The sequence below is a fragment of the Phytobacter sp. SCO41 genome, assembly GCF_003073275.1.
Lineage (GTDB): Bacteria > Pseudomonadota > Gammaproteobacteria > Enterobacterales > Enterobacteriaceae > Phytobacter > Phytobacter diazotrophicus.
Genome location: NZ_CP027225.1, coordinates 5,406,912 through 5,522,254, shown reverse-complemented (window position 1 = coordinate 5,522,254; position 115,343 = coordinate 5,406,912). Strand labels below are relative to the sequence as shown.

The 115,343-nt window shown below is 53.8% G+C and carries 104 protein-coding genes, 4 tRNA genes, 3 rRNA genes, 1 pseudogene and 1 riboswitch (2 of these 113 cut by a window edge); of the genes and pseudogenes, 62 read left to right on the top strand and 50 right to left on the bottom strand.

Going from position 1 to position 115,343, the window contains the following annotated elements; translation table 11 throughout:
• On the bottom strand, nt 1-852 hold the 5' portion of the coding sequence (gene fdxH, locus C5523_RS26815; protein WP_108702253.1) for a formate dehydrogenase subunit beta. Its footprint begins 51 nt before the window's first position; 852 of the gene's 903 nt are visible here — the first part of the coding sequence; it begins with the start codon at nt 850-852; its stop codon lies off the left edge, out of view.
• Nucleotides 853-864: 12 nt separating this feature from the next.
• A complete protein-coding gene (gene fdnG / locus C5523_RS26810) occupies nt 865-3,915 on the bottom strand; it encodes a formate dehydrogenase-N subunit alpha (RefSeq protein WP_155525427.1) in 3,051 nt (1,016 codons plus the stop codon).
• 155 nt (nt 3,916-4,070) lie between these two features.
• On the opposite strand from fdnG, the gene fdhD reads away from it, so the two are divergent.
• Both fdhD and C5523_RS26795 read left to right on the top strand, forming a co-directional pair.
• Entirely contained in the window at nt 4,071-4,907 is an 837-nt protein-coding gene (fdhD, locus tag C5523_RS26800) for a formate dehydrogenase accessory sulfurtransferase FdhD (RefSeq protein WP_108702251.1), read from the top strand.
• Nucleotides 4,908-5,036: 129 nt separating this feature from the next.
• Entirely contained in the window at nt 5,037-5,249 is a 213-nt protein-coding gene (locus tag C5523_RS26795; protein ID WP_039077357.1) for a YdgH/BhsA/McbA-like domain containing protein, read from the top strand.
• Nucleotides 5,250-5,299: 50 nt separating this feature from the next.
• Here the strand turns inward: C5523_RS26795 and C5523_RS26790 are convergent, their stop codons facing one another.
• Together C5523_RS26790 and C5523_RS26785 are read right to left on the bottom strand one after the other, a co-directional pair.
• Nucleotides 5,300-5,803, bottom strand: coding sequence for a YgjV family protein (locus C5523_RS26790; protein WP_079498728.1), 504 nt, complete (start codon nt 5,801-5,803; stop codon nt 5,300-5,302).
• Between the two features lie 57 nt (nt 5,804-5,860).
• On the bottom strand, nt 5,861-6,382 hold the full coding sequence (locus tag C5523_RS26785; RefSeq protein WP_108702250.1) for a Crp/Fnr family transcriptional regulator: 522 nt from the start codon (nt 6,380-6,382) through the stop codon (nt 5,861-5,863).
• A gap of 141 nt (nt 6,383-6,523) precedes the next feature.
• On the opposite strand from C5523_RS26785, the gene C5523_RS26780 reads away from it, so the two are divergent.
• From C5523_RS26780 to C5523_RS26745, 8 genes are all read left to right on the top strand, one after another.
• A complete protein-coding gene (locus tag C5523_RS26780; RefSeq protein WP_039077353.1) occupies nt 6,524-6,736 on the top strand; it encodes a YdgH/BhsA/McbA-like domain containing protein in 213 nt (70 codons plus the stop codon).
• A 413-nt stretch (nt 6,737-7,149) separates the two neighbouring features.
• Complete coding sequence (locus tag C5523_RS26775) at nt 7,150-8,130, top strand: 6-phosphofructokinase (RefSeq protein WP_107223614.1); 981 nt, start codon at nt 7,150-7,152, stop codon at nt 8,128-8,130.
• 10 nt (nt 8,131-8,140) lie between these two features.
• A complete protein-coding gene (locus tag C5523_RS26770) occupies nt 8,141-8,455 on the top strand; it encodes a PTS sugar transporter subunit IIB (protein ID WP_071194780.1) in 315 nt (104 codons plus the stop codon).
• Nucleotides 8,448-9,815 (top strand): PTS sugar transporter subunit IIC, encoded by a 1,368-nt coding sequence (locus tag C5523_RS26765; RefSeq protein ID WP_071194781.1) that lies wholly within the window; start codon nt 8,448-8,450, stop codon nt 9,813-9,815. The genes C5523_RS26770 and C5523_RS26765 overlap by 8 nt, the downstream gene beginning before the upstream one ends.
• Entirely contained in the window at nt 9,802-10,644 is an 843-nt protein-coding gene (locus C5523_RS26760; protein ID WP_108702249.1) for a class II fructose-bisphosphate aldolase, read from the top strand. Before C5523_RS26765 ends, C5523_RS26760 begins: the two co-directional genes overlap by 14 nt.
• A gap of 70 nt (nt 10,645-10,714) precedes the next feature.
• Nucleotides 10,715-10,984, top strand: a complete 270-nt coding sequence (locus C5523_RS26755) for a hypothetical protein (RefSeq protein WP_039077348.1) — start codon at nt 10,715-10,717, stop codon at nt 10,982-10,984.
• Nucleotides 10,985-10,993: 9 nt separating this feature from the next.
• Entirely contained in the window at nt 10,994-11,431 is a 438-nt protein-coding gene (locus tag C5523_RS26750) for a PTS sugar transporter subunit IIA (RefSeq protein WP_108702248.1), read from the top strand.
• Entirely contained in the window at nt 11,428-11,973 is a 546-nt protein-coding gene (locus C5523_RS26745) for an AAA family ATPase (RefSeq protein WP_071194784.1), read from the top strand. Before C5523_RS26750 ends, C5523_RS26745 begins: the two co-directional genes overlap by 4 nt.
• A 30-nt stretch (nt 11,974-12,003) precedes the next feature.
• On the opposite strand, the gene C5523_RS26740 is transcribed toward C5523_RS26745, so the two are convergent.
• Both C5523_RS26740 and C5523_RS26735 read right to left on the bottom strand, forming a co-directional pair.
• On the bottom strand, nt 12,004-12,327 hold the full coding sequence (locus C5523_RS26740) for an AzlD domain-containing protein (RefSeq protein ID WP_039077338.1): 324 nt from the start codon (nt 12,325-12,327) through the stop codon (nt 12,004-12,006).
• Nucleotides 12,327-12,989, bottom strand: a complete 663-nt coding sequence (locus tag C5523_RS26735; protein ID WP_107223611.1) for an AzlC family ABC transporter permease — start codon at nt 12,987-12,989, stop codon at nt 12,327-12,329. Before C5523_RS26735 ends, C5523_RS26740 begins: the two co-directional genes overlap by 1 nt.
• A 105-nt stretch (nt 12,990-13,094) precedes the next feature.
• On the opposite strand from C5523_RS26735, the gene C5523_RS26730 reads away from it, so the two are divergent.
• From C5523_RS26730 to C5523_RS26710, 5 genes are all read left to right on the top strand, one after another.
• Nucleotides 13,095-13,643, top strand: a complete 549-nt coding sequence (locus tag C5523_RS26730; protein ID WP_039077336.1) for a helix-turn-helix domain-containing protein — start codon at nt 13,095-13,097, stop codon at nt 13,641-13,643.
• 217 nt (nt 13,644-13,860) lie between these two features.
• The gene (locus C5523_RS26725; protein ID WP_107223610.1) at nt 13,861-15,075 is read left to right on the top strand and encodes a PfkB family carbohydrate kinase; all 1,215 of its coding nucleotides are present in this window, start codon (nt 13,861-13,863) and stop codon (nt 15,073-15,075) included.
• Between the two features lie 14 nt (nt 15,076-15,089).
• Nucleotides 15,090-16,013 (top strand): dihydrodipicolinate synthase family protein, encoded by a 924-nt coding sequence (locus tag C5523_RS26720; protein ID WP_108702247.1) that lies wholly within the window; start codon nt 15,090-15,092, stop codon nt 16,011-16,013.
• A gap of 15 nt (nt 16,014-16,028) precedes the next feature.
• Complete coding sequence (locus tag C5523_RS26715) at nt 16,029-16,520, top strand: YhcH/YjgK/YiaL family protein (protein WP_039077333.1); 492 nt, start codon at nt 16,029-16,031, stop codon at nt 16,518-16,520.
• Nucleotides 16,517-17,791, top strand: a complete 1,275-nt coding sequence (locus tag C5523_RS26710) for an MFS transporter (RefSeq protein ID WP_108702246.1) — start codon at nt 16,517-16,519, stop codon at nt 17,789-17,791. Before C5523_RS26715 ends, C5523_RS26710 begins: the two co-directional genes overlap by 4 nt.
• Nucleotides 17,792-17,937: 146 nt before the next feature.
• On the opposite strand, the gene rhaM is transcribed toward C5523_RS26710, so the two are convergent.
• The 9 genes from rhaM to rhaB form a co-directional block, all read right to left on the bottom strand.
• A complete protein-coding gene (rhaM, locus tag C5523_RS26705) occupies nt 17,938-18,252 on the bottom strand; it encodes an L-rhamnose mutarotase (RefSeq protein ID WP_108702245.1) in 315 nt (104 codons plus the stop codon).
• Nucleotides 18,249-19,397, bottom strand: a complete 1,149-nt coding sequence (gene fucO, locus C5523_RS26700) for a lactaldehyde reductase (RefSeq protein WP_039077330.1) — start codon at nt 19,395-19,397, stop codon at nt 18,249-18,251. The genes rhaM and fucO overlap by 4 nt, the downstream gene beginning before the upstream one ends.
• 648 nt (nt 19,398-20,045) lie before the next feature.
• Complete coding sequence (locus tag C5523_RS26695; RefSeq protein WP_107223608.1) at nt 20,046-21,050, bottom strand: ABC transporter permease; 1,005 nt, start codon at nt 21,048-21,050, stop codon at nt 20,046-20,048.
• The gene (locus C5523_RS26690; RefSeq protein ID WP_039077328.1) at nt 21,047-22,051 is read right to left on the bottom strand and encodes an ABC transporter permease; all 1,005 of its coding nucleotides are present in this window, start codon (nt 22,049-22,051) and stop codon (nt 21,047-21,049) included. Before C5523_RS26690 ends, C5523_RS26695 begins: the two co-directional genes overlap by 4 nt.
• The gene (locus C5523_RS26685; protein WP_039077385.1) at nt 22,051-23,562 is read right to left on the bottom strand and encodes a sugar ABC transporter ATP-binding protein; all 1,512 of its coding nucleotides are present in this window, start codon (nt 23,560-23,562) and stop codon (nt 22,051-22,053) included. Before C5523_RS26685 ends, C5523_RS26690 begins: the two co-directional genes overlap by 1 nt.
• A gap of 108 nt (nt 23,563-23,670) precedes the next feature.
• On the bottom strand, nt 23,671-24,657 hold the full coding sequence (gene rhaS / locus C5523_RS26680) for a rhamnose ABC transporter substrate-binding protein (RefSeq protein WP_071194790.1): 987 nt from the start codon (nt 24,655-24,657) through the stop codon (nt 23,671-23,673).
• A 210-nt stretch (nt 24,658-24,867) separates the two neighbouring features.
• Nucleotides 24,868-25,698, bottom strand: coding sequence for a rhamnulose-1-phosphate aldolase (gene rhaD, locus C5523_RS26675; protein ID WP_039077326.1), 831 nt, complete (start codon nt 25,696-25,698; stop codon nt 24,868-24,870).
• Between the two features lie 167 nt (nt 25,699-25,865).
• Entirely contained in the window at nt 25,866-27,125 is a 1,260-nt protein-coding gene (rhaA, locus tag C5523_RS26670; protein WP_039077325.1) for an L-rhamnose isomerase, read from the bottom strand.
• The gene (gene rhaB, locus C5523_RS26665; protein WP_108702244.1) at nt 27,122-28,591 is read right to left on the bottom strand and encodes a rhamnulokinase; all 1,470 of its coding nucleotides are present in this window, start codon (nt 28,589-28,591) and stop codon (nt 27,122-27,124) included. Before rhaB ends, rhaA begins: the two co-directional genes overlap by 4 nt.
• 303 nt (nt 28,592-28,894) lie before the next feature.
• Between rhaB and rhaS (C5523_RS26660) the strand changes: the two genes are divergently transcribed.
• The 4 genes from rhaS (C5523_RS26660) (at nt 28,895) to kdgT (ending at nt 32,830) form a co-directional block, all read left to right on the top strand.
• Nucleotides 28,895-29,731 (top strand): HTH-type transcriptional activator RhaS, encoded by an 837-nt coding sequence (gene rhaS / locus C5523_RS26660; RefSeq protein WP_039077323.1) that lies wholly within the window; start codon nt 28,895-28,897, stop codon nt 29,729-29,731.
• A gap of 79 nt (nt 29,732-29,810) precedes the next feature.
• Nucleotides 29,811-30,659, top strand: a complete 849-nt coding sequence (gene rhaR, locus C5523_RS26655; RefSeq protein WP_039077322.1) for an HTH-type transcriptional activator RhaR — start codon at nt 29,811-29,813, stop codon at nt 30,657-30,659.
• 312 nt (nt 30,660-30,971) lie between these two features.
• Nucleotides 30,972-31,592 (top strand): superoxide dismutase [Mn], encoded by a 621-nt coding sequence (sodA, locus tag C5523_RS26650; RefSeq protein ID WP_039077321.1) that lies wholly within the window; start codon nt 30,972-30,974, stop codon nt 31,590-31,592.
• Between the two features lie 254 nt (nt 31,593-31,846).
• Nucleotides 31,847-32,830: a 2-keto-3-deoxygluconate transporter gene (gene kdgT / locus C5523_RS26645; protein ID WP_039077320.1), complete on the top strand. Its 984-nt coding sequence runs from the start codon at nt 31,847-31,849 to the stop codon at nt 32,828-32,830.
• A gap of 43 nt (nt 32,831-32,873) precedes the next feature.
• On the opposite strand, the gene C5523_RS26640 is transcribed toward kdgT, so the two are convergent.
• Nucleotides 32,874-33,719 (bottom strand): dihydrodipicolinate synthase family protein, encoded by an 846-nt coding sequence (locus C5523_RS26640; protein ID WP_369944961.1) that lies wholly within the window; start codon nt 33,717-33,719, stop codon nt 32,874-32,876.
• Nucleotides 33,720-33,927: 208 nt separating this feature from the next.
• On the opposite strand from C5523_RS26640, the gene yiiM reads away from it, so the two are divergent.
• The gene (gene yiiM / locus C5523_RS26635) at nt 33,928-34,602 is read left to right on the top strand and encodes a 6-hydroxyaminopurine reductase (RefSeq protein WP_107223603.1); all 675 of its coding nucleotides are present in this window, start codon (nt 33,928-33,930) and stop codon (nt 34,600-34,602) included.
• A gap of 36 nt (nt 34,603-34,638) precedes the next feature.
• Here the strand turns inward: yiiM and cpxA are convergent, their stop codons facing one another.
• Both cpxA and cpxR read right to left on the bottom strand, forming a co-directional pair.
• Nucleotides 34,639-36,012, bottom strand: coding sequence for an envelope stress sensor histidine kinase CpxA (gene cpxA / locus C5523_RS26630; protein WP_039077317.1), 1,374 nt, complete (start codon nt 36,010-36,012; stop codon nt 34,639-34,641).
• Nucleotides 36,009-36,707, bottom strand: a complete 699-nt coding sequence (gene cpxR / locus C5523_RS26625) for an envelope stress response regulator transcription factor CpxR (RefSeq protein ID WP_039077316.1) — start codon at nt 36,705-36,707, stop codon at nt 36,009-36,011. The genes cpxA and cpxR overlap by 4 nt, the downstream gene beginning before the upstream one ends.
• Before the next feature lie 151 nt (nt 36,708-36,858).
• Between cpxR and cpxP the strand changes: the two genes are divergently transcribed.
• The 6 genes from cpxP to C5523_RS26595 all read left to right on the top strand — a co-directional run bounded on the left by cpxP (nt 36,859) and on the right by C5523_RS26595 (nt 42,932).
• Nucleotides 36,859-37,359, top strand: coding sequence for a cell-envelope stress modulator CpxP (gene cpxP / locus C5523_RS26620; RefSeq protein WP_039077384.1), 501 nt, complete (start codon nt 36,859-36,861; stop codon nt 37,357-37,359).
• A gap of 157 nt (nt 37,360-37,516) precedes the next feature.
• Nucleotides 37,517-38,401, top strand: coding sequence for a CDF family cation-efflux transporter FieF (gene fieF, locus C5523_RS26615; RefSeq protein WP_039077315.1), 885 nt, complete (start codon nt 37,517-37,519; stop codon nt 38,399-38,401).
• A 201-nt stretch (nt 38,402-38,602) separates the two neighbouring features.
• Nucleotides 38,603-39,565: a 6-phosphofructokinase gene (gene pfkA, locus C5523_RS26610; RefSeq protein WP_039077314.1), complete on the top strand. Its 963-nt coding sequence runs from the start codon at nt 38,603-38,605 to the stop codon at nt 39,563-39,565.
• 147 nt (nt 39,566-39,712) lie between these two features.
• Entirely contained in the window at nt 39,713-40,702 is a 990-nt protein-coding gene (locus tag C5523_RS26605) for a sulfate ABC transporter substrate-binding protein (protein ID WP_039077313.1), read from the top strand.
• A 96-nt stretch (nt 40,703-40,798) separates the two neighbouring features.
• Nucleotides 40,799-41,554, top strand: coding sequence for a CDP-diacylglycerol diphosphatase (gene cdh, locus C5523_RS26600; protein ID WP_108702242.1), 756 nt, complete (start codon nt 40,799-40,801; stop codon nt 41,552-41,554).
• 73 nt (nt 41,555-41,627) lie between these two features.
• Nucleotides 41,628-42,932, top strand: a complete 1,305-nt coding sequence (locus tag C5523_RS26595) for an SLC13 family permease (protein ID WP_108702241.1) — start codon at nt 41,628-41,630, stop codon at nt 42,930-42,932.
• 70 nt (nt 42,933-43,002) lie between these two features.
• Here the strand turns inward: C5523_RS26595 and C5523_RS26590 are convergent, their stop codons facing one another.
• Nucleotides 43,003-43,929, bottom strand: a complete 927-nt coding sequence (locus tag C5523_RS26590) for a LysR family transcriptional regulator (protein WP_107223601.1) — start codon at nt 43,927-43,929, stop codon at nt 43,003-43,005.
• Between the two features lie 81 nt (nt 43,930-44,010).
• On the opposite strand from C5523_RS26590, the gene C5523_RS26585 reads away from it, so the two are divergent.
• Nucleotides 44,011-44,964: an MBL fold metallo-hydrolase gene (locus tag C5523_RS26585; RefSeq protein ID WP_108702240.1), complete on the top strand. Its 954-nt coding sequence runs from the start codon at nt 44,011-44,013 to the stop codon at nt 44,962-44,964.
• A 139-nt stretch (nt 44,965-45,103) separates the two neighbouring features.
• Here C5523_RS26585 and tpiA read toward each other — a convergent pair whose 3' ends face one another.
• Together tpiA and C5523_RS26575 are read right to left on the bottom strand one after the other, a co-directional pair.
• Nucleotides 45,104-45,868: a triose-phosphate isomerase gene (gene tpiA, locus C5523_RS26580; protein WP_108702239.1), complete on the bottom strand. Its 765-nt coding sequence runs from the start codon at nt 45,866-45,868 to the stop codon at nt 45,104-45,106.
• 110 nt (nt 45,869-45,978) lie between these two features.
• Nucleotides 45,979-46,566: a DUF1454 family protein gene (locus C5523_RS26575; protein ID WP_039077307.1), complete on the bottom strand. Its 588-nt coding sequence runs from the start codon at nt 46,564-46,566 to the stop codon at nt 45,979-45,981.
• 112 nt (nt 46,567-46,678) lie between these two features.
• Between C5523_RS26575 and C5523_RS26570 the strand changes: the two genes are divergently transcribed.
• Nucleotides 46,679-47,098 (top strand): DUF805 domain-containing protein, encoded by a 420-nt coding sequence (locus C5523_RS26570; protein ID WP_039077306.1) that lies wholly within the window; start codon nt 46,679-46,681, stop codon nt 47,096-47,098.
• On the opposite strand, the gene fpr is transcribed toward C5523_RS26570, so the two are convergent.
• From fpr to C5523_RS26550, 4 genes are all read right to left on the bottom strand, one after another.
• The gene (gene fpr, locus C5523_RS26565; RefSeq protein ID WP_108702238.1) at nt 47,099-47,845 is read right to left on the bottom strand and encodes a ferredoxin--NADP(+) reductase; all 747 of its coding nucleotides are present in this window, start codon (nt 47,843-47,845) and stop codon (nt 47,099-47,101) included.
• Between the two features lie 96 nt (nt 47,846-47,941).
• Nucleotides 47,942-48,952: a class II fructose-bisphosphatase gene (gene glpX / locus C5523_RS26560; RefSeq protein ID WP_039077304.1), complete on the bottom strand. Its 1,011-nt coding sequence runs from the start codon at nt 48,950-48,952 to the stop codon at nt 47,942-47,944.
• A gap of 196 nt (nt 48,953-49,148) precedes the next feature.
• Nucleotides 49,149-50,657, bottom strand: a complete 1,509-nt coding sequence (gene glpK, locus C5523_RS26555; RefSeq protein WP_039077303.1) for a glycerol kinase GlpK — start codon at nt 50,655-50,657, stop codon at nt 49,149-49,151.
• Nucleotides 50,658-50,678: 21 nt separating this feature from the next.
• On the bottom strand, nt 50,679-51,527 hold the full coding sequence (locus tag C5523_RS26550) for an MIP/aquaporin family protein (protein ID WP_039077302.1): 849 nt from the start codon (nt 51,525-51,527) through the stop codon (nt 50,679-50,681).
• Nucleotides 51,528-51,967: 440 nt separating this feature from the next.
• On the opposite strand from C5523_RS26550, the gene zapB reads away from it, so the two are divergent.
• Nucleotides 51,968-52,213, top strand: a complete 246-nt coding sequence (zapB, locus tag C5523_RS26545; protein ID WP_103245119.1) for a septal ring assembly protein ZapB — start codon at nt 51,968-51,970, stop codon at nt 52,211-52,213.
• Nucleotides 52,214-52,405: 192 nt separating this feature from the next.
• Here zapB and rraA read toward each other — a convergent pair whose 3' ends face one another.
• From rraA to priA, 7 genes are all read right to left on the bottom strand, one after another.
• Nucleotides 52,406-52,891, bottom strand: coding sequence for a ribonuclease E activity regulator RraA (gene rraA / locus C5523_RS26540; protein WP_039077301.1), 486 nt, complete (start codon nt 52,889-52,891; stop codon nt 52,406-52,408).
• A 92-nt stretch (nt 52,892-52,983) separates the two neighbouring features.
• The gene (menA, locus tag C5523_RS26535) at nt 52,984-53,913 is read right to left on the bottom strand and encodes a 1,4-dihydroxy-2-naphthoate polyprenyltransferase (protein ID WP_071194823.1); all 930 of its coding nucleotides are present in this window, start codon (nt 53,911-53,913) and stop codon (nt 52,984-52,986) included.
• Between the two features lie 71 nt (nt 53,914-53,984).
• Nucleotides 53,985-55,319, bottom strand: coding sequence for an HslU--HslV peptidase ATPase subunit (hslU, locus tag C5523_RS26530; protein WP_039077300.1), 1,335 nt, complete (start codon nt 55,317-55,319; stop codon nt 53,985-53,987).
• A gap of 9 nt (nt 55,320-55,328) precedes the next feature.
• Nucleotides 55,329-55,859, bottom strand: coding sequence for an ATP-dependent protease subunit HslV (gene hslV, locus C5523_RS26525; RefSeq protein WP_039077299.1), 531 nt, complete (start codon nt 55,857-55,859; stop codon nt 55,329-55,331).
• 90 nt (nt 55,860-55,949) lie between these two features.
• Nucleotides 55,950-56,942 carry a cell division protein FtsN gene (ftsN, locus tag C5523_RS26520; protein WP_108702237.1) on the bottom strand — a complete coding sequence of 331 codons (993 nt, stop codon included), beginning with the start codon at nt 56,940-56,942 and terminating at the stop codon, nt 55,950-55,952.
• 95 nt (nt 56,943-57,037) lie between these two features.
• A complete protein-coding gene (cytR, locus tag C5523_RS26515; RefSeq protein WP_039077297.1) occupies nt 57,038-58,063 on the bottom strand; it encodes a DNA-binding transcriptional regulator CytR in 1,026 nt (341 codons plus the stop codon).
• A 124-nt stretch (nt 58,064-58,187) separates the two neighbouring features.
• On the bottom strand, nt 58,188-60,383 hold the full coding sequence (priA, locus tag C5523_RS26510) for a primosomal protein N' (RefSeq protein ID WP_039077296.1): 2,196 nt from the start codon (nt 60,381-60,383) through the stop codon (nt 58,188-58,190).
• Between the two features lie 206 nt (nt 60,384-60,589).
• Here priA and rpmE point away from each other — a divergent pair, with 206 nt between their 5' ends.
• From rpmE to C5523_RS26495, 3 genes are all read left to right on the top strand, one after another.
• The gene (gene rpmE, locus C5523_RS26505) at nt 60,590-60,802 is read left to right on the top strand and encodes a 50S ribosomal protein L31 (RefSeq protein ID WP_039055221.1); all 213 of its coding nucleotides are present in this window, start codon (nt 60,590-60,592) and stop codon (nt 60,800-60,802) included.
• A gap of 375 nt (nt 60,803-61,177) precedes the next feature.
• Nucleotides 61,178-61,858, top strand: a complete 681-nt coding sequence (locus C5523_RS26500) for an oligogalacturonate-specific porin KdgM family protein (protein WP_039077295.1) — start codon at nt 61,178-61,180, stop codon at nt 61,856-61,858.
• A 108-nt stretch (nt 61,859-61,966) separates the two neighbouring features.
• The gene (locus tag C5523_RS26495) at nt 61,967-63,508 is read left to right on the top strand and encodes an MFS transporter (protein ID WP_079498465.1); all 1,542 of its coding nucleotides are present in this window, start codon (nt 61,967-61,969) and stop codon (nt 63,506-63,508) included.
• Nucleotides 63,509-63,928: 420 nt separating this feature from the next.
• On the opposite strand, the pseudogene C5523_RS26490 reads toward C5523_RS26495, so the two are convergent.
• Nucleotides 63,929-64,045 (bottom strand): annotated as a pseudogene (locus tag C5523_RS26490) (hypothetical protein); the annotation flags it as partial.
• 95 nt (nt 64,046-64,140) lie between these two features.
• Nucleotides 64,141-64,458 carry a met regulon transcriptional regulator MetJ gene (gene metJ / locus C5523_RS26485; protein ID WP_007369220.1) on the bottom strand — a complete coding sequence of 106 codons (318 nt, stop codon included), beginning with the start codon at nt 64,456-64,458 and terminating at the stop codon, nt 64,141-64,143.
• A gap of 276 nt (nt 64,459-64,734) precedes the next feature.
• Between metJ and metB the strand changes: the two genes are divergently transcribed.
• Nucleotides 64,735-65,895, top strand: coding sequence for a cystathionine gamma-synthase (gene metB, locus C5523_RS26480; RefSeq protein ID WP_071194801.1), 1,161 nt, complete (start codon nt 64,735-64,737; stop codon nt 65,893-65,895).
• Between the two features lie 2 nt (nt 65,896-65,897).
• On the top strand, nt 65,898-68,330 hold the full coding sequence (locus C5523_RS26475) for a bifunctional aspartate kinase/homoserine dehydrogenase II (RefSeq protein ID WP_039077292.1): 2,433 nt from the start codon (nt 65,898-65,900) through the stop codon (nt 68,328-68,330).
• 149 nt (nt 68,331-68,479) lie between these two features.
• On the opposite strand, the gene C5523_RS26470 is transcribed toward C5523_RS26475, so the two are convergent.
• On the bottom strand, nt 68,480-69,484 hold the full coding sequence (locus C5523_RS26470) for a hypothetical protein (protein WP_071194803.1): 1,005 nt from the start codon (nt 69,482-69,484) through the stop codon (nt 68,480-68,482).
• Between the two features lie 229 nt (nt 69,485-69,713).
• Here C5523_RS26470 and C5523_RS27335 point away from each other — a divergent pair, with 229 nt between their 5' ends.
• Entirely contained in the window at nt 69,714-69,923 is a 210-nt protein-coding gene (locus C5523_RS27335) for a hypothetical protein (RefSeq protein ID WP_071194804.1), read from the top strand.
• A 132-nt stretch (nt 69,924-70,055) separates the two neighbouring features.
• Nucleotides 70,056-70,946: a methylenetetrahydrofolate reductase gene (gene metF, locus C5523_RS26465; protein WP_039077291.1), complete on the top strand. Its 891-nt coding sequence runs from the start codon at nt 70,056-70,058 to the stop codon at nt 70,944-70,946.
• Nucleotides 70,947-70,972: 26 nt separating this feature from the next.
• Here metF and nagA read toward each other — a convergent pair whose 3' ends face one another.
• The 8 genes from nagA to ptsP form a co-directional block, all read right to left on the bottom strand.
• Complete coding sequence (gene nagA / locus C5523_RS26460) at nt 70,973-72,118, bottom strand: N-acetylglucosamine-6-phosphate deacetylase (protein ID WP_039077290.1); 1,146 nt, start codon at nt 72,116-72,118, stop codon at nt 70,973-70,975.
• Between the two features lie 4 nt (nt 72,119-72,122).
• Nucleotides 72,123-72,866, bottom strand: coding sequence for a glucosamine-6-phosphate deaminase (gene nagB, locus C5523_RS26455; RefSeq protein ID WP_108702236.1), 744 nt, complete (start codon nt 72,864-72,866; stop codon nt 72,123-72,125).
• A gap of 9 nt (nt 72,867-72,875) precedes the next feature.
• Nucleotides 72,876-73,790, bottom strand: coding sequence for a glycyl-radical enzyme activating protein (locus C5523_RS26450; RefSeq protein WP_071194806.1), 915 nt, complete (start codon nt 73,788-73,790; stop codon nt 72,876-72,878).
• 13 nt (nt 73,791-73,803) lie between these two features.
• Entirely contained in the window at nt 73,804-76,227 is a 2,424-nt protein-coding gene (locus C5523_RS26445; protein ID WP_079498477.1) for a formate C-acetyltransferase/glycerol dehydratase family glycyl radical enzyme, read from the bottom strand.
• 160 nt (nt 76,228-76,387) lie between these two features.
• A complete protein-coding gene (locus tag C5523_RS26440; RefSeq protein ID WP_108702235.1) occupies nt 76,388-77,137 on the bottom strand; it encodes a DeoR/GlpR family DNA-binding transcription regulator in 750 nt (249 codons plus the stop codon).
• Nucleotides 77,138-77,273: 136 nt separating this feature from the next.
• A complete protein-coding gene (locus C5523_RS26435; protein WP_039077285.1) occupies nt 77,274-78,377 on the bottom strand; it encodes a glycerol dehydrogenase in 1,104 nt (367 codons plus the stop codon).
• A 51-nt stretch (nt 78,378-78,428) separates the two neighbouring features.
• Nucleotides 78,429-79,091 (bottom strand): fructose-6-phosphate aldolase, encoded by a 663-nt coding sequence (fsa, locus tag C5523_RS26430; RefSeq protein WP_071194809.1) that lies wholly within the window; start codon nt 79,089-79,091, stop codon nt 78,429-78,431.
• Nucleotides 79,092-79,102: 11 nt separating this feature from the next.
• Complete coding sequence (gene ptsP / locus C5523_RS26425; protein ID WP_108702234.1) at nt 79,103-81,604, bottom strand: phosphoenolpyruvate--protein phosphotransferase; 2,502 nt, start codon at nt 81,602-81,604, stop codon at nt 79,103-79,105.
• Nucleotides 81,605-81,911: 307 nt separating this feature from the next.
• Between ptsP and C5523_RS26420 the strand changes: the two genes are divergently transcribed.
• From C5523_RS26420 to C5523_RS26400, 5 genes are all read left to right on the top strand, one after another.
• Entirely contained in the window at nt 81,912-82,991 is a 1,080-nt protein-coding gene (locus C5523_RS26420) for a PTS fructose transporter subunit EIIC (protein ID WP_108702233.1), read from the top strand.
• A 14-nt stretch (nt 82,992-83,005) separates the two neighbouring features.
• Complete coding sequence (locus C5523_RS26415; protein ID WP_071194812.1) at nt 83,006-83,326, top strand: PTS fructose-like transporter subunit IIB; 321 nt, start codon at nt 83,006-83,008, stop codon at nt 83,324-83,326.
• 93 nt (nt 83,327-83,419) lie between these two features.
• Nucleotides 83,420-85,717, top strand: coding sequence for a formate C-acetyltransferase (locus C5523_RS26410; protein WP_108702232.1), 2,298 nt, complete (start codon nt 83,420-83,422; stop codon nt 85,715-85,717).
• Nucleotides 85,683-86,561 carry a [formate-C-acetyltransferase]-activating enzyme gene (locus C5523_RS26405; protein ID WP_108702231.1) on the top strand — a complete coding sequence of 293 codons (879 nt, stop codon included), beginning with the start codon at nt 85,683-85,685 and terminating at the stop codon, nt 86,559-86,561. The genes C5523_RS26410 and C5523_RS26405 overlap by 35 nt, the downstream gene beginning before the upstream one ends.
• 1 nt (nt 86,562) lies before the next feature.
• Nucleotides 86,563-86,919: a PTS fructose-like transporter subunit IIB gene (locus tag C5523_RS26400; protein WP_079498485.1), complete on the top strand. Its 357-nt coding sequence runs from the start codon at nt 86,563-86,565 to the stop codon at nt 86,917-86,919.
• Here C5523_RS26400 and C5523_RS26395 read toward each other — a convergent pair.
• The 3 genes from C5523_RS26395 to argE all read right to left on the bottom strand — a co-directional run bounded on the left by C5523_RS26395 (nt 86,906) and on the right by argE (nt 91,937).
• A complete protein-coding gene (locus C5523_RS26395; protein WP_108702230.1) occupies nt 86,906-87,766 on the bottom strand; it encodes an AraC family transcriptional regulator in 861 nt (286 codons plus the stop codon). The genes C5523_RS26400 and C5523_RS26395 overlap by 14 nt on opposite strands.
• 95 nt (nt 87,767-87,861) lie before the next feature.
• Nucleotides 87,862-90,513, bottom strand: coding sequence for a phosphoenolpyruvate carboxylase (gene ppc / locus C5523_RS26390; RefSeq protein ID WP_039077276.1), 2,652 nt, complete (start codon nt 90,511-90,513; stop codon nt 87,862-87,864).
• Between the two features lie 272 nt (nt 90,514-90,785).
• Nucleotides 90,786-91,937, bottom strand: coding sequence for an acetylornithine deacetylase (gene argE, locus C5523_RS26385; protein WP_039077275.1), 1,152 nt, complete (start codon nt 91,935-91,937; stop codon nt 90,786-90,788).
• 172 nt (nt 91,938-92,109) lie between these two features.
• Here argE and argC point away from each other — a divergent pair, with 172 nt between their 5' ends.
• The 4 genes from argC to oxyR all read left to right on the top strand — a co-directional run bounded on the left by argC (nt 92,110) and on the right by oxyR (nt 96,581).
• Nucleotides 92,110-93,114 (top strand): N-acetyl-gamma-glutamyl-phosphate reductase, encoded by a 1,005-nt coding sequence (argC, locus tag C5523_RS26380; protein ID WP_039077274.1) that lies wholly within the window; start codon nt 92,110-92,112, stop codon nt 93,112-93,114.
• Nucleotides 93,115-93,129: 15 nt separating this feature from the next.
• A complete protein-coding gene (gene argB / locus C5523_RS26375; RefSeq protein ID WP_103245116.1) occupies nt 93,130-93,906 on the top strand; it encodes an acetylglutamate kinase in 777 nt (258 codons plus the stop codon).
• A gap of 75 nt (nt 93,907-93,981) precedes the next feature.
• Nucleotides 93,982-95,355, top strand: coding sequence for an argininosuccinate lyase (argH, locus tag C5523_RS26370; RefSeq protein ID WP_039077272.1), 1,374 nt, complete (start codon nt 93,982-93,984; stop codon nt 95,353-95,355).
• 308 nt (nt 95,356-95,663) lie between these two features.
• Entirely contained in the window at nt 95,664-96,581 is a 918-nt protein-coding gene (oxyR, locus tag C5523_RS26360; RefSeq protein ID WP_039077271.1) for a DNA-binding transcriptional regulator OxyR, read from the top strand.
• Here oxyR and sthA read toward each other — a convergent pair.
• A complete protein-coding gene (gene sthA, locus C5523_RS26355; protein ID WP_108702229.1) occupies nt 96,564-97,964 on the bottom strand; it encodes a Si-specific NAD(P)(+) transhydrogenase in 1,401 nt (466 codons plus the stop codon). The genes oxyR and sthA overlap by 18 nt on opposite strands.
• 196 nt (nt 97,965-98,160) lie before the next feature.
• Here sthA and fabR point away from each other — a divergent pair, with 196 nt between their 5' ends.
• The gene (gene fabR, locus C5523_RS26350; protein WP_039077269.1) at nt 98,161-98,799 is read left to right on the top strand and encodes an HTH-type transcriptional repressor FabR; all 639 of its coding nucleotides are present in this window, start codon (nt 98,161-98,163) and stop codon (nt 98,797-98,799) included.
• Nucleotides 98,800-98,809: 10 nt separating this feature from the next.
• Nucleotides 98,810-99,163, top strand: coding sequence for a YijD family membrane protein (locus C5523_RS26345; protein WP_039077268.1), 354 nt, complete (start codon nt 98,810-98,812; stop codon nt 99,161-99,163).
• 47 nt (nt 99,164-99,210) lie between these two features.
• Here C5523_RS26345 and trmA read toward each other — a convergent pair whose 3' ends face one another.
• Entirely contained in the window at nt 99,211-100,311 is a 1,101-nt protein-coding gene (gene trmA / locus C5523_RS26340; RefSeq protein ID WP_108702228.1) for a tRNA (uridine(54)-C5)-methyltransferase TrmA, read from the bottom strand.
• A gap of 118 nt (nt 100,312-100,429) precedes the next feature.
• Nucleotides 100,430-100,610, top strand: a riboswitch (cobalamin riboswitch).
• Nucleotides 100,611-100,675: 65 nt separating this feature from the next.
• Here trmA and btuB point away from each other — a divergent pair.
• The 9 genes from btuB (at nt 100,676) to C5523_RS26285 (ending at nt 109,189) form a co-directional block, all read left to right on the top strand.
• Nucleotides 100,676-102,526, top strand: a complete 1,851-nt coding sequence (gene btuB / locus C5523_RS26335) for a TonB-dependent vitamin B12 receptor BtuB (protein ID WP_039077266.1) — start codon at nt 100,676-100,678, stop codon at nt 102,524-102,526.
• Nucleotides 102,471-103,322 (top strand): glutamate racemase, encoded by an 852-nt coding sequence (gene murI / locus C5523_RS26330; protein WP_072039696.1) that lies wholly within the window; start codon nt 102,471-102,473, stop codon nt 103,320-103,322. The genes btuB and murI overlap by 56 nt, the downstream gene beginning before the upstream one ends.
• Nucleotides 103,323-103,715: 393 nt before the next feature.
• A 16S ribosomal RNA gene (locus C5523_RS26315) occupies nt 103,716-105,255 on the top strand.
• A gap of 70 nt (nt 105,256-105,325) precedes the next feature.
• Nucleotides 105,326-105,402, top strand: a tRNA-Ile gene (locus C5523_RS26310).
• A 108-nt stretch (nt 105,403-105,510) separates the two neighbouring features.
• A tRNA-Ala gene (locus C5523_RS26305) sits at nt 105,511-105,586 on the top strand.
• 175 nt (nt 105,587-105,761) lie between these two features.
• Nucleotides 105,762-108,663, top strand: a 23S ribosomal RNA gene (locus C5523_RS26300).
• A gap of 194 nt (nt 108,664-108,857) precedes the next feature.
• Nucleotides 108,858-108,973, top strand: a 5S ribosomal RNA gene (rrf, locus tag C5523_RS26295).
• Together the 16S, 23S and 5S rRNA genes with 4 tRNA genes alongside form the textbook arrangement of a ribosomal RNA operon.
• Nucleotides 108,974-109,028: 55 nt before the next feature.
• A tRNA-Asp gene (locus C5523_RS26290) sits at nt 109,029-109,105 on the top strand.
• A gap of 8 nt (nt 109,106-109,113) precedes the next feature.
• A tRNA-Trp gene (locus tag C5523_RS26285) sits at nt 109,114-109,189 on the top strand.
• A gap of 94 nt (nt 109,190-109,283) precedes the next feature.
• On the opposite strand, the gene hdfR is transcribed toward C5523_RS26285, so the two are convergent.
• Complete coding sequence (gene hdfR, locus C5523_RS26280; protein ID WP_369944960.1) at nt 109,284-110,135, bottom strand: HTH-type transcriptional regulator HdfR; 852 nt, start codon at nt 110,133-110,135, stop codon at nt 109,284-109,286.
• Nucleotides 110,136-110,223: 88 nt separating this feature from the next.
• Between hdfR and C5523_RS26275 the strand changes: the two genes are divergently transcribed.
• Entirely contained in the window at nt 110,224-110,562 is a 339-nt protein-coding gene (locus C5523_RS26275; protein ID WP_039076994.1) for a DUF413 domain-containing protein, read from the top strand.
• 24 nt (nt 110,563-110,586) lie between these two features.
• Here the strand turns inward: C5523_RS26275 and C5523_RS26270 are convergent, their stop codons facing one another.
• Nucleotides 110,587-112,113 (bottom strand): YifB family Mg chelatase-like AAA ATPase, encoded by a 1,527-nt coding sequence (locus C5523_RS26270; protein WP_108702226.1) that lies wholly within the window; start codon nt 112,111-112,113, stop codon nt 110,587-110,589.
• Between the two features lie 341 nt (nt 112,114-112,454).
• Between C5523_RS26270 and ilvL the strand changes: the two genes are divergently transcribed.
• From ilvL to C5523_RS26250, 5 genes are all read left to right on the top strand, one after another.
• The gene (ilvL, locus tag C5523_RS26265) at nt 112,455-112,553 is read left to right on the top strand and encodes an ilv operon leader peptide (protein WP_032229281.1); all 99 of its coding nucleotides are present in this window, start codon (nt 112,455-112,457) and stop codon (nt 112,551-112,553) included.
• Between the two features lie 86 nt (nt 112,554-112,639).
• Nucleotides 112,640-112,690 (top strand): peptide IlvX, encoded by a 51-nt coding sequence (ilvX, locus tag C5523_RS28050; RefSeq protein ID WP_206780280.1) that lies wholly within the window; start codon nt 112,640-112,642, stop codon nt 112,688-112,690.
• Nucleotides 112,691-112,692: 2 nt separating this feature from the next.
• A complete protein-coding gene (ilvG, locus tag C5523_RS26260; protein ID WP_071195540.1) occupies nt 112,693-114,339 on the top strand; it encodes an acetolactate synthase 2 catalytic subunit in 1,647 nt (548 codons plus the stop codon).
• Nucleotides 114,336-114,599: an acetolactate synthase 2 small subunit gene (gene ilvM / locus C5523_RS26255; protein ID WP_039076997.1), complete on the top strand. Its 264-nt coding sequence runs from the start codon at nt 114,336-114,338 to the stop codon at nt 114,597-114,599. Before ilvG ends, ilvM begins: the two co-directional genes overlap by 4 nt.
• A 16-nt stretch (nt 114,600-114,615) precedes the next feature.
• Nucleotides 114,616-115,343: the 5' portion of a branched-chain amino acid transaminase gene (locus C5523_RS26250; RefSeq protein ID WP_039076998.1), read on the top strand. The gene runs 202 nt beyond the window's last position; the window shows 728 of its 930 coding nt (coding positions 1-728); it begins with the start codon at nt 114,616-114,618; its stop codon lies beyond the right edge, outside the window.

Below are 115,343 nucleotides of genomic sequence, written 5' to 3'. Positions count from 1 at the left end.
TGCGCGGTTTGGACCGACACCGACGTAGTGGAAGATACTGGCTGCAAATGTCGCTGCAAAACCCACAGCGGCCAGCGGCTTCCAGATACCTTTCCAGAACTTCACGGTTTCGCTGATTTCCGGGTTTTCCGGCAGGCCGTGATACAGATTCGGCTTGTCGGCATGGTGCAGTACGTACATGACGTGTGTACCACCAACGCCGGCCGGATCGTACAGGCCCGCATTGTCATAACCCCGAGTTTTCAGCTCCGCCACGCGTTCGCCTGCCAGCGTTTTCATATCCTCTTTGCTACCAAAGTGGATAGCGCCGGTCGGGCACGTTTTCACGCAGGCCGGTTCCTGACCGACGGTAACGCGGTCTACGCACAGCGTACATTTGTAGACGCGGTTGTCTTCCGGGTTCAGGCGCGGCACGTTGAACGGGCAGCCTGCAATGCAGTAGCCGCAGCCAATACACTGTTCAGACTGGAAGTCGACAATCCCGTTGGCATACTGAATGATAGCCCCTTCTGAGGGACATGCCTTCAGACAACCCGGATCGGCACAGTGCATGCAGCCGTCTTTGCGGATAAGCCATTCCAGTTTGTCGTTCTGCTCCACTTCGGAAAAACGCATAACTGTCCATGACTTAGCGGTCAGGTCAGCCGGGTTATCGTAAACCCCGACGTTATGTCCCACTTCATCACGAATATCGTTCCACTCCGAGCAGGCTACCTGACAGGCTTTACACCCAATACAGGTGGTGACGTCGATAAGCTTCGCCACCTCCTGCTGGTGATCCCGCGCCTGTGGCGCGGGGGTAAAACCGTTAGTGGCGGAACGACGGATAATATCTTGAGATTGGTAAGCCATAATTCGTCTCCGCTATACCTTTTCCACATTCACCAGGAAGGCCTTAAACTCCGGCGTCTGGGTGTTTGCGTCACCGACAAACGGGGTAAGGGTGTTCGCGATAAAGCCTTTCTTCGCCACGCCTTCATAACCCCAGTGAATGGGAATACCGATGGTATCCACCTCTTTGCCGTGTACGTTCAGTGTGCGGATACGCTTGGTCACCACAGCCTTGGCTTTGATATAGCCGCGGTTGGAGGAGACTTTCACGGTATCGCCCTGCACGATCCCCAGCTTGCCCGCCAGCTTTTCACCGATTTCCACAAACTGCTCCGGCTGTGCGATCGCGTTCAGCAATGCGTGCTTGGTCCAGTAGTGGAAGTGTTCGGTAAGGCGGTAAGTGGTGCCGACATACGGGAATTTATCCGCTTTACCCATCGCGGCCATGTCGTCTTTAAAGACGCGCGCGGCCGGGTTCGAGACCACATTCGGGTGCAGCGGGTTAGTGCCCAGCGGTGTTTCAAACGGCTCGTAATGTTCCGGGAACGGCCCTTCCGCCATCTTATCGATAGCGAACAGGCGGCCCATCCCTTCCGGCTGCATGATAAACGGCCCCACATCGCTGCCCGGTGCTGCAGTGCTGTAGTCCGGGATATCCGCGCCGCCCCATTTCGCGCCGTCCCATTTCAGGATCTGGCGTTTCGGATCCCACGGTTTACCCTGCGGGTCAGCGGAGGCGCGGTTATACAGGATGCGACGGTTAAGCGGCCACGCCCATGCCCAGCCGAGCGTATTGCCAAGGCCTGACGGGTCGGCATTATCGCGTTTGGCCATCTGGTTGCCGTCCGGCGTCCAGCTACCGGCGAAAATCCAGCATCCGCTGGAGGTGGTACCGTCGTCACGTAACTGGGCGAACGAACTGAGCTGCTGACCTTTTTTCACGAGGACCGTATTGGTAACCGGATCGATAATATCCGCCAGCGCCTTGCCGTTACTCTCCATTGCCACCTCTTCCGAAGCCGGTTCGTGTGGTGTGGAGTAGTTCCAGGTCATGCTCAGCACCTGTTCAGGGTTAGCACCGCCCTCTTCGGCGTACATTTTGCGCAGGCGCAGGAAGATGCCTGCCAGAATCTCACCGTCGGTGACCGCTTCCCCCGGCGCATCCTGACCTTTCCAGTGCCATTGCAGCCAGCGGCCGGAGTTCACGATGGAGCCGTTCTCTTCGGCAAAGCAGGTGCAGGGCAGGCGGAACACTTCGGTCTGGATTTTCGATGAATCAACATCGTTCGACTCGCCATGGTTCTGCCAGAACGTGGAGGTTTCCGTGTTCAGCGGGTCGATGGTCACCAGGAATTTCAGTTTCGACAGTGCCGCCACAACTTTGTTTTTGTTCGGGAACGATGCGACCGGGTTGAAACCCTGGCAGATATAACCGTTCACCTGACCTTTAAACATCATGTCGAAATACTGCAGGACGTCGTAACTCTTGTCCCACTTCGGCAGCAAGTCGAAGCCCCAACTGTTTTCTTTCGTCGCTTTTTCGCCATAGAAGGCTTTCATCATCGAGACGAAGAATTTCGAGTAGTTGCCCCAGTAGTTCACCTGACCCTGCAACAACGGTTTTGGCGTGTTTGCCGTCAGGTAGGTTTGCAGATCCGTCTGTTTCTCGCTTGGCAGCGTCATATAACCCGGCAGGCTTTGCGACAGCAGGCCTAAGTCGGTCAGCCCCTGAATATTGGAGTGGCCGCGCAGGGCGTTAACACCGCCGCCCGCCATCCCCATGTTGCCGAGCAGCAATTGGATCATCGCCATGGTACGGATGTTCTGCGCACCAACAGAGTGTTGCGTCCAGCCCAGCGCGTACAGGAACGACGCAGTTTTGTCGTGGGCACTGGTTTCCGCGATGTATTCACAGACTTTCAGGAAGTCCGCTTTTGGCGTACCGCAGATGTTTTCCACGACCTCTGGCGTATAGCGAGAAACGTGTTGTTTCAGTAAATTCCACACGCAGCGTGGATGGGTCAGGGTGGTATCGCGTTTAGCGAAGCCCTGTTCATCCAGCTCATAGTTCCAGCTTGAACGGTCATATTTGCGTTTTTCCGCGTCATAGCCGGTAAACAGGCCGTCTTCAAAGCCGAAGTCCTCACGCACGATCAGGCTGGCGTTGGTGTAGGCTTCGGTGTATTCGCGGTTGTATTTTTCATTTGTCAGCAGATACAGCAGAACCCCGGAGAGGAAAGCGATATCCGTCCCGGAACGAATGGGCGTGTAAAAGTCCGCGACCGAAGCGGTACGCGTAAATCGAGGATCGATAACGATTAATTTGGCGCCATTATGGATTTTTGCTTCCATCGCCCAGCGGAATCCCACCGGATGCGCTTCAGCAGCGTTCCCTCCCATCACGATGATGAGATTGGCGTTTTTCATATCTACCCAGTGGTTGGTCATCGCACCGCGACCAAATGTTGGAGCAAGACTTGCTACCGTTGGTCCGTGTCAGACACGCGCCTGGTTATCCACGGCGAGCATGCCGAGGGCGCGGGTAAATTTCTGGGTTAAATAACCGGTTTCGTTACTGGATGCGGAGGCGCACAGCATACCGGTGGAGAGCCAACGGTTGACGGTGGTGCCTTCGGCGTTTTGCGCGATGTAGTTGGCATCGCGGTCTTTTTTGATCAGTTTTGCGATGCGATCAAACGCGTCATCCCAGGTGATTTGTTGCCATTTGTCGGAGCCTGGCGCACGGTATTCTGGATATTTCAGGCGGCTTTCTGAATGAATAAAATCCACCAGACCTGCACCTTTCGGGCAGAGCGCGCCACGGTTGACCGGGTGATCCGGGTCGCCTTCGATATGGAAAATAGATGCTTTGGCGTTTTTCGCGCCGTCGCCGAGGCTATACATTAAAAGCCCACAGCCGACAGAACAGTATGTGCAGGTATTTCGCGTTTCACGGGTGCGCAGTAATTTGTATTGCCGCGTCTCCGCCAGTGCTACGCTTGGGGCAAAGCCCAGCGCCGCTGCCGTTGTACCTGCCATACCGCCAGCGCAGATCTTAAAGAACTGCCTTCTGCTGACCTGCATGGTTTGCTCCTTGTTTCGACATTGTCACGAGGTTTTTTTTACTTTGCGGTCGTCGCCGCAAAGGTACAAAATTGCTGTAAATCCCCTGGCCCAAAAGGGGTATGACTCAGAATACCACATTGCGGTTACGCCTGTTTTAATTCGGTTAATACAACGTGAACAAAATCCATACTGAACAATACGAAGTTGCTACTCAGATCACAGGTTCCCGCCAGGTCGCACTCTGGAAGCGCGATGATCTGCAACATTCTCATCCCGATGTGTTAGCGGAGGAAGTGCCCGTTGCGCTGGTTTATAACGGCATTTCTCATGTGGTGATGATGGCCTCCCCCAAAGACCTGGAGTGGTTTGCCGTCGGTTTTTCCCTCTCCGAAGGGATTATCGAAACCCGCCAGGAAATTTTTGGTATGGAGGTGGTGCCGTCCTGCAATGGTCTGGAAGTGCAGATTGAGCTTTCCAGCCGTCGGTTTATGGGTCTAAAAGAGCGTCGTCGCGCGCTGGCCGGGCGGACAGGGTGTGGCGTGTGCGGCGTTGAGCAACTGAACGACATTGGCAAACCCGTCGCACCACTGCCGTTTACGCAGACATTTGATCTGGCAAATTTGGACCAGGCGCTGGCGCATCTCACCGATTTCCAGCCGATTGGCAAACTTACGGGCTGTACCCATGCGGCCGCCTGGATGCTACCTTCCGGGCAACTTGTGGGTGGGCATGAGGACGTGGGGCGTCACGTGGCGCTGGATAAGCTGCTTGGTCATCGCGCCCATGAAGGGGTGTCCTGGCAGACGGGAGCGGCGCTGGTCTCCAGCCGCGCGAGCTATGAAATGGTGCAGAAATCCGCCATGTGCGGCGTGGAAATTCTGTTTGCCGTTTCCGCTGCGACCACGTTGGCCGTTGAGGTTGCTGAGCGCTGCAACCTCACGCTGGTGGGTTTTTGCAAGCCGGGCAGGGCAACGATTTATACCCATCCGCAGCGTTTGATTGCGGGTTAAGATATAAATCAGTTTTTTTGAATGTTGAGAGCAAATTCTTCCGCTTTTTGTTGATGAGGTTCAGGTCTAGTATTTATTTCATCGAGGCACAACGCCTCACCTCAACAAAAATTCAGAAGGGTTTATATCATGAAAAGCATCAAAACTTTTGTCGCAGTTATCGCTCTGGCTTCTTCTTTCGGTTCATTCGCTGCACAGACAGTGACCGCAACCTCCTCCACAATGGACGGTGCAGAAGCGAAAATCGCCGCTCAGGCTCAGCAGGCTGGTGCCTCTTCTTACCACATCACCGAAGCTTTCACCGGTGATCGCGTGCACATGACCGCAGAACTGACCAAATAAGCGTAACACTGTCGAAAGAGCGCCTGCGGGCGCTTTTTTCGTTTCTGGTGTTACCCGCCCACCGCCACACCTCTCTTTAGCCGCCAGTACGAAACCAATGTACTCAGCATAAACGTGCCTTCCATGACTATCGCCATGGGTGAACCTGCCAGAACATTATTGATAAGCCAGCACAGGCTGCCGCCCAGAGTGATCAGCCGTAACCCCGCTGCCGTTGGCTGAAATGCGGCAATCGTCATGAGTAAACTGCCCGCTAGCGGGAAGATATCTGTCGGATGTTGCCAGGTCAGTCCGCTGCATAGCACCGACGCACAGAGAAATCCCCCTTTCACTCTTTGGCTTGTGGTGACGATAGCCAGCAGGTATCGGCTGGCGGCCAGCGCCATCAATCCACAGGCACTGTTTTCACCGAGCAGCCAGAAATGGAACGCCAGCAGGCTGGTAGAACAGGCGAGCGTCAGCAGAGAACACTGTCGACGGATAAACTGAAAGGCCAGCAAATCCAGGCCAAACGACAGGCCCGCCAGGATCTGTGAGAGGAAAAATGGGGTCATCGCATTGCCCGCAGAGAGAACGAGGGGGCAGCATAAGACGGGCGGGCGTGTCGGTCGTTAACCTTTGTTAAGACGTGCGCGAATTCGCGACAAACTCACCGGGGAGATGCCAATGTAACTGGCGAGATCTTTTTGCGTGAGCTGTTGCTCCCAGTCCGGAAAATTGGCCTGCACGTATTGCCAGCGCTGTTCGGGATTATTGAGCAAAAACATCTGCTCTTTCTTTTCCTTGTAGATCACCTGTTGGTTGAGCAGAGCCAACCGCGCAGTAAGGTGCTCGGGTTTATCGAGCAGACGCAGCGGGATTTCACAAAGCCTGCCTGGGGTCAGCATTTGCAGGCTGTAATCCGCCACCGATCCGGTAAGCCAGCTCAGGTAGAGAAAACAGCATTCACCGGCGAAATAGAACTCTTTCACTTTTTCCTGGCCCTGTGCGGAGTGATATACCGCCCGGGCAGTCCCTTCCTGTAACCAAAACAGACTGTGTTGTGGCTCCCCTTGCCGTTGCAGAGTCTCCATTGCCGACATGCTGCGCATGCGTCCAAATTGCTGCAAGGCGGTGAGCCAGTCTGTGGTCATTTTCCTCTCTCTTTTCATGTTCAGATAATTTGAAAGATAAATGCAAATCATTCCGCTGTCTGTTGATGGGGTTAAAGTCTATTATTTATTTCATCGAGGCGAAGCGCCTCATCCCAACAAACATTCAGAAGGGTTTATATCATGAAAAGCATCAAAACTTTTGTCGCAGTTATCGCTCTGGCTTCTTCTTTCGGTTCTTTTGCTGCTCAGACAGTAACCGCAACTGACTCTACACTGTCTGGTGCAGAAGCGAAAATTGCCGCTCAGGCACAACAGGCTGGCGCCTCTTCATACCAGATTACCGAAGCTTTCAGCGGTAACCAGGTTCATATGACCGCTGAACTGACAAAATAAGTTTTCCCGCATTGCCGCTGTCCCTGACTCTTCGGAGCGGGGACAGGTTATTTCCCCGCTGTTTTTGCTCTCCCTTTTCTGAATCCTCCTCCCGTATGCCTCTTTTACGTTAAAAAATGAGGTTGCAATCACAAAATTACCATCCTTCTAAAAGCCTTAATCGCAGTTTTATTTCTCCGAAATATTTCAAATCGCCTTCTTTTATAACTCAATGATTGGAAAGGAATTAATAAAAATACTGTGAGTTGAATCTCACTGTGTTTTTGTGATTAAAGTCGCAAATAAAAGCCATTTAACATATGTGTCAATGGTTGGTTGACGGAAAATTATCGATAAAATGTGACTTTCATTGCAAATATACCTCTTGAAGTCAGGGAAAAATATTCCCACGGGAAGTCAACGGGGAAATTGTGATGAGAATCGGTGTGGTCATTAGCGGTGGTGATGTATCGGGAATAAATAACTTTATTTTCCAGATCGCAAGACTGATGCAGGCAGACATTACTCTGTTCAATGGCGGAATACCTGGTTTACTTGAAAAGAAGCATAACGAAATCGCCTGGCGCGATTTGGTGGATTTCTCTATTGCCTCAATCCCCATTATTACCTCGGGTCGTACAACCCGAAAATTACTACGAAGCGAATATGAAATAATTGCAAAAAAATTAAGGTCGCTACGTATTGATGTACTGGTTATGGCGGGCGGTGATGGATCGCTGCAATTTTTAAATACGCTGAGCGAATTTGATGTGAATTGCTTTGGTGTCGGCATGACAATTGATAACGATGTCTATGGCAGTGATTATTCCATTGGATTTTCTACCGCCTGCGAACAAATTATTAAGGAAGTTTCCCGACTCAGGAATACCGGTCGGGCGTTACCCGGCCGTGTCTTTATGGTAGAGGTCCTGGGAGGATACTGTGGGGAGCTGACGCTGCAATCAGCGATAAAAAGCAATGCGGATATTGCCCTTATACCGGAGTGCCAGATCCCAATTGATGAGTTATCTCAACGCATTACAGACCGGCTTGCCAGCCAGAACAGTGTCGTTATTTTATGTTCAGAAGGTTACACCAGAGAGTACACGCCGGGCTTTCAGGGGGCTATCGACACCATGATCAAGCAGCTTGAACCGCGAATTGGCGTGCGTATTCGTAAAACGATTATTGGTTATGGTTTACGTAACGGTGACCCTACCTGCGAGGAGATTTATCAGGGCACTATCATGGCCAGTGAAGTGGTTCGTTGTATTCAATCTGGTATGAAAAATAAAGCCATTATTATCAATTCGAGTAATAAACCTATCCCTATTGATCTTATTAGTATGAAAAAACGTCTGGTAGACACAGAAGGACATCATTACAAACTGGCCAAACAACTCAATATTATTTGAGGAGATTTACATGCTTAAAGTTCTTTGCGTATGTGGCTGCGGCCTCGGCTCCAGCTTTGCGATCGAAATGAGCGCAAAAGCAGTGCTGAAAAAATTAGAAATTCCGGCAAAAGTTGAACACACAACCGTTTCTGAAGCTGGTGCATTTAAGTCCGATATGATTTTGACGCAAAAAGTCTTTGCCGACATTTTAACGGCGGATGCCAGTGAAGAAGAAATCAGCCGTGTCGTTGTGCTTAATAAATTGACCGATAAAGAGGAAATCGAGCAGAAGATTATCGCATTCTTAAAAATGCATAACATGAAGGTAACTGACCATGAATAGCTTCATTGAGTTTATCGTCAAAGATCTACTCGGGCAGGCGTCAATATTAATTGCCTTTATCGCCATGCTTGGTTTGATCTTACAAAAGAAATCACCGGGAAAAATTGCCGAGGGGACATTTAAAACGCTGCTCGGTTTCTTAATCATGATGGCCGGTATCAATATCATCGTCGCCACATTGACCTTCCTGAATGATATTTTCACCCACGGTTTCGGGATGAAAGGCTACATCACCGATGTGGCGGCCATCGCCGGGCTGGCGAACCGCGAACTGGGTTCAGAAGTGGCGCTGACGCTGATGGTCATTTTCGCAGTTAATATCATCATTGCCCGCCTGACACCGCTGAAATACATCTTCCTCACCGGACAAGCATTGCTATGGATGGCAACTATCGGGGCGGTTATTGGCTATAAAGCCGGTCTGACCGGGCTGCCGCTGATCCTCACGGGCGGTATTTTTGGCGGCGCGATGGCGGTACTGATGCCTGCGCTGGCACAACCGGTGGTCAGACGCATTACCGGTTCTGATGATGTGGCGCTGGGACACTTCTGTACCATCGGCTACCTGGTGCAGGCAGCAGTGGCGAAAGTGGTCGGTAAAGGCTCCCGCTCAACGGAAGATCTGCAACTGCCGGATAACTTTAAATTCCTGCAGGATACCTATCTGGCCATGGCGGTGGTGATGGTACCAATGTACCTGATCCCGGCCGTGGCTGCGGGGCCGGAATACATCTCTCAGTTCTCCCATGGCGTGAACTTCCTGATGTACGCCTTCATGCAATCCATCCAGTTTGTGGCCGGGGTATTCGTTCTTTACAGCGGTGTTCGTCTGCTGTTGAACGAACTGGTGCCCGCTTTCCGTGGTATCGCCATGCGCATCGTCCCGGACGCCAAACCGGCGCTCGATTGCCCGGTGTTGTTTCCCTACGCCCCGAACGCGGTCATTGTCGGCTTCCTGGCCACCACCGTCGGTTCGATTATTGGCATGTTGGTCTTTCCGATGTTTGGTCTGGCGATGATTCTGCCAGGACTGCTGACCAACTTCTTTGCGGGCGGCACGGCGGGCGTCTTTGGTAACGCACTGGGTGGCCGTCGTGGCGCGGTTATCGGCGGCGTTGTCCATGGTTTGTTTATTACCTTCCTGCCCGCCATCCTGGTGCCAATGCTGGAAAGTTACGGTTTCACCGGGGTGACGTTCAGTGACTCTGATGTCATCAGTTCTGGTCTGGTGCTGGGGCATGCCTTCCAGAATAACTGGCTGTTTGTCGGTCTGTTTATTGTCTTTGTCGCGTTCCTTGCCTGGTTCGTTAATGGCAACTCAGCTAAACCAAAAGGGGAGAAAGTCCATGAGTCTGCATAATTTCACTGCGTTGTTAGAAATTGCCAAAGCACGTCAATTTAAAGCTGTCGGTTCCTTTAATTTACACTGTCTGGAAATGCTGCCTGCTTTTTTTAAAGCGGCAAAGCAAACGAACAGCCCGTTAATGATTCAGATATCAACCGGAACGGCGCAATATCTGGGATATCAATTACTGGTTGATTCTGTGTGCTCATTATCAGCAAGTGAAAATGTGCCTACCTGTTTGCACTTGGATCACTGTTCGGATATTAACGCGATTCAAACGGCGATTGATGCCGGATTCAGTTCAATAATGTATGACGGTTCGCATCTGGATATTGATGAGAATATTGCCAGGACCCGTATTGTGGTGGAGATGGCGCGACCACGTGATATTTCGGTCGAAGCCGAATTAGGCGCAATTGGCGGTTCGGAAGACGGTAAAGCCGTTGCCGAAGAGGATATCTGCTTCACCACCGTGGAAGACGCGAAGCGTTTTGTCGAGGAAACCCACGTGGACATGCTGGCGGTTTCGGTCGGCACGGTACATGGGCTATATACCGGTAAGGCGCAGATCCAGCATCAGCGTTTGCAGGAGATAAGCGCCGCCACAGGGACGCCGCTGGTGCTGCATGGCGGGACCGGTGTGAGCGACGAGGATATGCGCAAAGCCGTAACCGAAGGGATCAATAAAGTGAATGTCGGCACGGAGATGAATGTGCAGTGGGTTGGCCAGTGCAAATCAACCTTTGAGAAAGGAAAGGTGAATGACAGCGTGCGGAAGTTTTTGATTCCGGCAAACGACGCCGTCACCCAGGTGCTGGTCGAGAAAATGAATTTATTTAAATAATCCTCCATTACCACGTTAATTTTATTCCATAACCCTGGTGCTCCGGCACACGTCGGGGCGGGAGTGAGCCATGTTTGAATCATTGAAGTCGTTGTGGAAAAAAGATGATACGACGCTGGAAGAATATGACAAGCAGGCACAATTGCTGGCTGTCGATATAAAATCACTCGAAGGTAATCTGGCGGAGGATCCGCGAAATAGCGATGTCCAAAAACAATTAATGCTGCTATATAACCGGGCATTAAATGTCTTTGTTAAAAGTAAACAATATCGCCATGAAGTGGATTCTCTCTTTATTCGTATCGACGAGTTGCGCAATATTATTCGGCGTAATATTTAGGGAGAACAGATGACGATTAAAGATCTTCTTATCGAAGCGGATGCGATTCAGGTTGGCGTAACGGAAAAAGACTGGCGGCAGGTGATTCGGCTTGCCGCCCGCCCGCTGATTGACGGGGGCTATCTGGAGGCCCGCTACGGCGAGGCAGTGATCGACAGCACGCTGGAGCATGGCGCGTACTATGTCTTTGATGAGGGCATCGCCATGCCGCATGCACGCCCGGAATGCGGGGTAAAGCGTGACTGCTTTAGCCTGGTATTGTTGCAGGAACCGATTCGCTTTGGCGAAAGTGAAGCGGCGGATATTGTTATTATGTTCGGGGCGCACGACAGCAATGCGCACATCGAAGAAGGTATTCGCGCCATTGTGCATCTGCTGGACAGTGATGACACGATGGCGGCGCTCCGGGCGGCACGGACAAGGGAGGAGGTGGTAGCGCTGCTATGACTACGCAAATAAAAACGGTCGTACTGGTCAACGGTGTACCGGCATCGGGCAAAACCACGGTAACACGTCAGTTGTCGGAACGGTTTTCGCTGCCGGTTCTGACCATCGATGGCATCAAAGAGCCATTTATGGCGCAGTTTAGTGAAATAGACCGGGCGTTTAACCGCAAGCTGGGCTGCGCGGCCTATGACGTCATCTGGTCAATTATTCGTAATGCGCCAGCAGGCTGCCCGTTTCTTGTCGACGCCTGGTTTGGTTTTCAGCCGAAGGAGAAGCTGGTTGAGTATCTGGAGAAGGCCGGGGTGACACGGATCCTCGAAGTCTGGAACGCGGTCGCCCCTGACGTGGCCGTCGCGCGTTATGCACAGCGTCTTGGCGAGCGTCGGGTTGGTCATCCTGGCGAAGAGTACCTGCCGGAGCTGGCGGTACTGGCCGCCAAAGCCGAACCGATGGCGCTCGGCCCGGTGTTTCGCTTTGAACAGGGAAGTGAAGAGGGGTACACCCGCCTGTTTGCCTGGATGGGCGAGCATTTGCGGGCCTGAATCAATACGGTATAGCGCCTGCGGGCGCTTTTATGCCACTCCTGCCAGGCGCAACAGCGCGGTGACCACGGCGGCAGAGAGTATCACCACGATAAGCGGCATTTTGCGCCAGGCGAGAAACAGGGCAAACATCACTCCCAGCACGCGGGCCATACCGGCGAAATGTTCGCCTTCATATAGCGTTGCCGCCAGCGCCACGGCGAACAGTAACGTGGTCGCCGCATCGGATAACAGTGCCTGGGCGCGTTCTGACAGCGCCAGTTTATTGCCAAGCCGGGCGCCGCCAAAACGCATCAGGTAAGTACCCACCGACAGTACTGCAATACCGATAATGACCAGCGTGGTATTCGCCATTATTTCTTCCTCGTCAGCAGGCCAAATAAAGAAAACAGCACCGGCAAGCCCACGGGGGCAAAAGGCACGGCGGCAAGGGAGAGAACGGCTCCGCTGGCAGCGCGAATCAGTGTGGTTTTCTTTTTCAGTGCGGGCAGCACCAGCGCCAGCAGAATAGCCGGGAAAACCGCATCCAGCCCGATGGTTTCCGGGGCGGGTAGCAGTTTTCCAACCCCTGCGCCAACAATAACGCCAAGCGGCCAAAGCAGGGCAACACCCGTCCCACACAGCCAGTAGGCGGCTTTACGCTGTTCCGGCGTCGGTTGTGCCAGGCCAAACACGACACTTTCATCATTCATAATGTGACAGCCGAAGAAAGCCTTCGCCCGCGTGCCCACCAGGTCGCGCACCGTGACGCCAAAGGGAAGATGGCGGGCATTCACCAGCAACCCGGCAAGCGCCGCCGCCAGTGGATTGCCGCCGCTGGCGACAATGCCGATAAACATGAATTCGGAGGCGCCAGCTAAAACCAGCGTGGAAAGGGCAAGGGGAACCCACAGTGGAAAACCGTAGGCCATCGCCAGTGAACCGTAGGAGATGCCGACCACGCCAACCGCCAGACAGACCAGCAAGATGGCTCTGATCGTATCGCCTGTAAGATTTGAGAAGTTGTGTTTGAACATACAATTTTTTGGCTATATCGAACGAATATTCATTATAATGAACACATCGGGTTCGTTTTTCAAGAAGAACGATTCGTTCATTTTATAGAACACTGGAGCCGTGTAATGACACAGCCTATTAGCGTGATCGCCAAAAGTCTGGTGCGAGAACGTCTGCGAACCGGGCTTTCACTGGCGGAAATTGCCCGCCGTGCCGGAATTGCCAAATCCACACTTTCCCAGCTTGAGGCCGGCAACGGCAACCCGAGTATTGAGACCCTGTGGTCTCTGTGCGTGGCGCTGGATATCCCCTTTGCCCGTCTTCTGGAGCCGCAGGCCGCCAAAACACAGGTCATTCGCCGTGGCGAGGGGACGAAAGTGGTCGCCGAACTGGCGCATTACCAGGCGACACTGCTTGCAACCTGCCCGCCGGGGGCGCGACGCGATATCTATTTTCTTGATACTCAACCCGGTGCTGACCGTATTTCGCAGCCGCATCCGCCCGGTTCAGTTGAGCACATTATCGTGACCCGTGGCCGGGCGATGGTGGGGCTGACGGAAGCGCCAGAAGAATTAAGTGAAGGTGACTACATCTGTTACCCGGCGGATCTGCCACATATTTTTAAGGCGCTGGAGCCGGATACCCAGGCTATTCTGGTGGCGGAACAGAATTAAGTTATCCCTGCGTGTTTTGCTGACACGCAGGTCATTTATCGCCTGCTTCTCTCTAATTCACCCTCATTAATAGTACGAATAACGCCTGCAAATACAGCTTTCCGCTTTTTATCCTGCCATTTTTGTTTGGTTCCGTTTTGCCTGGAAACATGAGATTGATGTCACTCTTCAAACGGTATGCGGTTCGTATACTTCTATTGTGATTTCGGGGTTTATTATGTTTCTTGAAGAACGAAGACATCGTATCTGGCAATATTTGAATGAAAATGAACGTGGGAATGTTAATTATTTTTCCACGCTTTATGGCGTGTCTAAAGAAACGATACGCAGTGATTTAAATATTTTAGCGGAAATGGGGCTGGTGAAACGGTGCCACGGCGGGGCAATTATTTTGCGGCGAAGTTTGCAGGCAGAATTGATCTCCGAGACAGGGCCGGGATTTGAAGTTTTACTCCAGCAAATAGACCACCGTAAACCGCAGAACGATCATCAACAAAAAGGAAAAACCATGCAGGGTAAGGTCTGTGTTTTCGGTTCATTTAATGTCGATATTGTTGCGCGAGTGGAGCGCTTCCCACGCGGTGGCGAGTCCTTGCTGGCCCTGGCCAGCAGCCTGGGGCCGGGCGGTAAAGGCGCCAATCAGGCCACGGCGGCAAGTAAGGCCGGGGCAAAAGTGCATTTTGCGGCGAAAGTGGGTAAAGACCAGTTTAGCCAACTTGCTGCCGACCATTTAAATGCGTCCGAAATTCACTCTTATACCTTGTATCAATCCGACAGTGAGCCTACCGGTAATGCAATTATTTATGTCTCGCAGGAAAATGGCGAGAATATGATTGCCATTTATTCGGGTGCCAATAAAACCATTACGCACAGTGAAGTTCAGGCTATTTCTTCTGAATTATCTTCATCGGATGTACTGTTGGTGCAACTGGAAAATAACCTTGATGCTACTGTGGCATTAATTCAAATTGCCCATGAGCTTGGTAAGACAGTCATTCTTAATCCGGCGCCGTGCTCTGATGAGATAATTTCATGCTTGCCGTTTGTTGATGTCATTACTCCTAATGAAACCGAGGCGTCTTTATTATCCGGCGTTGAGGTTCGCGATATCGATACCGCAAAAGAAGCGGCATTAATTATTGCCGGAATGGGGGTGAAAAAAGTCCTCATTACGATGGGATCACGCGGCGCATTGTTACTGGATAACAAACAATTTAGCCATATTCGCGCTTTCCCTGCCGTTACCGTCGATACCACCGGTGCCGGCGATGCGTTTAATGGCGCGCTGGCAGCGTCACTTGCCGCCGGAAACAGTCTGGTTCAGGCCGCGACCTGGGCCTCTGCATTTGCCTCTCTCGCCGTTGAGCTGGAGGGCGCATCCAATATGCCTGACTTCGAACAGGCAACAACACGACTCCGTACTCACAACTAATTCAGGACGAGAAAATGAAAACCATTAACGGTATTGTTCCGGTCATGTTGACCCCTTTCACGGCCGATGAGCAGATTGACTACCCGGCGCTGGCGAAACTGATCGACTGGTATCTGGAGAAAGGCGTCGACGCGCTGTTTGCCGTTTGCCAGTCCAGCGAAATGCAGTTCCTTTCCTTGCAAGAGCGTGTAGAGCTCGCCCGCTTTGTGGTGCAGCACGTTGATGGACGTATTCCGGTGATCGCCTCCGGCCATATCAGCGATGATATCGCCGCGCAAAAAGAAGAGTTGCTGGCGATGGCGCAGACCAACATTGATGCGCTGGTACTGGTCACTAACCATCTTGATCCGCGCAACGAGGGGAGCGAGACCTTTTTTGCCACTCTGAATACGCTGCTCGACATCCTGCCAAAAGAACTGCCGCTGGGGCTTTATGAATGCCCGGCGCCGTATCGTCGTCTGCTGACGGATGATGAATTTAGCTGGTGCGCCAACAGTGGTCGTTTTGTGGTGCTGAAAGATGTGAGCTGCGATCTGCCGACTGTCGAACGCCGCGTCAAACTGGCGCAGGGCACCCCGCTGAATGTTATCAATGCCAATGCCGCCATCGCCTGGCCTGCCATTCTGGCGGGTTCGCAGGGGTTCAGCGGTGTGTTCACTAACTTCCATCCAGAGCTGTATAGCTGGTTGTGGCATAACGGCAAAACGCAGCGCGAACTTGCCGACGAACTGGCGATTTTCCTCTCGCTGGGCGCCGTAACCGAGACCCTTGGCTACCCCAAAAACGCCAAAATCTATCACCAGCGTCTGGGGACGTTTGACGATGTGACCTGCCGGGTAAACAAAGATGATGTGCTGGCGAAATTCTGGGGGCTGACGGTGATCCTCGATCAAATCCGTGCAGGCACTGAGCTTTGGCAGACGCGCCTTGCGCGCTAATGCGGAGAGACTGTCATGATTGTGACCAGCCTTCAGACCTGGCCTGCCCAGGCCAGTGCGTATCATCCGGTCTTTCGCCGGGCGCTGGAATTTATCGCGCGGCACGATTTTCGGCATGAGAAGCCGGGGAAAATCGACATTATTCCGGGAAAACTTTTCTGCCTGTTGCAGGAGATGGACAGCGTGCCATTCAGCGATGCGCGTCCGGAATCACACCGCCAGTTTATCGATATTCAGTACCTCATTTCCGGCCATGAAGTGATGGGGGTGAGCTCGGTAAGTAGCGGTAAACATAGCGTCGTGGAAGACCGTACGCCTGAACAGGACATTCTGTTCTGGCAGGTTAATGAGGATGAAAACCCGGTGACGCTGACCCCGGGTATGTTTGCCATTTTTTTCCCTGATGACATCCACCGCCCGTGCGCCCACCAGCCTGGCGATGCGCCATGCCATCTGCGTAAAGCGGTTATCAAAATTCACCGTGAACTTCTGGAGGAAACGGTATGAGTACTGTGCAATCTCCCGCTGAATCCGTTGTTAAGGCACCTGAACTTTCGCGTCGCCGCTGGGGCATCATCTTTATTCTGTTGCTGGCGGCGGTGGTGAACTATCTGGATCGCGCCAACCTCAGTATCGCCAACACGACGATTTCACAAGAGTTTGGTTTTTCTGCGACCCAAATGGGACTGCTGCTCTCTGCGTTTTTGTGGCCATACGCGCTGGCGAACCTGCCTGCCGGTTGGCTGGTTGACCGCTTTGGTCCGAAAAAGATGTTTACCGGCGCGCTGGGGATGTGGTCGGCAGTGACCTTCCTGATGGGGTTTGTTAATACTTACAGCTTCTTCTATGGCCTGCGTATGCTGCTGGGAATTGCGGAATCACCGTTCTTCACCTCCGGCATTAAAATTACCCAGAGCTGGTTCTCGGAAAAAGAGCGTGGGCTGCCTACCTCTATCATCAACACCGGTTCGCAAATTGCGAATGCGATTGCACCGCCGCTGCTGACCATACTGCTGCTGTGGGTGGGCTGGCGAGGCATGTTTATTGCCGTAGGGCTGTTAGGTCTGCCGTTGATTCTGGCCTGGCTGAAATTTTATCGCGATCCTGATGCGCGTGAAGCGATGCAGATCCACACCGGCCAGGTGACTAACGCCGCATCGGACGAACCAAAAGGGAACTGGGGTACGTTATTTCGCAACAAGACGACCTGGTGCATGATTGCCGGTAACTTCTGCATTATGTTCACCATTTGGGTCTACCTGACCTGGTTGCCGGGATACCTGGAAAAATCCCTTGGCTTTAGCCTGAAACAAACTGGCCTGATCGCCTCGGTACCTTTCTTCGCCGGGATTCTCGGGGTGTTATGTGGCGGTACGCTGTCTGACCGTCTGGTGCGCAGAGGCGTTTCTGCGGTGACGGCGCGTAAGGTTCCGATCGTATTAGGGGCTGGGATGGCGGCCTGCTTCGTGATGCCGATTCCGTTCGTGAGCGATACCACAACCGCGATTACATTGCTGACGCTGGGCTATTTCTGTTCACAGATGCCTTCCGGTGTTATCTGGACGCTGGCGACGGATATGGCGCCGAAAGGGCAGGTGGCTTCGTTAGGGGCTATCCAGAACTTTGGTGGTTTCCTCGGAGCCGCGCTGGCACCGATCGTCACCGGTATCATTCTGGATGTGACCGGTCAGTTCACCAATGTCTTTATTCTTGGCGGTTGTCTGTTGTTTATGGGCGCCTGTTTCTACGGCTTCTTTGTGCGTAAACCGATTCGTTAATCACAGTTGATACCGTAAAAATAAGAAGCCCGACGGACAGCCGCCGGGCTTTTTTTATTCGCTTGACCCTTCCTGAACGCGTTTGCCGGCGGCCTACAAAACGACGGTTTCGCATAATAGCTCCCCCTGCGGGGAGCTATCACGTTTTACGCCAGGTAAAACACCTCTTTCAGCTCTGCGCTCACCGGGCTGTTGTCCGGGTTGGAGGGCATCACATCGCGCATGTGCTTCCACCAGCGCTGGCACACCTCGGTGTTGGCCACCGCGTTCCAGCGCTCTTCGGACTCAATTTCTAGCGTCGCGAACAATAGGTTACGTTCTTTATCGAGATAAATCGCGTAATGGTGCGCGCCATGCGCTTTCAGCACCGCCTCCAGCTCGGGCCAGATAGGGCTATGGCGACGTTCATACTCTTCGTGTGCATCGGGGTTAACCTGCATCACAAAGGCCTTGCGGATCATAATGCCTCCAGGTAGAGCTCGCGGACTTCGTCGCGGCTTGCGGTGCGTGGGTTGCACGGCGCGCAGGGGTCTGCCAGCGCTTTGTCCAGCCAGCCTTCGATATCCTCTTTGGTGACGCCCAGTTTACTGAAACCAGACGGAATACCCACGCGCGCGCTGAGATCGCGAATCGCCTGAATAGCCGCCATGCTCGCCGCTTCGTCGCTCATGCCACGGGTATCAACCCCCATCGCCTGCGCGACGCGCGCGAAACGTGCCACGGCATTCGGGCGGTTAAAGTTTTCGATGATCGGCAGCAGGATGGCGTTACAGACGCCGTGCGGCAGGTTGTGAGTTGCACCCGGCTGGTGGGCGAGGGCATGCACCAGGCCAAGACCGGCACTGTTAAATGCCATCCCCGCCAGGTACTGGCCAAAGGCCATTTGTTCGCGTGCTTCCAGGTTGTGGCCATCATCGACGGCTTTCGGTAGCCACAGGTTGATCAGGCGAATGGCTTCCAGCGCATTGGCGTCGGTCAGTGGATGGGCGCCAATGGAGACAAAGGCTTCAACCGCGTGGGTCAGGGCGTCCATACCGGTTGCGGCAGTGACAGAGGCCGGGATTTCCAGCATCACGCTGGCATCGTCCACGGCAATATCCGGGATGATATTCGGGTCGATGATGACCTCTTTCACCTGGCGGGCGGAGTCGATGATAACCGCGTTGCTGGTCATCTCAGCGGCGGTTCCGGCGGTGGTGTTGATGGCAACCAGGGGGACGCCCGCGTTTTTCACTTTGCCCACGCCGGAATAGGCGGTGGACGGGCCTGGGTTGGCGGTGAGGATTTTCACGGCTTTCGCGGTGTCGATCGGGCTACCGCCGCCGAAGGCGATAACGTAATCGCAGCCCGCGGCTTTGTACGCCGCATAGCCTTTTTGCACCAACTCTTCGGTCGGGTTCGGGAAAACCTCATCGAACAGGTGATACGCCATCTGGTGCGCTTTCAGCGCCGCAAACAGGCTATCGAGCAGGCCGAGTTTGACCAGTTGACCGTCGGTGACAATCAGCGCTTTACCCCACTGTTTGCCTGCGACCAGGTTGACCATATCGCCGATTGCGCCCGCGCCATGCAGGCTGATTTTGGGAAGGGCTAACATAAAGCTCATCATATTCTCCTTAACATTGATTTTGGTAAATCCTGTTCCCCTCACCCTAACCCTCTCCCCAAAGGGGCGAGGGGACTGCCCGGTGCGGTCCAGTACACGGGAGCCAAACAACGGCTCAGCGCGGTTTCACCCTCTCCGCAAAGGGGCGAGGGGACTGTCCGGTGCGGCCCAGTGCACGGGAGCCAAACAACGGCTCCGCGCGGTTATCACCCTCTCTCCAAAGGGGCGAGGGGACTGTCCGGTACGGCCCCGTGCACGGGAGCCAAACAACGGCTCCGCGCGGTTATCACCCTCTCTCTAAAGGGGCGAGAGGACTGTCCGGTGCGGCCCAGTGCACGGGAGCCAAACAACGGCTCAGCGCGGTTTCACCCTCTCCCTAAAGGGGCGAGAGGACTGTCCGGTACGGCCCAGTGCACGGGAGCCAAACAACGGCTCAGCGCGGTTTTCACTCTCTCCCCAAAGGGACGAGGGGACTGTCCGGTGCGGCCCAGTGCACGGGAGCTAAACAACGGCTCAGCGCGGTTTTCACCCTCTCCCCAAAGGGGCGAGAGGACTGTCCGGTGCGGCCCAGTGCACGGGAGCCAAACAACGGCTCAGCGCGGTTTTCACCCTCTCCCCTTTGGGGAGAGGGCAGGGGTGAGGGGCAAATTAAATGCGCCTGCGCTGCATAATCCGGCGGTAAATAATCGGCAGTGAAATCACCACGATCAGCATCGCGCCGACGATAATCGACATCACAATCCCCGGTACATTGAGCAGGCTCAGACCAAAGGTCACCAGCCCCATCAGGAAGGCGGCAATCACCACGCCCACCATGCTGCCGGAACCACCAAGAATATTGACGCCGCCCAGCACCGCCATCGTTACTACCGCCAGTTCCCAGCCCATGGCAATCGTCGGGCGGGTACTGCCCAAACGCGAAGTGAGCAGCACAGACGCCAGACCTGCCATCAGGCCCACCAGCGCGAACAGAATCAGGTTGTGGCGTTTCACATTGATACCGGAATACCACGCGCCGGTTGGGTTATTGCCGATGGCGTAAGTGCGGCGACCAAAGTTGGTGCGGTGCAAGACAAAGGCGAAGACTGCGGCAAGCACAATAAACAGCGCAAACTCGAAGGACAGCGCGCCGAAGACATAGCCCTGGCCGAACCAGGCGAAGCTCTCCGGATACGCATTGAGCGCCTGATCGCCGAGCAGGATGTAAGTGATGCCGCGGTACAGACTCATGGTGCCGATGGTGATAACGATGGAGGAGAGGTTAAAACGCGTCACCAGGAAGCCATTGAACAAGCCGCACAGCAACCCCACGCCCAGCCCCACGCAGACCAGCAGTGCGGTATCCATACCTGCGGCGGCGCAAAAGCCCATTACCGTTGAGCTGAGCGCCATGGTGGAGGCCACCGACAGGTCAATCTCACGGGCAATAATCAGCATCGCCATTGGCAACACGATGATCGCTTTTTCCGTGAAGTTGAAGGTCGCGTCGGACAAGTTCCAGATATTAAGGAAATAGGGTGACGCCAGGGCGTTAGCGATAAACACCGCGAGGGTCACCGCCAGCAAAAAGCCTTCCCAGCACATCAGACGCTGCCAGAACGGGGTGGCGGCGGGAACGCTTTTCATGGCGTCGGAAGTCAGCATTTTTGTCATGATTTCACCGCCAGTTTTTGTCGGGCCAGGGCCGCATCGCGCAGGATTAAACGCCCTTTACGCTTGTTGCCACGTTCATTGAGCAGAACCGCAATGACAATCACCGAACCGGAAATCGCCATCTGCCAGAAGGGGGAAATACCGATGACCGGTAGCGCATTGTTGATAACGCCAAGGAACAGCGCGCCCAACAAACATCCCAGCACGCGGCCTGTGCCGCCCATGGTGCTGATGCCGCCAATCACACAGGCTGCCACGACCTGCAGTTCAAAACCGTTAGCCACATCGACATACGCCACGGCGAAGCGGGAAATCCACAAATAACCACAGAACCCCGCCAGCGCGCCGGACAGGCAGAAACTGACGAACTGCATTTTCCCGGCGTTGATCCCGGTGTAATACGCCGCCGTGGCGTTGCCGCCTGCGGTGTAGAGTGCGCGCCCTGTCCGGCTGTAGCGCAGGAAGTAACCCACCACAAACAGCGCGGCGATGGCGCACCAGCTCAGCAACGGCAACCCGAGCAGCGACGAGCGTGGCAGACCGAGGAAATCGGCGCTCATCTGGTGGGAGTTAATCCAGCCGCCGTCGGAGAGCAAAAAGATGATGCCGCGATAGATGCTCATCGTGCCGAGCGTCACCACAATCGCCGGAATCCCCATCTTCCAGACCAGCAGGCCGTTGATGATGCCCATCACCAGACCGAGCGCGGTGGCCAGAATTAGCAGCGCCCAGACCGGAATATCCGGATGGTGGAAGTTGAGCAGCGCGACGATCATCCCGGTCAGCGCGAGGTTGGCTGCCATCGACAAATCAATGCCTTTGGTCAGCAGAACCATCATCTGCCCAAGCGCGAGGATGATAAGAATAGAGGTGTCGTTAAACATCTCCACCAGGTTGCCGGGGCCGATAAATGACGGCACGCGGCTGCCGATGGCGAGCACCATCAGCACGATAACCCCGCCCAGCAGGGCCTCGCGGTGTTTCAGGAGTTGTTGCCACATTATGCTGCCTCCTTACCGGCGCCGCTGGCAGCGCTGACGATGGTTTCCGCCGTGGCTTCGCCGGCCTGATATTCAGCGACCATGAGCCCTTCGTGCATCACGATGATCCGGTCAGCCATGCCCATCACTTCCGGCAGTTCCGAGGAGACCATAATCACCGCCAGCCCGTGGGAGACCAGTTCGGACATAAACTGGTGTACCGCTGCTTTCGAGCCGATATCGATGCCTTTGGTCGGTTCGTCGAGGATAATCACGTCCGGGTGGGTGGCGAGCCATTTGCCGATCACCACCTTCTGTTGGTTACCGCCAGAGAGGGTTTCGACCGCCTGTTTCCAGCTAAAGGCTTTCACCTGCAGTCGTTTGGCGTATTCGTCCGCCAGCGCCCACTCTTTGGCGTCGTTGAGCACGCCATTGGGGTTGAGTTTGCTAAGCTGCGGCAGGCTGATGTTCTGGGCGATAGGCAATTCAATAATCGCCCCCTGCTTTTGCCGCTCTTCCGGCACACAGACAATCCCGGCCTGAATGGCATCGGCGGGCTGCTTGAAATGGACCGCTTTGCCGTTAAGGACTATCTCGCCCGAAGACGGGCGCGAGACGCCGGAAAGCGCCTGCATCAGTTCGGTACGACCGGCGCCCACCAGACCGTAGAAGCCGAGGATCTCCCCTTTACGCAAAGAGAAATCAATATGGGCAAATTCGGTCGGGTGGCATAGGTCTTTGACTTCCAGCACCGTTTCGCCCATCTCGCAGGCCACTTTCGGGTAGGTCTGGGTAATGGAACGCCCTACCATCATCGCCACCATCCGTTCTTCGGTGATCTCCTGCATGGCGCCGGAGCCGATCCATACGCCGTCGCGCAGAATGGTGTAGTGATCCGCCAGTTCGAAGATTTCATCAAACTTGTGCGAGATAAACAGAATGGCTTTACCCTCTTGTTTTAAACGCTCAACGATTTGATAAAACTCCAGAATCTCGTGCTGTGAGAGGGCGGCGGTCGGTTCGTCGAGGATGACCACCTGTGCTTCAAACGACAGCGCACGGGCAATCGCCACCATATGGCGCTGGGCGATACTCAGCGTCTTGAGCGTGGCGCGTGGATCAATCTGCACTTCCAGGCGGGTCAGAATATCCCGCGCTTTCTGGTGCATGGCAGGCCAGTCGAGCTTTTTCAGCAGGCCTTTATAGATGTACTGACCAACGAAAATATTCTCCGTGACGGACAGTTCGTCGAACAGCACGGTTTCCTGGTGTATGGCGGTAATCCCCACCTTATGCGCTGATTCCGGGGTCGGAAGCTGGATGGGAATAGCTTTGTAGAGAATTTCGCCCTCTTCAGGCTGGTAAATACCGGTCATGACTTTGACCAGCGTGGACTTGCCCGCGCCATTTTCACCGATAAGCGCGGTGACTTTGCCGGGCCAGAGGTCGAGCTGTACGTTCTCAAGGGCACGCACACCAGGGAAAACCTTGGTGATGCCTTTGAGCGACAGCAGGGGTGTGGATGCCGTCATGATGTTCTCCATAAAATTCCCCCTCACCCTAACCCTCTCCCCAAAGGGGCGAGGGGACAAACACCCCCTCTCCCTTTCAGGGAGAGGGCCGGGGTGAGGGTATTGGGATTAGAAAATTTTCGAGAACTTATCAATGTTGCTGGCGTCGTAGACGAACGGCTCTGCCATTGCGCCGTTGCCGTCAGCATCCAGCTTCACTTTGCCGAGCTTGCCCATATTGGCCTCGGTTTTCGTCGCTGTCCCTTTCACCAGATCGTCTGCCAGATAAGTAGCGGCATAGCCCAGATCGATCGGGTTCCAGATAGCGAAGCTTTTCGTTGCCCCGGATTTGACTGCACCCGCCATTTCAGACGGCAGGCCCAGACCCGTTACGTACACTTTGCCGATTTTGCCCTGGTCTTTCACCGCCTGCGCGGCGGCCACGATGCCCACCGATGACGGGGAGACAATCACTTTCAGATCCGGGTACGATTTCAGCAGACCCACCGCTTCGCGGTAGCTCTTATCAGACAGATCGTCGCCATAGGCAACGGTCACCAGATTGACGGACGGGTACTTCGGCAGCACCTTTTTCATCTCTTCAATCCAGATATTCTGGTTGGTAGAGGTCGGGGTGGCGCTCAGAATAGCCACATCCCCTTTCTCCACATTCAGCGCTTTTAACGCATCAACGGCCAGCTTGACGTTGGTTTCACCAATCAGGGCGTTATTGGACGGGTTCAGGTGGATCTGACGACCCGCTTTCGCCACGCCGGAATCCCAGGAGACCACTTTGATGCCACGCTGCATGGCTTTTTTCAGTACCGGCACCACGGCATCGGGATCGTTGGCGGAAATCGCGATCGCGTCCACGCCCTGAGCGATCAGGCCGTTAAGCACTTCGATCTGTGCTTCTGCGGTGGTGGTGGTTGGGCCGGTATAGATGACTTTTACATCGCCTAACTCTTTGGCGGCTTCCTGCGCGCCTGTGTTTGCTGCTTCAAAAAAACCATTTCCCAATGATTTCGCCACGAGAGCGATTTTGACTTCTGCTAATGCGGAACCGGACAACGCCAGGGCGGCAACGGTGAGGATCAAGCTTGCTTTAATTTTCATTGCTTTTACTCCACTGAGTTAGATTCCCGTCGTCTTTCACATTGCAGGTGCGTTGGCGTTCTCACGAACCCCAGTCACTTACTCTTGTAAGCTCCTGGGGATTCGCTGCGACGCCGCCTTCCTGCACTGCGAAATCCATAGGGAATAGATTGTTTGCAGGTAACAGAGTTTCCCCTTCGGATCGTTGCCCGAAGGGGTTATAGGACGTTCTTACTGGTACAGCTCTAATGCACTTGCCAGCGGAGTGACGCCAAAGCGTTTACCCAGGGCAATCAGTTCTTCACGGGTGATGGTCTGCTTCATACCGCCCATCGAATAGACTTTCACCAGTACTTCTGCCGACTTCTCGGCGGTGTCGATCAGACCAAACGCTTCGTCCAGTGTCGGGCCACTGCCAAAGACGCCGTGGAATGGCCACAGCACCAGCGAATGCTTGCTCATCTCTTTCGCGGTGGCCTGGCCGATTTCATCGGTACCCGGCACCATCCATGGCAGAATGCCGACGCCATCCGGGAAGACCACCAGACACTCGGTACTGCCTTCCCACAGCTTGCGGGTAATAAGATCGGTCGTGTTTTCCAGTACATAGGTCAGCGCGATCAGGTTCGTGGCATGGCAATGCATGATGACACGATCTTTGCCGTTGGTAGCTTTGATGCGTTCACAGTGTGACAGGAAGTGCGCCGGCAGCTCAGAGGTTGGCACCGCGTCGTTCGTCAGCCCCCACAGGATGTGGTAGCCTGCGCCGTCGCTGTCCACTTTGACCACGCCGAGGTTAGCGGCCGGGTCGAGCTGGACGTTACGGAAGAATTTACCGGAACCGGTGACGATAAACGCGGTGTTCGCCAGTAACGGCATTGGCTGACTGAGCGCGATATAGCGCGGTTCGGCGTGGAAATCGGCTTCGTACGGGGCAATATCAGCCGCGTCCAGACGCAGCGTCAGGTTGCCGCCGTTGCGTTCGTCCCAGCCTTTCAGCCAGGCATCGCTGGTGGCTTTGATCATGCCCTGAGTGAACCAGGCGTTAATAATGTTCTGCATAGTGTTTTGGTTCCTTTAATTCGGTGCGGGGTTCTCCCCTCACCCTAACCCTCTCCCCAAAGGGGCGAGGGAACTGTTTGGTTTTCTCCCTCTCTGCCCAAAGGGGGGAAGGAACTGTTCGGTTTTCTCCCTCTCCCTTCAAGGGAGAGGGCCGGGGTGAGGGTCAATCACCCGCGTAGACTCAATACATCTTTCTCATACGCCCGCACGCTCTCCAGCCACTGGCTACCGGCCGGGGTGTCATGACGCTGACAATACATTTCCCACACGGCCTGCCACGGTAAGCATTTCTGCTCTTCCAGCAGCGCCAGACGGGCGGTGTAATCGCCATCGGCTTCCAGTTGACGCAACTGTTCGGTCGGCTCCAGCAGGGCGCGCAGCAGGGCTTTTTTCATGTTGCGGGTGCCGATAACCCATGCGGCGATACGGTTGATAGAGGCGTCGAAGAAATCCAGGCCGATGTGCACGCGGTCAAACAGGTTGTGACGAATAATCTCGCTGGCGATGGCCTGCGTTTCATCATCCAGCAGCACCACATGGTCGCTGTCCCAGCGCACCGGGCGGCTGACGTGCAGCAGCAGGCGCGGCACATACAGCATGGCGGCGGAAATCTTGTCGGAAATGACTTCGGTCGGGTGGAAGTGCCCCGCATCCAGACACAGAGCCGTCTGGCGGCTGGTGGCGTAACCCATATAGAACTCGTTTGAGCCCACGGTGTAGCTTTCAGCGCCGATGCCGAACAGTTTGCTTTCAACGGCGTCGATGTGATGCGCCAGATCGAACTTCTCACTCAGCGCTTCGTCCAGCGCATCCATCAGACGTTTGCGCGGCGCCAGGCGATCAACGGTGACATCTTTCATGCCGTCCGGTACCCAGATATTCATTACCGATGGCGTGCCCAGTTGCTCGCCAAAGTACGCCGAGATGCGGCGGCTGGCTTTCACGTGGTCAATCCAGAACTGGCGAATGTCATCGTTCGCGTGAGAGAGGGTGAAGCCGTCTGCGCTCATCGGGTGTGAAAAACAGGACGGATTGAAATCCAGACCCAGTTTGTTGGCTTTTGCCCACTCAACCCAGTTTTTGAAGTGCTCAGGCTTGATCGCGTCACGACTGACCGATGGACCCGCTTCGTGGTACATCGCGTGCAAGTTAAGGCGCTTCGGACCGGGGATGAGGCTCAGGGCCTGCTCCAGATCGGCGCGCAACTCCTGAGGGTTACGTGCCTTGCCCGGATAGTTGCCGGTCGCCTGGATACCGCCGGTGAGGGCGCCTTCCGGGTTTTCAAAACCGGCGACATCATCGCCCTGCCAGCAGTGCATGGAAACCGGCAGCCTGTCGAGCTGGCGCAGGGCCTCTTCGACATCAATGCCTACAGCGGCAAAGCGCTGTTTAGCGAGTTCCCAGGCGTGTTCAAGTTGAGTGGTCATGCGCAAAGCTCCTTTGTCTGTCGTTTCTGCTGAAACCGCACGACGTTGCGGGCAATTTCATTGTCAGGATTGGGTGTAAAGGTGGTCAGCGCGTAACTCGCGGCAACCACGTCACGGAAAGTGTCGACACTGCTCAGTTCGTTCAGCGTCATGAGTTGTACGCCGATATTGCCCAGCGTGGAGGCTTCAATCGGGCCCGCGATGACGGGCAGGCCGCAGGCATCGGCACAGAGCTGGTTTAAGAGCTGGTTCTGGCAGCCGCCACCAACGATATGCAACTGGGTAAAGGGTTGACCACGCAGGTCCGCCAGTTCACCGAGAATGTCTGCATACAGCAGCGCCAGGCTGTCGAAAATGCAGCGTGCCAGTTCGGCGTCGCTCTGCGGTACCGGCTGGTTGCTTTCCCGGCAGGCGGACTGGATCTCTTCGCACATGTTCTGCGGATTGATAAAGCGCTCGTCGTTTGGGTTAATCACGAAACGACAGGAGGGCAGCGCGCGAGCCCCGGCGATCAGAGCGGGCAAATCGGTAATGTCGCGCTCTTTCAGAACGCGTTGCAGCAGCCACAGCCCCATGATGTTTTTCAACACGCGATAGCGCCCTTCCGCCCCGCCTTCGTTGGTGATATTGGCGGCCAGCGCCTCGTCGCTGGTGTAGGGCGTGGTACTTTCAAAGCCCATCAGCGACCAGGTGCCGGAAGAGAGATAGGCGGCACTGGCATTTTTCAGCGGTGAAGCGATGACCGCGCTGGCGGTATCGTGGCTGGCGACAGCAACCACCGGAATATCGGTGCCCTGCGGGCTTTGCCAGTGGCCAATCACATTGCCCGGATGGGTCGGTGTACCGAACCAGGAGGCGGGCACGCCCGCCCAGTTGAGCAGCGTGGTATCCCAGTTATCGCTGTCGATGTTCACCAGTTGCGTGGTGGTGGCGTTGGTGTATTCCCAGTTCAGATTGCCAGTCAGACGAAAACTGAAATAGTCGGGTATCAGCAGCGCATGGTCGGCAGCGGCCACGATTTCCGGCTGTTGCTGGGCCAGCGCGCGCAACTGATAGAGCGTATTAAAGGGTAAAAACTGAATGCCGCTGCGACGGTAAATATCGGCTTTGCCTGGCTGCTCAAAGGCAGTGGCCATGATGCCATCCGTGCGATGGTCGCGGTAAGAGACCGGTAAGCCAACACGCTTACCCTGTTTGTCGATCAAAACATAATCCACACCCCAGGTATCGATACCGATACTGTCGATGGTGACACCCTGCGCACAGGCTTTTTCCAGACCCAGGCGAATTTCATCTTCCAGGGTATCGATATCCCAGCAGTCGAAACCGTTGTTTTTTTCCAGGTAGTTGGCGAAGCGATGAACTTCACGCAGCGTGAGCGTTCGCTGTTCTGTCGCGTAGCAGGCCAGCATTACACGCCCGCTGGAGGCGCCTAAATCAACGGCGACACAATGGCGAAATGTCATGATGGGGTCCTTGTGAGAGTTATTGCCCCCAGTCTAAAAAAAGGACCTCGCGGTAACCTTCTTGTTAATGACACCCCCTGGAAGTGGCTGGCAAGAAAGCAAAGATGAAAGTGAGGAAGTTCACAGTTTCTGATAAACCCGTGTGGTTTGCGGGGTGTGACCAGGGCGACAATTCCTGAACTTTCCGACCCTTTCTTGAAAATCTGACAGGCTTTACCTGTTTTGCGGTCAAAAATTCAAGGTGCGAATTGCCGTGCTTAATTACTATTTTGAGAACACTTCTCATTGGTATGTGAGGCAATCATGACCGTATTACACAGCGTGGATTTCTTCCCTTCTGGCACAACGCCTGTCGCTATTGAGCCGCGTCTGCCACAGGCTGCGTTTCCGGAACATCATCATGATTTTCACGAAATTGTGATTGTTGAACACGGGACCGGCATCCATGTTTTTAATGGGCAGTCCTATACCATCAGTGGGGGAACCGTCTGCTTTGTCCGCGACCACGACAGACACCTATATGAACATACTGACAATCTGTGCCTGACCAATGTGCTCTATCGTTCGCCGGATGCGTTTACGTTTCTGGCGGGGTTGAACGCGCTGCTGCCGCAGGAGCAAGACGGGCACTATCCGTCGCACTGGCGCGTCAACCAGTGCGTACTGCAACAGGTACGTGAGATCATCGGCCAGATGGAAGCAGTGGGTGAGGAGATGGACATGGCGACCGCAGCCAATCGTGAAATCCTGTTTATGCAGTTGCTGGTTCTGCTGCGTAAAAGCAGCCTGGCGGAAGGAGCGATGAGTAATGATGCGCGCCTCAATCAGCTGATCTCCTGGCTTGAAGATCACTTTGCCGAAGAGGTCTGCTGGGAGTCGCTGGCGGATCAGTTCACCCTGTCGCTGCGCACATTGCACCGTCAACTAAAGCAATATACCGGCCTGACGCCGCAGCGTTATCTCAACCGGCTGCGTCTGATTAAGGCGCGCCATATGCTGCGCCACAGCGATGATAGCGTTACAGATATCGCTTTTCGCTGCGGTTTCGGCGACAGTAACCACTTTTCTACCCTGTTTCGCCGGGAATTCGACTGGTCCCCGCGCGATATTCGCCAGGGGCGCGATGTGCAACTGCAATAGCGGTAACGAGAAGGCTATCACCGATTTTTCGCCGAAAATCAGCTAATAGTTATCGGTTGTCTTCGGCCGAGGTGATGTTGTGGGAAGCCAGTTAATTCTTCGTAAAGCGGATTTTTTCCCCCGGGCGGGGCAGGCGGTGGCGGTGGCGGACCGCTATCCGCAAAATGTATTTGCCGAACATACTCACGAGTTTTGCGAACTGGTGCTGGTCTGGCGCGGCAACGGTTTGCATATCCTCAATGACCGTCCCTACCGCATTACCCGTGGCGATCTGTTTTATATCCGCGCGGAAGACAAACACTCCTACGCCTCCGTCAACGATTTGGTGCTGCAAAATATCATCTACTGTCCGGACCGTCTGACCCTTAATCTCGATTGGGCGGGGCATATTCCAGGGCTGAGCGGCGAAGAGTGGACGCCGCACTGGCGTCTGGGGAGCACCGGCATGGCCCAGGCAAGACAGGTCATCACCCAACTGGAGCAAGAGAGCACCAAAGCCGATGCGCTGGCAAACAATATGGCCGAGGTGCTCTTCGCCCAACTGGTGATGACGCTCACACGCCATCGTTTTGCGGTCGACAACCTGGCCGCCACCCATAGCGAAGCCCTGCTCGATAAGTTGATTACCGCGCTTACGGGCAGCCTTAATCGCACTTTCATGCTGGAGCGTTTCTGCGATCAGGAGCAGTGCAGTGAGCGTGCGCTGCGCCAACAATTTCGCGCGCAAACCGGAATGACCATCAATAATTACCTGCGTCAGTTGCGTATTTGCCATGCACAGTATCTGTTGCAGCACACGGAATTGCTGATTGGTGAAGTGTCTACGCGCTGCGGCTTTGAAGACAGTAACTATTTCTCGGTCGTTTTTACCCGCGAAACTGGCATGACGCCCAGCCAGTGGCGACAGCGTCGTAACGAAGCGGCTTAGGAAGGGCTTGTTCTGCGATAACACAGGACACGTACACCGGCCCATTGCCAGCCACTGATCCCCCGCTTTGATGCTCCACCGTTTTTATGATGGCCAGTTAACCAGTCACTTCATTTGTGTGTAGCGTTGGGCGATTTTTTTCGTCCGTCGTTGCGCTATCCCTCTCGTCGGCACGGGTTCATAACAGAATGTTATAACCATATTAAAACTACGGCATTGATAAACATTTTCAATATCATTTAACTAACTATAATGAACCAACTGATTACGCGGCGTTAACATACCTGCCGCCCGACAATAATGGAGATTAGTATGAGCTATACACTGCCATCCCTGCCTTACGCGTACGATGCACTTGAACCTCATTTCGACAAGCAGACGATGGAAATCCATCACACTAAACACCACCAGACTTATGTAAACAATGCGAACGCAGCGCTGGAAAGCCTGCCAGAATTCGCCAGTCTGTCTGCTGAAGAGCTGATCACCAAACTGGACCAACTGCCGGCTGACAAAAAAACCGTACTGCGTAACAACGCGGGCGGCCATGCTAACCACAGCTTCTTCTGGAAAGGCCTGAAAAAAGGCACCACCCTGCAGGGCGACCTGAAAGCGGCTATCGAACGTGACTTCGGTTCCGTTGACAACTTCAAAGCTGAATTCGAAAAAGCAGCGGCTACCCGCTTTGGTTCTGGCTGGGCGTGGCTGGTGCTGAAAGGCGACAAACTGGCTGTGGTGTCTACTGCTAACCAGGACTCCCCGCTGATGGGTGAAGCGATTTCCGGCGCATCCGGCTTCCCGATCGTGGGCCTGGACGTGTGGGAACACGCTTACTACCTGAAATTCCAGAACCGCCGCCCGGACTACATCAAAGAGTTCTGGAACGTGGTGAACTGGGATGAAGCGGCGGCACGTTTTGCTGCGAAGAAATAATTTCATTTAGCCCGTTCTTACGGGCAAACCAGGCCCCTGCTGGCATCGTCAGCGGGGGTTTTTTATGTCTGTTGGTCAGTCCCTGAAATCAAAAGAAACATATATCCAATAAAAATGAAATATTGTTTTGATTTTGTATGGGGGATCACTTTTCTGAGTGTGACGACGCTCTAACATTTTGCCATCAGCGCTGGAAACGCCCGCTCAGAGGGGCGTGATGGCGCACAAAACTCACTGTTTTTACAGGTGGCGATATGCAAATCAAACGTGCAATTGAAAAAATCCCGGGTGGGATGATGCTGGTTCCTCTGTTTCTTGGGGCGCTGTGCCATACGTTTTCACCGGGGGCCGGGAAGTACTTTGGCTCCTTCACGAACGGCATGATCACCGGCACCGTACCGATTCTGGCGGTGTGGTTTTTCTGCATGGGCGCGTCGATTAAGCTCAGCGCGACCGGGACGGTGCTGCGTAAGTCGGGCACGCTGGTGGTGACCAAAATCGCGGTGGCCTGGGTGGTTGCGGCGGTAACCTCGCATTTGATTCCTGCTCACGGTGTAGAGGCGGGCTTCTTTGCCGGGCTGTCGACGCTGGCGCTGGTGGCTTCGATGGACATGACCAATGGCGGTCTGTACGCCTCCATCATGCAACAGTACGGCACCAAGGAAGAGGCCGGGGCGTTTGTGTTGATGTCCCTTGAGTCTGGCCCGCTGATGACGATGGTGATTCTGGGAACGGCGGGTATCGCTTCTTTTGAACCGCACGTATTTGTCGGCGCGGTGCTGCCCTTCCTGATTGGCTTCGGGCTGGGTAACCTCGACCCCGAATTACGGGAATTTTTTACCCGCGCGGTGCAGACGCTGATCCCCTTCTTTGCCTTTGCGCTTGGGAACACTATCGATCTCAGCGTTATCGCCCAGACCGGCCTGCTCGGAATTCTGCTTGGGCTGGCGGTGATTGTGATTACTGGCATCCCATTGATTATTGCCGATAAAGTCCTGGGTGGCGGGGACGGTACCGCTGGGCTTGCTGCCTCCAGCTCCGCCGGTGCGGCGGTGGCCACACCGGTATTGATTGCCGAGATGGTGCCAGAGTTTAAAGCAATGGCGCCTGCCGCGACCGCGCTGGTGGCGACATCGGTGATTGTGACCTCTATTCTGGTGCCGATTCTGACTTCTCTCTGGTCACGAAAAGTAAAAGGGCATGCTGCGGTAGCGGATTTGCGCGGTGCGGTAAAATAGCGCTGCGGTTTAAAAGAGAAACCGGCCTTTTCAGGCCGGTTTTTTAATGGCCGATACCGAAAACCTCATCAACCTTCGCACATTGCGCTGGCGTGAGTTCGCCGCCAAAATTGCGGGACGTTGCGCCGCAATAGCCAAATTTCCGTGCCACTACGGTTTTGATAGTGGTAACGAAATCCTCGCCAATCGTGTAAATCGACATGAATTTGCCTGTCTCGCGCTGGGCTTCATGTAGCGTAGCCAAATCGTTTTGCTTCCACGCATCCCGAGCTCTGACAAACAGTTCCGGCATTACGTTATTGAGGCCAGAGATAACCCCCGCGCCGCCTGCGAGAAGATTGGGGATGAAGTATTCGTCATACCCCGACAGCACGGCGAAATCATCACGGATTTTCTCGGTTGCCAGAATGATGTTGCGCGTATGCGACTGGCAATCGACCGTGTCTTTTATGCCAGCGAAGTGTGGGAACTCCGTTGCCAGGGTGGCGACGATTTCCGGCGTCAGATCGCAGCCGGTCCTGGCCGGGAAATTATAGGCAAACCATTTGCCGTTCAGCCGTTGCCCCAGGTGGCGGAAGTAGCTCAGCAGTTGGGCAGACGTTTGCCCATAGTAATAAGGGGGCAGCACCATAACGGCATCGTAGCCCGTGCGGAAGGCTTCATCGGCCATCCACTCCACATCATTCAGGCATGTCGAGGAAACGTTCGCGACCAGGGTGCCGGGGGTCATACCGCGCACTTCGCGGATAAGCATGAGCCGTTCATCAAGGGTGAAAGAGGCAAATTCGCCGATACTGCCCATCAGCAACACCACGTCAATTCTGGCGTCGGTCAGGCGTGAAATATGCTGTTCCAATCCGTTCAGGTCGATTTTACCAGCAGGTGTCATGGGCGTAATGGACGGGCACCAGACGCCATAAAATTCATTTTTCTTCTTCACGTCACTGTCTCCTTGAATATGAAATTGCGTTTCACTTCTGTTAATTCATAGCACGTTCATATAAAACGCAGGCGTATCGGTGTCGCATTTCTGCACGATTTATTGCTAAAAAGTGTGGTCTAATACGCCGATGATGGGTGAGCCCGGGAGAGAGGAAATGCAGCATCCGGTGAATGTTTTTACAGGAAAAATAAAGGATTATAAGGACAGCAGACCCAGCGCAATTGCCAAGTTGCAGGTGGAGGGCGAGTTGATGTTAACGGAGCTGGGGTTAGTCGGTGATGAGCAGGCGGAGACGTCCTACCACGGCGGCCCTGACCGGGCGCTTTGTCATTATCCCCGCGAACACTACGCTCATTGGAAAACGATGTTCCCCGAACAGGCGGCGCTTTTCTTCGCCCCGGCATTTGGCGAGAACCTCTCGACCGAAGGGCTGACGGAAAGAAATGTCTTTATTGGTGATATTTTTCGTTGGGGAAATGCGCTCATTCAGGTGACGCAGCCGCGCTCGCCCTGTTTCAAACTTAACTTTCACTTCTCCATCAGCGACATGTCTTCGCAGATGCAGGCGAGTGGGCGTGTTGGCTGGCTTTATCGGGTTATTACCGGCGGTAAAGTGAGCGCCGATGCGCCGCTGGAACTGGTATCACGTAACAGCGATGTGAGCGTTCTGGATGCCGCTGCAATCGCCTGGCACATGCCGTTTGATGATGAGCAATATCGGCGGCTGATGTCCGCCGCCGGGCTTTCGGCCAGTTGGACAAGAACGATGCAAAATCGGCGAAGTAGCGGGAAAATCGAAGACAACGCCCGGCGTTTGCGGGGTAAATAGCAGTTTCCCCCCGCCCGGTAAGGCGAGGGGATATGCTCAGGCACGTTTATACAGCGGTATCCATAACGTCAAGCGTAAACCGCCGAGCGGGCTGTCGTCGGCTTTCACCCAACCGCGATGCTGCTGCATAGCGGTTTCAACAATTGCCAGCCCTAAACCTGTCCCGCCGGACGCGCGATCGCGCGCTTCATCGGTACGGTAGAACGGGCGGAAGATTTGCTCGCGGTCTTCCGGGCTGACGCCCGGGCCGTCATCGTCCACGTTAATGGTGATGCCGTCTTTATCGACCGAGAAACTCACTTCAATTTTGGTGTGCGAATAACGCAGGGCGTTACGGACGATATTTTCCAGCGCGCTTTCCAGTGCATTCGGGTTGCCGTACAGCGGCCACGGGCCAGGCGGGAAATTCACCGTCAGGGATTTACCCATCTGTTCCGCTTCGAACGCGGCGTTATCGAGCACCTCATTCCACAACTGATTGGCTTTGACCGTTTCGCTGACTAGCGCGTTTTTCTGCTGATTACGCGACATGACCAACAGGTCGTTGATCATACTGTCCAGCCGCTGTGCTTCCGTTTCGATACGTTCCAGCTCTTTGCTCTCGCCGCTGCGACGACGCAACAGCGCGGTGCCGAGCTGTAGCCGCGTTAACGGTGTCCGTAGTTCGTGGGAAATATCGGACAGGAGCCGTTGCTGGGCGGTCATCATGCGCTCCAGCGCCATGACCATCTGGTTAAAACTGGTGCCCGCAGCGAGGAATTCTTGCGGCCCGGCTTCCAGCTCAGGATGCTGTCGCAAGTTGCCCTGTGCCACTTCATCTGCCGCGTTTTTCAGCTTACGCGCGGGTTTTGCCAGGCTCCACGCCAGCCACAGTAGCAGCGGCGAGCTGATAAGCATTGTGACAATCAGCAACAGAAGAGGGCGGTCAAACAGCAGGTTGATAAAGTCAGACTGAGAACTACTTGCAGGTCGAATAAGATAGAGCTGGTAATTGTCCTCACCGTCGCGAACGGAAAAAGGCCCTACCAGCTCTACCCGACCATATTTTTTCTTTTGCGGGTGATCTGAGTTATCCGCCTGACCAATAAAGTTGCGGATAATTTGCATTTCATTGCGTTCAGCGCCAATCACGCGCCCTTCGCTGGTCACCAGCAACAAACGTTGCCCCGGAGGGGCCCATTTGTCGATTGCGCGAAACAGCCTGCGCCACCACATCAAATCGTTGGGTGGATCATTGGCCAGTTCCGCTTCAACGTGCTGTTCAATCATCACGCCCTGACGTTGTTCGCTATCAAGCAACTCCGTCATCTGGCGGGAATCAAGCTTTGGAACCATCAGGACCAGCATCAGCACCAGTGCCAGCGTTAACCAGAAAATGGCGAAGATGCGGGCGGTCAAACTTCCTATCATGAAGCGGATACCATCAAGTAGCCCCGGCCTCGTAAGGTTTTAAACCACGGATGACCATCTTTGCGGTCCGGTAACTTACGGCGCAGGTTAGAGATGTGCATATCAATCGCGCGGTCAAATGGCGTTAAGCGTTTACCCAGCACTTCCTGGCTTAAATGTTCACGGGAAACCACCTGGCCCAAATGCTGTGCCAGCAGATAGAGCAGGGTGAATTCGGTACCGGTCAGCTCCAGCGATTGACCATCGAAACTGGCTTCCTGACGACCTGGGTTGAGGCTCAGGCCGTCGACTTCCAGCGTCGGCGAACCGTTGTCCGTATTTTGCTGCTGTTCGCTCCAGTGGGAACGGCGCAAAATCGCACGGATACGCGCGACCAGTTCGCGGTCGTTAAACGGTTTTGGCAGATAGTCGTCCGCGCCCAGCTCAAGGCCGAGTACGCGATCCAGTTCGCTGCCGCGTGCAGTCAACATAATGACGGGAGTCTGGTGTGTCTGGCGTAGCTCTTTAAGGGTATCAATACCGTTTTTCTTCGGCATCATGACGTCGAGCAAAAGCAAATCGATGCTGTCATCAAGGAGGTTGAGCGCCTGTTCCCCGTCGTGGGCAACCAGCACGTTAAAACCTTCCATGTCGAGCAGCTCTTTTAACAGGGATGTAAGCTCTCGGTCATCATCTACTAAAAGAATTTTATTCATTGTTTAAATACCTCCGAGGCAGAAATTACGTCATCAAGGCTCGCTAATCCATGACTTTACGTTGTTTTACACCCCCTGACGCATGTTTGCAGCCTGAATCGTAGACTCATTATCGTTGATTCGCGACATAGAAAGTTCTTGGGAGCAAATGATGCGCAAAGTTACCGCTGCCGTCATGGCCTCAACACTGGCGCTAAGTGCTTTTAGCCAGGCTGCTGAAGTCGTAACAGGCGATAACTGGCACCCGACTGAGGGATTCGCGCAGCGTTCCAGTCAGAGCCATATGTTCGACGGCATACATTTAACCGAACATCAGCGTCAACAGATGCGAGATCTGATGCAGCAGGCAAGGCACGACAAGCCCCCTGTTAATGTTAGCGAAATGGAGACAATGCATCGCCTTGTCACCGCAGAAAATTTTGATGAAAACGCTGTGCGCGTTCAGGCCGAGAAAATGGCGCAGGAGCAGATAAGTCGTCAGGTTGAAATGGCGAAAGTCCGCAACCAGATGTATCACCTGCTCACTCCTGATCAGCAAGCGGTTTTGAACCAGAAACATCAGCAACGAATGATTCAACTGCGTGAAATGACGCAGATGCAGCAAAGTTCACCGTTGAGAGTATTGAGTAGTAGCACCCAGCGTTCCCAGTAGTCAGTAGTAATGAACCCTGTTTTCCTTGCCATAGACACCATCCCTGTCTTCCCCCTCATGATGAGGGGGTTTTTTTTGCTCCGAATTCAGCCACCTGATTTTCCTCCGATTAAGTTGCCTTTCGTTATACTACGCACAGAACAGCGTGGGGGCATTTATGATTGAATCTTATGGGCGCCTGGTCAGTCGCGCAGCTATCGCTGCGACGATCATGGCGTCGTCATTATTGGTCATTAAAATTTTTGCATGGTGGTACACCGGGTCGGTTAGTATCCTGGCCGCACTGGTGGACTCGCTGGTGGATATTGCCGCATCGCTGACTAATTTGCTGGTGGTGCGCTACTCGCTGCAGCCTGCGGACGACGAGCATACTTTTGGACACGGGAAAGCGGAATCGCTGGCGGCGCTGGCACAAAGCATGTTTATTTCAGGTTCAGCATTATTCCTGTTTTTAACCGGTATTCAGCATCTGGCGAACCCTGAACCGATGCGTGCGCCCGGTATTGGGGTTGTGGTGACGGTGATCGCGTTGGTCTGTACTGTGATACTCGTCACTTTTCAGCGTTGGGTTGTGCGAAAAACTCAAAGCCAGGCGGTGCGGGCAGATATGCTTCATTATCAGTCTGATGTTATGATGAACGGTGCAATTCTCATCGCCCTGGGGCTGTCATGGTACGGCTGGCATCGGGCGGATGCCCTCTTCGCACTGGGGATTGGCGGATATATTTTGTACAGCGCGCTGCATATGGGTTATGACGCGGTTCAGTCTTTACTGGATCGGGCATTACCCGATGCCGAACGGCAGGAAATTTTCGATATTGTCACTTCCTGGCCAGGCGTAAGCGGCGCGCACGATCTTCGCACGCGGCAGTCAGGGCCGACCCGCTTTATTCAAATACATTTGGAAATGGACGATAACCTTCCACTGGTTCAGGCGCATATTGTGGCTGAACATGTGGAGCAGGCCATTCTCCAGCGTTTTCCGGGATCGGATGTGATTATTCACCAGGATCCCTGCTCAGTAGTACCTCAAGGACGATAAGCGGATTAAGGCTGTCGTATTTCGTTGTAAAAGAAGTGAGTCAGACCCGATTTTTGTGTATAAATTACCGCCATATGGTCTGACCTGAATCAATTCAGCAAGCGGCAGTTGATATAATATTGCAGCATAGATGTTTACTCCCTCGCGGAGTTTTTTGGCCAACAGAACATTATTTTTGCATTCCTAAGTTCAGAGGTAGTCATGATTAAGAAAATCGGTGTGTTGACAAGTGGCGGTGATGCGCCGGGCATGAACGCAGCAATTCGTGGCGTGGTCCGTGCAGCATTGACTGAAGGTCTGGAAGTAGCGGGTATTTACGATGGTTATCTCGGCCTGTACGAAGACCGCATGATTCAACTCGACCGCTATAGCGTGTCTGACATGATTAACCGTGGCGGTACATTCCTTGGTTCTGCCCGTTTCCCGGAATTCCGTGAAGAACATGTCCGCGCCGTGGCTATTGAGAACATGAAAAAGCGCGGCATTGATGCGCTGGTCGTTATCGGCGGTGACGGTTCCTATATGGGTGCGAAACGTCTGACAGAAATGGGCTTTCCATGCATCGGCCTGCCAGGCACTATCGACAACGATGTTGCCGGTACTGACTACACCATTGGTTACTTCACCGCGCTGCATACCGTGGTAGAAGCTATCGACCGTCTGCGTGACACCTCTTCTTCTCACCAGCGTATTTCCATCGTTGAAGTGATGGGCCGCTACTGTGGCGACCTGACGCTGGCGGCGGCTATTGCTGGTGGTTGCGAATTTATCGTTCTGCCGGAAGTTGAATTCAGCCGTGAAGATCTGGTCGCTGAAATCAAAGCGGGCATCGCGAAAGGTAAAAAACACGCGATCGTGGCTATCACCGAGCACATCTGTGATATCGATGAACTGGCAAAATATATCGAAGCCGAAACGCAGCGCGAAACCCGTGCGACTGTTCTGGGTCATATTCAACGCGGCGGTTCCCCGGTTCCTTACGACCGTATTCTCGCTTCCCGGATGGGCGCATACGCAATTGAACTGCTGCTGCAGGGCCACGGTGGCCGTTGTGTCGGTATCCAGAACGAGAAGATGGTTCATCATGACATCATCGACGCTATCGAGAACATGAAGCGTCCGTTCAAAGGCGACTGGCTGGACTGCGCTAAGAAACTGTACTGATTACCTTAAACGCCCTCCCGTGAGAGGGCGTTTCTTTGCCTTCTGTTATTTCCTAAAGTTATAGCCAATCTTTTTTTATTCTTTAATCATTGGTCTGCTTTCTGGCAGGCTGAGCACATCAAAATAGATAACCTGAGAGAGTGGGCGATGAATAAATGGGGCGTGGGGTTAACTTTGCTGCTGGCATCCGGCAGCGTTCTGGCAAAGGATATTCAGTTATTAAACGTTTCGTACGATCCAACGCGTGAATTGTACGAGCAATACAACAAAGCGTTCAGTGCCCACTGGAAACAGGAAACGGGCGATAACGTCACGATTCGTCAGTCACACGGCGGCTCAGGCAAACAGGCAACCTCGGTTATCAACGGTCTTGATGCCGATGTCGTGACCCTGGCGCTGGCGTATGATGTTGATGCGATTGCCGAGCGTGGCAGCATCGACAAAAACTGGATCAAACGCCTGCCGGATAACTCCGCACCTTACACCTCCACCATCGTTTTCCTGGTGCGTAAAGGCAACCCAAAACAGATTCATGACTGGAATGATTTAATCAAACCGGGCGTGTCGGTCATTACCCCGAACCCGAAAAGCTCTGGCGGCGCACGCTGGAACTACCTGGCTGCGTGGGGTTATGCCCTGCATCAGAACGGTGGCGATCAGGCTAAAGCGCAGGAGTTCGTGAAAGCGCTGTATAAAAACGTCGAAGTGCTGGACTCCGGTGCTCGCGGCGCGACCAATACCTTCGTAGAACGTGGTATCGGCGATGTGCTGATTGCCTGGGAAAACGAAGCGCTGCTGGCAACGAACGAGCTGGGCAAAGATAAGTTTGAAATCGTGACGCCAAGTGAATCCATCCTTGCGGAGCCAACCGTGTCTGTTGTCGATAAAGTTGTCGAGAAGAAAGGCACGCAGAAAGTGGCAGAAGCTTACCTGAAATATCTCTACTCCCCGGAAGGGCAGGAGATAGCGGCGAAGAACTTCTACCGTCCGCGTGACAAAGACGTGGCGGCAAAATACGCAAACGAATTCCCGAAACTGAAATTGTTCACCATTGACGATGTCTTTGGCGGCTGGACAAAAGCGCAGAAAGAGCACTTCTCCAACGGCGGCAAGTTCGACGAAATCAGCAAACGCTAACCTTAATCCTCCAGCGGCCCTTAACAGGGCCGTTTTCGTTTTATCCCAACCGATCTCTGCGCTATGCTTCCTGTTCCTCCCTGTAAGGAGAGATCGATGAAAACAGTGCGCCTGTTTGGCATAGCGTTGTTGATTGCGGTGGCCGCGGCCGTGGTGGGTGGCGAATACTGGTGGAACAGCAGTAAACGTGACGTATTGCGTCATATCGTGCTTGAGCAGTGTGTGCCGAATCAGCGGAACAACCATCTACCCGCGCCCTGTGCGCAGGTTAATCTCGACAGTGGTTACGTGTTGCTTAAAGACCGCAACGGACCATTACAGTATCTGCTGATGCCAACGTACCGTATCAACGGTATTGAAAGCCCGCTGTTATTAAAATCCCACACACCCAATTTTCTCTGGCAGGCCTGGCAATCGCGCGGCGTGCTGGGTAAAACGCGGGGAACCCCACTCCCGGATAATGCTCTGTCGCTGACAATTAACTCTCGCGTCGGCCGTACCCAGAACCATTTCCATATCCATATTTCTTGCCTGCGCGAAGACGTGCGTGTGAAGCTTGATCAGCAAGCCTCGCGTATCAGCAGTCAGTGGCTGGCCTTTCCGGGTGGCATTCTTGGGCATCCTTATCTGGCGCGCCGCGTAACGGAAGCTGAACTGGTACAGCGAAGCCCGTTTTTAATGCTGGCGGAAGAGGTGCCAACAGCGCGTGAACATATGGGGCGCTACGGCATGGCGATGGTACAGCAGGCTGATGGCTCCTTTGTGCTGCTGGCGACGGAGCGTAATCTGCTCGCCTTTAACCGTGGTTCCGCCGAGGAAATTCAGGATCATCAATGTAATATCCTGAAATAGCCCCACCAGTTTTGGCGTTTACCAGGCAAGCCTGTCGCCGTAGACTTGCCGATAAATTCTACAGGAGACAGGTATGTCGCTCTGGTTTACTCACCCTCTGTTTCTGCCTTCCGTCATTATTGGCCTCACTATTGTGCTGTGGGCTACCTCGTTGCTGCCGGAATTCATCACGGCGCTGCTGTTTTTTGCCGCCGCGATGGTGGCGAAGATTGCGCCGCCGGACGTCATTTTCGGCGGTTTTGCCTCATCCGCTTTCTGGCTGGTATTTAGCGGTTTTGTCCTGGGGGTCGCCATTCGGAAAACGGGGCTGGCCAACCGGGCCGCGCGGGCGCTGTCGGCCCGGCTAACCGATTCGTGGTTGCAAATGGTCGCAAGCGTTGTATTGCTGAGCTATGCGCTGGCGTTTGTTATGCCGTCGAACATGGGACGTATTGCTCTGCTGATGCCGATTGTGGCGGCGATGGCGGCGCGTGCGGGCATCAACGAAGGAACGCGCTCCTGGTATGGCCTTGCGCTGGCGGTGGGGTTTGGCACCTTCCAGTTGTCGGCGACGATTTTACCCGCCAATGTGCCCAATCTGGTGATGAGCGGGGCGGCGGAAGGATCCTACGGTATTCATCTCAACTATCTGCCGTATCTGCTGCTGCATACGCCGGTGCTGGGTATTCTGAAAGGCCTCATCCTGATTGGTCTTATCTGCTGGCTTTTCCCCGGGCAGCCGCATGCGCCAAAAGACCTTACGCCGCCGGAACCCATGAGCCGGGAGGAGAAGCGCCTTGCCTGGCTGCTGGCGGTGGTCTTAACGATGTGGGTCACGGAGAGCTGGCACGGCATTGGCCCGGCCTGGACGGGGCTGGCTGCCGCCTGTATTACTCTGCTGCCGCGCGTTGGGTTTATTAATGGTGATGAGTTTTCCAGTGGGGTAAATATCCGCACCTGTATTTATGTCGCCGGGATCCTTGGGCTGGCCATTACGGTCACGCAAACGGGGATTGGGGCGGCGGTAGGGAATGCGCTGCTGCACATTATGCCGCTGGATCCGGCGCATCCTTTTACCAGCTTCCTGGCGCTCACCGGCACCACGACCGCGCTCAACTTCATTATGACGGCGAATGGTGTACCTGCGCTTTTTACCACGCTGGCGCAGAGTTTTTCCGATGCAACGGACTTCCCGCTACTGTCGGTGATTATGATTCAGGTGCTGGGATATTCCACTCCACTGCTGCCGTATCAGGCGTCACCGATCGTAGTGGCCATGGCATTAGGCAAAGTACCGGCACGGGCGGGGATGTTGTTGTGTATTGCGCTGGCGGTGGCAACGTATCTGGTGCTGCTGCCGCTGGATTATGCGTGGTTTAGTGTGCTGGGGAAATTGTAGTTCTGGCGCGATCTGCCCCTCACACTGGCCTTTGTGGGGGGCTACCAAGTCTGTACAAAGACGAGGTGAATTACGGCAGTGCGTTTATGATTTTGTGTAATACCGTTCTTAGCCAGTTCAGCGGCATATCGTTATCACAACATTTATGCCACAGCAGCGAGAGGGCAATTTCCGGCGTCTCAACCGGAACGGGGCTACAGCGTAAACCGTAATGGGAAATCCAGTCGGCAGCCAGCCCGGAGGGGACAGTCGCTAAAGCGGGTATGCGTTTCAGCAGCGGCGGCAGAGAAGAAAAATGCGGCGTAACGTAACGCACCCTTCGTGATCTCCCCTGCAATGCTAACTGTTCGTCGACGGCGCTCCATGCCGCACCGCGATAGGAAACCAGTACGTGGTCATGCTCCACGTAATCACTTACCGTCAGCGGTGCTTCCAGCGAAAGCTGATCGGGGTGCCAGAACGTACAAAAGTTGAGTGAACGGAGATGTTCACGCCTCAACGTGGCGGCGGTGCTCTGACCAACCGAAATCGCCAGGTCTATCTCCCTTTGGATCACTTGCTCACCATCCCGGAACGGATCGCTGGCTGCCACCTGCAAGGTGATTCCCGGCGCTTCGCGTGTCATGTATGCCTGTAATTCCGGCATCAGCCAGCGCTCCACCCAGTCGCTCATCCCCAGACGAAACACATGGCTTGCCTTCGCCGGGGTAAATGACGGTGGTTGAAAAAGAACATACTGCATCTGTTCCATCAGGGGGCCGAGTGAGGCAATAAGCGCTTCGGCACGCGGCGTCGGTACCATGCCTCCTGCGGTACGCACAAACAGGGGATCGTCGAACATGTCACGCAACCTGGCCAGCGCATTACTGACCGCCGGTTGCCCCAGATGCAGTTTTTCAGCGGTACGTGACACGCTGCCTTCCCGCTGCAGGACTAACAGTACCGTCAACAAATTCAGATCGATACGATGAAAATCATTTTCTCTGATAGTGAACATTATATTAATCAATTTGAGTGATACTGGTTTGCTGAGGATACTGCTGAGCACGCTTAAATGACACTGTGATGAGGCAATTTTATGAAAATGATACTGGCGCTGGTGGCGACACTTCTCTTTTCCAGCCAGCTTCTGGCCGCCGGGCAGACGAGTGCGCTGGATGAACAGGCTCCCGGTTACTATCGCATGAAACTGGGCAAGCTGCGGGTTACCGCCGTATCCGACGGCACGGTGACGGTCCCCCTGAATAAACTGCTGACGAACATCTCACCGGAAAAATTACGCCAGGCGATGGCTGGCGAAGCAATGACGCCGCAGGCAGAAACCTCGATTAACGCCTATGTCATCGACGATGGCAAAAAACGTATTTTAGTGGATACCGGCGCCGGTGAGCTATTCGGTAGTCAGGGCGGGCATCTGCTGGAAAACCTTGCCGCAGCAGGGTATCCGCCTGAATCCATTGATGATGTATTGCTGACCCATATTCATGCCGATCACTCTGGCGGTGTGTCACGTGCCGGCAAACCCGCCTTTGCAAATGCTGACGTGTATGTGGACAAACGCGATGTCGACTTCTGGCTTAACCCGTCAAACGTCAATAAGGTGGAGCCAGGTGAAGCACACACTTTTGCTGAAAGTGAAAAGACGCTTCGTCCGGTCATCAATGCCGGGCGGCTAAAAACATTCCAGGCGCCTGCAGCTCTTATGGAGGGGATCCGTGCGGAATCTACCGCGGGTCATACGCCGGGCAGCGTACTGTATCGTGTAGAAAGTGAAGGTCAGACACTGGTTTTATGGGGCGATATTATCCACGCCAAAGCGGTACAAATGCCCGATCCGCACGTGGCAATACACTTTGACGTCAACCGCCAGCAGGCCATTAAAACGCGGGAGCGTGTGCTTAAACAGGCTGCGGAGCAGGGGTATTGGGTCGCCGCCGCACATATTTCTTTTCCGGGGTTTGGCCATGTAAAGCGTGAGGGAGACGGGTATCGCTGGGTGGAAAGTAACTATACGACCCAGTTAGGACAATAACCTGCATAGATTCTGGATGCCCGCATCGATAAAGCCGGGGCGGTAACCAGGTTAAGAGCGTATCTCTCCCCTTGAGGGGAGAGATAACGTGAACACTCCCCGCCTTAACAGGAAGTGAGTGCCCACAGGGGCAAGCGAATTACGCTTTAGCTGCTTCTGCTGCTTTAACGATCACCGCGAAAGCGTCAGCTTTCAGGGATGCACCGCCAACCAGCGCGCCGTCGATATCCGGCTGGGTGAACAGCTCAGCAGCGTTAGCTGCGTTAACGGAACCGCCGTACTGAATGATAACCTGCTCAGCCACTTTCGCGTCTGCTTTAGCAATGTGGTCACGGATGAATTTGTGAACCGCCTGAGCCTGAGCCGGCGTCGCGGATTTGCCGGTGCCGATTGCCCATACGGGTTCGTAAGCGATGACCGCGCCTTCGAATGCCGCTGCGCCCTGAGTTTTCAGAACTGCGTCGATCTGACGTGCACACACTTCTTCGGTTTTGCCCGCTTCGTTTTCTGCTTCGGTTTCACCGATGCACAGAACCGGAATCAGACCTTGTTCTTTCAGAACGGCGAATTTTTTAGCAATGAGTTCGTCAGATTCTGCGTGGTAAGTACGACGCTCGGAGTGGCCGATAATGATGTACTGCGCGCCGATATCTTTGAGCATTTCAGCGGAGGTTTCGCCGGTGAATGCGCCAGTCAGGTTAACGTCGACGTTCTGAGCGCCCAGAATGATGTGGCTGCCTGCAGCGGCTTGCTTAGCCAGATCCAGGTACATAGCCGGCGGAGCGATAGCAACGCCACAACCTGTCACGCCAGCCAGCTCTTTACGCAGGTTAGCTACCAGTTCGTTTACCATGTGGCGGCTGCCGTTCAGTTTCCAGTTACCCATCACTAAAGGATGTCGCATTTGAATTCTCCACGCTATAAGAGCGAATTTAAGTAAGATGTCTGCCCGTCAGGGCAGTTTGGTCTGTGAAACAGTATAGAGATTCGTCATGGGAAAGGCTTTGCTTTTTGTCATTTATTGTCGCCTTCCAGGCTTTCAGATAGCGCCAGCTTAATCGGTTCAACAGCGAAGGTCAGCCCCTTTTCGCCGTCATCTGCTACAACATAACGGATAGCCCCTTCCGTTTCGGCATACCAGAGCTTGTTTTTGCCGTTGTTCAGTAATTTTTGCAGCTTTTGCAGACTTTGCGCTTTGGTCAGCGTCGGTGAGAACGCGCGAATCAGCGCCGCCATATACTCCTGGGCTTTCGCTTTGGCCGCCTTTTGCTCTGGCCCCCGGACCGGTAGCCAGGTCATCTGCATGGATTTAATTTTCAACGTGCCGCGTTCCAGCGCCGTGGAGGCATACAAGTTGTCGTTAATTTTGGTCGCGGCGCGGGTCAGGCGTTCAGTATCACCTCGCGAATCGACAGCGCGAAATTCATTGAGCTGCAGGTCGGGATTATCTTCGTTGAATTTTTCCCTGAACTGGCTGATGGATTGTTCGAAGGTGGGAGCACCCGGCAGCAGATACGGGGCCGCCGCCGCAGGTGGCGTATCCTCTGCGATGGCATAGTGATTGATGAAGAGCGCCGTAAACAGGAGCCACCAGGTTTTCATTAACATCGTCCTCACTTCTCTTTGCTCACGATTAAAACGATAACAGTCTGGCTTGTCAAAAACTCACGCGACCAGGGTAAACTACGCAGCACTACAATTAAAGGAACCTTACATGGGTATTCAGCAGTGGTTGTTCTCATTTAAAGGCCGCATTGGTCGTCGTGATTTCTGGATCTGGACCGTTATCTGGGTGCTGGCGATGGCGGCGTTGTTTTACGCGGTCAGTTTTGAACTTCTGGCCAGCCAAAATGCCGCGTTTATGCTGGTTTGCCTGCTCTGGCCAACCGCGTGTGTGATTGTGAAACGACTGCATGACCGCAATAAGTCTGGCAGTTGGTCGTTGTTATTTATTCTTGCCTGGATGCTGCTGGCAGGGCACTGGGAGATACTTGGCGGTACATGGCAATGGGTTGTTGGCCGCTTCGTGCCGGTGCTGATTATGGTGACAATGCTCATCGACCTGGGCGCGTTTATTGGCACCCAGGGCGAGAACAAGTTCGGCAAAGATACGCTTGAAGTACAGTTCCGCTGATCACCAGTAGTGTTCGGCGGTAATGTGGCCCGGGCGGCGGCGCAGGTGTTTCGCCATCTGCCGGGTCTCTTTCAGTAACTGCTGGGTGTCGCGCACCATCTGCGGGTTGCCGCAGAGCATGACGTGGCTGGTGTCGCTGTTCATCGGCAATCCCACCGCCGCTTCCAGTGCGCCGTTCTCAATCAGCGCAGGGACACGCCCTGTGAGCGATCCGGGCACGGTTTCCCGGCTGACCACCGTTTGAATCCGCAATTTGCCTTCATAGCGTTTCTGCAGTTCGAGCATCAGCGGCAGATAGCTTAAATCCGCGGCATAACGCACCGCATGCACCAGCACCAGATTTTTGAAGCGATCCAGGTCCTTACCTTCCTGCAGGATAGACAAATAAGGCCCAATCGCGGTCCCGGTCGCCAGCATCCACAGCGTGTCGCAGTCCGGCACCTCTTCAAGAACAAAGAAGCCTGCCGCCTCGCTGACAATCAATACCTCATCGTCGGGCTGTAAGGCAGCCAGTCGCGGGCTGAGTTTGCCCTCAGGGACGGTGACCAGATAAAATTCCAGGTCGGGGTTGCCTGGGGCGTTGACGTAGGAGTAGGCACGCTGTACCCGTTCGCCATCGATTTCGAGGCCCAGTTTGGCAAATTGTCCGGCAGTGAAGGGATGAACGGGGGCATGAACAGTCAGGCTGAACAACGCGTCGGTCCAGAACTCGACTTTTACGACTTTTCCTGTAACCCAGTCGGCCATGATTTTCTCCTGTTCAGAATCATTGCCTTATCTTCGTCGTGAATGGGGAGGATTTCCAGCCCGGATGCGCCGGAAAGCTCTCCCTGATAAATAATCTTACAGAATGTGCGTCTGCACGTCCGGGTCTTTGCGATCCAGATAGTGAATGGACTGGATACGGCGAATAGTGCGCGATTTCCCGCGAATCAGCAGGGTTTCGGTGGTGGCGATGTTGCCTTTACGGCTAATGCCGTCCAGCAGGTCGCCTTTGGTAATTCCGGTTGCTGAGAAAATCACGTTATCGCTGCGTGCCATTTCATCCAGGCGCAGTACTTTATCGGCCTCGATGCCCATCGCCTGGCAGCGTGCCAGCTCAATTTCCCCGATACGACGATTCTCTTCGTTGTCGCCTTTCACGTGATGACGTGCCAGCAAGCGGCCATTCATATCGCCATCGAGCGCGCGGATGACGGCGGCTGAGACGACACCTTCCGGCGCACCGCCAATACCGTAGAGGACATCGACTTCACTGTCTGGCATACAGGTCAGAATGGAGGCCGCAACATCGCCGTCCGGAATAGCGAAAACGCGGACACCAAGCTTCTGCATTTCAGCGATGGTGGCGTCGTGGCGAGGTTTGGCCAGAATCGTCACCGTCAGCTCACTGAGCGGTTTACCGAGCGCATGAGCAACATTACGCAGGTTATCGGCAAGTGGCAGGTTCAGGTCGATAGTACCTTTCGCGCCAGGGCCGACAATCAGTTTTTCCATGTACATATCCGGCGCATTGAGGAAGCAGCCTTGATCACCCACAGCCAGTACTGCCAGAGCGTTGGCCTGGCCCATGGCGGTCATACGGGTGCCTTCAATCGGGTCAACGGCGATATCCACCGCGTCGCCTTTACCGGTACCGACTTTTTCACCGATATAGAGCATTGGGGCTTCGTCGATTTCCCCTTCGCCAATCACAATGGTCCCGGCGATATTGACCTGATTAAGCATGATGCGCATGGCGTGAACGGCAGCACCGTCGGCGGTATTTTTGTCGCCGCGACCCAGCCACTTATAGCCAGCCAGCGCCGCTGCTTCGGTCACGCGGGAAAATTCAATGGCAAGTTCTCGTCTCATAGCAAACTCGTGAAGTGAAAGAAATTGCGCGAAGTTTAACACACAGAGCAGGTCCGGGCGCGGTCTGGTCCCCTCGCCCTGGCACTCTCTCCAAAGGAAAGAGGGGCGAACCAGCGTGATTTTTGGGGCAGAAGGTGAGCGAGCGTGCGGGGCAGGTTTTCACCCTCTCCCCCTAAAGGGAGAGGGTGGGGGGAGATTACTCGTCGCGCTCTTCCCATGCCAGCGCGCGTTTCACCGCTTTTTTCCAGCCCTCGTAACGGTAGTTACGTTCGGTGGTTTCGATGCCCGGACGGAATTCGCGCTCAATGACCGCTTTTTCCTGCAGTTCGTCCAGGTTTTGCCAGAAGCCAACTGCCAGACCCGCCAGGTAAGCTGCGCCCAGCGCCGTAACTTCACGCACTTCCGGACGCTCCACGCGGGTGCCCAGAATGTCCGACTGGAACTGCATCAGGAAGTTGTTGGCTACCGCACCGCCATCCACGCGCAGAGCGTGCAGACGAATGCCGGAGTCAGCCTGCATGGCTTCCAGTACATCACGCGTCTGGTAGGCAATAGATTCCAGCGTTGCGCGAATGATGTGGTTTGAGTTTACGCCACGGGTCAGACCGAAAATCGCGCCACGTGCATACGGGTCCCAGTACGGTGCGCCCAGGCCGGTAAAGGCAGGCACTACGTAGACGCCGTTGGTGTCTTTCACTTTGGTCGCGAAATATTCCGAGTCAAACGCATCGCTGATCAGTTTCATCTCGTCGCGCAGCCACTGAATTGACGCACCTGCCATGAATACTGCACCTTCCAGCGCGTAATTCACTTCGCCACTCGGTCCGCATGCGATGGTCGTCAGCAGACCATTTTCTGATTTCACCGCTTTTTCGCCAGTGTTCATCAGCATAAAGCAGCCAGTACCGTAGGTGTTCTTCGCCATCCCTTCTTTGACGCACAACTGACCGAACAGCGCTGCCTGCTGGTCACCGGCGATCCCGGCGATAGGAATACGTGTACCGCCTTTACCACCGATGTTGGTCTGGCCATAGACTTCGGACGATTTACGCACTTCCGGCAGCATGGCGCGCGGAATATCCAGCGCATCCAGCATCTTGTCGTCCCACTCCAGGGTATTGATGTTGAACAGCATGGTACGGGAGGCGTTGGTGTAGTCAGTAACGTGTACGCGGCCCTGGGTCATTTTCCAGATAAGCCAGGTATCGACGGTACCGAACAGCAGCTCGCCACGCTTCGCACGTTCGCGAGAGCCTTCAACATGATCGAGAATCCACTTCACTTTGGTGCCGGAGAAATACGGGTCAACCACCAGACCTGTTGCGTTACGCACGTACTCTTCCATGCCATCACGTTTGAGCTGCTCACAGATTTCTGATGTACGACGGCACTGCCAGACAATGGCGTTATAAATAGGTTTACCGGTTTCGCGCTCCCAGACGATGGTCGTTTCACGTTGGTTGGTGATACCAATCGCGGCGATTTCATCTGAGTTGATATCCGCTTTAGCCAGCACTTCTACCAGCGTGGAGCTTTGCGTTGCCCAGATTTCCATTGGGTCATGCTCAACCCAGCCTGGCTTAGGATAAATTTGTTCGAATTCGCGCTGCGAAACGCTGATGATGTTGGCGTCATGATCCATTACGACGGCGCGGGAGCTGGTGGTACCCTGGTCCAGCGCAACGATATATTTCTTTTCAGTCATGATTTATGTCCCGTAGTCACATTACAGCGGAGCTTTTTGTTGTGAAGTTGTGGTGGCGTCTTTGTCATCTTCCACAGCACAAACGTCACACGGTAAATTACGGCCAATCAGTTTACGATAACCGAAGGCACCCAGTGATGCGCCGACAATAGGCCCAAACAGCGGTACGAGGAAGTAAGGAATATCTTTCCCACCGGTAAAGGCGACATTACCCCAGCCTGCCAGCCAGGCGAACGCTTTCGGTCCGATATCACGAGCAGGGTTCATCGCAAACCCGGTCAACGGACCCATAGAGGCACCAATAACAGCAATCAGCAGGCCAATCAGCAGCGGAGCCAGCGGGCCACGCGGGATCCCGTTGCCATCGTCGCCCAGCGCCATAATGACGCCCATCAGAACCGCGGTAATCACCATCTCAACAGCAAAGGCCTGGAAGAAATTGATGTGCGGGTTAGGGTAGGTTGAAAAGATGCCTGCCAGATCGAGGCTTTCGACGCTGCCACGCACCATATGGTGAGTTTGTTCGAAATCGAAGAAAAGATTGTAATAAAGCCCGTAAACAAGTGCGGCCGCGCAGAATGCGCCGGCAAATTGAGATGCAATAAAGGGTACAACTTTGCGCCCGTCGAAGCAGGCAAACAGCCACAATGCAATGGTCACAGCCGGGTTAAGGTGTGCGCCGGAAACCCCTGCGGTCAGGTAGATGGCCATCGCCACGCCCAGACCCCAAATGATACTGATTTCCCACTGTCCGAAGCTGGCACCTGCTACTTTAAGTGCCGCAACGCAGCCCACACCGAAGAAAATCAACAACCCGGTACCGAGAAACTCGGCGATGCACTGACCTTTTAAGGTTGAGGTTTGACTCATAATCGGATCCTGCAAAGAGTTTAATGGTTATAGTTTGCATGGAGGGAGAAGACTCCAAGATGCCGTGTAGACATACTGTTAATTTATCGTTAACGAGCAAAAACGAGAAATATCGAAATCAAAATGTGTGTACTGCGTCAATAAAATGAGCGTTTTCGCGCGATGAGGCGCGTTTGCGAAGGAGGGAGAAGTGTGAGCTGAATCATTTTTGTAACCCTCAATTTAACAATTTATTGAAGCGGACCGCAAATGCACCAGGTTTAGGCTGAAAAGTGTTGCAAAGCGCGATCTGCGCGGGTTGTCGCTGGACAGGGGCTAAAGGGCTTCATACAATCGGGTACTAAGACCGTGCGCTAAATACATTAAGGCGTCGCCGTTCACGGAACGCGGATTTACCCGAGTGGTATATACCCATCAACGCCTTGCAATTCAGGAGAGGTATGACGATGTCATTAGAAGTATTCGAGAAGCTGGAAGCGAAAGTACAGCAGGCGATTGATACCATCACGCTGCTGCAGATGGAAATCGAAGAGCTGAAAGAGAAGAACAACAGTCTGTCCCAGGAAGTACAGTCCGCGCAGCATGATCGCGAAGAACTGGCCCGTGAAAACAACCAGTTGAAAGAACAGCAGCATGGCTGGCAGGAACGTCTGCAGGCACTTCTGGGCCGTATGGAAGAAGTCTGATTACGCGTCATCTTTCGTGACGTAGCGGCGTTGGCTGCGCTCACTTTCCCCTGGCACGTCGTTGTCTGTGTTCCCGGGGATTCGCTCAGTTGTCGGCTTGCTACAACATGAAATCTTTCGCGTAGCTGCTCTGGCTTTCTTTTCCAGAACGGTACAGCGCATAAAAAAGGCACCTTGCGGTGCCTTTTTTGATCACTCGATATCCAGTGGATCTTCGGAAAGGATTATCCCGGTGTTGTCGGCATAGAGATGGTCGCCGGAAAAGAAGGTCACGCCGCCGAAATTGACGCGAATGTCGCTTTCGCCGATGCCTTCTCCAGCGGCACCCACCGGAATGGCGGCAATGGCCTGAATGCCAATGTCCAGTTCTTCCAGATCATCCACCTGGCGCACCGCGCCGTAGACCACAATCCCTTCCCACTCGTTTTGCAGAGCGATGCGCGCCAGGTCCGCATCAATTAACGCACGACGCACAGAACCACCGCCATCAACCAGCAGTACACGACCACGGCCATTTTCTTCGAGCAGATCGTACAGCAACCCGTTATCCTCGAAACATTTCACCGTGATGATTTGACCGCCGAACGACGACCGTCCACCAAAATTGGAGAACAGCGGTTCCACGACGTTGACATCTTCCTGGTAGATGTCACAGAGCTCAGACGTATCGTATTTCATAGGCTTAACGTTCAGTTGCTGCGAGAGTTGTCAGTATATCGCGCATCACGCATTGTTGGCAAAATCATCAATTGTTAATTGACTTTTGTCAGTTAAAAATGCGTCTGACTCAGCATAATCCCAATCACAAACAAGAGGTTAGTCAGTAAAGCCCCTTTTACTGTACGTTCGAGCATCGGCGGCATGGCTTTCGGATCCCGCTCACGCATCACAAAACGCGCCTGTTTTAACAGCAACGGCGCGGCAAGGATGAACAGCCAACCCCATACGCTATGCAGTGACAGCAGGTTAAACAGTGCCAGACAGAGAAGGGCGCCGGCCAGCAGACCCGCATGGTAGCGGCGTGCGTTCACCGGCCCTAAGCGTACCACGAGCGTGATTTTGCCATTGGCGCGATCGCTGTCGATATCACGCAGATTGTTGATATTCAGCACCGCAGTCGCCAGCAGCCCGCACGCCGTAGCGGGTAAGATAATCGCAGGGATCAGCATATGCGTTTGCAGATACCAGCTTCCCATTACGCTCAGCCAGCCAAAAAAGATCAGTACCGAAACGTCGCCAAGGCCGATATAACCGTAAGGTCGTTTGCCGATGGTGTAGGTGATAGCGGCGATGATAGACAGCGCGCCAAGCACCACAAAGCCGATGAAATCCGTCAGGGTTTGTGAGGCGGCCAGCAGCAACAGCAGGCCGGAAATGCAGCTCAGGCCAATGACAATGATCAGCGCACGCTTCATCTGCTCAAGCGAAATCGCCCCTTTTTGCATACCGCGCAACGGACCAATACGGTCGGGTTTATCGCTGCCTTTGACCGCATCGCCATAGTCGTTGGCGAGATTGGAAAGGATTTGCAGCAATCCGGCGGTGCTTAATGCCAGTATGGCAACCAGCGGATCGAAGAAACCCTGCCACCAGGCCAGCGTCGTCCCTACCACGATAGCGGCAAACGCCAGCGGCAGTGTTTTTGGGCGCAGGCTTTCCAGCCAGGCCTGGGTGCGGCTCAAAGGTTGTGCGTCAGTCATAGTCACCAGCCAGTAATAAAAAATGGGGGCATAAGCCCCCATCGGAAATGATGAAAACGTTGTGGCTGCGATTATAAGATAAAACGGCTCAGATCTTCATCTGCCACTAAAGCATCAAGGTGCTTACTCACATAGTCGGCGTCGATGATGATAGTTTCGCCATTCAGGTCGCTGGCGTCATAGGAAATATCCTCCATGAGACGTTCCAGAACGGTGTGCAGACGGCGCGCACCGATGTTTTCGGTGGTCTCGTTCACCTGCCAGGCCGCTTGCGCGATGCGTTTAATCCCGTCGTCAGTGAAATCGATATTGACGCCTTCTGTTGCCATCAATGCTTTGTACTGCACGGTAACCGATGCGTTTGGCTCGGTCAGAATGCGTTCAAAGTCTTGCGTGGTCAGCGCTTTCAGTTCAACACGAATAGGCAGACGACCCTGCAGTTCCGGGATCAGGTCAGACGGGCTGGCCACCTGGAATGCGCCGGAGGCGATAAACAGGATGTGGTCAGTTTTCACCATGCCGTGCTTGGTAGAAACGGTACAACCCTCTACCAGCGGCAGCAGGTCGCGCTGAACACCTTCGCGGGAAACATCCGGGCCGGATGTGTTACCGCCGCGCTTACAGATTTTGTCGATTTCGTCGATGAAGACGATACCGTGCTGCTCAACCGCGTCGATTGCATCTTGTTTCAGCTCTTCCGGGTTCACCAGCTTAGCCGCTTCTTCTTCAATCAGCAGTTTCATTGCATCTTTGATTTTCAGCTTACGCGGCTTCTGTTTTTGCCCGCCCAGATTCTGAAACATGGACTGGAGCTGGCTGGTCATCTCTTCCATTCCCGGAGGCGCCATGATCTCTACGCCCATCGGTGACGCGGCCAGATTAATTTCAATTTCTTTATCGTCGAGCTGGCCTTCACGCAGTTTTTTGCGGAAAGACTGACGTGCCGCAGACGGCTCAGCAACGGTTTCCGGCTGGCCCCAGTTGTTTTTTGCCGGGGGGATCAGCACGTCCAGAATACGCTCTTCCGCCATCTCTTCGGCGCGATAGCGGTTTTTCTCGATGGACTGCATGCGGACCATTTTCACGGCGGCATCGGTAAGATCGCGGATAATGGAATCCACTTCTTTACCGACATAACCCACTTCGGTGAATTTGGTTGCTTCAACTTTGATAAACGGCGCGTTTGCCAGTTTCGCCAGACGGCGGGCAATTTCGGTTTTACCGACACCGGTTGGCCCGATCATCAGAATGTTTTTCGGGGTCACTTCATGGCGCAGCTCTTCATCAAGCTGCATACGACGCCAGCGGTTACGCAGGGCAATCGCCACGGAACGCTTCGCCGCATCCTGACCGATAATGTGTTTGTCCAGTTCGCTGACAATTTCGCGTGGGGTCATTTCAGACATGAGGAATCCTTACGCCTTGGTGGTCAATTCTTCGATGGTGTGGAAGTGGTTAGTGTAGATGCAGATATCACCGGCGATGTTCAGCGCTTTCTCGGCGATATCGCGCGCGCTGAGGTCGGTGTTTTCCAGCAATGCACGGGCAGCCGCCTGGGCATATGGGCCGCCAGAGCCAATGGCAATCAGGTCATTTTCTGGCTGCACAACGTCACCGTTACCGGTGATGATCAGTGAGGCCGTTTCATCGGCCACCGCCAGTAACGCTTCCAGCTTGCGCAGCATGCGATCGGTACGCCAGTCTTTGGCCAGTTCCACCGCCGCTTTCACCAGATGGCCTTGGTGCATCTCCAGCTTACGTTCAAAGAGTTCAAACAAGGTGAAGGCGTCAGCCGTGCCTCCGGCAAAGCCTGCGATGACTTTGTCGTTGTACAGACGGCGAACTTTCTTCACGTTGCCTTTCATAACGGTGTTGCCCAGTGTCGCTTGGCCATCACCAGCGATAACGACATGGCCGTTACGGCGTACGCTTACTATTGTTGTCACGAGCAGACCCCCTGGTTACGAATGCAGAATACAAGCCCCGTAGTGATACGGGGCAGAATGCAAGTATAGATGGGGGAGATTTTGGGGGTTTCAACCCCCGGCGGCGAGACGGATGCAGTTTGTGTGGCCGGCCAGTTTCAGACGGCTAATGGTGCTATCTGCGTTATCTTTGCCTTTAACCGGACCGATAACCACGCGATTCCAGCCGTTATTGCTGGTGATGCGAGAATCAAACCCTTCAAAGGCGAGCTGGGCACGAACGGTCTCTGCCTGGTCCGCACCTTTGAACGAACCACACTGTACCATCCAGCGGCGTTCGTCTTTTTTCTCGGCCGTTTGCTTCGGTGCTTCTTCATGCGTCACCGGAGCGGCCTGCTGCGTTTTCGGCGCAGCCGCCGTGGTATGTGCTGGCGTTTGCAGCAGATCCTGGTATGGCTGCTGGCTGGCGGCAGATGGCTTTTGCTGAGGCGTTTGCTTCGCTGCCTGCACCGGCGCGGTTTGCGCCGTGCGTGGTTGCTCCGTCACCCGTGGCGGCGTCCGTGTCGGTTGCTCAACCTGCACGTTGCTCCACTGCTGTTGTTGCATCTGCTGCTGTACCTGTTGCTGCGCCTGACGCTGGCGTTGCAGCGTTTGTTGGCGCTGCTCCTGCGTCTGCTCGTTCCACGGCACTTCGTTTAACTGCGTAGGCTGCTGGCGCATATCCGCCTGCATTTGCGCCAGTAACTGACGTTGCTCATTGGTCAGTTGCTCCGGTTTTTCCACCTCGCCACCCGCAGATGGCTCGGTAGGCGCACGTACGCCTGGCTGGCGACTTTCCAGCTCTTTAATGTAACGCCAGCGCTCTTCCGGTTTTGGCGGCAGACCATTGCCTGCAACCTTTTGGTTTTGCAGCGTTTCAGATTCTTCTTTCTTGTGGTGGGTAATAAAGTACAGGCCACCGATAAAAGCTACCAGTACTGCGGCGGCAATCGCGACCATTGCGGGCGAGACAGCGGATACGCTACGTTGCTTCTTCCTTGAGCTACTCTTTTTTTGCCGCGAAGGAGCCGGCTGGCTGCGGCGTACATAATCTCGTTGTGCCACTATCGTTTCGCTGTATTTATTTCGTTTGTCAGCCCGTCATGTTACTTAAGCGACGGGCTTTTGACCAGAAGAGGGATTCCGATAACGCATTTACGTTAAGTCAACGCCTTAGTTGACCCACGAATGACCAATTCGCAATCCAGTAATCGGGAGCCGCTGCTTACCGTATGCCCTTGTAACTGTTCAAGTAATAACAGCATTGCTTCGCGACCGATATCGAAACGCGGCTGGGCAACGGTGGTGAGCGGAGGATCGCAGAATTCCGCCAGCGAGATGTTATCGAAACCAATAATAGACAAATCATTCGGCACTTTCAGACCACGGCGCTTCGCATAAGACAATGCGCCGAGCGCCATGACGTCGCTATGACAGAATACCGCCGTGGGCGGCTTCGGCAGCGAGAGTAACCGTTCCAGCGCCTCGCTACCAGCGGCAAAGGTAAAGTCGCCACGGGCAATATAGTGCGGGTCAACTGTAATGCCGGAGCGACGCAGCGCCTGTACATAGCCCTGCAGGCGATAGTGGCACAGCGGCATCTCTTCCGGACCGGCGATGCAACCAATGTATTGATGCCCCTGTTCGCGCAGGTAATTCACGGCATTGAAGGCGGCGGTCAGGTTGTCGATATGTACTGTGGGCAGTTCCAGTTCCGGGGCAAATTCATTCGCCATCACCATTGGCGGCAGGTTACGTTGTTCTTCGATGCTGGCATCAAAAGGCAAGCGTGAACCGAGCAGCAACATGCCATCTATCTGCTTAGTGATGATTAAATCGATAAAGGTTTTTTCTTGCTGATTCTGATGAGCACAATCGCCGATCAATACCAGATAGCCATTTTCTGCGGCAGTGACTTCGATGCCACGGATAATTTCACTAAAAAACGGATCGCAAATATCCGGCACAATCACCAGAATCGTCCGGGATTCATTACGTTTAACGTTACGTCCCATCGACTGCGGCAAATAACCCACTTCCATTGCCGCCTGCTCAACCCGATTGCGGGTAGCCTGCGACACTTTATCCGGGTTCATTAACGCACGGGACACCGTTGCCGTGGATACCTTCGCTTTAACGGCAACATCTTTCATGGTCGCGGCTGCAACCTGATTCCTGGTCTTCACCTTCTTCTCCTCGCATGCGCGGCGCAGGCGCAGACACATTTTTATCAGATAGTTAATCTAATCGGTTACAGAATTTTCATTAAAAATGTGATGAAAGTTGAATTTTTCGAGGTGCCTCGCAACCTTAGCCCTCAATAGGGTCCACATCCAGCACCCACTTCACTTTGCGGGCTTCTGGTAAGGTGTTGATAAGCGTAAGCGTGCCGCTGACAATTTGTTGCAGGCGCACGCGGGAAGGATGTTGTAGCAGGAGCTGCCAGCGCCAGCGCCCGGCGCGTTTGGGAGCCAGTGCCGGAACCGGACCAAGCACCCAGAGGTGCTGGTCTGCCAGCGGGCTGGATTGCAGCAGATTTTTTAGCTGTTGCAGGAACAGCGGCGCCTGTTGGTTGTTATGATCTTCCGCACGGATAAGCACATGGCTGGTCCAGGGGGGAAGCTGGAGCGTCTGACGTTCCGCCAGTGCCTGCTCCGCGAAGGTGTCGTAACCTTTATGCAGAAGTGTTTGCAATAAAGGGTGTTCCGGATGGTGGGTTTGCAGCACCACTTCACCCTGTTTCCCCGCGCGCCCGGCACGCCCGGAGACCTGGGTATAAAGCTGCGCAAAGCGTTCAGCGGCGCGGAAGTCAGCGGAGAAGAGCGCACCGTCGACATCCAACAGGGCAACCAGCGTGACATCCGGGAAATGGTGCCCTTTCGCCAGCATCTGCGTGCCGATAAGAATACGCGCGCCGCCGCGATGTACTTCCGCCAGGTGTTGCTCGAGCGCGCCTTTACGGCTGGTAGTGTCCCGGTCGATACGCGACAGCGGCACCCCCGGAAAAAGCGGGGCAAGCGCCTGCTCCAGTTGTTCTGTACCCAGTCCAACCGGCATCAGATGGGTTGAGCCGCAGGAAGGGCATTGCCGTGGCACCTGGCGCTGGCTGTCGCAATGGTGGCAGCGTAGATGCTGCTGGGCCTGGTGTAACGTGTAGTAATGATCGCAGCGCGGACACTCGGCAATCCAGCCACAATCATGGCACAGCAGTGCCGGCGCGAAGCCTCGACGGTTCAGGAACAAGATGACCTGATTGCCTGCCTGCAAATGCTGGCGCATGCGATTGACAAGAGCAGGGGAGAGTCCTGCCTGTAGCGCCTGGCCTTTCAGGTCCAGAACATGCTGCATGGCGGGGCGGGCGTTGCCGGCGCGGCGCGTCAGGCGCAGCATCTTATATTTCCGCGCCCGCACGTTGTGGAGCGTCTCCAGGGCGGGCGTCGCCGAGCCGAGTATGATCGGAATCTGCTCGCTGTGGGCGCGATAGACGGCCAGGTCGCGCGCATGGTAGCGCCAGCCTTCCTGTTGTTTATAAGAGCTGTCGTGTTCTTCATCGATCACGATAACGCCCAAATTTTTAAACGGGGTGAACAGTGACGAACGTGTGCCAATGACAATCGCCGCTTCGCCGTTTTTGGCTTTTAACCAGGCTGACAGGCGTTCACTGTCATTGAGTCCGGAATGCAGTACCTCGACCGGGGCAGAAAAGCGTTCGCGAAAACGGGCGATGGTCTGCGGCGTCAGGCCGATTTCCGGCACCATCACCAGCGCCTGTTTCCCTTGTGCCAGCACATTTTCCAACACGCTGAGATAGACTTCTGTTTTGCCAGAACCGGTTACACCCGCCAGCAGCCAGGCCGAGAACTGGTCCGCCGCGCTGTGAATGGCCCCCACCGCGGTTGCCTGTTCAGTGTTAAGGCGCAGACGCTCGCCGCAGACGGAAAAGCCATGCCGCCAGTCATGATGCGCGGGCTCCTCACTGTTGAGCTCTGCCAGCCCCTTGGTACGCAGTGCTTGTAGCGCGGCGTCATTGAACTCAAGTTCAGCAACCTGATGCCGCCAGATGCGCCCCTGGCGCAGGGCTGCCAACGCCTGTTGCTGCTTTGGCGAACGTTTAAGGCTATTAAGGTCGACCGCCTGCCCTTGCTCGGTGGCAAACCAGAACCACTGTACTGCGGCACTGGCGGGTTTACCCTGGCGTAGCGGTACAGGAATTGCGTTGAAAAGCACATCGCCAATGGCGTGGTGATAATAATCCGCCGCCCAGAGCAGAAGCCGCCAAACCGGGACGGAAAAGACAGGAGCACTGTCCAGCACTTCAAGCACGCTTTTGAGCTCACTGAGGGGCAATTCACTGGTCTCACCGATGGAGACCACAATCCCCACCCGTTGCTGGGTGCCAAAGGGCACGCGTACCCGGCAGCCCGCGCTGGCGACCATGCTATCGGGAAGCAGGTAGTCAAAGGTGCGGGGCAACGGTACGGGTAGCGCTACATGGGCGACGGGCATCTCAGGATCCTGGCTTGAAAACTGGCGGGATAGTATACACATTGTTAAAGGTGGGGCGCGGATCAGTTTGCATACGTTGGTTAATTTCTGTATGATTCGCCGCCTTTGGTGCGTATTCACGTGCCAGAGATCCACTAATACATTAACTCGCGTGGTGTCTGGCGTTAGGGCTGGAAGAGCGACGCGGCCTTAAACTGAGGTTTCCCATGAAAAAAGGTATTCACCCGAATTATGTAGCTATTACTGCAACCTGTTCTTGCGGTAATGTGATCAAAACCCACTCTACCGTGGGTCACGACCTGAACCTGGACGTGTGCGGCAACTGCCACCCGTTCTTTACTGGTAAACAACGTGTTGTTGATACCGGTGGTCGTGTTGAGCGTTTCAACAAACGCTTCAGCATCCCGGGCAGCAAATAAGTTGCCAGATGAAAAAAGCGCCGCAAGGCGCTTTTTTTGTCCCTGAATTCCGCGCCCTTATGTGTAACACCCCCTTGCTCTTCATCCCCTATCGCAGTTTTTCGCAACGCCAGTTCTTTTGATTCGGCACGCTGTTTCTTTTTAAAAAATCCAATGTTTCAGTTGGTGACATTAAGCCGACATATCTTTGCTTTTTTGCCACTTAAACGGAATGCTGGCAAAAACTCAAAGGTTTGTACATTTACACTAAAATACAATTCCTCACGTTATTAGGACATTTTTAATTTGTAGCTGTCTTTCACTCGTTACGCTGGCCTGCGAATCCATAGCTACACGCTTTTCTTTTATTGAAATTTACGTCAAAGAGGAATTTCCATGAAGTTGAAATATGCGTTGTTATTACTGCCGGTACTGGCAGGAACAGCCCATGCGGGTTACGTAGACTATCGTCATGAATATTACGATGACGGGCGTAACTATGATCGTGTATATATGTCACAGCGTTTTGCCAGCGGCTTTGGGGTGGCCTTAGAAGGTATTTCCCGTTCTGATGATGCGGATGCGAAAAAGCCGCTAAATAATATGGAAACGAACGGGATTGAGTATACAGCCAACTACCAGTTTACCTGGAGCAACCTGGTCTGGTTGCCTGGTATTGCCATCGAAACGGACGAGAACCAAACCATTTATAAGCCGTTCGTGCGTGTTCAGTACAATATCAACGACAACTGGTGGACCGCCTTCCGTTACCGTTTCGAGTACACTCGTCGTAACGCAGAAGGTCGTGATGACCGTCGCGTTAACCGCCCGGAAGTATGGATTGGTTATAATACCGGGAACTGGATGTTTGAGCTAAACGGTATTTATAAATTTGCTGAAGCTGAAAATCTTTATAACAATACCAAGCGTGATTATGAATATAACGGCCGTATTGCTTATAAATTTGGTTCCTGGGTGCCATTTGTTGAAGTAGGTAATGTGTCTTCTGGTTATAAAACGGCAACGACAGATGATCGCCAGACGCGTTATCGCGTCGGTATCGGTTATAACTTCTAATTACCTTTCTTTCTGTGTCTGAATAATGCGGCGGCAATATATTGCCGCCGTATCCGCTCGCAATTTTTAAGTCGAAATTTTATATTTCGCTAAGGATTGGGTTAAACAATGTCTACACGCAAAATTGGTTTAGTGAATTATCTGGCGTACGGCTCCGGAGATTTTCTGGGCGCGGGTACAACAGCACTGACCGCCGCATGGTTACTTTATTTTTATACAACGTTTTGCGGCTTAACGCCGATTGAGGCGACCTTCATTTTCGCCATGGCCAGGGTGCTGGATGCCGTTGTCAGCCCGCTGATGGGTTATCTGACCGATAACTTTGGCAATACCTGGTTCGGTAAGCGCTTTGGCCGCCGTAAGTTCTTTATTCTGCTCGGTATTCCCTGCGTATTTTCCTATACGCTGATGTGGGTTGGCCACATGAACTACTGGTACTATTTATTCACGTACCTGCTGTTTGATGTGGTGTACACCATGATTCTGGTGCCTTACGAAACGCTGGTACCGGAGATGACCGACGACTTCAAACAGAAAACCAAGTTTTCCGGGGCGCGTATCGCGCTGGCGCAGCTTTCCGCCATTCTGGCCGCATTCCTGCCGGGCATTCTGTTAAGCCATTTCGGCAAAGATAATGCCGTCTCCTTCTTCTATGCCAGTATCGTGTTCGCGGTGATTTGCGCGATCGTCCTGACGCTGGTGTGGACCTTCACCTGGGAGCGCCCGCGTGATGAAGAAGCGGAAGCGGCGAAACCGAAACTGACGCTTGGGCAAAGCCTGAGTCGTCTGATCATTGAGCTGAGTTCCACCTTCCGTATCCGTATTTTTCGTCAGCATCTGGGCATGTATCTTGGCGGGTATATTGCCCAGGACGTTTTCAACGCGGTCTTCACCTACTATGTGGTGTTTGTGTTGATGCAGAGCCCGACACTGGCCTCCAGCCTGATGGGAACCATGGCGATTCTGCAATTTATCGCGGTCATGGGGATGATCCCGCTCTGTATTCGTTTCGGCGCTGCGCCGTCTTACCGTATTGTTGTGGTGCTGTTTGGTCTGGCTGCGGTTTCGTTTGCCCTGCTGTCGTTGGCCGGACAGAGCGATAACATGTCGCTGCTGTTGTTTATTTCTGGTATTGCCGGGTTAGGGCGTGGCGGCATCAACTATATTCCGTGGAATATCTATACCTATATCGCCGATGTGGACGAGGTGGTGACAGGTCAGCGTCGCGAGGGCATCTTTGCCGGGATCATGACGTTAACGCGTAAAGCCTCTCAGGCTGGCGCCGTGATGCTGGTGGGTATTGTGATGCAGATGTCCGGTTTTGTTTCCGGGCAGAGTACGCAGGTGCCGGGAGTGAGCCATACCATCCTGATGATTCTGAGTATCGGTACCGTGCTGGTGCTGTCGATCGGTTTCCTGGTGTCGTTGCGCTTCCGCCTGAACTTGTCCACGCACAGCGTTCTGCGCGAAGAGACGGCAAAAATGCGTAGTGCGGGCCGCCTGACGCCGGAATCCATCACCCCACAAGCGCGTAAGACTGTGGAAATGCTGGCGGGTATGCCTTATGACCAGCTATGGGGCAACAACGATATCGGCTATATCAATCGCCAGAAGGCGCGTGAAGCGCAATCTCACGCCTCAGTCATATAGGCGATCATTTGAGCAATGTTTTTGTGATGCGCGTCACAAAAACATTGCCGATAAGGGTAAACAGGCATATGCTTTTCACTGCGAAAGAGGTTATCAACAACGCGTGAAAGGAAAATGAATATGCTGAATGCACTCAAAAATGTCGTTGTGTCTTACTTCACTTCTCTGGCAGAGGTTCACCCGGAAGTGACCCGCTTCTGATTCAGCCAGCGCAACAGACAGACAAACAAAAAGGCAGAAGATTTCTTCTGCCTTTTTGTTTGTCTCTGCTCCATTACTGGGGATAGCAGTGCACATTCAGGCATGCTCTGTGGTTCTCCACTGCGCGTATAACGCTTCCCGCCGTTAACGTAAGCGACGTATCCAACGTCATTCCTGCGCTTTCCAGCCTCTGGTTGTAGGTATTCAGTATGCTGTAGCAGTGTGGCTAAAGCGCGAATGAGTGGCTTGCTGGATAGCTTTACTTTGCGACGAGCGAGACATCTGAAAGATGATATCGCCCGTCTGCGGTTCATAAGCCAGAACCGGGAAAACCATCACCGCGAGCAGCAAGAGGACAAACTTCTTTGTCATGATTTACATCCTTGTTCGAGACAAAAAAGGCGATTCAATCCATGAGCCGCCTTTTTAAATCAGTACTCCCACGTATCGGGGTCGATACCCAATTCGCGCATAATTACTTTTGCCTCCTCCGGGATTTCATCGCTGCGCTCTTTACGCAGGTCTTCATCGTTGGGCAAAGGTTGGCCGGTAAACGCATGCAGGAATGCCTCACACAGCAGTTCGCTGTTGGTGGCATGACGCAGGTTGTTAACCTGACGACGGGTGCGCTCATCGGTGAGGATTTTTAACACCTTCAGAGGAATGGAAACCGTAATTTTTTTTACCTGTTCACTCTTCTTACCGTGCTCAGCGTACGGGCTGATATATTCGCCGCTCCATTCAGCCATGAGATACCTTTAATCCTCTCAGTCATTAATAAAAGGTCAGAACCTGATCAACGCAGCGCCCGGACCATAATCTCGCGTAGTTTACCGTAGAGTCAGTACCGTGACACGGTGTATCGCTCTGCGTCACTTCACTAAAGCATATAATTTTAACGGCTATTGCGATTTTGCTCAATCTATACGCAAAGAAGTTTAGATGTCCAGATGTATTGACGTCTATTATTCTTATGTTTACTCTGGTGCCTGACTTTTCATCCATTAAGCCAGGAAGCCTTCACCATGACGCGTAAACAGGCCACCATCGCAGTGCGTAGCGGATTGAACGATGACGAGCAGTACGGTTGCGTTGTTCCGCCCATTCACCTCTCCAGCACCTATAATTTCACCGGATTTAATGAGCCTCGAGCCCATGACTATTCACGCCGCGGTAACCCGACGCGCGATGTCGTGCAGCGTGCCCTGGCAGAGCTGGAGGGCGGTGCGGGTGCCGTGATGACCAACACCGGTATGTCGGCGATTCATCTGGTGACCACGGTTTTCCTGAAACCGGGCGACCTGCTGGTTGCGCCGCATGACTGCTATGGTGGTAGCTACCGCCTCTTCGACAGTCTGGCAAAACGCGGCTGCTATAAGGTTTTGTTTGTCGATCAGAATGATGAGCAGGCATTAAAATCGGCGCTGGCGCAAAAACCAAAGCTGGTACTGGTGGAAAGTCCGAGCAACCCATTGTTGCGCGTCGTGGATATTGCGAAAATCTGTCAGCTCGCGCGTGAGGCTGGTGCGGTCAGCGTGGTGGATAACACTTTCCTGAGTCCGGCGTTGCAAAACCCGCTGGCGTTGGGTGCTGATGTGGTATTGCATTCATGTACTAAATACTTGAATGGCCACTCAGATGTTGTCGCGGGCGTGGTGATTGCCAAAGACCCGGAAACTGTCACAGAACTGGCGTGGTGGGCGAATAATATCGGCGTCACCGGTAGCGCCTTCGACAGCTACCTGCTGTTGCGTGGCCTGCGAACACTGTCTCCACGTATGGAAGTGGCGCAGCGTAACGCCCAGGCGATCGTTGAGTTTCTGAAAAAGCAGCCGCTGGTGAAAAAACTTTATCACCCGTCGCTACCGGAAAATCAGGGGCACGAGATTGCTGCGCGCCAGCAGAAAGGCTTTGGCGCAATGTTGAGTTTCGAACTGGATGGCGATGAGCAAACACTGCGTCGCTTCTTAAGCGGTTTGTCATTATTTACGCTGGCGGAATCTTTAGGTGGGGTTGAAAGCTTAATTTCCCACGCTGCCACCATGACACACGCGGGCATGGCGCCGGAAGCACGTGCTGCCGCCGGGATTTCAGAGACGTTACTGCGTATCTCAACCGGCATTGAAGATGGTGAAGATTTGATTGCCGACCTGGAAAATGGCTTCCGGGTCGCAGCTGAGGGATAAACATGAGTGTGAATGCGCAGGCAGGGGCGAAGGTTCGTCAACTGCATAAGTTTGGTGGGAGCAGTCTGGCTGATGTGAAATGTTACCTGCGCGTCGCGGGGATCATGGCGGAATATTCGCAACCGGGCGATTTGATGGTCGTTTCGGCAGCAGGCAGTACCACTAACCAGTTGATTAGCTGGCTTAAATTGAGCCAGACCGATCGTCTCTCTGCGCATCAGGTTCAACAGTCGTTACGTCGTTACCAGAGCGAGCTGATTGCCGGGTTGTTGTCACCGGAGGTGGCTGATGGCCTGATTAGCGAGTTTATTCGTGACCTCGAGCGCCTGGCCGGGTTGCTGGACGGTGGCATTACCGATGCGGTCTATGCCGAAGTGGTGGGGCATGGGGAAGTGTGGTCTGCGCGTCTGATGTCTGCCGTACTGAATCAGCAAGGGCAAGCGTCGGCATGGCTTGATGCGCGCGAGTTTCTGCGCGCGGAACGCGCGGCACAGCCGCAGGTCAACGAAGGCGCCTCCTGGCCGCTGTTCCAGCAACTGCTGGCGCAGCATCCGGATAAACGTATCGTTGTGACGGGTTTTATTAGCCGTAACGAGGCGGGCGAAACCGTACTGTTGGGGCGTAATGGTTCTGACTATTCGGCAACGCAAATTGGCGCATTAGCCGGTGTTACACGCGTGACGATCTGGAGCGACGTGGCCGGGGTGTACAGCGCCGACCCGCGTAAAGTGAAAGATGCCTGCCTGCTGCCTCTGCTGCGTCTGGATGAAGCCAGCGAGCTGGCCCGTCTGGCAGCACCTGTACTCCATGCCCGAACCTTACAGCCGGTATCCGGCAGTAATATCGATTTGCAGTTGCGTTGTAGCTATAACCCGGAGCAGGGTTCCACGCGTATTGAGCGCGTGCTGGCATCTGGCACGGGTGCCCGCATCGTCACCAGTCATGATGATGTCTGTCTGATCGAGTTTCAGGTCCCTGCCGGGCAAGATTTCAAACTGGCGCAACGTGATATTGAGGTGATCCTCAAGCGCGCTCAGGTTCGTCCGCTGGCGACAGGCGCGCACGCTGACCGTAATTTGCTGCAACTCTGCTACACCTCGGAAGTGGTGGATAGCGTCTTTAAACTGCTCGACGAAGCCGGTCTGCCGGGCGAGTTGCGTTTACGTCAGGGGCTGGCGCTGGTGGCGCTGGTCGGGGCGGGCGTTTGCCGTAATCCGTTGCACAGCCACCGTTTCTGGCAACAATTGAAAGGTCAGGCCGTGGAATTCGTCTGGCAGTCAGATGAGGGGATCAGCCTTGTTGCCGTGCTGCGCGTGGGGCCAACGGAAAGTCTGATTCAGGGGCTGCACCAGTCACTGTTCCGCGCGGAAAAACGCATTGGCCTGATGTTGTTTGGTAAAGGCAATATTGGTTCTCGCTGGCTGGAACTGTTTGCCCGCGAACAGAGCGCGCTGTCTGCTCGTACCGGGTTCGAATTTGTTCTCGCAGGGGTGGTGGATAGCCGCCGCAGCTTGTTGAATTACGATGGTCTCGACGCCAGCCGGGCGCTGGCCTTCTTCAATGATGAGGCGGTCGAGCAGGAGGAAGAGGCGCTATTTCTGTGGATGCGCGCGCACCCGTACGATGATCTGGTGGTGCTGGATGTCACCGCGAGCCCGCAGCTTGCCGACCAGTATCTGGATTTCGCCAGCCACGGTTTTCATGTGATCAGTGCCAATAAACTGGCTGGTGCCAGCAGCAGTAATAAATACCGCCAGATCCACGACGCATTTGAAAAAACCGGACGTCGCTGGTTGTATAACGCCACCGTTGGGGCCGGGTTGCCGGTAAACCATACGGTGCGCGATCTTATCGACAGCGGCGACAGTATTCTGGCCATCAGTGGTATCTTCTCCGGTACGCTCTCCTGGTTGTTCCTGCAATTTGATGGCACCGTGCCGTTTACCGACCTGGTCGATCAGGCCTGGCAGCAGGGATTGACCGAGCCCGACCCGCGCGTCGATCTCTCCGGTAAAGATGTGATGCGTAAGCTGGTCATTCTGGCGCGTGAGGCAGGCTATGACATTGAGCCAGACCACGTGCGCGTGGAGTCCCTGGTGCCGACGAGCTGTGAAGAAGAGTCTATCGACCACTTCTTTGAGAATGGCGATGAGCTGAATGAGCAAATGACACAGCGTCTGGAAGCCGCTCGCGAGATGGGACTGGTGCTGCGTTATGTGGCGCGTTTTGATGCCAACGGCAAAGCGCGTGTGGGTGTGGAAGCGGTGCGTCCGGAACATCCGCTGGCGGCACTGCTGCCTTGCGACAATGTGTTTGCCATCGAAAGCCGCTGGTATCGCGATAACCCGCTGGTGATCCGTGGGCCGGGAGCCGGTCGTGATGTCACTGCCGGCGCAATTCAGTCGGATATCAACCGCCTGGCGCAGTTGCTGTAGTCCGTAGGTTTTCTCCCTCTCGCTGTGTGAGAGGGTTGGGGTGAGGGCATCAGCGCGCACTCACCCTGACCGCTTACATTAAGTTGCTACTATAGGCTGGATAAAGGGCGAACATTACCATTCGATAGCGGGCAAAATAGGATGTCTGCTTACCCTTCGTCAGCCGGGTTTTCTGTATTAGCCATGATAAATCGGTTCATCTTTGCCTGGATGATCGCTGCACCAACAGGTGGGTATAGTAATGCCCATACTAGCGTCCAGCCGGTTCGTATTCCTGAATTTTCTTTTTTATTCGCCAGTAATGTTCTGATTTCGTCACTCAGCATCAGACACATTATGGCTGAGCTAAACGGCATGATTGCTGACAACCATCCTGCGCCTCTTGCAGTCATTAACCGGGGCGAAGACGCCACAAACTGCATTTCCCGATGAATTTTTACGAACCAATAGACAATATAAAATGGAATGAAAGAGGCTAATAACGCGACGCTCATGGGATTTGCGTACTCAGGTCGTTGGGTTGATGAGCTTCTTTGAGGGGGCGAAACATAGAAAAGTTGTTTTTTTAACGGTAGCAGTAGCAAAACGGCGAAAATTGAAAAAGTTATCACTACTGTCGATATATCCTTTGGATTTAGTTGGAATATAAATATAGGAAAGCAGTGCGCCATGAAAAATTTAGCTATTAGACATAGGCTAAACATAATAACGAATGTCTCTGTACTCCCGATAGCGACGAAAAGTAATGCGGGTAATAACAATGTCATTATTCCCACGCTGAGGCTAATCAAAAAATGCCCAATAGTAAGCCTGACTTCTTGAGATGCATCATTGACGGAGAAAGCGCAGATTGTGCCAACTATTAATAGTAAGGCGACAAAGTAGAGGGGGTGACGATTTTTTATGCGGCAGAAAAACCAGCTCAGAACCATACCCAAAAAATATCCCGCCTGAATACAAGAGATAATAGCACTAATATGTTTAGTGGGAAGAGACAGTGAACTGTTCCAAAAATAAGGACCGTACGAAGAACCCAACGTGCCGAGAAGAGACTGTATTAAAAAGAAAAAAAAGATCCCCCAGAATCGATAGCTACTCAGAATATCGGCGCAGGTCCATTTTTGATGTGACATCGACGGTAAAGCAATTTCCATATTGATTCCTTGTTTTCCATAACATATTTTTTACAGAACGATTTTATTAGTCGTGGATTATGACTTACGATGGTCCATGGTGAAAAATATTTTACCAAATAATTATATTATTCTTTACGATGTAAAACAAATCGCCGTCGGATACAAACACTTGTCAGAATCTGAGGTAATGAAATCTATGAATGACTTCTAATTATATCCTGTGATTATTTATGGATGATATTTCGTTATGAAATGCAGTCTGGCCATCAGTTTCACCGTGCGCTTTTCTTCGTGGCATACTTACTCTTCTGGCGACATCTATAACGACATTCCGGTCACCCCGGCTGTCACGGATGAGCAACGCCCTGGTATGCGTACCGTGGATAATAAAAGTAGTCCTTTCTGCCATAGGGCGTCGGGTACTGCGGTGTCAGTTGAAAAAATTCATCTTCGCTGAACATTCCTCACGCATTATGATGATTTTCCTGTTGACGCCCGTCCGCTTTTCCGTCATTTTTACATCTGGACGTCTAAACGGATAGATGTTCGTAGCGCAATAAATAACAACACGCGATTGATGAGGTAAGGTATGAGCTTTTTTCACGCCAACCAGCGGGAAGCCCTGAATCAGAGCCTGGCTGAAGTGCACGGTCAGATTAATGTTTCATTTGAATTTTTTCCGCCGCGCACCAGTGAAATGGAACAGACCTTGTGGAACTCCATTGATCGTCTGAGCAGCCTCAAGCCGAAATTTGTCTCTGTCACCTACGGTGCCAACTCCGGCGAGCGCGACCGCACCCACAGCATCATCAAAGGCATTAAAGATCGTACCGGCCTGGAAGCAGTACCGCACCTGACCTGTATTGATGCGACCCGTGATGAACTGCGTGCTATCGCAAAAGATTATTGGGACAACGGTATTCGCCATATCGTGGCGCTGCGTGGCGATCTGCCACCGGGTAGCGGCAAGCCGGATATGTATGCTGCCGACCTGGTGACCTTGCTTAAAGAGGTGGCGGATTTTGATATCTCCGTTGCTGCTTATCCGGAAGTGCATCCGGAAGCAAAAAGCGCACAGGCAGATTTACTTAATCTGAGACGCAAGGTTGAGGCGGGCGCTAACCGTGCCATCACCCAGTTCTTCTTTGACGTAGAAAGCTATCTGCGTTTCCGCGACCGCTGTGCGTCGACGGGCATTGACGTTGAAATTATTCCGGGGATCCTGCCGGTCACTAACTTTAAACAGGCGAAAAAATTTGCCGATATGACCAATGTGCGTATTCCGGCGTGGATGTCACAAATGTTTGAAGGACTGGATGACGATGCCGAAACGCGTAAGCTGGTTGGCGCCAGCATCGCTATGGATATGGTAAAAATTCTCAGCCGCGAAGGGGTTAAAGACTTCCACTTTTATACCCTGAACCGCGCGGAAATGAGCTACGCCATCTGCCACACACTGGGCGTTCGCCCGGCGGTATAAGCCAGCGCAAATGCCGGGTGAGCGCATCATCCGGCGACGCTATATGCCACCTCGCCACAACAGAATGTGGTGTGCACATCATAGTTATCCTCCAGCACCACAATATCGGCGTCATAGCCGCGCTGCAGTTTTCCTTTGTGTCCGTCAAGCCCCAGCAGCCGCGCTGGGTTGATCGTGCAGGATTTCAGCGCTGCGCCAAACGGCACCATCGCGCCTTCGACCATATTGTATAAACCGCGATTCAGATGCAGCGTGCTGCCGACCAGCACGCCATTCTCACGTCGCGTGGCGCCATCTTCACCTAAAATCATCGGTTCGCCGCCAAACATATAACGTCCTGGCGGGCATCCCTTCGATTTCATGGAGTCGCTGATCATAATGACGTCGTCGTCATTCTTCACCCGGTACAGATGGGAGGCAGACACAAGGCTCACGAAGATACCATCGGCGATCACTTCCCCGTACAGGCCGTCCAGGCGAAAAGCAGCACCGAGAAGCCCCGGTTCACGATTCACATATTTCGCCATGCCGTTATAGACGTGGGTAACGTTTTTCGCACCGTTGGCGACTGCTTCCAGCACCTGCTCAAACGAGGCATCGGAGTGACCCATGTTGACGGCGATCCCCCGTTGCGCGCAGTAACGGGTCAGGGCGAGGCCTTTATCGTTTTCTGGCGCCAGGGTAATGGCGACAATGCGATTACGCGCCGCCTTTTCGAAAGCCTGGAACTCTACCACGCTGGCCGGGCGAATCTGTTTTTCTGGCTGTGCGCCGCGGTATTTCTGGCACAGAAAGGGACCCTCGAAATGAATCCCGAGGATCTCCGCGCCCGCATAACCTTCATCCATCACGCGGGAAATATTCTCCAGCGCAGAGATCAGCGTGGCATCTTCGTCTGTCACCGTGGTGGGGCAAAAAGCCGTTACCCCTTCTGCCGGGAGGTTAGCCGCCCAGCGGCGCAAGCCTTCGGGATTATTCTCGTTGGTATCATAATCCCATCCGCCGTGAGCGTGGCTGTCGATAAGGCCGGGGATAATACGGCGCTTAGCAAAATCGAAGTTGGCGTTGTCAGACAGGCCCATGGCGACATTGCTGATACGGCCATTCTCTATGTGAATCGTTGCCGGATAAAAGCCGCCAGAAAGCCAGACACGCTCGCTTTGGATGATCATGGTGTCACCTCAGAGAAGGAATAAGTGAAGCGGCTTCCCGGTCACAGATAATGGTGACATCGGGATGCAATAACAAAAAAGATGCCGGGAAAAGCGGGTCAATTGCCGTGCATTCATAGAGCTGTTTCATGACGTGCGCTTTTGACTCGCCGTTGGCAATCAACACAATCTCTTTGCTTTTGAGGATAGTCCCCATGCCAAGGGTAATGGCCTGGCGTGGCACATCTTCACGGCGTTCGAAGAAACGGGCGTTGGCTTCGATGGTCTCGTCATTCAGATCGATAACGTGGCACACCGGGCTGTGTGTACTGTGGGGTTCGTTAAAACCGATATGTCCGTCATGGCCGATACCGAGGACCGCGAGATCGAAATTGCCGTAATCCTGAATCATGCGTTCATAACGGGCGCATTCAACCGCCAGATCGGCGGCCAGCACATCGGGCACAAAGCGGTTTTCAACAGGCAGGTTGGCATGCTGGTAAAAGTAATTTTCCAGGAACCAGTAATAGCTCTGTGGATCGTCTTTGGTCAGCGGGATGTATTCATCAATATTGAACGAATACGCCCGCGAAAAATCCGCTTCGTTGTCGCGAGCCATGCGGCTCATCTCTTGTAATAAGCCGATTGGCGTGCCGCCGGTGGGCAGCGCCATCACTAAATCCGGTTTACGCTCCAGCGCCTGCGCGACACGTTTTGCCGCCAGTGTGCTCATTTCAGCGTAGTTATCCGTCAGGGTAAAGTTCAGCATCTGTTTTCCTTAACCGCCGATGGTAGCCTTGAGGCCAATATCTTCGGCGTACTGTTTTATCTGTGCGATCATGTCCCGCTGAACGGGCGGGAGATCATGAAGAAGGTAAGGCATACCGAGCTTTTCATATTTGCCGATGCCATAAATGTGATACTCCAGAATATCCACCTGCTGTACGGCGCTGCCGAGGCTGTGGATAAAATCAAGCCGCTTGCGGATATCTTCCGGCTGATCGTTACGCGTCGGGACGATCACCATGCGCGCCAGGATGGGTTTTCCTGTGGCGGCGATCGCTTTTGCATTTTCCAGGATCAACCGGTTATCCACTCCCGTACAGGCAAGGTGGATTTCCGGGTCGAACGCTTTAAAGTCGTAAGAAACCATATCCACCCTGTCCACCAGGGGCAGCAGCTTGTCACGGCGTATGTTACCGGCAGTGTCGAGACAAAGATGAACACCTGCTGCTTTTAGATGCTGCGCGGTCTGCGTGATAAATTCCGCCTGCAGTGCGGGTTCACCACCGGAGAAGGTCACGCCGCCGTGGCTTTCGTCGTAAAACGCTTTATCGCGTAACAGCAGATCTGCCAGTTCGCGGGAGGTCATCTCTTTACCGACTTTTTCGTAGGCGTCGTAAGGGCAAATATCGACCATCTCAAGCAGGTTGCTACACTGCTTACGGTCAATATTCACCCCCTCGCCAGGTGCAGCAAAGGTAATGGCGTTATTCGCTGCCGCCTGCACACAGGAACCGCACTGACGGCAACGTTCTTTAAACCAGAACACGTTAAAGCCAGGCTTGATGGTTTCCGGATTCGCACACCACTGGCAGCGCAAATTACACTGCTGCATGAATACGGTACTGCGTATCCCCGGACCATCTTTGGTCGAGTAGCGCTGAATGCGGGATATCAAACCTGTTTTCATGGTGCTCTCCGCCTTACCAGGCCAGTTCTGTACGGGCGATGATCGCATCCTGCGCTTCCGGCATCAGCGTTGAGAACAGCGCACAATAACCGGCCACGCGGACCATCAGGTTCGGATAATCTTCCGGGTGTGCTTTCGCCGCCCGCAGAATATTTGAATCGATAATATTGAACTGGTTATGGAAGATATTTTTCTCGCGGCTGGCCTCCATGAAGGCGGTGAATTTCTCCAGGTTTTCGTCGCCTTCCAGCGCGCTCGGGGTAAATTTCATATTCAGCAACTGACCGCCAGCGATTTTCTGGTTTGGCAGTTTCGAAACGGAGTTAATCACTGCGGTCGGGCCTTCTTTATCCGCACCGAGGCACGGAGACGCGCCTTCGTTTAGCGGCAGAGTTGCCAGACGACCATCCGGCGTTGCCCCTACATCAAAACCGTTCGGTACGTAAGAGGTAATATTGGACGTGGACATGGTATAGCCGCAGCCCTTCGGTCCTTTACCGTAGCGATCGGTTTTGTATTTCGGCAACAGTTTCAGGTAAGACTCGAATACGTCGGCGACAATATGGTCGACATAGTCGATATCGTTACCGAACTTCGGTGCGTTGCGGCACAGCTTACGCACGCGGGCGCCTTCAATGCCATCGAAGTTGCTGTCCATCGCGTCGCGCAGTTGTTTGAGCGTCAGTACCTTGTCATCAAAGACCAGTTTTTTCACTGCGGCGAGGCTGTCGCCCACCACGGAAGGGCCGATGTTGGAAGAGCTGACAAAGTCATATTCCGCGCCGCCGTTTTTCAGGGTCTTACCGCGCTCCAGCGAGCAGTTAATGGTCGCAGAGGCAAAGGCATCGGCATCGTGATATTTCAGTGCGCGATCGCATACCAGATCGCAGTCCACCGCCAGATCGGAGTAGAACTCCAGCAACTGGTTCCATGCGGCCCAGACTTCGTCATAAGACTCATAATTGATCTCGCGCCCCTCTTTGCCGTTTATTTTGACCAATTGGACGCCGGTCGCCGGATCGCAGCCGTTGTTCATGACCAGCTCAAGGATTTTGCCGAAGTTCACATAGGTCATGCCGGTGGCGCGATGCCCCCAGCGGCCCGGAATTGCGGTTTCCACACAGCCCATTGAGGCATATTCGCGCGCCACTTCTTCCGTCAGACCAAGGGTCATCATCGCCGGGATCACCACTTCGTCGCAGAAGATAGACGGCATGCCAAAGCCTTTACGGATCAATTTTGCAGCGTCCTGCATCAGTGAATGCGGGGTGTCTTTGGAGAAACGCACACTCAGGTTTGGCTCCGGCAGACCGGTCAGCGCCATGGCTTCCAGCGACAGATAAGAGAGATCGTTGGTGCCGTCAGTACCGTCCGGCTTCATGCCCCCCACCATCAGGTTGGAGTAGAGCGGGTAGCCGCCGCTGTACTGGGTGTGGCCCCACGGACGTACTTTGTTCAGGCTGTTGGTCATGATGAAGAAGTGGGTCAGGATCTCCAGCGCCTTCTCTTTGCTGATTTTGCCGGCGTTAATGTCTGCTTCGTAGTACGGCCAGACGTACTGGTCAAAACGGCCGAAGGAGAAGGAGTGACCGTTACTTTCGATCATCATCAGCAGGTGGGTCAGATAGACCGCTTCCACGGCTTCGTAGAAGCTCTGCGCTTTGCCTTCCATCAGATGGGCGAACATCTCGCTCATTGCCAGCAGCTCTTCACGGCGTTTGGCGTCGGTGGTCTTCCCGGCTTCTTCTTTTGCCAGTACAGAGAAGCGCTTGCAGTAGTTCAGCGCCGCTTCCATGGTGATGATAACGGCCTGGTAGAAGTCGGTCTGTTCTTCGGTCAGGTCTTTATCTTCGGCCAGATGCTGTCTGGCGATATCGCGCATGCCGCCGTAGCCGACTTCCAGCACGAAATCATGATTGGGGATGATGTGACCGTCACCAGACATGCTGATGCCGCCACGGTGCAGAACGCCCTGTTTCTCCGCCAGGCGGTTAATTTGCGGCAGGTTTGCCAGCACCTCATCCTGGTGAGTTTTACCCTGCCAGTAATCTTGCAACACGCGCAGGCGCGCTTTGGTCTCTTCTGAAACCTGGAAGCTGTCACCGGAGCGTTTGTCGAATTCGTCCAGCTCGTCGATAACCCAGTTGAAGGAAAATTCCGGGAAGACGGGTGCGGCGAAGTTTGCACTGGCCTGGTTACCGACGATCAGCATGTCCGGCTCAATGTAGATCGTCATTTTTTCCAGAATGTCGGCCAGCGCGAGGGCGCGGCGAATAACGATCGATTTCCCTTCTGAGCGTTTGAAGGAGTCGGTAATGATTTCGGCACGTTCCGGGCAGAGGGTCGCCACGCGATGGAACATCTGATCCTGTTTTTTGGCGATGCGCGCAAAGTCGCAATCATTGTTGGTGGGTTTGAAGCTGAGCAATCCGTTCATAAATTCCCTCACTGGTGAAATGGTTTTATTGCATTTCATGCCTGAGGTGTGCTTTTGTCAACCATAAAATGATCTATTGTGTTCCTTTTGTCACAAAAGAATCTAAATAAAACATTTAAAGGCACAAAAAAACACAAGCGCCCGTGAAGGGCGCGGAGGGTTATTCGACGCTATCGGCGAGGATGAGTTCAGCACAGTGGCCGTTAAGAAGGGTCAGAACGTCGGCAGAAATACCGCTTTGGCTGATGACGACATCAAAATCGCTCAGTTGGCCATGCCCGGCAAGGAAGGTTTGGCCGAATTTACTTTTATCGGCCAGCAGGAATTTTTGCCGCCCGGCACGCGCCAGCGCACGCTTCACATGAGCATCAGTGATTTTGGGGACCGTCAGTTCCCCTTGTTCGTTGATGCCCTGAGTGCTCAGAAACACTTTGTCGGCATGCAGCGTACTGAAGAACTCAGCCGTGCTAAAAGAGACCATTCCCTGGGTGTCATCTTCATACTCGCCGGGTGCGACAATCAATTTGATGTTGCTGCGGCCCTTGAGCAGGTTAACCACCGGCACGGAGTTGGTGATCACCATGATTTTTTTATCAAAGAGACATTGAGCAAACGCCAGCGCCGTGGTGCCGCAGTCGATAATGATCGTGTCACCATCTTCCACCCGTTCAGCCGCTTTTTGTCCAATCAGGTGCTTATCATCAACCATCTGTACGGATTTGAGCTGAAAACTGGGTTCCACGCTGGCACCGCTTGTCAGATACGCGCCGCCGTAGCTGGTTTTCACAATGCCCTGCTTTTCGAAGAAGGAGAGGTCGCGGCGAATGGTCATTTTGGTGACGCCAAACTTCTCCGCCAGGTCATTGACCACGACCTTTTTGTCCTGCTGCAGAATGGCATAGATGCGCATTCTTCTGTCTGATGATTGCATGGTGCGGGTTCGCTAAGAGGAAAAACGCACTATAAAGCACATAAACTGCAGTGACAATATCACTAGAAAGGAACATAAAGAAACACTCCCGGACATTGCCGGGAGTGTTAATGGGTTATTCCCACTCTTGAAGGAAGCGCTGACCGTACTGGTCGGCGACCAGGAGCGCAGCGTACACCTGATCTGCTGTTGCCCCACCCGGCATGTTGTGTATGGTTTCGCCTTCGGCACAGGCCGCTTCTGCCACGATGCGCATTTTTGCAGGAATGTCTTCGGTAATATCCAGCTGTGCCAGCGTAACAGGCAACCCAACGGCGTGAGTAAGCGCGGCGACGGTTTCAATTTCTTCCGCTGGCGCGTTTTCCAGAACCAGTTGTGTCAGCGTACCAAAAGCGACTTTCTCGCCGTGGTAGTAGTGGTGCGCATCGGGAATGGCCGTCAGGCCGTTATGCACCGCGTGCGCCGCTGCCAGACCGCCGCTTTCAAAACCCACGCCGCTCAGATAGGTATTGGCTTCAATAACGCGCTCCAGCGCCGGGGTGACCACGTGCTGTTCTGCGGCCAGCATCGCTTTTTCGCCCTCTTCAAGCAGCGTGTTGTAGCAAAGCTCCGCCAGCGCTAATGCAGCCTGAGTGCACTGACCACCTGCCATGGTCGTGGCGCCGCTGCGTGAACAGGCGCGGGCTTCGAACCAGGTTGCCAGCGCATCACCGATACCCGCAGCCAGTAAACGAGCCGGTGCACCAGCTACGATTTTGGTGTCGACAATGACGCGGTCCGGGTTATTGGGCAGCAGGAGATAACGGTCAAATTCACCGGCGTCGGTATAGATGACGGAAAGCGCGCTGCACGGCGCGTCGGTGGAGGCGATGGTCGGCGCGATGGCGACAGGTACGCCCATAAAGTGCGCCAGCGCTTTCGCGGTATCCAGCGTCTTACCGCCGCCAATACCGAGCACGGCGCCGCAATGTGCGCTTTCCGCGATAGCACGCAGACGGTCTATCTCATTTTGTGAACATTCGCCGCCGAAAGGCACCACTTCGCAGGCCAGTCCGGCATCGGCCAGGCTTTTTTGCAACGCCTCCTGGGCAAAACCTAAAACAAATTTGTCTCCCACCACCAGCCAGCTTGCTGCCAGTGGTTTGAGATACTCACCGAGACGGGTGATAACGTCTGCACCCTGAATATACTTACCTGGGGATTGAATAATGCGGTCCATATATTTCCTCCATTGGCGATGCGGGCCACGTACCGTGACCCTGACGCCCGGTTACAGGTTGAGATTGCCAAATGCGTTATTCCAGTCCTGCTCAAACTTCTCTATTGCTGACTCTACCGCAGGGGTATCGAGCATTTGTTGCGCTACATCCAGGGGAAGCGTGATCGCTTCGCAACCTGCCAGCAGGCAATCGAGCGCCTGGCGAGGGGTTTTGAAGCTGGCTGCCAGCACTTTGCTTTCCGGGGCATGTTGTTCCAGCAGGCTTTGCAGTTCTTGCACGGTGTGAATACCGTCTCCGCCCTGAGCGTCGACACGGTTGACGTAAGGCGCCACATATTTCGCGCCAGCCAGGGCGGCAAGCAGCCCTTGTGCCGCGCTGTAAACAGCAGTGCCGAGTGTCGGAATGCCTTCTTTTTTCAGAAGCTTAATGGCGGCAAGACCTTCGGAGGTTACCGGGATTTTGACAACAATGCCGGGTACGGCATTGCTCAGGCGTCTGGCTTCTTCCACCATCCCCTGCGCGTCGCGGCTCATGGTCTGGGCGAACAGAATACCTTCCGGGCCGATAGCCTTTTGCAAGCGTGGTAACACATCCCAGATGGATTCTTTACCCGCAGCAACAATGCTTGGGTTAGTGGTCACGCCCGCGATGGGGAAGATGCGCGCCAGACGTTCGACTTCTTTCACATTGGCGGTGTCCAGATACAGTTCCATGATGCGTCCTCTTAAAGTTCAAGTTCGTGTTGCAGCAGGCTGGCGATAGCGTCGGCAGAAGCGGCGTTGACCAGCGCGTTGCGGAATTCTTCGTGCATAATGCGGCGGGCCAGGCGTGAGAAAATACGCATATGCTGGTCGCCTGCGGCGTGTTTGTTGAGCGTCAGCATGATGATGAATTGCGCATCGTCATCGCCCCAGCGTACCGGCGCCTTCAGGCGCGCCACGCTGATGGTGGACTGCTCAATATGTTCAGATTTGCTGTGCGGAATAGCGAAGCTAAAACCTAATCCGGTGGAGAAGACCGCCTCGCGCGCCCACAGATCGGCTTCCAGCTTGCGCGGGTAGCGGCAGCGGCTTGCCAGCAGCAGGTTGTCGGTCATCCCTTTGATCACCTCTTCTTTGCTGCGCCAGTCGCTGTTCAGGGTGATGCATTGGGCGGTAACCAGCGGCGCGTCTTGCTGGGTCATGCGGAACTGCGCCAGCAGATGCTCTACCTCCAGCGAGGTGCGGCAAGCCATTGTCTGGTTCAGTAACTGGCGGCAGGCGCGGCTGTCGAGTTGCGCCATCCGTGCTTTAGCGGCGGGAATTGACGGCGCGCTCATGCTTATCTCGTCCAGTCCCAAACCGACCAGCAGAGGGAGCACAGACCCTTTCGCGCCAAGTTCGCCGCACAGGCCAATCCATTTGCCCTGACGATGTACCGCCTGCACCGCATAATCCAGCGCGCGCAGGAAAGCAGGGTTCAGGCTGTTGTAATGACGAGTGACTTTGGCGTTGTCGCGATCAACCGCCAGCAGATACTGCGTCAGGTCGTTACTGCCAATACTAAAGAAATCAATCTCTTCGCAGCACTGATCGATAATAAACATGACTGATGGCACTTCCAGCATGATGCCGAGCGGGATCTTTTCATCAAACGGAATGTGTTCATTACGTAGCTGCTGTTTGGCCTCCGCCAGCTTCTCTTTGACCCACAGGATCTCTTCCATTGAGGAGATCATCGGGATCATAATTTTCAGCTTGCCGTGCGCGGATGCGCGGAGGATCGAGCGCAGTTGTGTCGTAAACAGCGTGGCGTACTCTTCATAAATACGGACAGCACGATAACCAAGGAACGGGTTGGCTTCGGCAGGAATATTCAGATAATCAACGGGCTTATCGCCGCCGATATCCATGGTGCGCACGATAATGCTGCGTCCCTGAGCGGATTCCAGCGCCTGACAAAAAATGTTGTACAGCTCGTTCTCATCCGGCGCGCAGGCACGGTCCATATACAGCATTTCGGTTCGGAACAGGCCAACGGCTTCTGCGCCGTTGCCAAAGGCCGCCTGCGCTTCCACAGAGTGGGCGATATTGGCGGCAACTTCCATGCGAATACCGTCAGCCGTGCGTGCTTCCTGAGTCAGCCAGATGCGCTGCTGCTCGCGCAGGGCTTCTTGTACGCGGGCCTCCTGCTGATAGTAACGAGCAACGGGTTCATCAGGTGCAACGACGATGGCGCCTGCGTTGCCGTCGATATAAACCGTCTGCTGTAGCCATGGTGACAACGCCTCAATTTCCACGCCAACCAGCGTTGGAATGTTGAATGAACGGGCGAGAATAACCGTGTGCGAGGTGGTGCCGCCGCTTTTTAACAGCAGACCTTTGAGAAAGGTTTTGTCCAGTTCGAGGAACTGGCTTGGCGTGAGTTCATCGGCCATACAGACCGCGGGTTGGGTGAGTTTTCCCGGCGCCGGAAAGCGCTGTTCGCCATAGATTTGCTGTAAGAGCTGGAAGCAGACATCACGAACATCCAGCGCGCGCTCCTGTAAATAGCTGCTGCTGGAACGGGCGAATTCCTCGCAGAAGTGGCTGGCGCTTTCGATAATCGCCTGAGCGCAGCTTAACCCGCGGGAAACACCTGCCAGCAGATGCTGACGCAGTGAAGCGTCACCCGCCAGCGAGCGGTGAGCTTCCAGAATCGCGCTGGTGGCGCCGTCGCTGTCGAGCAGGCGGAACTCAATATTCTTGATTAATAGCGTCAGACCATTGTCCAGCGCGGATTGTTCTGTTTCTGCATCTTTAGCGGGTGGCAGGGAACCCAGCGCGTCGAGATCCAGTGAGGAGAGCTGCGTCAGAACGCCCCCGGCGCTGCCAGTGCATACGCTGCGGGCGCGGAAAATCTGCGGATTCAGGTTTGTTAGTGAGGCCGGAAGGGGGTCCAGTTCACTGCTTTTAACCTCTGCCAGCGGCGCGTCACAGTGCGGAAATTCATCACGTAGCCACTGGCTGAGGCGCTGGTGGGCCGCCTGTTCGTCGGCCCCAGAAATCAGTAACTGACAACTGTCGCCTGCCAGCGTGTCGGTGCCGATGAGTGCCAGCGCGCTCTTCGCATTACCCTTCCGGTCAGTGCGCAAATTATGCCACTCAATCTGTGAGGTAAAGGTGTTACAAAGCGTCTCAACGTGGCTTGCCGGACGTGCATGGACGCCATTGGGCAGCTCACAGGTAAATTCCACAACCAGGGCCATAGCCTCTCTCCCATAACAATTACTTGCTACAGGATAAAAGGCCAACCGCTGAAGGTGCCACGCGACAAATCTGCCAAAAACTGGATAAATGTAATGTAAGCCTCAAAGTGAGAGATAACTCACATGTCAATGCCTGTCATATAAATTCCGAGATTAACTAAGTTATGAGGCGGATCGCATTTTTGTACTGATATTACAAAAATCCAGTAAATGGCCTTTTTATCCACTGTCTGCACCTTATCGGATTGCCTATTGTTTCCCGCATCAACGTTATGGATATGGGCCTTCACTGGCCCGGGAGCGACTTATGAAAGAGTTGGTGCAGATCCTGAAAAACACCCGTCAGCACCTGATGACCGGGGTTTCGCATATGATCCCCTTTGTGGTGGCAGGCGGTATTTTACTGGCGGTCTCCGTGATGCTGTATGGCAAAGGCGCTGTACCCGATGCCGCGACGGACCCTAATCTCAAGAAACTTTTTGATATTGGCGTCGCAGGGCTGACGCTAATGGTGCCTTTCCTTGCCGCGTATATCGGCTATTCCATTGCCGAGCGCTCTGCGCTGGCGCCTTGTGCGATTGGCGCATGGGTAGGCAACAGCTTCGGCGCCGGGTTCTTTGGTGCGCTGATCGCCGGGATTATTGGCGGCATTGTGGTGCACTATCTGAAAAAGATCCCCGTGCATAAGGTGCTGCGCTCGGTGATGCCCATCTTTGTTATTCCTATCATCGGCACCTTTATTACCGCAGGCATCATGATGTGGGGGCTGGGTGAGCCGGTCGGCGCGCTGACCACCAGCCTGACCGCATGGCTGCAAGGGATGCAGCAGGGCAGCATCGTGGTACTGGCCGTTATTTTAGGACTCATGCTGGCTTTTGATATGGGTGGTCCCGTTAACAAAGTCGCCTATGCATTCATGCTGATTTGCGTGTCGCAAGGGGTTTACACCGTGGTGGCAATCGCTGCTGTGGGTATCTGCGTTCCGCCGCTGGGCTTAGGGCTGGCGACGCTGATTGGCCGTAAAAATTTCTCTTCAGAAGAGCGTGAAGCCGGTAAAGCCGCGCTGGTGATGGGCTGCGTTGGGGTAACCGAAGGGGCGATTCCTTTTGCTGCCTCCGATCCGCTGCGCGTGATCCCCTCCATTATGATTGGCTCCGCCTGTGGTGCGGTAACGGCTGCGCTGTCTGGCGCACAGTGTTATGCCGGTTGGGGCGGCTTAATTGTTCTGCCGGTTGTGGAAGGCAAGCTGGGTTATGTTGCGGCCGTTGCTGTTGGCGCGGTGGTGACAGCGGTCTGCGTGAACGTGCTGAAAAGTCTGGCGCGGAAGAAAGTGTCTCAGGTTGACGAGAAAGAAGACGACCTGGATTTGAATTTTGAAATTAATTAAGTGAGGAATGAGCCATGACTAAGATTGTTGCAGTAACCGCATGTCCTTCTGGCGTTGCGCACACCTATATGGCAGCCGAAGCGCTGGAAAGCGCGGCCAAAGCCAAAGGCTGGGAAGTAAAGGTTGAGACTCAGGGTTCGATTGGTCTGGAGAACGAACTGACCGCAGCGGACGTGGCGGATGCCGATATGGTGATCCTGACCAAAGATATCGGCATTAAGTTTGAGGAGCGTTTTGCGGGTAAAACCATCGTCCGCGTCAACATCAGCGATGCGGTGAAACGCGCCGACGCCATCATGAACAAGATTGGCGCGCATCTGGCGCAAACCGCTTAACGTTATTTTGTCGGATGGCGATCGGCCTACCCGTAGGCCGGATAAGGCGTTCACGCCGCCATCCGGCAACAAGCTTGTCCACAGGAGTTCCTCATGACCAACCGTATTCAACGCCTCAAAACTGCTCTGTTTCAAAACAACCGTGAAATTTCGCTTGAGCGCGCGCTGCTCTACACCGCCAGCCACCAGCAGACGGAGGGAGAGCCGGTTATTTTGCGTCGGGCGAAAGCGACCGCGTATATCCTTGAGCATGTTGAAATTTCGATTCGTGATGAGGAGCTGATTGCCGGGAACCGTACCGTTAAGCCGCGTGCGGGGATTATGTCGCCGGAAATGGACCCTTACTGGCTGCTTAAAGAGCTGGATCAGTTCCCGACGCGTCCGCAGGATCGCTTTGATATCAGTGAAGAGGATAAACGCCTCTATCGCGACGTGCTGTTCCCGTACTGGGAAAAACGGTCGATGAAAGATTTCATCAACGGGCAGATGACCGATGAGGTGAAGGCCGCCGTCAGCACCCAGATTTTTAGCGTTAACCAGACGGATAAAGGGCAGGGGCATATTATTATTGATTACCCGCGCCTGCTGAACCACGGGCTGGGAGAACTGGCGGCGCAGATGCGCCAGCACTGCCAACAGCAGCCGGATAACCATTTTTATCAGGCCGCGCTGTTACTGCTTGAAGCATCGCAACGGCACATTCTGCGTTACGCTCTGCTGGCGGAGAAAATGGCGGAAAGTTGCCCGGATGCGCAGCGCCGTCAGGAACTGCTGACCATTGCCGCTAACTCCCGTCATAACATGCAGCACAGGCCGCAGACCTTCTGGCAGGCGTGCCAACTGTTCTGGTACATGAATATCATTTTGCAATATGAATCCAACGCCAGCTCGCTCTCGCTGGGACGTTTTGACCAGTATATGCTGCCGTTTTACCAGGCCTCGCTGACCCAGGGCGAAGACCCGGCATTCTTAAAAGAGATCCTTGAATCGTTGTGGGTGAAATGCAACGACATCGTGTTGCTGCGTTCCACCAGCAGCGCACGCTATTTCGCCGGATTCCCGACAGGGTATACCGCGCTGCTCGGCGGGCTGACGGAGAATGGACGTAGCGCGGTGAACGTGCTTTCGTTCCTCTGCCTTGATGCTTATCAGAGCGTACAGTTGCCGCAGCCGAACCTTGGCGTGCGCACCAACGCGCTGATTGATACGCCCTTCCTGATGAAGACGGCGGAGACAATTCGTCTTGGCACCGGTATCCCGCAGATCTTTAATGATGAAGTGGTGGTGCCTGCGTTTCTGAACCGTGGTGTTTCGCTGGAAGATGCGCGTGATTACGCGGTGGTGGGCTGCGTGGAACTGTCGATTCCCGGCAGAACCTACGGCCTGCACGACATCGCTATGTTCAACCTGTTGAAAGTGATGGAAATCAGCCTCTACGAAAACGAAGGCAACAGCGCGCTGACGTATGAAGAACTGCTGGCGCATATTCGCGCCAAAATCAGCCACTACATCACGCTGATGGTGGAGGGCAGCAATATTTGCGATATCGGCCATCGCGACTGGGCGCCGGTGCCGCTGCTCTCTTCGTTTATCAGCGACTGTCTGGACAAGGGACGTGATATTACCGATGGCGGCGCGCGCTATAACTTCTCCGGCGTGCAGGGCATTGGCATCGCCAACCTGAGCGACTCCCTGCATGCGCTGAATGGGTTAGTGTTTGAGCAGCAGCGCTTAAGTTTTGACGAGTTGCTGTCGGTATTAAAAGGCAACTTCGCCACCCCGGAAGGCGAGAAAATTCGCGCCAGGCTGATCAACCGCTTCGAAAAATACGGCAACGATATTGATGATGTGGATAACATCAGCGCTGAATTGCTGCGTCATTACTGCAAAGAGGTGGAGAAATACCAGAACCCGCGCGGCGGGCGGTTTACGCCGGGTTCTTACACCGTCTCCGCGCATGTGCCGCTGGGTTCGGTAGTGGGGGCGACGCCGGACGGTCGTTTCGCCGGGGAACAGCTGGCGGATGGCGGTCTGTCGCCGATGCTGGGCCAGGATATGCAGGGGCCGACGGCGGTACTGAAATCGGTGAGTAAACTGGATAACACGCTGCTGTCGAACGGCACCTTGCTGAACGTGAAGTTTACCCCTGCGACCCTTGAAGGGGAGGCGGGCTTACGCAAACTGGCGGATTTCCTGCGTGCGTTTACCCAACTCAAGCTGCAACACATCCAGTTTAACGTGGTGAATGCCGAAACGCTGCGGGAAGCGCAGCAACGTCCGCAGGATTTCGCCGGGCTGGTGGTGCGCGTGGCGGGCTACAGCGCCTTCTTTGTCGAGCTGTCGAAGGAGATTCAGGATGACATCATTCGCCGCACCGCGCATCAACTGTGAGGTTGTGGAGCCGCGCAGCGATGAGGTTGCGCGCATCTTCAACATTCAGCGTTATTCGCTGAATGACGGGCAGGGGATTCGCACGGTGGTCTTTTTTAAAGGCTGCCCGCATACCTGTCCGTGGTGCGCCAATCCTGAGTCCCTTTCTCCACGCATTGAAACGGTGCGTCGGGAGAGTAAATGTCTGCACTGTGCGCCCTGTCTGCGCGATGCCGACGAATGTCCTTCCGGCGCGTTTGAGCGTATTGGCCGCGATATCACGCTGGATGAGCTGGAACGTGAGGTGCTGAAGGATGATATCTTCTTTCGCACTTCCGGCGGCGGGGTGACGCTCTCTGGCGGTGAAGTGCTGATGCAGGCGCCTTTCGCCACCCGTTTTTTACAGCGTCTGAGGCGGTTGGGGATTCAGTGCGCCATTGAAACCGCAGGTGATGCCCCGGCCAGCCGCCTGTTGCCGCTGGCAAAGGCGTGCGATGAGGTATTGTTCGATCTCAAAATAATGGATGCCGTTCAGGCGCGTGAGGTGGTCAATATGAATCTGCCGCGCGTGCTGGAGAATTTACGGCTATTAGTCAGTGAGGGGATCCATGTGATCCCCCGTCTGCCGCTGATTCCGGGCTTTACCCTCAGCACAGAGAACTTACAGCGCGCGCTGACGTTGTTGACATCATTAGGCATAAAGCAGGTACACCTGCTACCGTTTCATCAGTATGGCGAACCGAAATATCGCCTGCTGGGGCAGCAGTGGTCGATGAAAGATGTCCCTGCCCCGTCGGCGCAAGAGGTGGCGGCATTGCGTGAAATGGCGGAATGCGCCGGATTTCAGGTAACCACAGGGGGTTAACATGGCAGTCGCACCTGTACGACATCTGGTGGCAGTGACCGCTTGCGTGAGCGGCGTGGCGCATACCTATATGGCTGCCGAACGGCTGGAAAAGCTCTGCCAGCAGGAGAAGTGGAATATTAAGATTGAAACCCAGGGGGCGCTGGGGACTGAAAATCGTTTAACGGAAGAGGATATCAGCCGCGCTGACGCGGTATTGCTGATTACCGATATTGAACTGGCGGGCGTGGAACGATTTACCCAAAGCCGCTACGTCCAGTCGGGCATTAGCGCTTTTTTGCGGGAACCTCAGCGGGTGATGAGCGCGGTGCGTAAACTTCTTTCAGCGCCGCAGCATACCCATCTTATTCTGGAGTAGCCTTCTTTTCCGTCAACTGGCTGTGATACTGCCGACGATACTCTGACGGCGAACGTTCCGTATTTTTCCGAAACAGACGGCAGAAGTAGTTGCTGTCGACAAACCCACAGGTGTGAGCCACCTCTTTCACCTTCAGATCGTAACCCTTCAGCAGCGTTTTGGCATGTTCCAGCCGCGTATGGTTCAGGTATTCGTTAAAGCCGATGGCTCCCGTTTTCTGAAACAGGTGTGAGAGGTAATTCGGCGAGATATAAAATGCCTGCGCCACCGACTCACGGGTTAACGGCATGGCGTAATTTTCGTCGATATAGTCGCGAATGGCTTCGAAAAGTGCCTGGCTACGCGAGGCCGTTTGAATCTGACTGCCCAGCAGGTCGGCGCAGTGGCTCAGCAGGCTGGCGACGATAAGGCGAGCGGTTTGCTGTTCTTTCGGCTGCATTTGCATCTCGTGCAAGGTTTGCAGAAGGAATGAACCAATACGGGGACCCCGGCGCGCGACGTGTTGTTTGGCCAGGTTATGTAACTCAGCGCCATCCCAGTGAGTGACGCTGAAACCGAGTTGTTGCTTACCGAACAGTACGCTCAGCATAGTGACAGGCTTCTGCCATTGCGGGGCGTTCCAGCCGCCAGCGGGGATGTAAAGCACATCCTGTTCGCTCATCAATGACGTCTCTCCATTGATGCCCATATCTGTCAGCGTTCCTTCCAGCACAATTTCCAGACGCGGGAAATCCACCTGTAACGCTGAGGCGGGTGCAGGACCTGTGGCGGTAGCAAAACAGATGTGCCGCAGAGGTGTCTGGCCGCTAATCAGGCGGGTAAGCAGATGGCTGACATCGTAATTCATGGTTTCCTTTTCCGTGCGCGCGAACCGCTCAACCTTAACTGGCGGCATAAAAAAAGGCCACACAATGTGTGACCTTTTACGCCAGGCTGTGAGGGTTAACCGGTATTACGCATACCTGCCGCTACGCCTGCGATGGTGACCATCAGCGCCTGCTCTACACGGCGATCCGGCTCTTTACCTTCCTCTTCCGCTTTACGGGAACGATGCAGCAACTCAGCCTGCAGCACGTTCAGCGGGTCGGTGTAAATATTACGAAGCTGAATAGACTCGGCAATCCACGGCAGGTCGGCCATCAAATGGGAGTCGTTGGCGATCGCCAGAACCACGTTGATATCGGCTTCGAGTAGTTTACGCAGCTCGCTGCCCAGTGCCCACAGTTCTGGTTTCACCAGACGCTGGTCGTAGTATTCCGCCAGCCACAGATCCGCTTTGGAGAAAACCATTTCCAGCATACCAAGACGGGTTGAGAAGAACGGCCAGTCGCGACACATGGCTTCCAGCTCGCTCTGTTTGCCGTCTTCTACCACTTTTTGCAGCGCCGCGCCCGCACCCAGCCAGGCTGGTAACATCAGGCGGTTTTGCGTCCAGGCGAAAATCCACGGAATGGCGCGCAGAGATTCTACGCCGCCGGTCGGACGGCGCTTGGCCGGGCGTGAACCGAGCGGCAGTTTGCCCAGTTCCTGCTCTGGCGTCGCAGAGCGGAAGTACGGTACGAAGTCTTTGTTTTCACGCACGTAGCCACGATACAGATCGCAGGAGATATCTGACAGCTCGTCCATGATGTGACACCAGGACTCTTTCGGCTCCGGCGGAGGCAGCAGGTTGGCTTCCAGAATGGCGCTGGTGTACAGCGACAGGCTGCTGATGGTCACTTCCGGCAGACCGTATTTGAAGCGGATCATCTCGCCCTGTTCGGTCACACGCAGGCCGCCTTTCAGGCTTCCCGGCGGTTGTGAAAGCAGTGCCGCATGGGCCGGGGCACCGCCACGACCAATCGAGCCGCCACGGCCGTGGAACAGCGTCAGTTCAATGCCCGCTTTCTCGCAGGTTTTGATAAGTGCATCCTGTGCCTGATATTGCGCCCAGGAGGCGGCCATCACGCCCGCGTCTTTTGCGGAGTCGGAATAGCCAATCATGACCATCTGTTTGCCCTGAATAAAGCCGCGATACCAGTCGATGTTCAGCAATTGGGTCATCACATCGTTGGCATTATTCAGGTCGTCGAGGGTTTCAAACAGCGGTGCAACCGGCAGGGCATAGTCGATACCGGCTTCTTTCAGCAGCAGGTGAACACCCAGCACGTCGGATGGGGTCTTCGCCATGGAGATCACATAGGCGGCCACCGATCCTTTCGGGGCATCAACGATCGCTTTGCAGGTCCGGAGAACCTCAAGGGTTTCATTGCTCGGCTCCCAGTTACGCGGTAGCAGAGGACGCTTGGAGTTCAGTTCGCGGATCAGGAAAGCCTGTTTATCGGCTTCGGACCAGCTTTCATAATCGCCGATACCCAGGTAACGGGTCAGCTCACCCAGCGCTTCGGTGTGGCGGGTGCTCTCCTGACGAACATCAATACGCACCAGCGGCACGCCAAAACATTTCACGCGGCGCAGGGTATCGAGCAGTTCGCCATTAGCGATGATGCCCATGCCGCATGCCTGCAGCGATTTGTAACAGGCATATAGCGGTTCCCATAGCTGTTCGTTCTGGCTCAGCAGACCTTCTGGTTTCGGCAGTCGTTGGCCTTTCAGGCGCGCTTCCAGCCAGGCCTGCGTTGCCATCAACTGGCCGCGCAGTTTTTTCATCAGGTAACGATACGGTTCCTGCGCGCCTTCAGCACCGGCCAGCTCGCGAAGCTCGTCGGTACATTCGACCATCGAGAGCTCAGAGATCAGCAACTGAATATCTTTCAGGAACAGGTCGGTCGCCTTCCAGCGGCTCAGCAACAGGACGTGACGGGTAATGTCTGCGGTGACGTTCGGGTTGCCGTCGCGGTCGCCGCCCATCCAGGAAGTAAAGCGTACCGGTACGAAATCGACCGGTAACTTGTAATTCAGGTTCTCTTCAAGCTGTTCATTGAGCTCGCGAAGATAGTTAGGCACACCTTCCCACAGGCTGTTTTCCACCACAGCAAAGCCCCATTTGGCTTCGTCGACCGGGCTGGGACGGTGTTTACGGATTTCATCGGTATGCCAGGACTGCGCAATAAGCTGGCGCAGACGGCGCATCAGTTGATGGCGCTCATAATCGGCGATATCGGTATTATCTAACTGCTTTAAGCAGTTGTTCACTTCCACCATTTTATGGATCAGCGTACGGCGGGTGATCTCTGTCGGGTGGGCGGTCAGCACCAGCTCCAGCGACAGCGATTCGACGGCTTGCTTGATGGTCGCTTCGTTGAGATCGGGTTGGTCTTTCAGTTTACGCAGAGTACGAGCAATCACTTCCGGGTTGCTTGCAGCTTCGCCTTTTGGCGAAATGCTGTGGTATTGCTCAGCGGTGTTGGCAAGGTTCAGAAACTGGCTGAATGCGCGGGCAACCGGCAACAGTTCATCATTGGACAGGTTTTGCAGCGTATTGAGCAGCTCCTGACGACTCGCTTCATTACCAGCACGTGAAGATTTGGACAGCTTACGGATTGTTTCGACCTTATCAAGAATGTTCTCTCCCAACGCATCCTTGATGGTATCCCCCAGCAGCTTGCCGAGCATACTGACATTACTACGCAAAGCGGAATATTGTTCGTTCATGTTAACCCAGACACCCCATCTCATTTTATTTTGTTATATCCACCGTCCTGCAACGTGAAACGGATAGATATCAGACACCGCCTTTTATAAAGCCACGTAAAACCCACGACGTCAATTGCGGCGAAATCGGTTCAGCAAACGAATAAATGGCGTGAATTTACGAAATTTAATTCGCTTCCCGGCTAATAAGCGTTGCTTATGGAATTGTGAACAACGTCACTCTATTTTATCCTCACTCCGAATGTGGTTAATCGGAGTGAGGTGGTGACAAATCAATGCCAGCAGAAGTGATGAACCACCTGTGTAATTAACTCACGGGTGGGTTTAATAAAGCGGGTCTCAAGATATTCATCGGGCTGATGAGCCTGATTGATTGATCCTGGCCCCAACACCAACGTCGGGCACAGCGTCTGGATAAACGGCGCTTCGGTGCAGTAGTTCACCACTTCTGTTTCTACACCCAACAGTTTTTCGACCACATCGACCAGTTGATGGTCCTGCGGGCATTCGTAACCCGGGATCGGCGGATGAAGTTCAGAAACCGTCAGGCGACCCGGCCAGCGGCTGCTTACTGGTTCGAGCGCGTCATTGAGCAGGCCGTTCAGATCGTCGAGAGTCATACCCGGAAGCGGGCGGATGTCCATATGTAATTCACAGCAGGCGCAAATACGGTTGGAGGCGTCACCGCCGTGGATGCTGCCGAGGTTCAGTGTCGGATAGGGCACGGTGAACGCATCGTAGTGGAAACGCTCTTTCAAATTGTCGCGCAGTTGCAGAATATGGCCGATGGCATCATGCATCAATTCAATGGCGTTCACCCCGCGTGCGGGATCGCTTGAGTGGCCCGATTGCCCCAGTATGCGAATGGCGCTGGAGATATGGCCTTTATGCGCGCGGACCGGTTGCAGTGAGGTCGGCTCGCCGATGATGGCGCAATCCGGTCGCAACTGTGTATTTTCGGCAAAGTAACGCGCGCCTGCCATGCTGGTCTCTTCATCGGCAGTCGCCAGAATGTAGAGCGGCTTTTTCAGTTTCGTCACATCAACATCACGCAGCGCATCAAGAATGAAGGCGAAGAAGCCTTTCATGTCGGCAGTACCCAGGCCGTAGAGCTTATTATCATGCTCGGTCAGGGTGAACGGATCGCGCGTCCAGCGACCATCATCAAAGGGAACGGTATCGGTATGGCCGGTCAACAGAAGGCCGCCAGCACCCTCACCGATGCTGGCTAATAGATTAAACTTGTTGCGTGTGCCGGGGACGGGTTGCACTTCAACCTTGAACCCGAGGTCGCCAAACCATCCAGCAAGCAGATTGATTAAAGAAGCATTGCTTTGATCAAGGGCTTCTTCCGTTGCGCTGATAGACGGAGTGCCAATCAGGGCGCGGTAAATCTCGATAAATGGTGGCAAATTCATTTTCATTGTTGACATACCTGAGTTCGTGATAGTATCAATATTCATGCATTAATAGTGAATAAAAATACACTAATGCTGAGCGTAAAGGAACCCATTCGGCGCCTTTACAGCGCGACGTGGGATTGATGCCGAATCACTCCCTGGCAAACATGACGTACTAAGAAGGTAGACTGCCCCGATGTTGAACACATTAATTGTGGGTGCCAGCGGTTACGCCGGCGCAGAGCTAGTGACCTATGTAAATCGCCATCCTCATATGAACATAACCGCTTTGACGGTTTCAGCGCAAAGTAATGATGCAGGAAAATTGGTCTCTGATTTACATCCGCAGTTGAAAGGCATTGTCGACCTGCCGTTGCAGCCGATGTCGGATATCAGTGAGTTCACTCAAGGTGTGGATGTCGTGTTTCTGGCGACGGCGCATGAAGTGAGCCACGACCTGGCGCCGCAATTCCTCGCAGCGGGTTGCGTGGTTTTTGACCTGTCTGGTGCGTTTCGTGTTAACGATCCCGCGTTTTATGAAAAATTCTATGGCTTCACTCATCAGCATCCGGACCTGCTCGCGCAGGCAGTGTATGGCCTGGCGGAGTGGAGTGCGGATGCGCTGAAAGAGGCGAATTTGATAGCCGTGCCGGGCTGCTACCCAACGGCAGCGCAACTCTCCCTTAAACCGCTGATTGATGCGGGCGTGCTGGATCTCAACCAGTGGCCGGTCATTAATGCGACCAGCGGCGTGAGTGGCGCAGGGCGTAAAGCTGCTATCTCGAACAGTTTCTGTGAAGTCAGCCTGCAGCCGTATGGCGTGTTCAATCATCGCCATCACCCGGAAATCACTACCCATCTGGGCGCTGAGGTCATTTTTACCCCGCATTTGGGCAATTTCCCGCGCGGCATTCTGGAAACCATTACCTGCCGCCTGAACCCTGGCGTAACACAGGCGCAGATCGCGGAGATTTTCCAACAGGCTTATGGCGATAAACCGCTGGTGCGCCTGTACGACAAAGGCGTTCCGGCGCTGAAAAATGTGGTTGGCCTGCCGTTCTGTGATATTGGTTTTGCCGTGAAGGACCAACACCTGATTGTCGTGGCCACCGAAGATAACTTATTAAAAGGTGCGGCTGCGCAAGCAGTGCAGTGTGCCAATATTCGTTTCGGCTACGCTGAAACCCAGTCTCTTATCTAATTGAGTGCAGGCCTGATGATGAATCCATTAATTATTAAACTCGGCGGCGTACTGCTGGATAGTGAAGAAGCGCTGGAGCGTCTGTTTACCGCGCTGGTGAATTACCGCGAGTCGCACCAGCGCCCGCTGGTGATTGTCCACGGCGGCGGCTGCGTGGTGGATGAGTTGATGAAACAGCTCAACCTGCCGGTGAAAAAGAAAAATGGTCTGCGCGTGACCCCGGCCGATCAAATCGACATTATCACCGGCGCACTGGCGGGGACGGCGAACAAAACCTTGCTGGCCTGGGCGAAGAAACATCAGATTGCCTCTGTCGGCCTGTATCTTGGCGACGGTGACAGCGTGAAAGTGACGAAACTGGATGAAGAACTGGGCCATGTCGGCCTGGCGCAACCGGGTTCACCGAAACTGATTAACACGCTGCTGGAGGGTGGTTTCCTGCCGGTGATCAGCTCTATCGGCGTGACGGATGAAGGCGAACTGATGAACGTCAACGCAGATCAGGCGGCGACGGCACTGGCGTCAACGCTGGGCGCAGACCTGATTCTGCTCTCTGATGTGAGCGGTATTCTGGATGGTAAAGGCCAGCGTATTGCCGAGATGACGGCGGCGAAAGCGGAGCAGTTAATCGCCCAGGGCATCATCACCGATGGCATGATTGTGAAAGTGAATGCGGCGCTGGATGCTGCGCGTACTTTGAATCGCCCGGTGGATATCGCCTCCTGGCGGCATGCAGATCAGCTACCGGCGCTGTTTAACGGTACACCGATCGGCACACGTATTCTGGCTTAAAATTTTCCCTGAACCCTCTCCTGAGAGGAGAGGGTGAGAGACAGGCAACACTAAACGAATTTAAGGAAGCATGTTATGGCACTTTGGGGTGGGCGTTTTACTCAGGCAGCAGATCAACGGTTCAAACAGTTCAACGACTCTTTGCGCTTTGACTATCGCCTGGCGGAGCAGGATATCGTTGGCTCTGTGGCCTGGTCCAAAGCGTTGGTCACCGTGGGTGTATTAACCAACGATGAGCAGCGACAACTGGAAGAGGCGCTGAATATCCTGCTCGAAGAAGTGCGCGCGAATCCGCAGCAGATCCTCGAAAGTGATGCCGAAGATATCCATAGCTGGGTGGAAGGTAAACTGATCGATAAAGTCGGCCAGTTGGGTAAAAAGCTGCACACCGGGCGTAGTCGTAACGATCAGGTCGCGACCGACCTCAAACTGTGGTGTAAAGACACGGTGGCTGAGCTGCTGACCGCAAATCGTCAGTTGCAGAGCGCGCTGGTTGAAACCGCGGAAAATAACCAGGATGCAGTCATGCCGGGTTATACCCACCTGCAACGTGCGCAGCCGGTCACTTTTGCCCACTGGTGCCTGGCTTATGTAGAAATGCTGGCGCGTGATGAAAGCCGCCTGCAGGATACGCTTAAGCGCCTCGATGTGAGTCCGCTGGGCTGCGGCGCGCTTGCAGGCACTGCTTATGAAATCGATCGTGAGCAGTTGGCAGGCTGGCTGGGCTTTGCGTCCGCGACCCGCAACAGCCTGGACACCGTTTCTGACCGTGACCACGTGCTGGAACTGCTCTCCGACGCCTCTATTGGTATGGTCCATCTCTCCCGTTTCGCCGAAGACCTGATTTTCTTCAACACCGGTGAAGCCGGGTTTGTTGAACTGTCCGATCGCGTTACTTCCGGCTCCTCCCTGATGCCGCAGAAGAAAAACCCGGATGCGCTGGAGCTGATCCGCGGTAAATGTGGCCGTGTGCAAGGCGCCTTGACCGGCATGATGATGACCCTGAAAGGTCTGCCGCTGGCCTACAACAAAGATATGCAGGAAGATAAAGAAGGGCTGTTCGATGCGCTCGATACCTGGCTTGACTGTCTGCACATGGCGGCGCTGGTGCTGGATGGCATTCAGGTGAAACGTCCGCGTTGCCAGGAGGCGGCACAGCAGGGTTATGCGAACGCGACTGAGCTGGCAGATTATCTGGTTGCCAAAGGCGTGCCATTCCGTGAGGCGCACCATATTGTTGGTGAAGCAGTAGTGGAAGCAATCGGTCAGGGCAAACCGCTGGAAGAGCTGGCGCTGGCGGATTTGCAGAAGTTTAGCGCGGTGATTGCCGATGATGTCTATCCGATTTTGTCGCTGCAATCTTGCCTGGACAAACGCGCCGCAAAAGGCGGTGTGTCACCGAAACAGGTTGCTCAGGCCATTGCGGATGCGAAAAATCGTTTAGTTTGATTTGTGCGGGCTGGTGCCCTCACCCCGGCCCTCTCCCACAGGGAGAGGGAGTAAATACTAAAAATGGCAACTTCGGTTGCCATTTTGCTTTTATCCCGGGCATTTTTACGCAAAAAAAAGCGGACCACGGGGTCCGCAAATGTTCACGTTGGCTTTAGTTGTTCAGAGAGAACGTTGCAGTGGCATCAAGGGTAATGTCTCCCGCTGCGTTTCTTGAGCTAATTATTGAACAGAATGCTTGATAGGGATAATCGTTCGTTGCTATTCTATCTATCGCCATGAACTATCGTGGCGACGGAGGATGAATAATGAATATTCGTGATCTTGAATATCTGGTGGCGTTAGCCGAACACCGCCATTTTCGCCGCGCAGCGGATTCCTGCCACGTCAGCCAGCCAACACTGAGCGGGCAAATTCGTAAACTGGAAGACGAGCTTGGCGTTATGCTGCTGGAGCGTACCAGCCGCAAAGTCTTGTTCACTCAGGCCGGTTTGCTGCTGGTGGATCAGGCACGTACCGTGCTGCGTGAGGTCAAAGTGCTCAAGGAGATGGCAAGCCAGCAGGGGGAGACGATGTCCGGCCCGCTGCATATTGGCTTAATCCCTACCGTTGGACCCTATCTGCTTCCGCATATTATCCCTATGCTGCATCAGACATTCCCGAAACTGGAAATGTATCTGCATGAGGCGCAGACGCATCAGCTTCTGGCGCAACTGGACAGCGGCAAGCTCGATTGTGCAATCCTGGCGTTGGTGAAAGAGAGTGAAGCCTTTATTGAGGTGCCGCTTTTCGACGAACCCATGATGTTGGCGATTTATCAGGACCACCCCTGGGCGAATCGCGACCGTGTCCCGATGTCCGATCTGGCGGGTGAAAAGCTGCTGATGCTGGAAGATGGACACTGCCTGCGCGATCAGGCGATGGGCTTCTGCTTTGAAGCGGGTGCAGATGAAGACACTCACTTCCGGGCGACCAGTCTGGAGACACTGCGTAATATGGTGGCTGCGGGCAGCGGTATTACGTTGCTACCGGCGCTGGCTGTACCGCGTGAGCGTGTGCGGGATGGTGTGGTGTATCTGCCCTGTATTAAACCGGAGCCGCGTCGTACTATTGGTCTGGTCTATCGTCCGGGTTCACCGCTGCGTAGCCGCTATGAGCAGCTGGCAGAGGCCATCCGTGGTGCGATGGATGGCCATTTCGACAGTGCGTTAAAACAGGCGGTTTAAGCCATTTAGCGCAGCTACCCGATAGGCTTCCGCCATGGTCGGGTAGTTAAAGGTGGTATTAACAAAGTATTCGATCGTGTTACCGCCACCTTTCTGCTCCATAATCGCCTGGCCGATATGAATGATTTCGGCCGCGCGTTCCCCAAAGCAGTGAATCCCTAAAATCTCTTTGGTTTCGCGATGGAACAGGATTTTCAGCGTGCCAACGTTCATACCCACAATCTGCGCGCGCGCCAGATGCTTAAACTGTGCCCGGCCCACTTCATAAGGTACTTTCATTGCCGTTAGCTGCTGCTCGGTTTTGCCCACAGAGCTAATTTCCGGAATGGTGTAAATGCCGGTTGGAACGTCTTCTACCAGGTGCGCTGTCGCTTCGCCTTTCACCATCGCCTGTGCGGCAATACGCCCCTGATCATACGCTGCTGAGGCAAGGCTTGGATAACCGATCACATCACCCACCGCATAAATATGCGGCAACGCTGTCTGGTACATACTGTTGACTTTCAACTGACCACGACCATCAGCATCCAGACCAATATTTTCCAGTTGTAAACTGTCGGTGTTACCGGTGCGTCCGTTCGCATAGAGCAGGCAGTCTGCTTTCACTTTCTTGCCCGATTTCAGGTGCATAATCACACCATCATCCATTCCCTCGATCTGCTCGTACTCTTCGTTATGGCGGATAACGACGCCACTGTTCCAGAAGTGGTAGGAAAGGGAGTCCGACATTTCCTGATCGAGGAAAGCCAGCAGGCGATCGCGGGTGTTGATCAGATCAACTTTGACATTCATTCCCCGGAAGATCGAAGCATATTCGCAGCCGATCACCCCCGCACCGTAGATAATTACGTGGCGAGGTTCATGGTGCATATTCAGAATCGAGTCGCTGTCGTAAATGCGCGGATGAGAGAAGTCCACATCGGCCGGGCGATAGGGGCGGGAGCCACAGGCTATCACGAACTTCTCGGCGGTGAGGGTTTCTACTGAGCCGTCCGGACACTCCAGCGAAACTGTGTGTGGGTCAATAAAATGGGCGTTACCCTGCAAGATCTCGCAGCGATTACGCTCATAAAAGCCTTGCCGCATCTGCGTTTGTTGGTTAATCACGCTATCCGCATGGTTGAGAATATCGGCGAAAGAGGAACGAAGAAGGCGGGTGTGGTCGCTATATAAAGGGTTTTGGTTAAATTCGATAATACGGCTGACCGCGTGGCGAAGGGCTTTCGAGGGGATGGTTCCCCAGTGGGTACATCCTCCGCCCACGTTGTGATAGCGCTCAATCACCGCTATCCGGGCACCTTGTTTAACCAGCCCCATGGCAGCGCCTTCGCCGCCGGGACCGGAGCCTATAACTATTGCGTCGTAATCGTAGGAATGTGGCATGGGAGGGCTTACCTGTTCTTATACATAAAAACAACATAATAGTAACATCGTTAGCGGCATAACCCAATTATCGTTGTGCTTTTTTCATGCAGCAAAGCAGAAAGAGCTCGTAAACAATCATTCACAATCCAGTACAATCAGATTAGTTTTATTCTCTGGTATAGTGCCAGCAGGTCTGCGGAGGGATTCAAGCATCGTGATGGGCGTTAGAGCGCAACAAAAAGAAAAAACCCGGCGTTCGCTGGTGGAGGCGGCATTTAGCCAGCTTAGCGCTGAGCGTAGTTTTGCCAGCCTGAGTTTGCGCGAAGTTGCGCGTGAAGCGGGCATCGCCCCGACGTCCTTTTATCGCCATTTCCGCGATGTGGATGAGCTTGGCCTGACTATGGTCGATGAGAGCGGCTTAATGCTGCGCCAGTTGATGCGTCAGGCGCGACAGCGTATCGCAAAAGGCGGCAGCGTTATTCGAACGTCCGTTTCGACCTTTATGGAATTTATCGGCAATAATCCGAACGCATTTCGTCTGCTGCTACGTGAACGTTCCGGCACCTCAGCGGCATTCCGCGCTGCGGTAGCACGTGAAATCCAGCACTTTATTGCGGAACTTGCCGATTATCTTGAACTCGAAAACCATATGCCGCGTGCGTTCACCGAAGCGCAGGCCGAGGCAATGGTCACTATTGTTTTCAGCGCGGGTGCCGAAGCTCTGGATATCGGCGTTGAGCAACGCAGGCAATTAGAAGAGCGACTGGTATTGCAACTGAGGATGATCTCCAAAGGTGCGTATTACTGGTATCGCCGTGAACAAGAAAAAATGGCGCATCAAACCGACGAGTGAAGGATAAGTAATGAAACAATCTGTCCAGGATAAAGGTACGTTGTTGCTGGCACTGATCGCTGGCTTATCGATTAACGGCGCATTTGCAGCGATTTTTAGCTCGATCGTGCCTTTCTCCGTTTTCCCGATTATCTCACTGGTGCTCACGGTGTATTGCCTGCATCAGCGTTATCAAAACCGAACAATGCCGGTCGGGTTACCGGGGCTGGCAGCGGCTTGCTTTATTCTGGGCGTGTTACTTTACAGCACCGTGGTACGAGCGGAATATCCAGCTATCGGCTCTAATTTCCTGCCTGCGGTATTGTCCGTGATCCTGGTTTTCTGGATTGGTTATCGTATGCGTAACCGTAAGTCGGAACTGTAATCCAAATAAATAAAGCGCATCCGGCCCTTGAGCTGATGCGCTTTTTTTTACTTCGCCGTGAGCAATACGCCGCACTCCATATGGTGCGTGTAAGGGAACTGATCGAACAGCGCAAGGCGTTCAACGCGGTGCGTCTGGCTCAGAGTTTCCAGGTTCTTACACAGCGTCTGCGGGTTACAGGAGATATAAAGAATGCGCGGATAGGCCTGCACCATCTTTTCTGTCTCGACGTCCAGTCCGCTGCGCGGCGGATCGACAAAAATCGTCTCGCACTGATAGCCTTTCAAATCGATACCCTGCAAGCGGTTGAAGTCACGTACACCGTTCATTGCCTGGGTAAACTCTTCTGCCGACATACGAATGATTTGCACGTTATCGATATGATTCGCTGCGATATTGTATTGCGCGGCCGCAACCGAAGGCTTGGCGATTTCTGTGGCCAGAACGCGGTCAAAATTACGTGCAAGTGCCAGGGAGAAATTGCCGTTGCCGCAGTAGAGCTCCAGCAGATCGCCCGTTGAATCTTTCGTCGCGCCCAGCGCCCACTCCAGCATCTGAATATTCATCGCCGCGTTAGGTTGTGTGAAGCTGTTTTCAACCTGGCGATAAATCATCTCTTTCCCGGCGACCGGCAGACGTTCGTCGATATGATCCTGATCCAGCTCGATTTTAGTTTTGGTGGCGCGCCCGATCAGATGCACATTCAGGTTTTTAGCACGTAAAGCATCACGCAGACGCGTAGCCTCTTCACGCCATTCGTCATCCAGCTTTTTGTGATACAGCAGGGAGACAACGGCCTGGTTGCTCATGGTAGTCAGGTAATCAATCTGGAATAGCTTGTGGCGCAGCACCTTATTGCCGCGCAGGCCTTCCATCAGCTCTTTCATTAACTGATTAATCAGCTCGCTTGCCGCCGGGAAGCTATCGACACGGATTCGGCTTTTCGTCTGTTGATCAAAGATAATGTGGTAGAGATCGTCACCGTCGTGCCAGATACGGAATTCGGCGCGCATGCGGTAATGGTTGACCGGTGAGCGGAACACCTCCGGAACGGGCGCGGAAAAAGGCGTCATCATGGCTTGCAGACGTACGACTTTCTCAGCCAACTGGGCTTCGTACTGTTCTGTTGGCAGGTGTTCGGGTGTCATTGTGTTTCCTGAATGATTAAGAATAACGCGGGGATTGTAGGGATTGCTCAGGGGATGTCCAGTCCCGGATGTTTTTTCGCTTCCCGGCATAGCAGTCTGGACATCTATATGTTTCTGAATGTAGCATCCCTGTTCCGGTCCTGTGAGTTAAAAGGGAATCCAGTGTAAATCTGGAGCTGACGCGCAGCGGTAAGGATGTGTGGGATGATAGCGAAAGCAGACACTGCATATATATGTGGGAAGTCATCATCTTGTTGTACCTCCTAGCCCGAAGACCTGCCGGAATTACGTCGCATTTGGTGCCATCATCGCGAGCTATTGATGACACCTGCGGCATCCTTATTATTTTGTGGATGCTCTCACAATGATTAAAAAAGCTTCGCTGCTGACGGCGCTCTCCGTCACAGCTTTTTCCGGCTGGGCGCAGGATGGCAACCCGGACACTCTGGTGGTAACAGCAAACCGTTTTCAACAACCGGTGAATACCGTACTGGCGCCCACCGATGTGGTGACGCGTGAAGATATTCAACGCTGGCAGTCAAAAGATCTTAACGATGTGATGCGTCGTCTGCCGGGGGTGGACATTGCCCAGTACGGTGGAATAGGGCAGAGCTCCTCTCTTTTTGTTCGCGGTACCGAAGCGCGTCATGTACTGGTGCTGATTGACGGTGTACCGATGGCGCGTGCCGGTATTGGCAATGCAATCGATATTGGTCAGATCCCGGTCTCGCTGGTACAACGTATTGAATACATCCGTGGGCCACGCTCTGCGGTTTATGGATCCGGTGCCATCGGCGGCGTGGTTAACATCATTACGATGAGTGACGATGAGCGCGCGCAGATTAACGCAGGGATGGGGACCAACGGTTACCAGAACTATGACGGCGCGATAAATCAACGCTTTGGCGATACGATGGTCACTGCTGCTGGTGCGTATCAGACGACCAAAGGTTTCAACGTTCAGCCGGACTCAACCTACGCGGATGACAGCGATCGCGACGGCTATCGCAATAAACTGTTCTGGGGCGGTGTTCAGCATAAGTTTAACGATAGCGTCTCAGGTTTCTTCCGTGGCTATGGCTACAGCTCCAATACTGACTATGACCAGGGCAGTGGTGGTTACGCAGGTGGTGGCGATGAAAGCCAGAACTATACCCAATCATGGGATACAGGCCTCAATTATCATTCCGGCATCTACTCATCTCAGCTGATTGCCAATTATCAGCACCTTAAAAATTATAATTACAATGCGCAGGATGGTCGCTATGCTGCGAGCGCAAGCCTGGACAATATGGAACAGCGTTACATCCAGTGGGGTAACAACGTCGAGGTGGGACATGGTTCCGTTAGCGGTGGCGTTGACTGGAAACAAGAGAAACTGCAATCCAGCGGCACATCCAGTACGGATATCTATAAGCGTGACACCACCGGGCTCTATTTGACCGGCCAGCAGCAAATAGACAAAGTAACCCTGGAAGCGTCCGGGCGTGAAGACCATGACGAACAGTTCGGCTGGCATGGTACCTGGCAGACAGCAGCGGGTTGGGAGTTCGTTGATGATTACCGTGTGACGCTTTCTTACGGGACCGGATTCCTGGCGCCATCGCTTGGGCAGCAGTTTGGCGCGGAGCGGTTTGGCATTGCTTCCAACCCGAATCTTAAACCGGAAGAGTCGAAGCAATGGGAAGCAGGGCTTGAAGGCCTGACGGGGCCGCTGGACTGGCGTCTGTCTACGTATCGCTATGAAATCAATAACCTGATTGATTACGATAACAGCGCTTATTACAACGTAAAATCGGCAACGATCAAAGGTCTGGAGTGGACCGGAAACGTGACGACAGGTCCTGTCGATCACCATTTGACGCTGCAATATATCGATCCGCGTGATGACGAAACCAATAAGGTGCTTGCTCGCCGTGCGAAGCAGCAGGTTAAGTACGAACTGACCGGGCAGATTTATGACCTTGGCTGGAATGTGGCGTATCAATACCTGGGGCAACGCTATGACAACGCCTATGACGCAACTACTTATACTTCCCATACCGTTAAGCTGGGCGGTGTAAGCGTCTGGGACATTGGATTGTCATATCCGATGACCTCACATCTGACAGTTCGTGGTAAAATAGCTAACCTGTTCGATAAAGATTACGAGACAGCTTATGGCTACCAAACTGCAGGACGAGAATACACCTTGTCTGGCAGCTACACCTTCTAAACTGCGGCCCACCGTGCTGGTGTTTGATTCTGGCGTAGGTGGGTTATCTGTTTATGATGAGGTCCGGCATCTCCTGCCGGACCTGCATTACATTTACGCGTTCGATAATGTCGCCTTTCCTTATGGTGAAAAGAGCGAAGAGTTCATTGTCGAACGTGTTGTCGAAATCGTCACTGCCGTTCAGGCTCAATATCCCCTGGCGCTTGCCGTCATTGCCTGTAATACCGCCAGCACCGTTTCGTTACCTGCGCTACGTGAGAAATTCGCTTTCCCGGTTGTTGGGGTGGTTCCCGCGATCAAACCCGCTGCACGCTTAACGGCGAATGGTGTGGTGGGATTACTGGCCACACGTGCAACCGTAAAGCGTCCTTATACCCACGAACTCATTAAGCGCTTCGCTAACGAATGCAAAATTGAATTGCTGGGTTCAGCGGAGATGGTTGAGCTTGCGGAAGCGAAGCTGCACGGTAAGCCCGTTCCGTTGGATGAACTCAAACGCATTTTACGCCCGTGGCTGCGGATGCCTGAGCCGCCGGATACCGTGGTGCTTGGATGTACGCATTTCCCTTTATTGCAGCATGAGCTGTTGCAGGTGCTTCCGGAGGGAACGCGGCTGGTGGATTCGGGTGCGGCTATAGCGCGTCGTACGGCCTGGTTGCTTGAGCATGAGGCGCCTGAGGCTAAATCAGCAGATGCAAATCTGGCGTATTGCATGGCCGTCACACCAGAAACTGTTCTTTTATTGCCCGTCTTACAGCGCTATGGCTTCGGGACGCTCGAAAAACTCGCGCTTTAATGGCCTTTTGAGCAAAAAAGAGACGGTTGAAAAGTTTTTTAAAATTAGGGCTTGTCACTTCCTGAGAACTCCCTATAATGCGCCTCCACTGACACGGAACAACGGCAAGCAAGCCGCCGGGTCAGCAGGGTTCTCAGGCGAATGCCGGTGAGAATTCCGCAGAGAAAAGTGAAAATAAACACTTGACTCTGCAGCGGGAAAGCGTAATATGCACACCCCGCGCCGCAGCGAAAAACGAAGCGGCACTGCTCTTTAACAATTTATCAGACAATCTGTGTGGGCACTCAAAGTGACATGGATTCTTAATGTCTTCGGACACTAAATGAATACCAAGTCTCATAGAGTGAACACGTAATTCATTACGAAGTTTAATTCTACGAGCATCAAACTTTTAAATTGAAGAGTTTGATCATGGCTCAGATTGAACGCTGGCGGCAGGCCTAACACATGCAAGTCGAACGGTAGCACAGAGAGCTTGCTCTCGGGTGACGAGTGGCGGACGGGTGAGTAATGTCTGGGAAACTGCCCGATGGAGGGGGATAACTACTGGAAACGGTAGCTAATACCGCATAATGTCGCAAGACCAAAGAGGGGGACCTTCGGGCCTCTTGCCATCGGATGTGCCCAGATGGGATTAGCTTGTTGGTGAGGTAATGGCTCACCAAGGCGACGATCCCTAGCTGGTCTGAGAGGATGACCAGCCACACTGGAACTGAGACACGGTCCAGACTCCTACGGGAGGCAGCAGTGGGGAATATTGCACAATGGGCGCAAGCCTGATGCAGCCATGCCGCGTGTGTGAAGAAGGCCTTCGGGTTGTAAAGCACTTTCAGCGGGGAGGAAGGCAATACGGTTAATAACCGTGTTGATTGACGTTACCCGCAGAAGAAGCACCGGCTAACTCCGTGCCAGCAGCCGCGGTAATACGGAGGGTGCAAGCGTTAATCGGAATTACTGGGCGTAAAGCGCACGCAGGCGGTCTGTCAAGTCGGATGTGAAATCCCCGGGCTCAACCTGGGAACTGCATTCGAAACTGGCAGGCTTGAGTCTTGTAGAGGGGGGTAGAATTCCAGGTGTAGCGGTGAAATGCGTAGAGATCTGGAGGAATACCGGTGGCGAAGGCGGCCCCCTGGACAAAGACTGACGCTCAGGTGCGAAAGCGTGGGGAGCAAACAGGATTAGATACCCTGGTAGTCCACGCCGTAAACGATGTCGACTTGGAGGTTGTGCCCTTGAGGCGTGGCTTCCGGAGCTAACGCGTTAAGTCGACCGCCTGGGGAGTACGGCCGCAAGGTTAAAACTCAAATGAATTGACGGGGGCCCGCACAAGCGGTGGAGCATGTGGTTTAATTCGATGCAACGCGAAGAACCTTACCTGGTCTTGACATCCACGGAATTTGGCAGAGATGCCTTAGTGCCTTCGGGAACCGTGAGACAGGTGCTGCATGGCTGTCGTCAGCTCGTGTTGTGAAATGTTGGGTTAAGTCCCGCAACGAGCGCAACCCTTATCCTTTGTTGCCAGCGGTCCGGCCGGGAACTCAAAGGAGACTGCCAGTGATAAACTGGAGGAAGGTGGGGATGACGTCAAGTCATCATGGCCCTTACGACCAGGGCTACACACGTGCTACAATGGCATATACAAAGAGAAGCGACCTCGCGAGAGTAAGCGGACCTCATAAAGTATGTCGTAGTCCGGATTGGAGTCTGCAACTCGACTCCATGAAGTCGGAATCGCTAGTAATCGTGGATCAGAATGCCACGGTGAATACGTTCCCGGGCCTTGTACACACCGCCCGTCACACCATGGGAGTGGGTTGCAAAAGAAGTAGGTAGCTTAACCTTCGGGAGGGCGCTTACCACTTTGTGATTCATGACTGGGGTGAAGTCGTAACAAGGTAACCGTAGGGGAACCTGCGGTTGGATCACCTCCTTACCTGAAAGAACCTGCCTTTGTAGTGTCCACACAGATTGTCTGATGAAATAGAGCAGTAAGAAATCTCTGCAGGCTTGTAGCTCAGGTGGTTAGAGCGCACCCCTGATAAGGGTGAGGTCGGTGGTTCAAGTCCACTCAGGCCTACCAAATTCCTGCTGATGCTGCGTTGCGGCGACACTCACATACATTAAGTATGCTTCGTGTCACCACGCCTTGCCTCAACAGTAATTAAGGTTGGTGAGATTTAACTACGATGGGGCTATAGCTCAGCTGGGAGAGCGCCTGCTTTGCACGCAGGAGGTCTGCGGTTCGATCCCGCATAGCTCCACCATCTTTTACTGCGAACACAAGAAAACTTCAGAGTGAACCTGAAAAGGTGCACTGCGAAGTTTTGCTCTTTAAAAATCTGGATCAAGCTGAAAATTGAAACGACACACGAAAGTGTGTTCGAGTCTCTCAAATTTTCGCGACACGATGATGTTTTACGAAACATCTTCGGGTTGTGAGGTTAAGCGACTAAGCGTACACGGTGGATGCCCTGGCAGTCAGAGGCGATGAAGGACGTGCTAATCTGCGAAAAGCGCCGGCGAGGTGATATGAACCTTTGACCCGGCGATGTCCGAATGGGGAAACCCAGTGCAATCCGTTGCACTATCGTTTGATGAATACATAGTCAAACGAGGCGAACCGGGGGAACTGAAACATCTAAGTACCCCGAGGAAAAGAAATCAACCGAGATTCCCCCAGTAGCGGCGAGCGAACGGGGAGCAGCCCAGAGCCTGAATCAGCTTGTGTGTTAGTGGAAGCGTCTGGAAAGTCGCGCGATACAGGGTGACAGCCCCGTACACGAAAGCACACAGGTTGTGAGCTCGATGAGTAGGGCGGGACACGTGGTATCCTGTCTGAATATGGGGGGACCATCCTCCAAGGCTAAATACTCCTGACTGACCGATAGTGAACCAGTACCGTGAGGGAAAGGCGAAAAGAACCCCGGCGAGGGGAGTGAAAAAGAACCTGAAACCGTGTACGTACAAGCAGTGGGAGCCTCTTAATGGGGTGACTGCGTACCTTTTGTATAATGGGTCAGCGACTTATATTCTGTAGCAAGGTTAACCGAATAGGGGAGCCGAAGGGAAACCGAGTCTTAACTGGGCGTTAAGTTGCAGGGTATAGACCCGAAACCCGGTGATCTAGCCATGGGCAGGTTGAAGGTTGGGTAACACTAACTGGAGGACCGAACCGACTAATGTTGAAAAATTAGCGGATGACTTGTGGCTGGGGGTGAAAGGCCAATCAAACCGGGAGATAGCTGGTTCTCCCCGAAAGCTATTTAGGTAGCGCCTCGTGAATTCATCTCCGGGGGTAGAGCACTGTTTCGGCTAGGGGGCCATCCCGGCTTACCAACCCGATGCAAACTACGAATACCGGAGAATGTTATCACGGGAGACACACGGCGGGTGCTAACGTCCGTCGTGAAGAGGGAAACAACCCAGACCGCCAGCTAAGGTCCCAAAGTCATGGTTAAGTGGGAAACGATGTGGGAAGGCACAGACAGCCAGGATGTTGGCTTAGAAGCAGCCATCATTTAAAGAAAGCGTAATAGCTCACTGGTCGAGTCGGCCTGCGCGGAAGATGTAACGGGGCTAAACCATGCACCGAAGCTGCGGCAGCGACACTAAGTGTTGTTGGGTAGGGGAGCGTTCTGTAAGCCTGCGAAGGTGTGCTGTGAGGCATGCTGGAGGTATCAGAAGTGCGAATGCTGACATAAGTAACGATAAAGCGGGTGAAAAGCCCGCTCGCCGGAAGACCAAGGGTTCCTGTCCAACGTTAATCGGGGCAGGGTGAGTCGACCCCTAAGGCGAGGCCGAAAGGCGTAGTCGATGGGAAACAGGTTAATATTCCTGTACTTGGTGTTACTGCGAAGGGGGGACGGAGAAGGCTATGTTAGCCGGGCGACGGTTGTCCCGGTTTAAGCATGTAGGCTGGTTATCCAGGCAAATCCGGATAATCAAGGCTGAGGTGTGATGACGAGTCACTACGGTGATGAAGTAACAAATGCCCTGCTTCCAGGAAAAGCCTCTAAGCATCAGGTAACATCAAATCGTACCCCAAACCGACACAGGTGGTCAGGTAGAGAATACCAAGGCGCTTGAGAGAACTCGGGTGAAGGAACTAGGCAAAATGGTGCCGTAACTTCGGGAGAAGGCACGCTGATATGTAGGTGAAGCCCCTGCGGGTGGAGCTGAAATCAGTCGAAGATACCAGCTGGCTGCAACTGTTTATTAAAAACACAGCACTGTGCAAACACGAAAGTGGACGTATACGGTGTGACGCCTGCCCGGTGCCGGAAGGTTAATTGATGGGGTTATCCGTAAGGAGAAGCTCTTGATCGAAGCCCCGGTAAACGGCGGCCGTAACTATAACGGTCCTAAGGTAGCGAAATTCCTTGTCGGGTAAGTTCCGACCTGCACGAATGGCGTAATGATGGCCAGGCTGTCTCCACCCGAGACTCAGTGAAATTGAACTCGCTGTGAAGATGCAGTGTACCCGCGGCAAGACGGAAAGACCCCGTGAACCTTTACTATAGCTTGACACTGAACATTGAGCCTTGATGTGTAGGATAGGTGGGAGGCTTTGAAGCGTGGACGCCAGTCTGCGTGGAGCCAACCTTGAAATACCACCCTTTAATGTTTGATGTTCTAACGTGGACCCGTGATCCGGGTTGCGGACAGTGTCTGGTGGGTAGTTTGACTGGGGCGGTCTCCTCCCAAAGAGTAACGGAGGAGCACGAAGGTTGGCTAATCCTGGTCGGACATCAGGAGGTTAGTGCAATGGCATAAGCCAGCTTGACTGCGAGCGTGACGGCGCGAGCAGGTGCGAAAGCAGGTCATAGTGATCCGGTGGTTCTGAATGGAAGGGCCATCGCTCAACGGATAAAAGGTACTCCGGGGATAACAGGCTGATACCGCCCAAGAGTTCATATCGACGGCGGTGTTTGGCACCTCGATGTCGGCTCATCACATCCTGGGGCTGAAGTAGGTCCCAAGGGTATGGCTGTTCGCCATTTAAAGTGGTACGCGAGCTGGGTTTAGAACGTCGTGAGACAGTTCGGTCCCTATCTGCCGTGGGCGCTGGAGAATTGAGGGGGGCTGCTCCTAGTACGAGAGGACCGGAGTGGACGCATCACTGGTGTTCGGGTTGTCATGCCAATGGCACTGCCCGGTAGCTACATGCGGAAGAGATAAGTGCTGAAAGCATCTAAGCACGAAACTTGCCCCGAGATGAGTTCTCCCTTGTCCTTTAAGGACACTAAAGGAACGTTGAAGACGACGACGTTGATAGGCCGGGTGTGTAAGCGCAGCGATGCGTTGAGCTAACCGGTACTAATGAACCGTGAGGCTTAACCTTACAACGCCGAAGATGTTTTGGCGGATTGAGAGAATTTTCAGCTTAGATACAGATTTTCGGGAACGAAAGATTTTACGCTGAGGCAAGGCGGCAAATGAAGGAAAGGAAGGAGCATACATGAGTATGTGACTGACTTTGTGAATGCAGCCAACGCAGCCACAGTGAAAAAGATTCGTTTCCGGTAACAGAATTTGCCTGGCGGCTTTAGCGCGGTGGTCCCACCTGACCCCATGCCGAACTCAGAAGTGAAACGCCGTAGCGCCGATGGTAGTGTGGGGTCTCCCCATGTGAGAGTAGGGAACTGCCAGGCATCAAATTAAGAAGTAAGCCGGTGCATTAATCCGGTGGTTACAGAAGTATTCGGTGGAGCGGTAGTTCAGTCGGTTAGAATACCTGCCTGTCACGCAGGGGGTCGCGGGTTCGAGTCCCGTCCGTTCCGCCACCCTATTTAGGGGCGTAGTTCAATTGGTAGAGCACCGGTCTCCAAAACCGGGTGTTGGGAGTTCGAGTCTCTCCGCCCCTGCCAGAAAAAGAAAAAATCCTTTGCTTAGGCAAAGGATTTTTTTTTGCTTTTTTTCTGACAAAGCAATTCAAACGCATCCATAGCGGATGCGTTGACTTTACTCAATTACCTGTATTTTCAATAGCTCGCGGATCTGGTTTTGCTTATCGCTATTCTGTAGCCAGATAGCGTAAAGCGGTCGGGATAACGTCGTGCTATCAGCCACAACATGCAGGCCATCCCTTTGCTGCGCCCAGGATACGGGTAACCACGCGCATCCATTTAATAGTGTCAGTTGCTGATGAGCGACCTCAGCAGAACTGGTGGTTAGCGTTGGTACATCGTCGCTGCCAATCAATTCCGACTCATGTTGCTGAAAATCCGGCCCCCATTCCAGGCGTAAATAATTTAGCTGTGACTTCGTTTTTTCGGGCGTCGAGCAATAGAGGCCAAGCGTAAAGTGACCTAACAACTGGCTGCTAAATTCGTCCATTTTGGGCGTTTCTGTTGTGATCAAGAGATCAAGCTGACGCTCATGTAACTGTTTGACCAGCGATTGTCGCTGTGCAATTCGTGCTTCAAATTGCAGGCTTTCCTCGAGCTGATACAACCTCCCAAGCCAGTTGCTAAGCATGCATTCCCATAGCGATGCACTTGCGCCGATAGAAAATTGATTGTGTCGCGATGTATGAGCTACTTCTTTGCGTGCCGCCTGCCAGGTATTCATCAGAGTTTCGGCATAGGGGAGGAGTTTTTCTCCGGCCGCTGTCAGGCGGATATTGTTGCGATGGCGAGTGAAAAGGTTCACGCCAAGCTGGTTTTCTAACTGACGAATACGAAAGCTCACCGCTGACTGGGTTAAATAGAGTGCTTCAGCTGCGCGCCCAAAGTGGCGAGTTCGGCTGACTTCCAGGAAAGTTTTTAGCAATTCCGTATCCACAGGTTTCTCCGCAAAATTATTTGTCGTAATGATTTAAATGTTTTGTTTTACACTCTGTCAAGCGTAACTAATACTCCGCGCCATAAATAGCTCGGCCAAAGAATTAGGAGCGTGCAGGATGGCGGAAAGCTTTACGACGACTAATCGTTTTTTTGATAACAAACATTATCCGCGCGGGTTTTCCCGTCATGGTGATTTCACCATCAAAGAAGCTCAGCTGCTTGAGCGTCACGGTTATGCTTTCAACGAGCTGGATCTCGGGAAGCGTGAACCGACCACAGAAGAAGAAATCCGTTTCGTCGCTGTATGTCGCGGCGAGCGCGAGCCAGATACCGAAGCAGAACGCGTCTGGTCTAAGTATATGTCACGCATTAAGCGTCCAAAGCGTTTTCATACCCTGTCCGGTGGCAAACCGCAGATGGAAGGGAATGAGGACTACACGGAATCTGACGATTAAAAACAGGGGCTACGGCCCCTTTTTTTATCCCAACATTTTCTGCAAATGGATGAGTAGCCTGTCGATGGCACGATAGCTGAGCGCTTCCTGTAGATGCTCGCGCTGTATACTTTCTGCGCCTTCCAGATCGGCGATGGTTCTTCCTACTTTCAATAAACGTTGCCAGGCTCGTACTGAAAGGCCAAGCCGAACCAGTGTTTCTTCCAGCCACTGTCCATCCGTTTGCGTGAGCACGCAAAAATCCCTCATCTCGCTATTTTCCAGTAACGCATTGAGTTTCCCTTGCCGTTGGTACTGCCGCTCATGTGCTGCGATAACCCGTGCACGAACAACGCTACTTTTTTCGCTGTCATGTTGGCTATGACTCAGCATGCCGGGCGGCAGAAGCGGGATCTCAAGCGATAGGTCGAAGCGGTCAAGAAATGGCCCGGATAAGCGCCCAAGGTAGCGCAGTGTCTGCTCCGGTGTGCTGCGGTTGTGGTTCCCTTGGTAGTGCCCTGTCGGGCTGGGATTCATGGCGGCAATAAGTTGAAAACGGGCAGGATAAGTTACTTTTGCCCGCGTACGGGAAATATGAATCTGCCCTGACTCGATGGGTTCACGCAACGCGTCCAGCACCCGACGCTCAAATTCGGGAAGTTCATCAAGAAACAACACGCCGTTATGGGCCAGCGAGATCTCTCCTGGCCCCGGTATTGCGCCACAGCCAACCATGGCCGTAAGTGAGGCACTATGATGCGGTGCGCGAAAAGGTCTCTGCCGCCATTGACGTATCAATCCGGAGGTATTTACCAGACTCAGAATTGCCGCGCTTTCCAATGCCTCCTGGTTGCTCAGGGGCGGCAACAATGCACCAAGCCTGCTGGCGAGCATGGTTTTACCTGTCCCCGGTGGACCGATCAACAATAAGTTATGTCCGCCAGCAGCGGTAATCTCCAGCGCGCGTTTGCCTTGATCCTGGCCGATGATATCGCTTAGGTCGTGTTGCGCTGTATCCTGGTTATCGCTGATAAAATGGGCAGAGGGGGGAGATAGCTCATGTTTGCCTTCAAGAAAGGCGCATACAGCCTGCAGATGCTCGGCAATATAACAATCTTGCGTTCCCGTAAGGCTCACCTCGGCCTCGTTCTCTGCCGCGACAATAATGGATCTGCCCGCCTTGATTGCCTCCATGGCACTTGATATTGCCCCGGGAACGCCACGTAACGCCCCTGTAAGGGCCAATTCACCCACGAACTCAAACCGATGAAGTTGGATATTCTGCAATTGCTCAGAAGCCGCGAGAAGCGCAATCGCGATAGGTAAATCATATCGCCCTCCCTCTTTGGGAAGATCCGCCGGCGCCAGGTTGATAGTGATCTTTTTCGCGGGAAATTCGTAGCCGCTATTGATGATTGCGCTACGTACACGGTCCCGCGCTTCCTTCACCGTTGTTTCCGGTAAACCGACCATTGTCAGGCCGGGAAGACCGTTGCTGATATGCACCTCAACGGTGATTAACGGTGCACAAACCCCCAGCGCTGCGCGTGTGTAAATAACCGACAACGTCATAACACCTCCTTGTGAAAGGTAAGTATGCGGCGTAAATGGACGTTGGCTTCCTGAAAAAAGGAAGGTTTGCGTGCAGGCTTCCACACTTTTTGGACGATTGCGGACGATCTATTTTTTTCTGGAACGCTCCTCGCATGTTACAAGCTGATGTCCCAAAGCCCTTTTGCCGTTGAAAAAAATGAAATTATTTCATTTAAGTTTTTCTTTATAAAAAACAAAGATTTTCATTGAGATTGTTTTGCTAAAGAAAAAACGCGTCATAAAAATTTCTTGTGTCATGTCTTATATCTGTGATAACTCTTTAGGCATTCCTTCGAACATGAAGCCAGAAAGTACAGAAAATGACAGCCCTTCTACGAGTGATTAGCCTGATTGTGATTAGCGTGGTGGTGATTATTATCCCACCGTGCGGGGCTGCACTTGGACGAGGAAAGGCTTAAAAATCAAGCCTTAACGAACTAAGACCCCCGCACCGAAAGGTCCGGGGGTTTTTTTATGACCTAAAAACATAAGCGAGGAGCAGAGAATGAGTAGTAGCACAAAATTCTGTTTCTCCCGATTTACGGCGGGGAACTAACTATGAATGGCGCACAATGGGTAGTACATGCGTTGCGGGCACAGCAGGTTGATACGGTCTTTGGGTATCCGGGTGGCGCAATTATGCCGGTTTACGATGCATTGTATGACGGCGGCGTGGAACATCTGTTGTGTCGGCACGAGCAGGGTGCGGCAATGGCGGCGATCGGTTATGCGCGCTCCACGGGGAAAACCGGTGTTTGTATCGCCACGTCTGGTCCGGGTGCAACCAACCTGATCACGGGGCTGGCAGATGCGCTGCTGGATTCCGTTCCTGTGGTTGCCATCACCGGCCAGGTTGCGGCACCGTTCATTGGTACCGATGCCTTCCAGGAAGTGGACGTTCTCGGTTTGTCGTTGGCCTGCACTAAACATAGTTTTCTGGTGCAGTCCCTGGAAGAGCTGCCGCGCGTTATTGCCGAAGCTTTCCAGGTGGCAAACTCAGGCCGCCCTGGCCCGGTTCTTGTTGATATCCCTAAAGATATCCAGTTAGCCTCCGGTGATCTGGAACCGCATTTCTCCACCGTCGAAGACGAGTTCTCCTTCCCGCATGAAGAAATGGCACAGGCGTACCAGATGCTGGCTCAGTCCAAAAAACCGATGCTGTATGTTGGCGGCGGTGTAGGCATGGCGCAGGCGGTTCCGGCGCTGCGTGCGTTTCTCTCCGCCACCCGGATGCCAGTAACCTGCACACTGAAAGGCCTTGGTGCGGTTGAAGATAGTTATCCATGGTATCTCGGCATGCTGGGGATGCACGGCACCAAAGCCGCAAATCTGGCGGTGCAGGAGTGCGATCTGCTCATCGCCGTGGGCGCACGCTTTGACGATCGTGTAACCGGCAAACTGAACACCTTTGCCCCGCATGCAAAAGTGATTCATATGGATATCGACCCGGCTGAAATGAACAAATTGCGTCAGGCCCATGTCAGCCTGCAAGGCGATTTGAATGCGCTGCTGCCCGCACTGCAACAGAATTTAGAGATTAACGAATGGCGTCAATTTAATGCCGATATGCGTACAGAGTTCGCCTGGCGTTATGATCATCCGGGTGACGCGATTTACGCACCGTTATTGTTAAAACAACTGTCAGATCGCAAACCTGCCAACAGCGTGGTCACCACCGATGTGGGTCAGCACCAGATGTGGTCCGCTCAGCACATGACTTACACTCGTCCGGAGAACTTCATCACCTCCAGCGGCTTGGGCACAATGGGTTTTGGCCTGCCAGCCGCCGTTGGGGCGCAGGTGGCTCGCCCGAATGATACGGTAATCTGTATCTCCGGTGACGGCTCCTTCATGATGAATGTTCAGGAGCTCGGCACCGTAAAACGCAAGCAGTTACCGCTGAAAATCGTGTTACTGGACAATCAGCGTTTAGGGATGGTTCGCCAGTGGCAGCAGTTATTCTTCAACGAACGTTATAGCGAAACAACGCTTACTGATAACCCCGATTTCCTCGTTCTGGCCAGCGCCTTCGGCATTCCCGGCCAGCACATCACCCGTAAAGACCAGGTTGAAGCGGCACTCGACACCATGCTGTCCTGCGAGGGGCCTTACCTGCTTCATGTCTCAATCGACGAGCTTGAGAATGTCTGGCCGTTGGTACCACCAGGTGCCAGTAATGCAGAAATGCTGGAGAAATTATCATGATGCAACATCAGGTCGCCGTGCAGGCCCGCTTCAACCCGGAAACGTTAGAACGTGTATTACGTGTGGTGCGCCACCGTGGCTTTCAGGTTTGCTCAATGAACATGGAAGCGGCCACCGACGCGCAGAATATAAATATTGAATTGACCGTTGCCAGTCCGCGCCCCGTCGAATTACTGTTTAGCCAGCTAAGCAAACTGGTCGATGTCGCCCGGGTTGATATCCAGCAATGTACAACATCATCACAACAGATCCGCGCCTGAGCGCAAAGGAATTAAAATGACGACGAAAAAAGCTGATTACATTTGGTTCAATGGCGAGATGGTTCCGTGGGGAGAAGCGAAGGTTCATGTAATGTCCCACGCCCTGCATTACGGTACTTCCGTGTTTGAAGGTATCCGTTGCTATGACTCGCACAAAGGGCCGGTGGTGTTCCGTCATCGTGAGCACATGCAGCGTCTGCGTGATTCAGCCAAAATTTACCGCTTCCCGGTTTCTCAAAGTGTTGATGAACTGATGGAAGCCTGCCGTCAGGTGATTCGCAAAAACAACCTGACCAGCGCCTATATTCGTCCGTTGGTGTTTGTCGGTGACGTAGGTATGGGCGTTAACCCGCCGGAAGGTTATACCACTGATGTGATCATCGCAGCTTTCCCTTGGGGGGCATACCTCGGCGCAGAAGCGCTGGAGCAGGGGATCGACGCGATGGTTTCCTCCTGGAACCGCGTTGCACCGAACACCATCCCAACTGCGGCAAAAGCCGGTGGTAACTATCTTTCTTCTCTGCTGGTTGGCAGCGAAGCACGTCGTCACGGTTATCAGGAAGGTATTGCGCTCGACGTGAACGGCTATATTTCAGAAGGTGCGGGTGAAAACCTGTTCGAAGTGAAAGATGGTGTGCTGTTCACTCCGCCGTTTACCTCTTCCGCTCTGCCGGGCATCACCCGCGATGCGATCATCAAACTGGCGAAAGAGCTCGGCATTGAAGTTCGCGAGCAGACCCTGTC

Excerpts from the sequence above, each read along its gene's own strand:
- C5523_RS26795 (WP_039077357.1), top strand. The coding sequence starts at position 5,037 with ATGAAAAGCATCAAAACTTTTGTCGCAGTTATCGCTCTGGCTTCTTCT.
- C5523_RS26790 (WP_079498728.1), bottom strand. The coding sequence starts at position 5,803 with ATGACCCCATTTTTCCTCTCACAGATCCTGGCGGGCCTGTCGTTTGGC.
- C5523_RS26785 (WP_108702250.1), bottom strand. The coding sequence starts at position 6,382 with ATGACCACAGACTGGCTCACCGCCTTGCAGCAATTTGGACGCATGCGC.
- C5523_RS26780 (WP_039077353.1), top strand. The coding sequence starts at position 6,524 with ATGAAAAGCATCAAAACTTTTGTCGCAGTTATCGCTCTGGCTTCTTCT.
- C5523_RS26775 (WP_107223614.1), top strand. The coding sequence starts at position 7,150 with ATGAGAATCGGTGTGGTCATTAGCGGTGGTGATGTATCGGGAATAAAT.
- C5523_RS26770 (WP_071194780.1), top strand. The coding sequence starts at position 8,141 with ATGCTTAAAGTTCTTTGCGTATGTGGCTGCGGCCTCGGCTCCAGCTTT.
- C5523_RS26765 (WP_071194781.1), top strand. The coding sequence starts at position 8,448 with ATGAATAGCTTCATTGAGTTTATCGTCAAAGATCTACTCGGGCAGGCG.
- C5523_RS26760 (WP_108702249.1), top strand. The coding sequence starts at position 9,802 with ATGAGTCTGCATAATTTCACTGCGTTGTTAGAAATTGCCAAAGCACGT.
- C5523_RS26755 (WP_039077348.1), top strand. The coding sequence starts at position 10,715 with ATGTTTGAATCATTGAAGTCGTTGTGGAAAAAAGATGATACGACGCTG.
- C5523_RS26750 (WP_108702248.1), top strand. The coding sequence starts at position 10,994 with ATGACGATTAAAGATCTTCTTATCGAAGCGGATGCGATTCAGGTTGGC.
- C5523_RS26745 (WP_071194784.1), top strand. The coding sequence starts at position 11,428 with ATGACTACGCAAATAAAAACGGTCGTACTGGTCAACGGTGTACCGGCA.
- C5523_RS26740 (WP_039077338.1), bottom strand. The coding sequence starts at position 12,327 with ATGGCGAATACCACGCTGGTCATTATCGGTATTGCAGTACTGTCGGTG.
- C5523_RS26735 (WP_107223611.1), bottom strand. The coding sequence starts at position 12,989 with ATGTTCAAACACAACTTCTCAAATCTTACAGGCGATACGATCAGAGCC.
- C5523_RS26730 (WP_039077336.1), top strand. The coding sequence starts at position 13,095 with ATGACACAGCCTATTAGCGTGATCGCCAAAAGTCTGGTGCGAGAACGT.
- C5523_RS26725 (WP_107223610.1), top strand. The coding sequence starts at position 13,861 with ATGTTTCTTGAAGAACGAAGACATCGTATCTGGCAATATTTGAATGAA.
- C5523_RS26720 (WP_108702247.1), top strand. The coding sequence starts at position 15,090 with ATGAAAACCATTAACGGTATTGTTCCGGTCATGTTGACCCCTTTCACG.
- C5523_RS26715 (WP_039077333.1), top strand. The coding sequence starts at position 16,029 with ATGATTGTGACCAGCCTTCAGACCTGGCCTGCCCAGGCCAGTGCGTAT.
- C5523_RS26710 (WP_108702246.1), top strand. The coding sequence starts at position 16,517 with ATGAGTACTGTGCAATCTCCCGCTGAATCCGTTGTTAAGGCACCTGAA.
- rhaM (WP_108702245.1), bottom strand. The coding sequence starts at position 18,252 with ATGATCCGCAAGGCCTTTGTGATGCAGGTTAACCCCGATGCACACGAA.
- fucO (WP_039077330.1), bottom strand. The coding sequence starts at position 19,397 with ATGAGCTTTATGTTAGCCCTTCCCAAAATCAGCCTGCATGGCGCGGGC.
- C5523_RS26695 (WP_107223608.1), bottom strand. The coding sequence starts at position 21,050 with ATGACAAAAATGCTGACTTCCGACGCCATGAAAAGCGTTCCCGCCGCC.
- C5523_RS26690 (WP_039077328.1), bottom strand. The coding sequence starts at position 22,051 with ATGTGGCAACAACTCCTGAAACACCGCGAGGCCCTGCTGGGCGGGGTT.
- C5523_RS26685 (WP_039077385.1), bottom strand. The coding sequence starts at position 23,562 with ATGACGGCATCCACACCCCTGCTGTCGCTCAAAGGCATCACCAAGGTT.
- rhaS (WP_071194790.1), bottom strand. The coding sequence starts at position 24,657 with ATGAAAATTAAAGCAAGCTTGATCCTCACCGTTGCCGCCCTGGCGTTG.
- rhaD (WP_039077326.1), bottom strand. The coding sequence starts at position 25,698 with ATGCAGAACATTATTAACGCCTGGTTCACTCAGGGCATGATCAAAGCC.
- rhaA (WP_039077325.1), bottom strand. The coding sequence starts at position 27,125 with ATGACCACTCAACTTGAACACGCCTGGGAACTCGCTAAACAGCGCTTT.
- rhaB (WP_108702244.1), bottom strand. The coding sequence starts at position 28,591 with ATGACATTTCGCCATTGTGTCGCCGTTGATTTAGGCGCCTCCAGCGGG.
- rhaS (WP_039077323.1), top strand. The coding sequence starts at position 28,895 with ATGACCGTATTACACAGCGTGGATTTCTTCCCTTCTGGCACAACGCCT.
- sodA (WP_039077321.1), top strand. The coding sequence starts at position 30,972 with ATGAGCTATACACTGCCATCCCTGCCTTACGCGTACGATGCACTTGAA.
- kdgT (WP_039077320.1), top strand. The coding sequence starts at position 31,847 with ATGCAAATCAAACGTGCAATTGAAAAAATCCCGGGTGGGATGATGCTG.
- C5523_RS26640 (WP_369944961.1), bottom strand. The coding sequence starts at position 33,719 with ATGACACCTGCTGGTAAAATCGACCTGAACGGATTGGAACAGCATATT.
- yiiM (WP_107223603.1), top strand. The coding sequence starts at position 33,928 with ATGCAGCATCCGGTGAATGTTTTTACAGGAAAAATAAAGGATTATAAG.
- cpxA (WP_039077317.1), bottom strand. The coding sequence starts at position 36,012 with ATGATAGGAAGTTTGACCGCCCGCATCTTCGCCATTTTCTGGTTAACG.
- cpxR (WP_039077316.1), bottom strand. The coding sequence starts at position 36,707 with ATGAATAAAATTCTTTTAGTAGATGATGACCGAGAGCTTACATCCCTG.
- cpxP (WP_039077384.1), top strand. The coding sequence starts at position 36,859 with ATGCGCAAAGTTACCGCTGCCGTCATGGCCTCAACACTGGCGCTAAGT.
- fieF (WP_039077315.1), top strand. The coding sequence starts at position 37,517 with ATGATTGAATCTTATGGGCGCCTGGTCAGTCGCGCAGCTATCGCTGCG.
- pfkA (WP_039077314.1), top strand. The coding sequence starts at position 38,603 with ATGATTAAGAAAATCGGTGTGTTGACAAGTGGCGGTGATGCGCCGGGC.
- C5523_RS26605 (WP_039077313.1), top strand. The coding sequence starts at position 39,713 with ATGAATAAATGGGGCGTGGGGTTAACTTTGCTGCTGGCATCCGGCAGC.
- cdh (WP_108702242.1), top strand. The coding sequence starts at position 40,799 with ATGAAAACAGTGCGCCTGTTTGGCATAGCGTTGTTGATTGCGGTGGCC.
- C5523_RS26595 (WP_108702241.1), top strand. The coding sequence starts at position 41,628 with ATGTCGCTCTGGTTTACTCACCCTCTGTTTCTGCCTTCCGTCATTATT.
- C5523_RS26590 (WP_107223601.1), bottom strand. The coding sequence starts at position 43,929 with ATGTTCACTATCAGAGAAAATGATTTTCATCGTATCGATCTGAATTTG.
- C5523_RS26585 (WP_108702240.1), top strand. The coding sequence starts at position 44,011 with ATGAAAATGATACTGGCGCTGGTGGCGACACTTCTCTTTTCCAGCCAG.
- tpiA (WP_108702239.1), bottom strand. The coding sequence starts at position 45,868 with ATGCGACATCCTTTAGTGATGGGTAACTGGAAACTGAACGGCAGCCGC.
- C5523_RS26575 (WP_039077307.1), bottom strand. The coding sequence starts at position 46,566 with ATGAAAACCTGGTGGCTCCTGTTTACGGCGCTCTTCATCAATCACTAT.
- C5523_RS26570 (WP_039077306.1), top strand. The coding sequence starts at position 46,679 with ATGGGTATTCAGCAGTGGTTGTTCTCATTTAAAGGCCGCATTGGTCGT.
- fpr (WP_108702238.1), bottom strand. The coding sequence starts at position 47,845 with ATGGCCGACTGGGTTACAGGAAAAGTCGTAAAAGTCGAGTTCTGGACC.
- glpX (WP_039077304.1), bottom strand. The coding sequence starts at position 48,952 with ATGAGACGAGAACTTGCCATTGAATTTTCCCGCGTGACCGAAGCAGCG.
- glpK (WP_039077303.1), bottom strand. The coding sequence starts at position 50,657 with ATGACTGAAAAGAAATATATCGTTGCGCTGGACCAGGGTACCACCAGC.
- C5523_RS26550 (WP_039077302.1), bottom strand. The coding sequence starts at position 51,527 with ATGAGTCAAACCTCAACCTTAAAAGGTCAGTGCATCGCCGAGTTTCTC.
- zapB (WP_103245119.1), top strand. The coding sequence starts at position 51,968 with ATGACGATGTCATTAGAAGTATTCGAGAAGCTGGAAGCGAAAGTACAG.
- rraA (WP_039077301.1), bottom strand. The coding sequence starts at position 52,891 with ATGAAATACGATACGTCTGAGCTCTGTGACATCTACCAGGAAGATGTC.
- menA (WP_071194823.1), bottom strand. The coding sequence starts at position 53,913 with ATGACTGACGCACAACCTTTGAGCCGCACCCAGGCCTGGCTGGAAAGC.
- hslU (WP_039077300.1), bottom strand. The coding sequence starts at position 55,319 with ATGTCTGAAATGACCCCACGCGAAATTGTCAGCGAACTGGACAAACAC.
- priA (WP_039077296.1), bottom strand. The coding sequence starts at position 60,383 with ATGCCCGTCGCCCATGTAGCGCTACCCGTACCGTTGCCCCGCACCTTT.
- rpmE (WP_039055221.1), top strand. The coding sequence starts at position 60,590 with ATGAAAAAAGGTATTCACCCGAATTATGTAGCTATTACTGCAACCTGT.
- C5523_RS26500 (WP_039077295.1), top strand. The coding sequence starts at position 61,178 with ATGAAGTTGAAATATGCGTTGTTATTACTGCCGGTACTGGCAGGAACA.
- C5523_RS26495 (WP_079498465.1), top strand. The coding sequence starts at position 61,967 with ATGTCTACACGCAAAATTGGTTTAGTGAATTATCTGGCGTACGGCTCC.
- metJ (WP_007369220.1), bottom strand. The coding sequence starts at position 64,458 with ATGGCTGAATGGAGCGGCGAATATATCAGCCCGTACGCTGAGCACGGT.
- metB (WP_071194801.1), top strand. The coding sequence starts at position 64,735 with ATGACGCGTAAACAGGCCACCATCGCAGTGCGTAGCGGATTGAACGAT.
- C5523_RS26475 (WP_039077292.1), top strand. The coding sequence starts at position 65,898 with ATGAGTGTGAATGCGCAGGCAGGGGCGAAGGTTCGTCAACTGCATAAG.
- C5523_RS26470 (WP_071194803.1), bottom strand. The coding sequence starts at position 69,484 with ATGGAAATTGCTTTACCGTCGATGTCACATCAAAAATGGACCTGCGCC.
- C5523_RS27335 (WP_071194804.1), top strand. The coding sequence starts at position 69,714 with ATGAAATGCAGTCTGGCCATCAGTTTCACCGTGCGCTTTTCTTCGTGG.
- metF (WP_039077291.1), top strand. The coding sequence starts at position 70,056 with ATGAGCTTTTTTCACGCCAACCAGCGGGAAGCCCTGAATCAGAGCCTG.
- nagA (WP_039077290.1), bottom strand. The coding sequence starts at position 72,118 with ATGATCATCCAAAGCGAGCGTGTCTGGCTTTCTGGCGGCTTTTATCCG.
- nagB (WP_108702236.1), bottom strand. The coding sequence starts at position 72,866 with ATGCTGAACTTTACCCTGACGGATAACTACGCTGAAATGAGCACACTG.
- C5523_RS26450 (WP_071194806.1), bottom strand. The coding sequence starts at position 73,790 with ATGAAAACAGGTTTGATATCCCGCATTCAGCGCTACTCGACCAAAGAT.
- C5523_RS26445 (WP_079498477.1), bottom strand. The coding sequence starts at position 76,227 with ATGAACGGATTGCTCAGCTTCAAACCCACCAACAATGATTGCGACTTT.
- C5523_RS26440 (WP_108702235.1), bottom strand. The coding sequence starts at position 77,137 with ATGCGCATCTATGCCATTCTGCAGCAGGACAAAAAGGTCGTGGTCAAT.
- C5523_RS26435 (WP_039077285.1), bottom strand. The coding sequence starts at position 78,377 with ATGGACCGCATTATTCAATCCCCAGGTAAGTATATTCAGGGTGCAGAC.
- fsa (WP_071194809.1), bottom strand. The coding sequence starts at position 79,091 with ATGGAACTGTATCTGGACACCGCCAATGTGAAAGAAGTCGAACGTCTG.
- ptsP (WP_108702234.1), bottom strand. The coding sequence starts at position 81,604 with ATGGCCCTGGTTGTGGAATTTACCTGTGAGCTGCCCAATGGCGTCCAT.
- C5523_RS26420 (WP_108702233.1), top strand. The coding sequence starts at position 81,912 with ATGAAAGAGTTGGTGCAGATCCTGAAAAACACCCGTCAGCACCTGATG.
- C5523_RS26415 (WP_071194812.1), top strand. The coding sequence starts at position 83,006 with ATGACTAAGATTGTTGCAGTAACCGCATGTCCTTCTGGCGTTGCGCAC.
- C5523_RS26410 (WP_108702232.1), top strand. The coding sequence starts at position 83,420 with ATGACCAACCGTATTCAACGCCTCAAAACTGCTCTGTTTCAAAACAAC.
- C5523_RS26405 (WP_108702231.1), top strand. The coding sequence starts at position 85,683 with ATGACATCATTCGCCGCACCGCGCATCAACTGTGAGGTTGTGGAGCCG.
- C5523_RS26400 (WP_079498485.1), top strand. The coding sequence starts at position 86,563 with ATGGCAGTCGCACCTGTACGACATCTGGTGGCAGTGACCGCTTGCGTG.
- C5523_RS26395 (WP_108702230.1), bottom strand. The coding sequence starts at position 87,766 with ATGAATTACGATGTCAGCCATCTGCTTACCCGCCTGATTAGCGGCCAG.
- ppc (WP_039077276.1), bottom strand. The coding sequence starts at position 90,513 with ATGAACGAACAATATTCCGCTTTGCGTAGTAATGTCAGTATGCTCGGC.
- argE (WP_039077275.1), bottom strand. The coding sequence starts at position 91,937 with ATGAAAATGAATTTGCCACCATTTATCGAGATTTACCGCGCCCTGATT.
- argC (WP_039077274.1), top strand. The coding sequence starts at position 92,110 with ATGTTGAACACATTAATTGTGGGTGCCAGCGGTTACGCCGGCGCAGAG.
- argB (WP_103245116.1), top strand. The coding sequence starts at position 93,130 with ATGATGAATCCATTAATTATTAAACTCGGCGGCGTACTGCTGGATAGT.
- argH (WP_039077272.1), top strand. The coding sequence starts at position 93,982 with ATGGCACTTTGGGGTGGGCGTTTTACTCAGGCAGCAGATCAACGGTTC.
- oxyR (WP_039077271.1), top strand. The coding sequence starts at position 95,664 with ATGAATATTCGTGATCTTGAATATCTGGTGGCGTTAGCCGAACACCGC.
- sthA (WP_108702229.1), bottom strand. The coding sequence starts at position 97,964 with ATGCCACATTCCTACGATTACGACGCAATAGTTATAGGCTCCGGTCCC.
- C5523_RS26345 (WP_039077268.1), top strand. The coding sequence starts at position 98,810 with ATGAAACAATCTGTCCAGGATAAAGGTACGTTGTTGCTGGCACTGATC.
- trmA (WP_108702228.1), bottom strand. The coding sequence starts at position 100,311 with ATGACACCCGAACACCTGCCAACAGAACAGTACGAAGCCCAGTTGGCT.
- btuB (WP_039077266.1), top strand. The coding sequence starts at position 100,676 with ATGATTAAAAAAGCTTCGCTGCTGACGGCGCTCTCCGTCACAGCTTTT.
- murI (WP_072039696.1), top strand. The coding sequence starts at position 102,471 with ATGGCTACCAAACTGCAGGACGAGAATACACCTTGTCTGGCAGCTACA.
- C5523_RS26275 (WP_039076994.1), top strand. The coding sequence starts at position 110,224 with ATGGCGGAAAGCTTTACGACGACTAATCGTTTTTTTGATAACAAACAT.
- C5523_RS26270 (WP_108702226.1), bottom strand. The coding sequence starts at position 112,113 with ATGACGTTGTCGGTTATTTACACACGCGCAGCGCTGGGGGTTTGTGCA.
- ilvL (WP_032229281.1), top strand. The coding sequence starts at position 112,455 with ATGACAGCCCTTCTACGAGTGATTAGCCTGATTGTGATTAGCGTGGTG.
- ilvG (WP_071195540.1), top strand. The coding sequence starts at position 112,693 with ATGAATGGCGCACAATGGGTAGTACATGCGTTGCGGGCACAGCAGGTT.
- ilvM (WP_039076997.1), top strand. The coding sequence starts at position 114,336 with ATGATGCAACATCAGGTCGCCGTGCAGGCCCGCTTCAACCCGGAAACG.